The organism is Streptomyces sp. NPDC006923, assembly GCF_040635655.1.
Lineage (GTDB): Bacteria > Actinomycetota > Actinomycetes > Streptomycetales > Streptomycetaceae > Streptomyces.
Map to the genome: position 1 here is coordinate 112,112 of NZ_JBEYIF010000009.1, position 115,343 is coordinate 227,454.

Sequence of the window (115,343 nt, forward strand, 5' to 3'; positions counted from 1 at the left end):
CGGTGCCCCGCGGCATCCGCCCGCCCGCCGAGGCGCCGAGGGCGGCCTTCATGTCCTCCGTCTCCTTGACGTCGACGTCCTCGGCCACCTGCTTGGCGTCCTCCGCCGCGGCGTCGATCAGCTCCTGCGCCGCCTTGAGGCAGCCACCGATGTCGTCCACGCGCAGGGGCATCTTGAGGACGGTGGCACGGCGGGCACGGGCCCGTTCGTCGGTGGCCAGCCGGCGGGCTCTGCCGATGTGTCCCTGGGTGGCGCGCGCGGCGGCGTGGGCCGCTTCCGGCTCGATACCGTCGCGCCGGATGAGGACGTCGGCAACGGCCTCCACGGGCGGGGTGCGCAGGACGAGGTGGCGGCAGCGGGAGCGGATCGTGGGCAGGACGTCCTCCAGCGAGGGCGCGCAGAGCAGCCAGACCGTCCGGGGCGCGGGCTCCTCCACCGCCTTCAGCAGGACGTTCCCGGCGCCCTCGGTGAGCCGGTCGGCGTCCTCCAGCACGATGACCTGCCAGCGGCCGACGGCCGGTGAGAGCTGGGCGCGGCGGACCAGCTCGCGGGTCTCCTTGACGCCGATGGACAGCAGGTCGGTACGGATCACCTCGACATCGGCGTGCGTACCGATCAGGCTCGTGTGGCAGCCGTCGCAGAAGCCGCAGCCCGGCTCCCCGCCGAGAGCACGGTCGGGACTGGTGCACTGCAACGCGGCGGCGAAGGCGCGGGCAGCGGTGGAGCGCCCCGAGCCGGGCGGTCCGGTGAAGAGCCAGGCGTGGGTCATCTTCGACGCCTCGGGCGACGCGGTACCCGAGGCGTCGGCGGTGACGCGGGCGTCGGCGTCCCGGGCGGCGGCGGACAGCGTCGCCTGAATCCGGTCCTGCCCGACCAGGTCGTCCCATACGGTCATGCGCCGTCACCGCCTCCGTGCCGAAGTGTCGTCCGCCTGGCATCGAGCATGTCGATCGCCCGGAATCGGACGCGCCCATTCCCGCGCGTGGATCTGCGGAGTCCCCCGCGCGGATTCAATTGTGGGGCCGGAGTCTGACACTCCGGCCCCACCGGCGTGCATACGCCACGTCCTGACAGTGACGGGCCGCCCTGCCGGGCCCGCGAGAACACGCCCTAGCGGCGGCGCCCGCCCTCGCTGTCGTCGCCGTCGTCGCGCGGGCCCAGCAACTCGTCCGCCAGGGTCGGAAGGTCGTCCAGCGGAGTCTCCTCCGCCCAGTCCGAGCGGCGGCGCGGGCGGTCGGACGGGCGCTCCGGGTCGAACTGCGGCAGCTCACGGGTGCGCTCGTTGCCGCCCTCCGCGGGCGGGGCCGGCTCGTCCTTGCGGAAGAAGTCCCCGGGCACCCGGTCGGCCGGATCGGCGTCCCGTACGGGCGGCAGGACGGCGGTCTCGTCGACAGCGCGGGCCTCCCGGGGCTCGTCGGCCCGGCCGGATTCCCCTCGGTCCCAGGTCTCCCTGGGGTCCCGGGCGTTCCCGGCGTCCCGGGGCTCGTCCCGTACCGTCCGCAGCACGGCCGTCTCGTCGACCGCCGGGTCGGTCACCTGCGGGATGACGGCCGTCTCGTCCGCGTCGGGCCCGGCGGGCGGGCGCGGCTCCGCGGGGCGTACCGCCGGGACCTGCTGGGTCACATCGTCCGGAGCGGCGAGGGGCTCCTTGACGAGCCGGGTGGGCATGGTGATCTCGTTCGGCGAGACGGCCGGGGCCGCCGGAGCGGCGGCGGCCGACTCCTCCGCGAGACGGCGCGTCTCCTCGGCCCGGAGCAGCGCCTCCTCCGCCTTGCGCTGCTTCTCGCGGCGTCGCTCCGCCGCCTCCACCCGCAGCCTGGCCTCTTCCTGGGCCTGCCGCTTGAGACGCTCCTGCTCCGCCTGCTTCGCCGCTTCCTCGGCCTCGCGGCGCCTGCGCTCCTCCTCGGCCTTCCTGCGCGCTTCCTCGGCCTGCCGCCTGGCCTCCTCCGCCTGGCGTTCGGCCTCGCGCTGCCGCTCCTCCTCCAGCTCGCGGCGCTTGCGCTCCTCCTCGTCGGCGCGGAGCTTGGCGAGCTGCGCCTGGCGCTCGCGCTCCAGCCGCTCCTCCTCGGCCTTGCGCGCGGCCTCTTCCTCGGCCTTGCGGCGGGCCTCCTCGATGGCGGCCTTCCGCGCCTCCTCCCGGGCCTTCACCTCGGCCTCGGAGAGCGGCAGCATCCGGTCGAGCCGGTGCCGTACGACCCTGGTGACCGACTCCGGTTCCTGGCCGCCGTCCACGACGAGATAACGGCCGGGGTCGGCGGCGGCGAGGGTCAGGAAGCCGGACCGTACCCGCTGGTGGAATTCGGCGGGCTCGGACTCCAGTCGGTCCGGAGCCTCCGTGAAGCGCTCGCGCGCGGTCTCCGGCGAGACATCGAGCAGCACCGTGAGGTGGGGCACGAGACCGTCCGTCGCCCAGCGCGAGATCCGGGCGATCTCGGTCGGCGACAGATCACGGCCCGCGCCCTGATAGGCGACGGACGAGTCGATGTAGCGGTCCGAGATGACGATCGCTCCGCGCTCCAGGGCGGGGCGTACGACCGAGTCGACATGTTCGGCGCGGTCGGCGGCGTACAGGAGTGCCTCGGCGCGGTTCGACAGGCCCGCGCTCGACACGTCCAGCAGGATCGAGCGGAGCCGCTTGCCGACCGGGGTGGCGCCCGGCTCCCTGGTGACCACGACCTCGTGGCCCTTGGCGCGGATCCAGTCGGCGAGCGCCTCGACCTGTGTGGACTTGCCGGCGCCGTCGCCGCCTTCTATCGCGAGGAAGAAGCCGGTGGCTGTCGCGGTCTGCGCGGGGTCGGCGCCGCCGCGCAGGGCGTCCCGCAGGTCGCGGCGGAGCGGCACGCCGGACCGGTCGTCCGTCTTGGCGAGGACGACGGCCGCGACGGGCAGCAGCAGCGCGCCCACCAGCATCAGCGTGAAGGCCGCCCCGTCGTGGGCGAAGACGAACTCGCCGTTGGCGAGGCGGTGCGGGCCGATGGCGGCGGCGAGGAGCGGGGCGACGACCACGCCGAGTGCGACAAAGACCCTGACGACGGCCTGGAGGTGTTCGGTGACGCGGCTCCGGCCGTACTCCTCGGTCTCCAGGTCGACAAGGGTGTGTCCGGTGTTCGCCGCGACACCGGCCGCGAAGCCGGCGAACAGCGCGAGGAACAGCACCGTCGCCGTGTCCGGTACGAGGCCCATCGCGAGCAGCGCGATACCGGTGAGCGCGATCGCCAGCACGAACAGACGGCGGCGGGAGAGTGCGGGCAGCACCTTCGCGGCGCCACGGATGCCGAGCCCGGTGCCGCCGGTCAGCGCGAGGACCAGCAGGGCGAAGGCGACGGGGCCGCCGCCGAGGTCCTTCGCCTGGAGTACGGAGACGGCCACGGCGGAGGCGATCGCCGCGGCGATCGCGGCGCAGGCGAGAACGAACAGCGGCACCGCGCCCGTACGCCCCTTGTCCTGACCCTCGCGGCCCGCCTCACGGGCGGACGGACGGCGCAGGCCGGCGAGCGGCGAACGCGGGCGGGGCGTCGGGCCGCCGGGCAGTTCGAGGAAGTACAGGGTGGACACGGACGCGGCGAACAGTCCGGCCGCGACATACGAGCCGAGAGCGGCCTGGTGCAGCGAGAACCATTCGATGCCCGTGCCGAGGAGGTTGCTGATCAGCGTGGCGACAAGCAGGATCACGGCCGCGACGGGGACGGCCACGAAGGCCGTACGGAGGGAGAGCCGGCGCAGCGCGTCCAGGTGGTCCGGCAGCGGGCGTACCGCTGCGCCCTCCAGCGGGGGCGCCGGAAGCAGGGCGGGAGCCGCGCTGTCCTTGGCGACCGTCCAGAAGCGCTCGGCGACGCCGGCGACGAAGACCGTGCTGAGCAGGATCGGCAGGGCGTTGCCGGGGGTCCAGGCCAGCCAGAGCGGCGCGACCAGCAGCAGGCCGAGGCGGAGCACGTCCGAGACGATCATCGTCCAGCGGCGGTCCAGCGGGCCGCCGTCCCCGGCGGGCTTCCTGGGGGCCTTGCGCACCCGGGAAGCCCCGGAGGTGCCGGCCCCGGACGGGGACTCCGTGTCGCCCGCCGGCCGGGAGGCGCTCTCCTCGCCGGTCCCGGTGGCCACCGGTTTCCCGGCTCCGGTGCCGGGTGTGATCAGTGAGGTCAGCGGACCGTGGAGGGCGACTCCGAAGAGCGCGGTGGCAAGGATCCGGGCGCCGAACACAGCGGCGACGGCGAACGCCGCTCCTCTGTATCCAGGACCGAACGAGCCCTCAGCGATCGCCGCCTGCAACGACAACAGCAGAAGCACGAGAACGGCGAGTACGTCGCCGACACCGCCGGCGAACTGGGCGCCCCACAGCCGCCGAAGCGGAGGAAGGCGCAACAAGGACCGCACGGCACGCTCTCGTGAGTCTGCGGCAAGTGCGTCGGAGTCGGAGGTGGGGCTCACGACCGTTGGCTGCTCGGCTCGCGTCATCCGCCCAGCCTATCCGGAGCCACTGACTCCCTGGATACCCCGTCCGAACATACGGGCGTGCGACGCCCGAGGCGGACGGGGCCGGGCCGTGACAGGGCCGCCGCGCAGGGGCCCCGGCCCCCCTACCGGCCGGTGTGCACCGGGCGCTCTTCCCAGGTCGGACGGCATAACAGAGCCCCCGCGATCACCGGGGGCCCGGCCTCACTGGTCGGCCTTCGCCGAAGCCGCCGTCTTGGCCGCAGTCTTCTTGGCCGCCGTCGTCTTCGCCGCTGTCGCCTTGGCCGTGGTCGTCTTCTTGGCGGCGGTCTTCTTGGCCGTCGTCGCCTTCTTCGCCGGGGCCTTCTTGGCAGGCGCCTTCTTCACGGCCTTCTTGGCCGTCTTCTTCGCCGGGCCCTTCGCGCGCTTCTCCGCGAGCAGCTCGTAACCGCGCTCGGGAGTGATCGCCTCGACGCTGTCGTCGGTCCGCAGCGTCGCGTTCGTCTCCCCGTCCGTGACATACGGGCCGAAGCGGCCGTCCTTCACGACGACCGGGCGCTCACTCACCGGGTCCGTGCCCAGTTCCTTCAGCGGCGGCTTGGCCGCGGCCCGGCCGCGCTGCTTGGGCTGCGCGTAGATCGCCAGCGCCTCGTCCAGCGTGATGTTGAAGAGCTGGTCCTCGGTCTCCAGCGAACGGGAGTCCGTGCCCTTCTTCAGATACGGGCCGTACCGGCCGTTCTGCGCGGTGATCTCGACGCCCTCGGCGTCCACGCCGACGACCCGGGGCAGCGACATCAGCCGGAGGGCGTCTTCGAGGGTGACGGTGTCCAGGGACATGGATTTGAAGAGGGACGCGGTACGCGGCTTGACCGCGTTCTTACCGGTCTTCGGAGTGCCGTCCGGCAGGATCTCCGTGACATACGGCCCGTAGCGGCCGTCCTTGGCGACGATCTGGTGGCCGGTCGCGGGGTCCGCGCCCAGTTCGAAGTCGCCGCTCGGCTTGGCCAGCAGCTCTTCGGCATATCCGACCGTGAGCTCGTCGGGCGCCAGGTCCTCCGGCACATCGGCGCGCTGGTGGCCCTCCTGGTCCTTCTCGCCGCGCTCCACATAGGGGCCGTACCGGCCGACACGCAGCATGATGCCGTCCCCGACGGGGAACGACGAGATCTCGCGGGCGTCGATCGCCCCCAGGTCCGTGACCAGTTCCTTGAGGCCGCCGAGGTGGTCGCCGTCACCGTTTCCGGCGCCCGCCGCGGCGCCCGCCCTGTCGTCGCCCTCGCCGAAGTAGAAGCGCTTGAGCCACGGCACGGCCTGGGCCTCGCCCTGGGCGATCCGGTCGAGATCGTCTTCCATCTTGGCCGTGAAGTCGTAGTCGACCAGCCGGCCGAAGTGCGTCTCCAGCAGATTGACCACGGCGAAGGAGAGGAAGGACGGGACGAGTGCCGTGCCCTTCTTGAAGACATAACCGCGGTCGAGAATGGTGCCGATGATGGAGGCATAGGTCGACGGACGGCCGATCTCGCGCTCTTCCAGCTCCTTGACCAGCGAGGCCTCGGTGTAGCGGGCCGGCGGCTTGGTCGCGTGGCCGTCCACCGAGAGCTCCTCGGCGGAGAGGGCATCGCCCTCGGTGACCTGCGGAAGTCTGCGCTCGCGGTCGTCCAGCTCGGCGTTCGGGTCGTCCGCGCCCTCGACATACGCCTTCATGAAGCCGTGGAAGGTGATCGTCTTGCCCGAGGCGGAGAATTCCGCGTCCCGGCCGTCGGAGGAGCGACCGCCGATCTTGACGGTGACGCTGTTGCCGACCGCGTCCTTCATCTGGGAAGCGACGGTCCGCTTCCAGATCAGCTCATAGAGCTTGAACTGGTCGCCCGTCAGTCCGGTCTCCGCCGGAGTGCGGAAACGATCACCCGAAGGACGGATCGCCTCGTGCGCCTCCTGGGCGTTCTTGACCTTCCCGGCGTACGTGCGCGGCTTGTCCGGCAGATAGCTCGCCCCGTACAACTGCGTGACCTGCGCCCGGGCGGCGGAGACAGCGGTGTCGGAGAGGGTCGTCGAGTCGGTGCGCATATAGGTGATGAAGCCGTTCTCGTACAGCTTCTGCGCGACCTGCATCGTGGACTTCGCCCCGAAGCCCAGCTTGCGCGACGCCTCCTGCTGGAGGGTCGTCGTGCGGAAGGGAGCGTACGGCGAGCGGCGGTACGGCTTGGACTCGACCGAGCGGACGGAGAAGGAGGCGTTCTCCAGAGCGGCGGCGAGTGCCCGTGCGTTCGCCTCGTCCAGGTGGAGCACCTGGTCGGACTTGATCCGGCCGTCCGGGCCGAAGTCACGGCCCTGGGCGACACGGCGGCCGTCGACGGCGCTCAGCCGGGCGGCCAGCGAGGACGGGTCGGAGGCGTCACCGGCGCGGCCGGTGGAGAACGTGCCCGTCAGGTCCCAGTACTCGGCGGAGCTGAAGGCGATGCGCTCGCGCTCCCGCTCGACGACAAGACGGGTGGCGACGGACTGGACGCGGCCGGCGGAGAGGCCGCGCATGACCTTCTTCCACAGGACCGGCGAGACCTCGTAGCCGTACAGCCGGTCGAGGATACGGCGCGTCTCCTGGGCGTCGACCATGCGCGTGTTGAGCTCACGCGGATTGGCGACGGCGGCCCTGATCGCGTCCTTGGTGATCTCGTGGAAGACCATCCGGTGGACCGGGACCTTGGGCTTGAGGACTTCCTGCAGATGCCAGGCGATGGCCTCGCCCTCGCGGTCCTCATCGGTGGCGAGGTAGAGCTCGTCGGATTCGGCCAGCAGTTCCTTGAGCTTTCTGACCTGGGCCTTCTTGTCGGCGTTGACGACATAGATCGGCTGGAAGTCGTGTTCGACGTCCACACCGAGGCGGCGCACCTCGCCGGTGTACTTCTCCGGCACCTCTGCGGCGCCGTTCGGGAGGTCGCGGATGTGCCCGACGCTCGCCTCGACGACATAGCCAGGGCCGAGGTAGCCCTTGATCGTCTTCGCCTTGGCGGGCGACTCGACGATGACGAGTCGGCGGCCGCCGTGTGCGGTCTCGCTGGTCGGGGACAACTTCGCTCTTCTCTCCGGTCGACGCTCGATGGGCCCGTACGGCAGTACGGCAGAACGGCACGCGGGCCTGGTACGGCCCAGCGGTGACGCTGCTTCGCTGCGGAGTGTGACGGTACAACCCGCCCCCGTGTCAAACGGCAAAAGCCCGCAACGGCCACTCGAACGGTAACCCGACTCCAGGCACTCCTGCCGCCCGGACCCCCGAGCCCGCCGCGTCGGGCCGGGCCGCCCGCGGTTCCGCGGAGGGGTGCGGAGGCGGTCATTCAGCGAGGCCCCGCGAGGCGTCCGGTGCAGGTCCGACGGGCTGACGCCGCCGGGTGCGGGCTCGAATCGATCATGTGCCGCGGGTTCCGGTCGGACGGCGGAAAGTCTGGATCAGATACGGCCGAAACACCACACGCCGAGGGCGAGAAAGACCACGCCCGAGAGTGTCGCGAGTGTGATGGACGCCGCCGGCCGCACTCCGTGGGCCACCGGCGCGCGGTGCAGCAGGCGTACCGCCGTCCACAGCAGCAGCCCGGCGCCGAACAGCGTGAAAGCCGTCCCCACGAAGACCGCCGGCCCGCTCTCCATGCCCGTACCTCGTTCATTCCGTGGCGCCCGAAGCGCGGCGCCGAGGACTCAGGAGACCGAGGCTGGCACCCCGGGGCATCACGGGCACGAATTCCGGGTGAACGCCGGGCGCGGGTTCCCCGCATACGCCCGGCCGGCGGTCACCGCGGGCCCGGCGCGGGCTCCAGGAAGCCCTCCTCCACCAGCGTCCGGATCGCCTGGGGCGTACGGTCCCGGAGCAGCACCGGGTCCTCCCCGACGAGTTGGCCGATGGCGTCGAGGATCCGTCCGGCGCTGAGTGTCCCGTCACAGACCCCCGCGAACCCGGCCCCGACCGTGTCGACCTTGGTGGCCCGGCGCATGCCGCGGTTCTGCCGCAGCAGGACATGCTCGGGGTCCTCCGCGCCCGGCAGTCCGACCTGCTCCTGGACGACCTCAGGAGCCAGCACGAAATGGTCGGCGAGGAGCGCGGCGTCGTCATGCGTCCGCAGATAATCCTGCCGCTCGAAGTGCGCCCGGACCGTGTCGCCGAGCGGCTGCTCCACCGGGTGCGGCCACTCCTCCACGACGATCGACGGCTGCTCCGTCCCCGACTTCCTGAGCGTGATCCAGCCGAAGCCGACCGCCTTGGTCTTCCGGGCCTCGAACTCGTCCAGCCACGCGTCGTACCGTGCCGCGTACTCCTCCGGGCCGGTCCGGTGATCGCCGCTGTCACGCAGCCACAGCTCGGCGTACTGCGTCACGTCCTGGACTTCGCGCTGGACGATCCAGGCGTCGCAGCCGTTCGGCACCCATGAGCGCAGCCGCTGCTGCCAGTCCTCCCCCTCCACGTGCTGCCAGTTGGCGAGCAACTGGGCGAACCCGCCGGTGTTGAGCCGCTCCCCCGCCTGCTGAACGAGCGTCCGGCACAGATCGTCCCCGCCCATTCCGCCGTCCCGGTACGTGAGCCGCACGCCGGGCGAGATGACGAACGGTGGGTTGGAGACGATCAGGTCGTACGTCTCGTCCCCGACCGGTTCGAAGAGCGACCCCTCCAGCAGCTCCGCCGCGGGCGCGCCGGAGAGCGCCAGCGTCAGCCGGGTGAAGGCGAGCGCCCGCGGGTTCAGATCGGTCGCGGTGACCCGCGTCGCGTACTGGGAGGCGTGCAGCGCCTGGATACCGGATCCGGTGCCGAGATCGAGCGCCGTCCCGACGGGCGTGCGCACGGTGATCCCGGCCAGGGTCGTCGAGGCCCCGCCGACCCCGAGCACCACCCCCTCGTCGTGTCCGCTCGCGCCTCCGGCACCGCCGACGGCGAGGCCCAGGTCGGAGACGACGAACCAGTCCTGGCCCTCGGGCCCGCCGTACGGGCGCACGTCCACCGTCGCGCGGACCTCCCCGGCGGCCTCCACGACCCAGCCGCCGGCCAGCGCCTCGTCCAGCGGCAGCGCCACCGCCGCCCGCTCCCGGGGGACGGGCCGCTGGAGCAGAAACAGCCGTACGAGCGTTTCGAGCGGTGTGTCGCCGCGGGTGGCGCGCAGCGCGGGCACGGTCTCGCTGCGGGCCAGCGCGGCGTAGGCGGGCGCGCCGAGCAGATCGAGCAGGCCGTCCGCGGTGAAGTCCGCTGCGAGCAGGGCCGCACGGAGCCGGGGCGAGTGGTCGGGCGTGGGAAGACTGGTCGTACTCACCCGCCCATTGTGGCGGCTCCCACCGACAACGGCCTGCGGCCCGGCCCTCCGTTCGGGGGACCGGGCCACAGAGCCGCGTTCGAGAGCGTCCGTGAGCGGATGCCGTGGGTCGCCGTGCCGGGCGACGGCAGAGGTTTACGACGGGGAGCCGCCGCGTCCTGCCGAGCCCGTCACGACCCGCTGCCGCCCGCCGGCGAGGCGGTCGACCCGCCCGCCGTCGGTGACTGCTTCTGGCAGCCGGGCTGCTTCGACATCGCCTTGCCGACGTCACCGGACTGGAGCTTCCGCAGCGCCTGATCGCCGCTCCTGCTGAGCTTGTCCAGTTCGTCCGCGACACCCTTGAGACCGTCGGCGAAGTCCGCCTGGTCCTTGGTGTCGAGCGCGTCGACCTTCTTCCTGAGGTCCGCGTACGCCGCCGAGGTGGAGTTGAGCTCCTTGACGGCCTCCTGCTGGGTCGTCTCGCCGTCGCTCACGGGCGGTGGGCCCGCGCTGCTCACAGCCGAGCCCAGCGACCTGTAGGCGTCGGAGATGGACTGGAAGGCCGCTGCGTCGGTCTTCTGGACATCAGCGGGCTGGCTGCTGTCCGAGGTCGCCTGCTGGATGGAGGTGTTGGCGTCCGCGATCTTCGTCAGCTGGGGCTGAACCTGGTCGCAGACCTTCTTGGCCCAGTCGTTCACCTTGCTGTTGCTGTCGTCACTACTGCAGCCGGACAGCGCCATGAGCAGTACCGCACCGCCGGACAGCGCGGCCACAAGCTTCTTGTTCACCGGATTGGTCCCTTCCAAGGCTCTCGGCCCCGGAACTTACACGGCAAGCGGGCGACAACCGTGTGCCATACGTCCAATTTACTGGCTATTGCAGCCATTTGCACCAAGGGAGAGACACCTCACGCCCGCTCAGGTTCCGGCTCGCCGGGGGTCCCGCGAGCAGGCAGGGCGTACGGCGAGCCGCTCCGCGTCGTACGCCCGCTCAGGCCCCCCAGGTCCCGGTCCGGCCGGCCATGGGTCAGGGAGGATGAGCTGTTGATCACTCGATCGGGCTCCCGCGCCGGGGCCCCTGACGCGGTGTCATGGGGCCACCACCGGATCGGGCGACTTCTCCGTCCCGTCGCCGGAATCGTCTCCGCCGCCGTCCACCGTGACCGAGCGGCGTTTGGAGCTGTACACCGCCCCGACGACGACCAGGAGGGCGAGCGCCGCGACCAGTGCGCGGATGCCGGCATCGGCGTCGTCCCCGTAGCTGAACCGCACGACGGCGGGCGCGATCAGCAGCGCCACCAGGTTCATGACCTTGAGCAGCGGATTGATCGCGGGACCGGCCGTGTCCTTGAACGGGTCGCCCACGGTGTCACCGATGATCGTCGCCGCGTGTGCCTCGCTGCCCTTGCCGCCGTGCCTGCCGTCCTCGACGAGCTTCTTGGCGTTGTCCCAGGCTCCGCCGGAGTTGGCGAGGAAGACGGCCATCAGGGTGCCGGTCCCGATCGCGCCGGCCAGGAACGACCCGAGGGCGCCGACACCGAGTGCGAAGCCCACGGCGATGGGGGTGAGGACGGCGAGCAGCCCCGGGGTGGCCAGCTCGCGCAGGGCGTCCTTGGTGCAGATGTCGACCACGCGGCCGTACTCCGGTTTCTCGGTGTAGTCCATGATCCCGGGGTGCTCGCGGAACTGCCGCCGCACCTCGTAGACCACCGAGCCGGCCGACCGCGACACCGCGTTGATCGCGAGCCCGGAGAAGAGGAAGACGACCGCGGCGCCGAGGATCAGCCCCACCAGATTGTTCGGCTGGGAGATGTCCAGACTGAGGGTCAGCTCGTCCGCCCCGGCGCCCACATCGGCGACGGCTGTGGCGATGGCGTCGCGGTAGGAGCCGAAGAGCGCCGCCGCGGCGAGCACGGCCGTGGCGATGGCGATGCCCTTGGTGATGGCCTTCGTGGTGTTGCCGACGGCGTCGAGATCGGTGAGCACCTGGGCGCCGGCGCCCCGGACATCACCGGACATCTCCGCGATGCCCTGAGCGTTGTCCGCGACCGGGCCGAAGGTGTCCATGGCGACGATGACACCGACGGTGGTGAGCAGACCGGTGCCCGCGAGGGCCACCGCGAAGAGAGCGAGCATGATCGAGGTACCGCCGAGCAGAAAGGCGCCGTACACCGCGAGACCGATCAGCAGGGCGGTGTAGACGGCGGACTCCAGGCCGATGGCGATGCCCGCGAGCACTACGGTGGCGGGGCCGGTCAGAGCGGACCTGCCGATGTCCCTGACGGGACGCCGGGTGGTCTCGGTGAAGTAGCCGGTGAGCTGCTGGATCAGGGCCGCCAGCACAATGCCGATGGCGACCGCGACCAGCGCCAGCACCCTCGGATCGCCGCTGTGGGTGAGGATCGACTCCTCCCCGACCCCATCCAGTTGGGCGTACGAGGACGGCAGATAGACGAAGGCCGCCACGGCGACCAGGGCGAGCGAGATCACGGCGGAGATGAAGAAGCCGCGGTTGATGGCGCTCATCCCGCTCCGGTCGGCGCGCCGCGGGGCCACCGCGAAGATGCCGATCATCGCGGTGATCACACCGATCGCGGGAACGATCAGCGGGAAGGCCAGTCCGTAGTTCCCGAACGCCGCCGTGCCGAGGATGAGCGCGGCGACGAGCGTCACCGCGTACGACTCGAAGAGGTCGGCCGCCATGCCCGCGCAGTCACCGACGTTGTCTCCCACGTTGTCGGCGATGGTCGCGGCGTTGCGCGGGTCGTCCTCGGGGATGCCCTTCTCGACCTTGCCGACCAGGTCCGCGCCGACATCGGCGGCCTTGGTGAAGATGCCGCCGCCGACCCGCATGAACATGGCGATCAGCGCGGCGCCCAGGCCGAAGCCCTCCAGGACCTTGGGCGCGTCGGCGGCGTAGGCGAGCACCACGCAGGAGGCGCCGAGCAGCCCGAGGCCCACCGTGAACATGCCGACCACGCCGCCCGTACGGAAGGCGATCTTCGTGGCCTTGTGCGAAACGGCGGTCAGATCCTTTTCGGGCCGGCCATCGGCCGGCGTCGCTTCGCGGGCGGCCGCCGCGACCCGCACATTGCTGCGCACGGCAAGACGCATGCCGAAATAACCGGTGGCCGCCGAGAAGACCGCGCCCGCCAGGAAGAACAGCGAACGTCCGGCCCGCTCCGACCAGTTGTCGGCCGGCAACAGCATCAGCAGGAAGAACACCACGACGGCGAAGACGCCGAGAGTGCGCAGTTGCCGGGCCAGATAGGCATTCGCCCCCTCCTGTACGGCCGCGGCGATCTCCTTCATGGAATCGGTGCCCTCGCCGGCCGCCAGCACCTGGCGCACCAGGAGCTGGGCCACGAACAGCGCCGCCAGCGCGATCACCGCCACCACGATCACGATCAGCCGGTTGGTGTCGGTGAGTATCGCGGCCGCGAGAGACGTGGAGTGGCCGGAAAGCCGTGGATGGAAGTGTCCCGCCATTCGTCCTCCTTGATGCTGAGCGCTCAAGATGGACGGATTGTAGGGAGTCGAACCTGATCAGAACCGGGCACGCCACATGCGCTTGCCCCTATTTATCGACTTTATCGACAGGAAATGATCGCACGGCGAAAATCACCCCGGGGCAATCCCAGAATGAGTAATGCGATAAACATTTTGATTACGCGGAAAATCTTCCGGAGGAAATAAGAAAGACCCTGCTCAGCAGGGTCTTCCACAAGACTGGATCAGCCGTTCGGAGGCCGACCGGGTGATCCCGACGGCCGGGTGATCCCGACGCCCGTGATCCCGACGTCCGGTGATCCCGACAGCACGCCCCGGACGGTATCGCCGCTGATGGCATCGCCCCGAGCGAAGGGATCGATACCGGCACGGTCCAGTATCGGCACCGTCCGGGACCAGGCGTTCAGGAAGGCGGCATCAGGGCAGAGCCACGGCGGTCGCCGTCGGCCAGCTCATCCGGATGACCCCGCCGTCGTCGCCGGAGGTGACCTCCACGTCGTCGACCAGCCCGCTGATCACCGCGAGGCCCATCTCGTCCTCGTCCTCGGCATCGCTCTCGTGGAGGTCGCCCGCAGACGCGTCCTCACGCGCCTCCGGAGCCCCGGAGCCACTGCCCGGGCCCAGCACGCCGTCGCCGACCTCGATGGAGAAGGCTTTCTCCTCCTCGGTCAGCACCACCCGCACCGGGGTGGTGATGCCATGGCTGCGGTGCAGCCCCACCGCGCGGCTGCATGCTTCGCCGACCGCGAGTCTGACCTCGTCCAACACAGCTTCGTCGACGCCGGCCCGACGCGCCACGGCAGCCGCCACCAGACGGGCCGTTCTGACATGTTCGGGCTGGGCGCTGAAGCGGAGTTCAACGGTGGCCATGCGATCCCCCTTGAACGTACGAGCGGGCAAACTCACGGACTCGGGCACCCGGGCATGACGCCCGGTGCCCCCGCCCTTTTCTTCCGGAAGGCTGCTGCCGACCTCAGTCGGTGGCCGCCACGGCCTCGTCGACCGTGGTGTGGATCGGGAACACCTTGGTCAGACCGGTGATCCGGAAGATCTTGAGAATGCGCTCCTGGTTGCAGACCAGGCGCAGCGAGCCCTCGTGGGCGCGCACACGCTTCAGGCCACCCACGAGCACGCCCAGACCGGTCGAGTCCAGGAAGTCCACGCCCTCCATGTCGACAACCAGGTGGTAGCTGCCGTCGTTCACCAACTCGACCAACTGCTCGCGCAGCTTGGGCGCGGTATACACATCAATCTCGCCACCGACCTCGACGACCGTACGGTCGCCACCAGGGCCGGACACATTGCGAGTCGACAGGGACAGGTCCACGGATCCTCCAGCACCTTGCTATCGAGCGGTCGCCCCTCGGGTCTCCCCGACGGAGCCAGGGGACGTATCGCCAGCCGCCATGGCATTCAATCACTTACCAGCAGCCGTGCACGACGCCTTGGGACCATTGTCCGTCACGCCAGTGACAGACTCGATGCCGATGACCAGGAATCACCGTCCCAGTGGACCCCCGGAGAGCGGGGGCAACAGCCCTTCTCCCCGTGCGGTCCTCGACCGGCTCGCCGCAGGGGCGGGCCGTGCTGCGCGCATCACCCATACGGAGCACCTGCCCCCACGTGCGGGTCGTCATGCGATCTGGCCCGATCGCATTCGGCCAGAAGTGATCAGCGCCATTCAGCAGGCCGGGATCGACCATCCGTGGGCCCATCAGGCCGCCGCTGCCGAGCACGCCCTGGACGGCGAGTCCGTGGTCATCGCCACCGGCACCGCCTCCGGCAAGTCGCTCGCCTACCTCGCTCCCGTGCTGACCACGCTGCTGGACGGCTCCGAGGCCGCCAACGGCCGGGGCACGACGGCGCTCTATCTCGCCCCGACCAAGGCTCTCGCCGCCGACCAGCGCCGTGCCGTCCGGGCGCTGGCCGCCCCGCTCGGCAACCGTGTGCGTCCGGCCGTGTACGACGGCGACACCCCCGTCGAAGAGCGTGAATGGGTCCGCCAATACGCCAATTACGTGCTGACCAACCCCGACATGCTGCACCGGGGAATACTCCCGTCCCACCCCCGCTGGGCCTCCTTCCTGCGCTCACTGCGCTATGTCGTCATCGACGAGTGCCACACCTATCGCGGTGTCTTCGGTTCGCACGTGGCCCAGGTGCTGCGCCGTCTGCGCCGGGTGTGCGCCCGCTACGGCGCGAACCCGGTCTTCCTGCTGGCCTCCGCCACCGCCGCGGACCCCGCCGTGGCAGCCGGCCGGCTCACCGGTCTGCACGTCAACGAGGTCGCCGACGACGCCTCGCCGCGTGGCGAGATGGTCTTCGCCCTCTGGGAGCCCCCGCTCACCGACCTCCATGGCGAGAAGGGCGCTCCCGTCCGCCGCACCGCCACGGCCGAGACCGCCGACCTCCTCACCGACCTGACCGTCCAGGGCGTCCGCACCGTCGCCTTCGTACGCTCCCGGCGCGGCGCCGAACTCATTTCCGTCATCGCCCAGGAGCGGCTGGCCGAAGTGGACCGCTCGCTGGCCCGCCGGGTCGCCGCCTACCGCGGCGGTTATCTCCCCGAGGAACGCCGGGCCCTGGAGAACGCCCTGCACTCCGGCGAGCTGCTCGGCCTCGCCGCCACCACCGCGCTGGAACTCGGCATCGATGTCTCCGGCCTCGACGCCGTCCTCATCTCGGGCTATCCGGGCACCCGCGCCTCGCTGTGGCAGCAGGCGGGCCGGGCCGGGCGTTCGGGCCAGGGAGCGCTGGCCGTCATGATCGCCCGCGACGATCCGCTGGACACCTTTCTCGTTCACCATCCCGAGGCGCTGTTCCGGCAGCCCGTCGAGTCCACGGTCCTCGATCCGGACAACCCCTACGTCCTGGCCCCGCACCTGTGCGCGGCAGCCGCGGAACTCCCGCTCACCGAAGCCGACCTGACGCTCTTCGGCCCGGCGGCCCCGGAGCTGCTCCCGCAGCTGGAGACCGCGGGACTGCTGCGACGCCGTGCCTCCGGGTGGTACTGGACGCGCCGCGAGCGGGCCGCCGATCTCGCCGACATCCGGGGCGAGGGCGGCAGCCCCGTCCAGATCGTTGAGGCGGCGACCGGCCGGCTGCTGGGCACGGTCGACGAACAGGCCGCCCACACCGCCGTCCACGACGGGGCAGTCCACCTCCACCAGGGGCGTACCTATCTGGTGAAGCGGCTGGATCTGGCGGACTCGGTCGCGCTCGTCGAGGAGGCCAACCCGCCGTACTCCACCACCGCCCGGGACACCACCGCCATCTCCGTCCTCGAAACGGACACCGAGATCCCCTGGGGAGACGGACGGCTCTGCTACGGCTCCGTCGAGGTCACCAACCAGGTCGTCTCCTTCCTCCGGCGCCGGCTCATCACCGGCGAGGTGCTCGGCGAGAGCAAGCTCGATCTGCCGCCGCGGACGCTCCGGACCCGGGCCGTCTGGTGGACGGTCACGGAGGACCAGCTGGACGCGGCCCGGATCAACCCGGAGCAACTGGGCGGCGCCCTGCACGCCGCCGAGCACGCCTCCATCGGGCTGCTCCCCCTCTTCGCCACCTGCGACCGGTGGGACATCGGCGGTGTCTCCGTCCCGCTCCATCCGGACACCCTCCTGCCGACGGTCTTCGTGTACGACGGCCATCCCGGGGGCGCGGGATTCGCCGAGCGGGCCTTCCAGACGGCCCGCGAGTGGCTCACGGCCACCCGCGAGGCCATCGCCTCCTGCGAGTGCGAGGCCGGCTGTCCGTCCTGCATCCAGTCACCCAAGTGCGGCAACGGCAATGACCCCCTGCACAAGCGAGGCGCCGTACGGCTGCTGACCGAGCTGCTCAGATACGCGCCGGACACGGCAGAACCGGTGGCCGCACAGGCCGCGCCGACGGCTCCACCAGCGGCGTAGCCGTCATGGCGCGGCCGCCCCGGCCCCGGGCGGGGAGGTGAAGGCGGCGTCCCCGGCGCCCGACGGGGGCGGCCCGGGCGGCCCCGCCCGGGACCTGACCGCCGGTGCGTACGGTCCCGACCGCGCCCGTGCCGTCACATCCGCGATCTCGCCACTCAGCGCGCACCGCACCACCTCCGCTCCCTGCGCCGAGGCCACCTCGGCGGCCCTGCGGCAGGCATCCGCGGGCCCCCGCACGGCGTGGTCCGCGGCGGCGAGGGCCGCCAGATCCGCCGCCGCGCCCGCACGGTGCCGGGCCACGACCGCCTGCCCCATGGCCAGCACCGCCGCGAACACCACACATATCGCGGTCGCCGCCATGGCCGCCCACACCGTCGCCGACCCTCGGTCGCCGGTCATGGCGCCACCTCCGCCGGCTCGGGGCGCGCGGGGCCGGCCTCGGCATCGCCCAGGCTGTCCTCCGCCAAAGCGGCCGCCTCCGCCGCGAGCGTCAGAGCAAGCGCACCCGGGCCGGGGGTGGGAGCCTCGACCCGCACCCGCCACAGATCGCCCGTACGCCCCAGCGTGACCCTGGCGCCGGCCGGGGCGGCCGAACGGGCGGAGGCCACCGCCGCGGCCCGTGGCTCGGACCTGGCGGCTGCCCGCGCCCCGGCCCGCGCCGCGTCGACACACTGGATCTGCGCGGAAGCCGCCGTCAGAGCCCAGATCAGGGCCAGCGTGAACGTCACCAGCGTCGGCACCGCCACCGCGGCCTCCGCCGTCACCGACCCCCGATCGCCCCCGTTGCCCCAGGCGCGTCCCCGGGCGGCAGGACCCCGCTCAGAACTGCGCATTGAGCGCCCGCGCGATCAACGACTGCAGTGCGTCCGAGACGGGACCGCTCGTGACCACCTTGTAGAGCACCGCGGCGAACGCGCAGGCCGCGATCGTCCCCACCGCGTACTCGGAGGTGGTCATCCCCCCGTCGGTACGCATCCGGCGCAGCCACATTCGCCGCATTCGCTGTGTTCTCATCCACATGCCGACCTCCCATTGACATCTCGAATATCGGCATAAACCGATATGAATAGATACGAGCATTCCGAAGGAAACGCTGAACCGGACCCAGAACGGCCGGCCCTATGTGCCCGCCAGCAGCCCGCCGGCCAGACCGATGACCACCGGTGCCACCCCCACGGCCAGGAACGCGGGCAGAAAGCACAGCCCCACCGGCGCGGTGATCAGCACCTGGGCCCGCTGGGCCCTGGCCACGGCGGCCCGGGTCCGCTCCGCCCTGAACCCCTCGGCCAGCCGGGACACCGGCTCCGCCGCCGGCGCCCCGGTGGACCCGGCACGCTCCAGACAGCGGGCCAGCCCCGCCGCGCCCGGCAGCTCCCCCAACCGCCCCCACGCCTCGGCCGGTTCACCGCCGAGCCGGAGCTCCGCCGCCGTCCGTGCCAGCCGGTCGCCGACCGGTCCGCCCAGGGACTCACCGACCGCCTCCGCGGCTTCACGCGGCCCCGCGCCGGCCGCGACACACGCGGCCAGCAGGTCGGCGGCAAGCGGAAGCTGACGCGCTGTCTCACCGGACCGGACGCGATCGTCCGGCTTCCGGGTACGGAGCCATCTCCGGAGCGCGTACGCCCCGATGAGCCCGACCGCCCAGCCGGCGACCCCGCCGACCAGGACCCACCCGGTGATCACCGCGCCAAGGGGCGGGCCCCACCTCCGCGCCGAGGCGATGGCCTCGGGCCCCGGACGCCGCCGCCCGTACTCGACCGCCAGCAGTGCCGCGAGCCGCCCGCGAGTCCGCCGCTCGCGCCGCGACCCGGCCACACCGAAGGCCGCACTCCCCGCGGCGGCGAGCACCGAGACCGCCACCCACAGGGTGTGGACGGACTCCCCCGTCATGGCGCCTCCCCCGTCCGTACGATCCGGGCGGCCCACCACAGGCCCGCGCCCTCCAGCAGCCCGCCCGCCAACAGGCAGCCCAGACCCGCCGGAGTGTGCAGCAGCACGCGCAACGGAGCGGCGCCCATCGCCCAGCCCATCGCCAGGCCCAGAACCGGAAGCAGCGCGAGCACCACCACCGTCGACCAGGCACCCGCGAGCTGGGCGCGCAGCCCCTGCCGCTGGTCCCGCTCCGCCCGCAGCGCGGCCTCCAGACGGTCCAGCCCGGTGGCAAGGCCCGCTCCGCCGTCCACGGCCACCCGCCAGCAGGCCGCGAGCCCCACCAGACCGTCCGCTCCCGGCTCGCGGGCCGCCTGCCGCAGCGCACCGGGGACGTCGCCGCCGAAGCGCGCTGCGGCCAGCACAGCGGCCTCCCCGGCGCCCAGGCCACCGGTGGACCCCGCGGCGGCCAGAAGGGCCTGTACGGGCTGCAGACCGGCCCGCAGCTCGGCCGCCGCCGAGCCGCACAGCGCGACCACCCCGTCGGCCCTGCGCTCCCGTGCCGTCCTCCGCTCCCTCGCCCGCAGCCTCCGCCCCACCACCGGTACGGCCAGCGCGCCCCCGATCAGCGGCAGCACCGACTCCCCCGCCACGGCGAGCGTCACCGCCACCGGGAGACAGAGCCATTCCCCGCGCAGCCCGCCCGCCCACGCCCGGGCCCTCGGCAGCCACAGCTCCCACGGCGGCGCGCCCGGCGCCGCCCCGCTGCCCGCGAACAGCCGTCTGGCCCGCCGCAATCCGCGCTCATGACCGGCCGTCAGCCAGGCCGCGGCACCCGCGCACGCCATCGCCGCCCACAGGGCGGCCGACATGACCGCCGTCGTCACAGGGCACCACCGATCAGGGTCAGCAACCGCGGCCAGCCGCGCTCGTACGCGAATGCCTCCGCGCCCCAGCGCAGCGCGGGCACCGGCACCACCAGCCCCGCCGCGTCCCGCTCCAGCACATGCACCTCGGCGATCCGCCGCCGCCCGCTTCGGTCCCGCACAAGATGGATCACCACCGACAGCGCCGCCGCCAACTGGCTGTGGAGCGCGGCCCGGTCGAGCCCGGCCGCCGTCCCGAGGGCCTCCAGCCGCGCGGGAACATCCGCGGCCGTGTTGGCGTGGACGGTCCCGCAGCCCCCTTCGTGTCCCGTGTTCAGGGCGGCCAGCAGTTCGGTGACCTCGGCCCCCCGCACCTCTCCGACCACCAGTCGGTCCGGCCGCATCCGCAGCGCCTGCCGGACCAGGTCCCGAAGCGTCACCAGGCCGGCCCCCTCCTGGTTCGCCGGCCGCCCCTCCAGCCGCACCACATGCGGGTGATCGGGCCTCAACTCCGCGGAGTCCTCAGCCAGTACGATCCGTTCGCGCGCCCCGACCAGGCCGAGCAGGGTGGACAGGAGTGTGGTCTTCCCGGTGCCCGTGCCCCCGCTGATCAGGAACGACAGCCGTGCCTCCATCAGCGCCCGCAGCAGCCTCTCGCCACCCGGCGGCACCGTCCCCGCGGCCGTCAGCTCCGCCGGTGAGAACGCCTTGGGCCGGACCACCCGCAGCGACAGGCACGTCGAGCCGACCGCCACCGGCGGGAGCACCGCGTGCATCCGCGTCCCGTCGGGCAGCCGCGCGTCCACCCAGGGTCTGGCGTCGTCCAGCCGTCGCCCGGCCACCGCGGCGAGTCGCTGCGCCAGCCTGCGTACGGACGCGGTGTCGGCGAACGACACCGCCGTGAGCTCCAGTCCGCCACCCCGGTCCACCCAGACCCGGTCGGGGGCGGAGACCAGCACATCCGTCACGGCCGGATCCGCCAGCAACGGCTCCAGTGGTCCCGTCCCCACCAGCTCGCACCGCAACTCCTCGGCGGCACCGAGCACTTCGGTGTCCCCCAGCAGCCGGCCCTGCGCCCGCAGCGCCGCCGCCACGCGCGCCGGAGTCGGGTCGGCCCCACTCTGCGCGAGCCGCTGGCGCACGGCGTCCAGCAGCCCGCCATCCGCCGTCCCGGCGGTCATGACGCCACACTTCCGTCCCCGGCCAGCGCCCGCTCCCAGAACTCCGCGCAGAACGCGGCCAGAGGCCCGCGCGCACGGGAACCCGGCGGCGATCCGCCGTCCTGAGCCTCGGGCAGACCAGGCTCCAGGGGAAGTTCACCCACCAGCGGGAGCCGGAGCGCGTCGGCGATCCACTGCTCGTCGAGGCCGGCCGCGTACGGGCCGCGGACCACCGCCCGCAGATCCTGGAGCACCATGCCCACCATGGAGGCGACCCGGCCGGCCGCTGCGACGGCGCGGAGTTCGGCGGGCACCACCAGCAGCCCCAGGTCCAGCTGGGCCAGCGCCTCCGCCACCGCCTCGTCGACCCTGCGGGGAAGATCGACGACCACCACACCGCCGCGTCTGCGGGCGGCCGCGAGCACCGACCTCATGGCCTCGGGCCGGACCACCACCGAGTCGCCGCGATCCCAGCTCAGCACCCGCAGACCGTGCAGGCGGGGCAGCGACTCCTCCAGGGCGCCGCCCGCGACTCGCCCCTTCGAGGCCGCGAAATCCGGCCAGCGTCTGCCTTCCGCCTGCTCACCGCCGAGCAGCACATCGAGCCCTCCGCCGAGCGGATCGCCGTCCACGAGCATCGTGCGCCGCCCGGCGCGCGCCGCCGTGACCGCCAGCGCGCAGGCCAGTGTCGAGGCCCCGGCGCCGCCACGGCCGCCGATCACACCGACGGTGAGCGCCTGCCTGCCGACGCCCTCCGCCGCGTCCGCGATCCTGTCGACGAGCCAGCTCTCCGCGTCGGGCAGCCGCAGCACACAATCGGCGCCGATCTCCACCGCCCGCCGCCACACAATCGGGTCGTCCTGGTCGCGCCCGACGAGCATCACGTCCCGCCGGCGCGTGGCGCCACGGCAGCGGGCCGCGGCGTCGTCCCCGACCAGGACCATCGGCGCGTCCTCCCAGGAGCCCTTCCGCTCCGGCACCGAGTGGTGCACCTCGGGCTCCACGCCCGCCGCCGCGCACAGGCGCAGCAGATCGTCGAGGAGCTCCACGTCCTCCGTGACGATCAATGGTCCCGCCCGGCGCCCTTCGGCGACCCGCGGCCGACCGGATGTCATGGATCCAGCCACGATCTCCGCCCCCTATCTCCGCTCTCATCCGGGATCCGCGAGCGCTTCTCCGAGCGATCTCGCACAGATCCGGTATCAGCGATTCCGGCTGCCGCGAACTTCGCGACCGGAATCACCCTGGAGCGGAACGGAAAATCGTGTGGATCTTGCTTGAAAACTGTGGACAACTCCGCAGTTGTGAATAACTCGACCGCTCATACCGGTGACTTCCGGAGAGGAGTGCCCCAACTACACACGGTGACCGGTATCAATGGTGAGAGGCCGCCGCACACCTGACCACGAGAGCTGACCACGAGAGGAGGACGCCTGGATTCGAGAGCCGAAAACGCGTCCGGACATGCGACGACCCCCGCCGGGGGGGAGAGCGGGGGTCGTCCCCACGGCCGACTCGGGGGGGGAGGAGCCGGACCGGGTTAGCACGGTCGCGAACGATCCGTGACTTCCATGGTGTACCCGAGAGCCTTCTCAGGCAAACCCACGCGCCCGAGCTTACGCCGAATGGTGGGCGCATATGCTCGGCTCCGTGGAAAACCACTCCTTGCCGCGCGCAGCAGCCTTCTTTGACCTGGACAAGACGGTCATTGCGAAGTCATCGACGTTGACCTTCAGCAAGTCCTTCTACCAAGGCGGTCTGATCAACCGCCGCGCCGTACTACGAACCGCGTACGCGCAGTTCGTCTTCCTCGCCGGAGGAGCCGATCACGACCAGATGGAACGGATGCGGGAGTATCTCTCGGCACTCTGCAAGGGCTGGAACGTCCAGCAGGTCAAAGAGATCGTCGCGGAGACACTGCACGACCTGATCGACCCGATCATCTACGACGAGGCCGCGTCTCTCATCGAGGACCACCACACCGCCGGCCGCGACGTGGTGATCGTCTCCACCTCGGGCGCGGAGGTCGTCGAGCCCATCGGCGAACTGCTGGGTGCCGACCGGGTGGTGGCCACCCGGATGGTCGTCGGCGCCGACGGCTGCTTCACGGGCGAGGTCGGGTACTACGCGTACGGGCCGACCAAGGCCGAGGCGATCAGGGCGCTCGCCGAGTCCGAGGGATACGACCTGTCCCGGTGCTATGCGTACAGCGACTCGATCACGGACGTGCCGATGCTCAAGTCCGTCGGCCACCCCTACGCGGTCAACCCCGACCGCGCCCTGCGGCGGGAGGCGATGGCCCGCGACTGGCCGGTCCTCGTCTTCAACCGGCCGGTCCGCCTCAAGCAGCGGCTCCCCACCCTCACCATGCCCACTCGGCCGGCCCTGGTCGCGGCAGCCGCGGTGGGCGCGGCGGCGGCGACCGCGGGACTGGTCTGGTACGCCAGCCGGCGACGGCAGTCCGCGCCCGCCTGAGACGTGCCAGTCGGCACCGCCCCGCTGGAACAAATGAACTAGTGCTGCTCCGCGGAAATTCGTGGAGGGGTCAGATCGCTGAAGGGCCGAGGTAGAGGCCGCCCGCGCAGTCCAGGCAGTCTTCGGGGCTGGCTGCGGGAAGCCCACTGGGCAGCACGTTCTCCTGGTAGCCGTCTCGGCCGGCGAGGTAGAGCGCTGGATGATCCAGCGGAACGAACACGCCCGCCCGTTCCGCTGGACTTACGACGGCAGCCCCCTCCAGGCGAACCGACCCCCACCCCGGCCCCCACCGTCCCTTGGTCACGTGGGCAGCACCGCCGTGAGATCAACTGGTCACGTGGGCAGCGCCGCCGTGAGATCAACCTCGATCAACTGCCCGGAAAAGCCGAGCTGCGCGACACCCAGCAGCGTGCTCGCGGTGGTGAACGCAGGTCCGATCGCCGAATGCGTAAGGCGTCGCCAGGCAGAGCCCAGGACCGTGACATCGTCGCTGACCACATAGATCACCGAACGCACGACGTGATCCGGCCGGACACCGACCGCGCTCAGGGCGACAAGGGCGTTGGCCGCCACCTGCTCGATCTGCGCGTCGATGTCACCCGGCCCCACCAGCACGCCGGAACGATCAAGAGGACACTGCCCGGCCAGGAACGCCGTCCGACCCGCCTCCACCACCGTGATGTGGTGATAGCCCGGGGTCGGATGGAGCTGATCAGGATTAATTCGAGTGATCTCGGCTGTCATACGGGCGAGTCTGGCCATCCGGCCGACACCGCGCATCGGGTTTTCGTCCAACCAACCCGCCGGCCCGTCAACAGTCCCCGGCTCCCGCCCACGCACTTCCGCGGAGCAGCACTGGAACAAAAGAACAGCGTGACCGTTTTGCCATTATGTGAACCCAAAAGTAAAGAAGTGAAGCCTGGGGTTCCGCATCCCTGAGGACTGGAGTACAAAGGTTTTAACGGCCCGCGAGACCAAGGAGATCCGATTGGATTTCCCGTACACGCATCCGGCCCCACGGACCGCGCATGAAAACCGGGCACCCACGCGACGTCGACCCGTCGATTACGGGCCAGCCGCACCAGGCGACGGGCAAGGACCCGACCTGATGGGCAACACAACGAGGACGCTTGGTAACCGGGTGGACATGCCAGCGGCGGCGCCTACGCGGTGCCGCCGCGACCCCGTTCCGGCCCGCGCCGGGGGCGGAGCTTCAGGCCCCACCGAAGCGCTGCACCTTCAGGCCGCTCCTCGCTGAAGCGCCTCACAGACGGCCGTCGACTCCCTCGCCCCCAGCTCCACCGCCCGCCCGCAGTGAGCGATCCACGCCGCCATACCGCCGGGGGTCCCCGACAGATAGCCCTCAAAGGCGGACGCGTACGCAGCGCGCCCCAGTTCGGCGTGGCCGACCTCCGCCGGGCAGACCGACTTGGGGTCCAGCCCGCTGCCGATCAGTACGACACGCTCGGCCGTTCGCGCCACCACGCCGTTGTAGGAGCCGAAGGGCCGAAGGGCCAGCAGTTCGCCATGCACCACCGCCGCCGTGACCAGCGCCGGCGCCGAACTCGCCGCGACCACCAGCGCCGACAGCCCGTCCAGCCGGGCCGCGACCTCGTCCGCCCCGGGCAGCGGAGCCTCCAGCAGTGGGCCCCCGATGTCCGCCCCGGGCATCTCCGTCACCGGCTCACCCGCCAGCCGGGGCCGCCCCACCGTGTCGTCGGGGACGCCCGCGCCGCCGGCCGCCACCAGATGCAGCCGCGCGAGGACGCGCAACGGGGACTGCACCCAGATGGAGAGCAGTTGCCCGGCCTCGGCGGTCAGCCGCAGCGCCGCGCCGACCGTGCGGGCCTCGGGCTCCGAGCTGAAGTCGCTGCGGCGGCGCACCTCTTCGAGTGCCCAGTCGGCGCCGGAGAGCGCGGCCGAGCCGCGCGCCGCACGCAGCGCCGCTTCCGAAGTGACCTCGTTGCTCCGGCGCCGCATCACGCGATGGCTGTAGACGCGATCGACGGCCTGACGCACGGACTCCACCACGCCGGGGACACCCGGCAGAGAGGCCAGTGCGGCCAGCGGATCCTCGGGGCGCGGGGCGAAGGAGGCGTCAGAGGCAGGCGTACTCATAAGTAGGGAGGCTACGCGCCCAGGGCGCGCGCCCCACCTTGGAGTGGTGTTCCTCACCCGAGTCGGTCACCTTGAGCGATTATGCGGCTACCCTAGGTGAACATGAAGATCGCTTTCGTAGGCAAGGGCGGCAGTGGCAAGACGACGCTGTCCTCGCTTTTCATCCGCCACCTGACCGCCAATGAAGCGCCCGTCATCGCGGTGGACGCCGACATCAACCAGCATCTGGGGGCCGCGCTCGGTCTCGACGAGGCCGAGTCGGCCGCCCTGCCCGCGCTCGGCTCGCATCTCCCTCTGATCAAAAACTATCTGCGGGGCAGCAATCCGCGGATCACGTCCTCCGAGGCGATGATCAAGACAACTCCGCCGGGCGAGGGGTCCCGACTGCTCCGGGTCCGGGAGGAGAATCCGGTGTACGAGGCCTGCGCCAGGACCGTCCGGCTGGACGACGGCGAGATCCGGCTGATGGCCACCGGCCCCTTCACCGAGTCCGACCTCGGTGTGGCCTGCTACCACTCCAAGGTCGGCGCCGTGGAACTGTGCCTCAACCATCTCGTCGACGGGCCCCACGAGTATGTGGTCGTCGATATGACGGCGGGGTCGGACTCCTTCGCCTCCGGCATGTTCACCCGGTTCGACATGACGTTCCTGGTGGCCGAGCCGACGCGCAAGGGCGTGTCCGTCTATCGCCAGTACAAGGAGTACGCGCGGGACTACGGTGTCTCGCTCAAGGTCGTCGGCAACAAGGTGCAGGGCCGGGACGACCTGGACTTCCTCCAGGCGGAAGTCGGCGACGACCTGCTGGTCGCCGTGGGCCACTCCGACTGGGTCCGGGCGATGGAGAAGGGCCGGCCCGCCCGGTTCGAGCTGCTGGAGGCGGACAACCGCTGCGCGCTGCAGACGCTCCAGGACGCGGCCGAGGACTCGTACGAACTGCGCGACTGGGAGCGGTACACCCAGCAGATGGTCCACTTCCATCTGCGGAACGCGGAGAGCTGGGGCAACGCGAAGACGGGCGTCGACCTGGCCGCGCAGGTCGATCCGGCCTTCGTCCTCAGCGAGTCACTCGCCGAACCCCAGCCGAGCTGACGGTCCCCGGCCGGCGCCCTGGGCCGTGCGAGGCCCGGGCGCGGCGGCGGGCCCGCACCGGCCGGCCTCAGCCCCGCCCCGACGGGACTGAGGCCGGTGGCGTCAGTGCTGCGCGGGATGCCCGGTGGGCTTGGCCGACGGGCTCGCGGAGGCCCGCGAGCCCGCGTTCACCACGCCCGTGTACGGCCCCCAGGCCCCGCCCTTGGGCGCCTGTCCGACGCGCAGGCCGCGCAGCTTGGCCAGGACCGCCGGGTCCTGTGCGTCCAGCCAGTCCGCGAGCTGGCGGAACGTCACGCACCGCACCTCCTTCTGGACGCAGACCGTCTTGATCGTCTCCTCGATGGCGCGCATGTATGTGCCGCCGTTCCAGGATTCGAAGTGGTTGCCGATAATCAGCGGAGCGCGGTTTCCCCGGTAGGCGCGGCCGAATGCCTCCAGCAGGCCGTCGCGCATCTGATCGCCCCAGAACGTGTGCTGGGCCGGGTCGCCGTTGACCGTGCCCGACTGGTTGTACATGAAGTTGTAGTCCATCGAGAGCGTCTCGAAATCGCGGCCCGGAACCGGCACCAACTGCAGCGGCAGGTCCCACATGCCCTCGGTCTTCTTCGGCCAGACCTGATTGCCGATGCCGCTGGAGTCGTAGCGGAAGCCCATTGTCTTCGCGGCCTGCATCATGTTCTTCTGCCCTTCCAGGCAGGGTGTGCGGCCGCCGACCATTTCCTTGTCGTAATTGAACGGCAGCGGGGCCTCGTTCTTCAGACCCGAGTTGGTCTTCCAGTTCTTCACAAAGGACTTGGCCTGCTTGATCTCGCTCTTCCACTCGTCGACGGACCAGGTGCCGACGCCACCGTCCTCGCCGCAGAAGTGGCCGTTGAAGTGGGTGCCGACCTCGCTGCCCTCACGCCAGGCCGCACGCAGCTCCCGCAGCGTGTCCTTGATTCCCTGGGTGTCGTTGAAGCCGATGTCCGAACTGCCCGGCGAATGCTGGGGCGGGTCGTACAGCTTCGCCTTCTCCTCGGGCAGAAGATAAACACCGCTCAGGAAGTACGTCATGGTCATCTTGTACTTCCTGCTCACCTGGCGGAAGTGAGAGAAGAGCTTCTGGCTGTCCTCGCCGGCGCCGTCCCAGGAGAACACCACGAACTGCGGGGGCTTCTGACCCGGCTTCATACGCGTCGGCCTGGCCACATTCGGCTGGGCACCCGTGAAAGCCGTCGAGCCGTCACCGATGAGCTGTACGACGCTCTTGGCGCCCGCCGGACCCTCCTTCGCTCCTGGCGCGCCCTTCTTCGAGCCCACTCGGCTGTCCGACACGTCGGAACAGCCGGCAAGGCCGACGGCGAGCGCCGTGACGGCGGCGCCGATGGCGACTCTCTTTGTGGCGGCCAGCATCCGCCCACCCTCTTCCTTCAGGTCAGTACCGAAGTGCCGAGCGGCGACGTGCCGGCACGGCGCCGAGCGCCGACAACGTCGCACTGGCGCTGACGAGAAGAAGAAACGACAAGCCGGACAAAATCACTAATCACCACTCCGGGTGAAAGATTGCCCTATTTGCCCGGAAAATCATGTCTCAGTCTTTACTCTCCATTACGATCCATTTACTAAGAGTTGATCATCCCGCCGCTGCGAAGCCATGCCCCAACGGATCGCGACCCACGTTCCGCGACCGCGCTGCCCCAGAGGAGAGGGAAAAATGTCTGCTGCCTGCGTCCCCACTCGCACCGACCGCACCTCCCCCGGCGCCCATGCCGACGGCACGTCCCGCCTTTCGCGCCTCTCCCGCTTCGGGCGCCCGCACAGCCCGCCGCCGGAAGGCCGCAGGTTCCGGATCGCGGGAGCCGATCTGTCCGCTTCCATCACTGTGTTCCTGATCGCGCTGCCGCTCTCCCTGGGCATCGCACTCGCCACCGGCGCACCGCTCCAGGCGGGTCTGGTGGCCGCCGCGGTCGGCGGCCTGGTCGTCGGCCGGCTGGGCGGCGCGCCGCTCCAGGTCAGCGGCCCGGCAGCCGGGCTCACGGTCGTCACGGCCGACCTGATCCATCTGTACGGCTGGCGCACCACCTGCGCCATCACCGTCTGCGCCGGCCTCGCTCAACTCGCCCTCTCGGCGCTGCGCGTGGCCCGCTCCGCACTCGCGGTCAGCCCGGCGATCGTGCACGGCATGCTCGCCGGCATCGGCGTCACGATCGCTCTCTCCCAGCTCCACATCGTGCTCGGGGGCAAGCCGCAGAGCTCCGCCGTCGCCAATGTGCGCGGGCTGCCGGCCCAGTTGGGAAACCTGCACTGGGGCGCGCTGTCCGTGAGCGTCCTGACCATCGCGGTGCTGCTCGCCTGGCCCCGGCTTCCCGGGCGCGCGGGACGGGTCGTGCGCAAGCTCCCCGCCGCGCTCGCGGCGGTGGCCGGGGCGACCGCCGTGGCGGCGTTGGCCGGGCTGAGCCCGGAGCGGGTCCATCTGCCCTCCTGGCGCAGCCACGCCCTGCCGGGGCTGCCCGAGGGGCCGGTGCTCGGACTGCTCGCCGCGGTGCTCACCGTCACCCTGGTCGCCAGCGTCGAATCGCTGCTGTCCGCCATCGCGGTCGACAAGCTGGTGGCCGCCCGGAAGGAGCCGCGCGTCCAGATTCCCAGGGCCCGGCTCGACCGGGAGCTGGCCGGACAGGGCGCGGGAAACATGGTCTCCGGCGCGCTCGGCGGTCTGCCCATCACCGGGGTCGCCGTGCGCAGCGCCGCCAATGTGTCCGCGGGCGCCGTGAGCCGGCAGTCGACGATGATGCACGGCCTGTGGGTCGCGGTCGCGGCCCTGCTGCTGGTGCCCGTGCTCGACCTGATCCCGCTGGCGGCCCTGGCCGCGCTGGTGATGGTCGTCGGCATCCAGATGGTCAATCTCGTACACCTGCGCAATGTGCAGCGGAACCGCGAAATGCTGGTGTACGCGGCGACATTGATCGGGGTCGTGTTCACCGGTGTACTGGAGGGTGTCGTCATCGGGATCGCGCTGGCGGTCGCGGTCGCGCTGCACCGGGTGACCCGGACGCGGATCACGGCGGAGGAGGAGGAGAGCGGGATCTACCGTGTGCGCGCCCGCGGCCAGTTGACCTTCCTCGCCGTGCCGAGGCTCAGCCGGATTCTGCACAAGGTGCCGCAGGGCGCGCGATGCGTCGTCGAGCTGGACGGGTCCTTCATGGACCACGCCGCGTACGAGGCACTGCACGACTGGCAGACGGCGCACGAGGCCCGGGGCGGTACGGTCGAGTTCACCGGGCGGACGGGAGGCCGGATCGCGCCGCCCGCCTCCGAGCCCGACGTCTGCTGCCGGCCCTGGACGCCCTGGCGTAATCATCACTGCGACGAGGACCATGCCGCGGCGGAGGCCGCCCCGGGCTTCGGGGGCCCCGGCCCGGCCGGAGAAACGGGATCCCGGGGTGTTTTGTCCAGCACTCCCCCGGCGGGGTCCGGTTACTTCGACAGTACATACGCGCCCGGGACGCTCCCGGACAGCGATCAGCCCAACGGCGCACCGCTCAACGGCGGCCCGGCCGACGGAACCGCGACCAACGGGAGCCCGGTCAATGGAGGCTCCCCCCATGGGGGCCTGTCCAACAGCGGCCCGTCCAACGGCGATCAGCCGCACGGCACAGCGGACAACGGCACGGAGACCGGTGGCACGGAGACCGGTGGCACGGGAGCCGTCGGCCGGCGGGGCTCCGGGCTGCGGGCCGGTGGTGCGGCCCGTACCCCGAGCAGCCGCCAACTGGCCCGTGGGCTCAGCTCGTTCCAGCGCAATACGGCGCCACTGGTGCGCGGCGAGCTGGCGCGGCTGGCGCGCGAGGGCCAGCAGCCGTCGCAGCTCTTTCTCACCTGCGCCGACTCCCGGCTGGTCACCAGCATGATCACGTCCAGTGGTCCGGGTGATCTCTTCACCGTACGCAATGTGGGCAATCTCGTGCCGCTGCCGGGCGCGGAGGGCACGGACGACTCGGTGGCCGCCGCCATCGAGTACGCCGTCGAGGTGCTCCAGGTCGGGTCCATCACCGTCTGCGGGCATTCGGGATGCGGTGCGATGCAGGCCCTGCTGAACCCCTCAGGCGACGCCGACGAGTCCCGGACACCGCTGCGGCGCTGGCTGCGGCACGGCCAGCCCAGCCTGGAGCGGATGCGGAACCGGCGTCACTCCTGGCCGAGGATCTCCGGCCGGCTGCCGGCCGACGCGGTGGAGCAGCTCTGCCTGACCAATGTGGTCCAGCAGTTGGAGCATCTGCGGGCCCATGAGGCGGTGGCGCGCAGACTCAGCGAAGGCAGTCTGGAACTGCACGGCATGTACTTCCATGTCGGTGAGGCCCAGGCGTATCTGCTGACGGACCCGGCCGGAATCACCGACAACGGAGGCGGCGAGGAGGTGTTCAACCGCGTTGCCCCGAACGCGCTGGAGCAGTCGCGCGTCTGAACCATCACGACATCGCGTCCGTGAGAGTGTGTGGCCCCCTTCCCCACTGCCCCGGGGAAGGGGGCCCTCTCCGTCGCACGGGAGACCGCACGCGGGGCAGGTGCCAGATAGGTCTAAACCAATTTCTGAAAGGCCCTTGTCACCCGGGCATCCGCCTGATGAGCTAGTGCCGCGACCGGCACGTCTGCCCGCCACGGTGCGGCGTCCGGCGCAAGTGGATCGCGAAGCGGCCGGAAGCACTTGTACGGGAGCCACCGGGGCTGCCTGCCGAGCGGCGAGCGCGTGCGGGGCGTCGCGACGGGGCAGACCTCGCCGTGAGGGGCACTGGGCCCGGGACAGACAGGACGCCCTGGGAAAGGGAGATGTCGTGAGCAATGAAAGCCTGGCCACACTGCTGAAGGAGGAGACGGGACAGTGACCGAGAACCCTTCCCTCTCCAACTTGCTCAAGGAAGAGCGGCGGTTCGCGCCGCCGGCAGAGCTGGCCGCGCACGCCAATGTGACAGCGGCGGCGTACGAGCAGGCGGAAGCGGACAGGCTTGGCTTCTGGGCCGAGCAGGCGAGGCGGCTCACCTGGGCGACCGAGCCGACCGAGACGCTGGACTGGTCGAACCCGCCCTTCGCGAAGTGGTTCGCGGACGGTGAGCTGAATGTCGCCTACAACTGCGTCGACCGCCATGTGGAAGCCGGCCACGGCGATCGTGTCGCGATCCACTTCGAGGGCGAGCCGGGCGACAGCCGCGCGATCACCTACGCGGAGCTGAAGGACGAGGTGTCCCGCGCCGCGAACGCGCTCACGGAGCTCGGCGTACGCAAGGGCGACCGGGTCGCCGTATATCTGCCGATGATCCCCGAGGCCGCGGTCGCCATGCTGGCCTGCGCCCGGATCGGGGCCGCGCACTCCGTGGTCTTCGGCGGTTTCTCCGCCGACGCCGTCGCGTCCCGTATCCAGGACGCCGACGCCAGGCTGGTCATCACCTCCGACGGCGGCTACCGGCGCGGCAAGCCCTCCGCGCTCAAGCCCGCGATCGACGAGGCCGTCGCCAAGTGCCCGCAGGTCGAGCATGTCCTGGTGGTGCGGCGTACCGGCCAGGACACCGCCTTCGACGACTCGCGGGACGTGTGGTGGCACGACATCGTGGGCCGGCAGTCCCCGGAGCACACCCCTGAGGCGTTCGGCGCCGAACACCCGCTCTTCATCCTCTACACATCGGGGACGACGGGGAAGCCGAAGGGCATCCTGCACACCTCGGGCGGCTATCTCACCCAGGCGGCCTACACCCACCACGCCGTCTTCGACCTCAAGCCCGAGTCGGACGTGTACTGGTGTACGGCCGACATCGGCTGGGTGACCGGACACTCGTACATCGTGTACGGGCCGCTGGCCAACGGCGCCACCCAGGTCATGTACGAGGGCACACCCGACACCCCGCACCAGGGCCGCTTCTGGGAGATCGTCCAGAAGTACGGGGTGACGATCCTCTACACCGCGCCCACCGCGATCCGTACGTTCATGAAGTGGGGCGACGACATCCCCGCCAAGTTCGACCTGACCTCCCTGCGCGTGCTGGGCTCGGTCGGCGAGCCGATCAACCCCGAAGCGTGGATCTGGTACCGCGAGCACATCGGCGCCGGAAAGACCCCGATCGTGGACACCTGGTGGCAGACCGAGACCGGCGCCATGATGATCTCCCCGCTGCCGGGTGTCACCGAGACGAAGCCCGGTTCCGCCCAGCGCGCCCTGCCGGGGATCTCGGCCACCGTTGTCGACGACGAGGCCCGTGAGGTCCCCGACGGAGGCGGCGGTTATCTGGTGCTCACCGAGCCCTGGCCGTCGATGCTCCGTACCATCTGGGGCGACGACCAGCGGTTCATCGACACCTACTGGTCCCGCTTCGAGGGCAAGTACTTCGCCGGTGACGGCGCCAAGAAGGACGACGACGGAGACATCTGGCTGCTCGGCCGGGTGGACGACGTGATGCTGGTCTCGGGCCACAACATCTCCACCACCGAGGTCGAATCCGCCCTGGTCTCCCACCCCAAGGTCGCCGAGGCGGCCGTCGTCGGCGCCACCGACGAGACCACCGGACAGGCCATCGTCGCGTTTGTCATCCTGCGCGGCACCGCCGTTGTCGACGACGGCCTCGTGGCCGAGCTGCGCAACCACGTCGGCACCGCGCTGGGCCCCATCGCCAAGCCCAAGCGGATCCTGCCCGTCGCGGAACTGCCGAAGACGCGCTCCGGCAAGATCATGCGGCGCCTGCTGCGCGATGTCGCGGAGAACCGCCAGCTCGGTGATGTCACCACCCTCACCGACTCCTCCGTCATGGATCTCATCCAGACGCAGTTGCCGTCGGCGGCCGCCGAGGACTGAGCCGCACACCCCGGCCCTCTCCGGGCGGGGCACCCGGGCAACGCCGGGTGCCCCGCTCCGGTGCCGGGTAAAGTGGGCGCCACAACAAGAACGCAACAGGGAATTCTGGGTGAGCCGGGAAGTCTGGTCGGCACGTGTTCCGTCGTGTCCGATCCGCCCCGGAGGTCTCCACTCGTGGCCGCGCCCAGTCCCCCCAGCCGTAAGTTCCTCGGCCTGCTGCCGCTGCCCGAGCGGAACCACCTCACGGACGCGCTGCGCACGGAGACCGTCGGCGGCGTCCTGTTGCTGGCCGCCGCGATCGGGGCCCTGATCTGGGCGAACACCCCGCTGAGCGGCAGCTACGCATTTGTGAGGGACTTCCGTGCGGGCCCCTCGTCGCTCGGCCTCGACCTCTCCCTGGAGCACTGGGCGTCCGACGGTCTGCTCGCGGTCTTCTTCTTTGTCGCCGGCATCGAGCTCAAGCGTGAACTGGTGGCCGGTGAGCTGCGCGACCCCAGGACGGCCGCGCTTCCCGTGATCGCCGCGCTCTCCGGCATGGCGGCGCCCGCATTGGTATATGTGCTGGTCAGCGGCGTCGGCGGGGGATCGCTGGGCGGCTGGGCTGTCCCCACCGCCACCGATATCGCGTTCGCGCTCGCCGTCCTCGCGGTCATCGGCACCTCCCTGCCCTCGGCGCTGCGCGCCTTCCTGCTCACCCTCGCCGTCGTCGACGATCTCTTCGCGATCCTGATCATCGCCGTCTTCTTCACCGGCGACCTCAACTTCGCGGCGCTCGGCGGCGCGTTCGCCGGTCTTGCCCTCTTCTGGCTCCTGCTCAGGAAGGGCGTGCGCGGGTGGTACGTATACGTCCCACTGGGCCTGGTCGTCTGGGGCCTGATGTACAACAGCGGTGTCCACGCCACGATCGCCGGGGTCGCGATGGGCCTGATGCTCCGCTGTGTCAGACGCGAGGACGAGCGGCGCTCCCCCGGGGAACGCGTCGAACATCTCGTACGTCCCGTCTCGGCCGGTCTGGCCGTGCCGCTGTTCGCCCTTCTCTCCGCGGGCGTCCCGGTCTCCGGCGGCGCGCTGGGCGCCGTCTTCACCCGGCCGGAGACCCTCGGGGTGGTGCTGGGACTGGTGGCCGGGAAGGCGATCGGCGTCTTCGGCGGCACCTGGCTGGCCGCGCGCTTCACCAGGGCCGAGCTGAACGACGACCTGGCGTGGCCCGATGTGTTCGCCGTCGCCGTACTCGCCGGAATCGGCTTCACGGTCTCGCTGCTCATCGGCGAGCTGGCCTTCTCGTCGGACCCGGTGCTCACCGACGAGGTGAAGGCCGCGGTGCTGACGGGTTCGGTCATCGCCGCCGTGCTCGCCGGCGTCCTGCTGAAGCTGCGCGTCCGCAGATACCGGGCGCTCTGCGAGAACGAGGAACGCGACGAGGACCTGGACGGCATTCCCGACATCTATGAACAGGACGATCCCGGGTACCACCTGCGCATGGCCGCGCTCTACGAGGCGAAGGCCGCGGAACACCGCCGGCTGGCGGAACACGCGGGGGCAACGCGCGAGGACCGCGGCGGTCCGGCATGATCTGACAACGGATCCGCAGACAAACAGAGCGAGAAGAGGGAGTCACCTATGAGCGACCCCGGCAGGCAAGTCGCCGACACTGTCCGGACCGGCACGGTCGTCAAAGCCGTCACCGCCGAACGCAGCATCGGCCAGCTGTTCGCCTCGGCGACCGCGGAGATGTCCGCGCTGGTACACGACGAGATCGCGCTGGCCAAGGCGGAGCTGCGACAGGACGTCAGGCGCGGCGTGGTCGGCGGCGCCGCCATCACCGTCGCGGGTGTCTTCGCGCTGTTCTCGCTTCCGGTGCTGAGCTTCGCCGCCGCGTACGGGATCCACAATCTGGGCCTCGGTCTCGCCTGGTCGTTCCTCATCGTGGGAGGAGCGTTCCTGGTGCTCGCCGGGCTGCTCGCCGGACTCGCCCTGCTGAAGTTCAAGAAGGTCAAGCCGCCGGAGAAGTCCATCGCCTCGGCCAAGGAGACGGCGGCCGTACTGCAGAACGTGAAGCCCCACCCACGCGAGTTCCGGACGAGCCCCAAGTCTGTGGCACGCTCGTCTGCATGACGGCCCCTGATTCCGACCCCGGCAAGACCCTCCGCCCGCCGCCCGGTTCGACGCCCGGCTCGAACCCGGGCGCGACCGCCGGTTCGGCTCAGGGTGCGACGACCGCCTCCGCCGTACGCCTCGACGGTCCCTGGACCCATCGGGACGTGGCTGCCAATGGTGCGCGCTTCCATATCGCCGAGGTGGGTGACGGGCCCCTGGTGTTGCTGCTCCATGGCTTTCCGCAGTTCTGGTGGACCTGGCGCCATCAGCTGACCGCGCTCGCGGACGCCGGCTACCGCGCCGTGGCCATGGACCTGCGGGGTGTGGGCGGCAGCGACCGTACGCCGCGCGGATACGACCCCGCCAATCTGGCGCTCGACATCACCGGCGTGGTGCGCTCGCTCGGTGAGCCCGACGCCGCGCTCGTCGGTCATGACCTGGGCGGTTATCTCGCCTGGACCGCGGCCGTCATGCGGCCCAAGCTGGTGCGCCGGCTCGCCGTCTCCTCCATGCCGCATCCGCGCCGCTGGCGTTCGGCGATGCTCTCCGACTTCGCGCAGAGCAGGGCCGGGTCGTACATCTGGGGCTTTCAGCGCCCCTGGATCCCGGAGCGTCAGCTTGTCGCGGACGACGCGGCACTGGTCGGCCGGCTGATCCGGGACTGGTCGGGGCCCGGCCTGCCCGACGAGGAGGCGATCGCGGTCTACCGGCGGGCCATGACCATCCCCTCGACCGCGCACTGTTCGATCGAGCCCTACCGCTGGATGGTGCGGTCGATGGCGCGTCCTGACGGCATCCAGTTCAACCGGCGGATGAAGCGCGCGGTGCGGGTGCCGACGCTCCAGCTCCACGGCTCGCTCGATCCGGCGATGCGGACGCGCAGCACGGCGGGCTCGGCCGAGTATGTGGAAGCCCCCTATCGCTGGCGGCTCTTCGACGGGCTGGGGCACTTTCCGCACGAAGAGGATCCGGCGGCGTTCTCCGCGGAACTCATCAACTGGCTGAAGGACCCCGAGCCGGACCGCTGAGTGCGGACCGCCGACCGGGACCGGGGCCGTCCGCGCCGGGTGCCGGCCGGGGCCGCCGAGTCCCCCACCGGACCGGTGCGCCGCTCCGTACCGCCGTCCCGGCCACTCAGCCGGACGGCTGATCCCGGCCGTTGTTCTCGATGAGGTCGACCACCCTTTGAATACTTGTCATATGAACTGCCAATTGCCTCACGCATAGGCCAATTGGCCCCCTTCCGCGCGATTACCGACCTTGGGGCAGGGGCAGACGTCCGGGTATGGGCTGGACGCACGACTACGGTGACGCAGCACGCAACCGCCGCTCGGCCTCAGCGCCGATCACCCACGAGAGGGGCGCCCCGGAACACCAGGGCCACGATCCCCGGCTCGGCATTCCTCTTATCCTCCGCCGCAGGGCCCGCTGGGTCTCGGCCCGGCTGCGCCATCAACGCATTTAGGGCTTACCGGGACGAACCAGGCACAACGGCACCGTACATGCCGGGTGTCACGTACCGGGCGGAGCGCCTCAGGGGGTGATTACAGCGCGCACTGCTGGCTGTCGACCTCCTGGTTGGCGGTCCGCCCGAGCGCGATGTCGTCGCGGATCTCGTCAGCCGTCAGGGCATAGCCGGTCTGGGCGTCGTCGAGCGACCGCGCGAAGATGACGCCGTACACCTCGCCCTCCGGGGTGAGCAGCGGGCCACCCGAGTTGCCCTGGCGCACCGTCGCGAAGAGTGAGTAGACATCACGGCGCACCTCGCCGCGACGGTAGATGTCGGGGCCGTTGGCGTTGATACGGCCCCGGACCCGGGCGGAGCGTACGTCGTACGCGCCGTTCTCCGGGAAGCCCGCGACGATCGCGCCGTCTCCGCTGCCGGCGTCCGCGTCGGTGAACTTGAGCGGGGTCGCCCGGAGGTCCGGCACATCCAGTACGGCGATGTCGCGCTGCCAGTCGTAGAGCACGACCTTGGCGTCGTACAGCCGTCCCTGGCCGCCTATCTGGACCGTGGGCTCCGACACGCCACCCACCACATGCGCGTTGGTCATCACCCGGCGGTCCGCGAAAACGAAGCCGGACCCTTCCAGGACCTTGCCGCAGCTCGGCGCCGTACCGACGACCTTGACGATGGACCTCTGGGCGCGGGACGCGACCGGGCTGCCCGCGAGCGCCGGGTCCGGCGGGCGCACCTCGGTGATGGGCTCATTGGCGAACGGGCTGAAGACCTGCGGGAAGCCGTTCTGGGCGAGGACGGACGAGAAGTCCGTGAACCACGTCGACGCCTGACTGGGCACCACCCGGGAGACCCCGAGCAGCACCTTGGAGCTGCGGACCTCCTTGCCGAGCGTGGGCAGCGAGGTCCCGGCGAGCGCGGAGCCGATCAGCCACGCGACCAGCAGCATGGCCACGACATTCACCAGCGCGCCACCGGTGGCGTCCAGGGCACGGGCGGGCGACCAGGTGATGTAGCGGCGCAGCTTGTTGCCGAGGTGCGTGGTGAACGCCTGGCCGACGGAGGCGCAGACGATCACAATCACCACGGCGACGACGGCGGCCGTGGTGGAGACCTCGGAGCCCTCGGTGAGCTGGTCCCACACGACGGGGAGCAGATAGACCGCGACGAGACCGCCCCCGAGGAAGCCGATCACCGACAGAATGCCGACGACGAAGCCCTGGCGGTAACCGACGATCGCGAACCACACGGCGGCGAGCAGCAGCAGGATGTCCAGCACGTTCACCGTCAATAGCCTCGCTAGCCTCGCAGATACGTCTCCGGTCGCCCCGCCCGGCGGTACGGAGCCGCGGCCGCCCGCGCCGGGCCGCCGGTGTCAGAGCCCCGGAAGGGCACAGCACTGGGTCAGGGTGTCATGCGCGCCAGTCGAGCGGGACCCGCTTGGAGCGGTCCCACGGCCGCTCCCATCCCGCGAAATGCAGAATCCGGTCAATTACCCCCGCCGTGAAACCCCAGACCAGAGCGGATGCGACCAGAAACGCCGGGCCGGTGTGACCGCTCGGATGGACGGCGGTCACGCGGTTGGCCGGATCCGTGAGATCCGCCACGGACGCAGTGAAGACCCGGGCCGTCTCCATGGGGTCGACCACCCCGACCGGGGTGGGTTCGCGCCACCAGCCGAGGACGGGCGTCACCACGAAGCCGCTCACCGGGATGTAGAGCTTGGGCAGGACACCGAAGAGCTGGACACCGGCCGGGTCGAGACCGGTCTCCTCCTCGGCCTCGCGCAGCGCGGCCACCAGCGGGCCCGTGGTCGCGGGATCCCCGTCCTCCGGATCGAGGGAGCCGCCGGGGAACGACGGCTGCCCCGGGTGTGAGCGCAGATTCCCGGCCCGCTCCATGAGCAGCAGCTCCGGGCCGTGTTCGCCCTCGCCGAAGAGGACGAGCACGGCGGACTGTCTGCCGCCGCTCACCGGCGGCAGGAAACGGCTGAGCTGCTCGGGGACGACCGTCCGCGCGGTCCGCACGACGGGCGTGAGCCATTCGGGCAGCCCCTCGGTGCTGACGGCGTACCGCGTCGTCGGGTCTTCACAGGTCTCTTCAGCGCGCGTCATCGCCACCCCCGCCGTACAACGCCTGCTGTCGGCCTGATCGTTCCGTCCTCATCCGGCTCCACTCATTCGTGTCCGGACAAGCCCGTGTCCTGACAAGCCCTGGCTCACTCGTACGACGCCGGCCGTCATCCGCGCCGGTCGCTCATGGTCCACCGCGCCACCCCGCGGCGCGGATGTCCCGGCCTCATTCCGCGCCCGGAGGCGTGCCCAGCGGCGGGGCCGGCTTGCCCGGGTAGTCGGCGGGCGGGCTCAGGCGCTGGCCCGGATAGCCGCCCATCTCGTACTTGAGCAGCTTCTTCGCCTTTTCCGGATCCGTCTCGCCCTCGCCGTACGAAGGACAGAGATGCGCGATCGGACAGGCACCGCAGGCCGGCTTGCGGGAGTGGCAGATCCGGCGGCCGTGGAAGATCACCCGGTGCGAGAGCATCGTCCACTCGCTCTTGGGGAAGATCGCGGCGATGTCCGCCTCGACCTTCTCCGGGTCTTCCTGGTCGGTCCACTTCCAGCGGCGGACCAGCCGGCCGAAGTGGGTGTCGACGGTGAGGCCGGGGACACCGAAGGCGTTGCCCAGCACGACATTGGCCGTCTTGCGGCCCACGCCCGGCAGCGTCACCAGGTCCTCCAGCCGGCCCGGCACCTCGCCGCCGAAGCGGTCCCGGAGCGCGGTGGACAGACCGATGAGGGACCTCGCCTTGGCCCGGAAGAAACCGGTCGGCCGGACGGCCTCCTCCAGCTCCTCCGGCACGGCCGCCGCCATGTCCTCGGGCGTCGGATAGCGCTTGAACAGCGCGGGGGTGGTCTGGTTGACCCGGAGGTCGGTCGTCTGGGCGGAGAGGACCGTGGCCACCAGAAGCTCGAACGGATTCCGGAAGTCCAGCTCGGGATGGGCGTACGGATAGACCTCGGCCAGCTCACGGTTGATCCGGCGGGCCCGGCGGACCATCGCCAGCCGCGACTCCGGCTTGGCGGCGGATTTCCGTACGGCCGCGCCGCCAGAACCGGAGGGTGTCTCCGCCTGGAGGTCCGGGAGAGGCTCCCGCCTTCCCTTTGACCCTTTTGCGGCTTTTTTCGCTTTCGCCGAAGGCTGTTCGCCCACAGCGGAATTACGCTCCGCGGACACTCTTCCAGCCCCCTTGGCCTGCGCTGTCACCGGCGAGTCGGACACCCGGCCAGCCTAAAGCCCCGCACCGACATCCGCCCCGGGCACGGCCGATCACCACCCGAATCGGCTCCCGGGGCATGGCCCGCCACAGCGGTGGGCCAGACTTGTGACCGATCGCACGCTTTCGAACAGCCAGACCCGGGAAGCGGACGAAGCAGCTCAGCGATGCCGAGCCTCCGAGAAGAAGTGTCACGTACGGCATCATGGGGACGACGGTTTCCTGAGCAGGTCGACAAGGAGAGAACACGTGGACGACGTTCTGCGGCGTGCCCCGCTCTTCGCGGCGCTCGATGACGAGCAGGCCGCGGAGCTCCGCGCCTCGATGAGTGAAGCGACGCTCGCCCGCGGCGACGCGCTCTTCCACGAGGGCGACCCCGGTGACCGGCTGTACGTGGTCACCGAGGGCAAGGTCAAGCTCCACCGCACCTCCCCCGACGGCCGCGAGAACATGCTGGCCGTGCTCGGTCCCGGCGAGCTGATCGGCGAGCTGTCCCTCTTCGACCCGGGCCCGCGCACCGCCACCGCCACCGCGCTCACCGAGGTCAAGCTCCTCGGTCTCGGCCACGGCGACCTCCAGCCCTGGCTGAACGCCCGGCCGGAAGTGGCCACGGCCCTGCTGCGCGCCGTCGCCCGCCGGCTCCGCAAGACCAATGACCAGATGTCGGACCTGGTCTTCTCCGACGTCCCGGGCCGGGTGGCCCGCGCGCTCCTCGATCTGTCGCGCCGCTTCGGCGTGCAGTCCGAGGAGGGCATCCATGTCGTCCACGACCTGACGCAGGAGGAGCTGGCCCAGCTCGTCGGCGCCTCCCGCGAGACGGTCAACAAGGCCCTCGCCGACTTCGCCCAGCGTGGCTGGCTGCGCCTGGAGGCGCGTGCGGTGATCCTGCTGGACGTGGAGCGTCTCGCGAAGCGTTCGCGCTGAACCGGCCGGCCCGGCTTGCCCGCTCCCGGGCACCGGGCCGCCGCGCTCAGATCAGGCCGTGCTCGCGCAGGTACTGGAGCTGGGCGCGCACCGACAGCTCCGCCGCCGGCCACAGGGACCTGTCCACGCCCGCGTACACCCGCGCCACCACCTCCGAAGGGGTGCGGAGGCCGTTCTCGACGGCCGTCTCCACCTGCGCGAGCCGGCTCGCGCGGTGGGCGAGGTAGAACTCGACCGCGCCCTGGGCGTCGTCCAGCACGGGTCCGTGGCCGGGCAGCACCGTACGGACACCGTCGTCGACCGTGAGCGAGCGGAGCCTGCGCAGCGAGTCCAGATAGTCGCCGAGCCGGCCGTCCGGGTGCGACACCATCGTTGTACCGCGCCCGAGGACGGTGTCCCCGGTCAGCACCGCGCCGTCGGCCGGCAGATGGAAGCAGAGCGAGTCCGCCGTGTGGCCCGGGGTCGGTACGACCCTCAGCTCCAGCCCGCCCGTGGTGATGACGTCCCCGGCGGCCAGCCCCTCGTCACCGAGCCGCAGCGCCGGGTCCAGGGCCCTGACCGGGGTACGCGTCAGCGCGGCGAAGCGCGCCGCGCCCTCCGCGTGGTCCGGGTGCCCATGGGTGAGAAGGGTCAGCGCGATCCGCTTCCCGGCCCGCTCGGCGGCGGTGACGACCGCCTTGAGGTGGCCGTCGTCGAGGGGGCCCGGATCGATGACCACCGCGAGCGCGGAGTCCGGCTCCGAGACGATCCAGGTGTTGGTGCCGTCGAGGGTCATCGCGGAGGCGTTCGGCGCGAGGACATTGACGGCGCGGGCGGTGGCGGGGCCGGACAGCGCTCCGCCGCGCGGCTGACCGGGGAGTGCGGCGGCTTCGGTCATCGGGGGCCTCCGGACAGGTCGGACGCGGGCCGGCCGGCCCGGGCGGCGGCGGACTCGTCGGACGGTGCGACAGGGGCGACGCGTTTGGTGAACTCCTCGTGCCCCGGCCAGCTCAGCACCAGTTCACCGCCTTCCAGCGCGGCCGTGGCCAGTACGGGGGTCAGATCGCGGCCCGCGGCGTCCGCGAGCGCCTCGGCGGCCGCCCGGTACGGCTGGAGCTGACGCAGCGTCGACACGGTCGGCGGCATCATCAGCAGCTCTCCCCTGTCGTACGCCTCCGTCGCCTCCGCCGGTCTGATCCACACCGTACGGTCGGCCTCCGTCGAGGCGTTCCTGGTCCGCTGGCCCGCCGGCAGTGCGGCCACGAAGAACCAGGTGTCGTAGCGGCGCGGTTCGAACTCCGGGGTGATCCAGCGCGCCCACGCCCCGAGCAGATCGCTGCGCAGTACCAGCCCGCGCCGGTCCAGGAAGTCCGCAAACGACAGATCACGGTCGACAAGAGCGGCGCGGTCGGCCTCCCAGTCGTCACCGGTGGTGTCACCGACGACGGTCCCCTCGGTCGGCCCCGCCAGCAGGACGCCGGCCTCCTCGTATGTCTCGCGGACGGCCGCGCAGACGATGGCCTGTGCGGACGCGGTGTCCACACCGAGCCGCCGGGCCCAGACGTCCCGGCCGGGCCCGGCCCAGCCGACGAGCCGGTCGTCGTCCCGGGGATCGACTCCGCCACCCGGGTACGCGTACGCCCCCGCGGCGAAGGCCATGGAGGCCCGTCGCCGCAGCAAGTGCACGGCCGGTCCGCCGGGGCCGTCGCGCAGGAGCATCACCGTCGCGGCCCGCCGCGGAGTCACGGCCGTGATCTCACCGGCGGCGAGGGCACGGATCCGCTCGGGCCATTCGGGCGGGTACCACTGACCATTGGGCATGGCCGGATGCTATGCGCTGGCGGCGGTATGTTCGAGGGCCGGTTTCGCCGGGCCGCCCGACGCGAAGATCCCGCCCGGCGGGCGCGGGGCGCGCGTACCGGGCGGGATCCGCGAAGCGACACCGCCGTCAGGGGCCGGCCGGTCAGTCCTCGGTCAGCTCGACCTGGATCTCGACCTCGACGGGCGCGTCCAGCGGCAGGACAGCCACACCCACCGCGCTGCGGGCGTGCACGCCCTTGTCACCGAGCACCTGGCCGAGCAGTTCGCTCGCGCCGTTGATGACGGCCGGCTGGCCCGTGAAGTCCGCGGCCGAGGCGACAAAGCCGACGACCTTGACCACCCGCGCGATCCGGTCCAGGTCACCGGTGACCGACTTCACAGCGGCCAGGGCGTTCAGCGCACAGGTACGGGCGAGTTCCTTGGCCTCCTCCGGCGTGACCTCGGCACCGACCTTGCCGGTGACCGGCAGCTTGCCCTCCACCATCGGGAGTTGGCCCGAGGTGTAGACGTAGGCACCCGTCCGCACGGCCGGCTGGTAGGCGGCCAGCGGCGGCACCACCTCGGGGAGCGTCAGCCCCAGTTCGGCGAGGGCGGACTCGACGGTTCCCCTCATGCGGACTTCTCCCGCTTGAGGTAGGCGACGAGCTGTTCGGGGTTGTTCGGCCCGGGGACGACCTGGACGAGCTCCCAGCCGTCCTCGCCCCAGGTGTCCAGAATCTGCTTGGTCGCGTGCACGAGAAGGGGCACGGTCGCGTATTCCCACTTGGTCATGGAGGCGACTGTAGCCGTACGCCGGGAAGCCTTGTGCGTAGCCTGCGGCCTTACTGGTTAGGCTCAAATATGTGAGCAGGCTCCAAGTCGTCAGCGGCAAGGGCGGTACCGGTAAGACGACGGTCGCCGCCGCCCTCGCGCTCGCCCTCGCGACCGAGGGAAAGCGCACGCTCCTCGTCGAGGTCGAGGGCAGACAGGGCATCGCACAGCTTTTCGAGACCGAGGCCCTCCCCTACGAGGAGCGGAAGATCGCCGTCGCCTCGGGCGGTGGTGAGGTGTACGCGCTGGCGATCGACGCGGAGCGCGCCCTTCTCGACTACCTCCAGATGTTCTACAAGCTCGGCGGGGCGGGCCGGGCGCTCAAAAAGATCGGCGCCATCGACTTCGCGACGACCATCGCACCCGGCGTCAGGGACGTCCTGCTGACCGGCAAGGCGTGCGAGGCGGTGCGCAGGCGCGACCGGCAGGGACGTTTCGCCTATGACTACGTGGTGATGGACGCCCCGCCCACCGGCCGCATCACCCGCTTCCTCAATGTGAACGACGAGGTGGCCGGGCTGGCGAAGATCGGCCCCATACACAATCAGGCCCAGGCCGTGATGCGGGTCCTGAAGTCACCGGAGACCGCCGTGCACCTGGTGACGCTGCTGGAAGAGATGCCCGTCCAGGAGACCGCGGACGGCATCGCCGAGCTGAGGGCCGCCGAGCTGCCGGTAGGCAATGTGATCGTGAACATGGTGCGTCCGCACCTCCTCGACGAGGCAGCCGTCCGCGCCGCCTCGGGCGACCGCCGCAAGGAGGTCGCCAAGGTGCTCGCCACGGCCGGGCTGAGCGCGCCCACGAAGCTCGTCGGTCCGCTCCTCGAACAGGCCGCGGAGCACGCCCAGCGCGTCGAGCTGGAGCGCGAGCAGCGGGCCGCTCTGGCGAAGCTGGGGCTGCCCGCCCACGAACTCCCTCTGATCGGCGAGGGAATGGATCTCGCCGGTCTCTACCGGCTGGCGGGAGAGCTACGGCGACTTGGGGAGGTCTTCTCATGACCCTGGACCCGGCGGCTGCCCCGCTCGACATCGATCCGCTGCTCGACGACCCGGCCACCCGCATCATCGTGTGCTGCGGTTCGGGCGGCGTCGGCAAGACGACGACCGCCGCGGCCCTCGGCGTACGGGCGGCCGAGCGCGGCCGGAAGGTGGTCGTCCTGACGATCGACCCGGCCCGGCGGCTGGCCCAGGCCATGGGGATCGACTCGCTCGACAACACCCCGCGGCGGGTGAAGGGGGTCGACGGCCCCGGCGAACTGCACGCCATGATGCTCGACATGAAGCGCACCTTCGACGAGATCGTCGAGGCGCACGCGGACGGCGACCGGGCCCGCGCCATTCTGGAGAACCCCTTCTACCAGTCCCTGTCGGCCGGTTTCGCGGGCACGCAGGAGTACATGGCGATGGAGAAGCTGGGGCAGCTCCGGGGCCGCGACGAATGGGACCTGATCGTTGTCGACACCCCGCCGTCGCGCTCCGCGCTGGACTTCCTGGACGCGCCGAAGCGGCTCGGGTCCTTCCTCGACGGGAAGTTCATCAGGCTGCTGATGACCCCGGCGAAGATGGGCGGCCGGGCCGGCATGAAGTTCCTGAACGCCGGCATGTCGATGATGACCGGCACGCTCGGAAAACTGCTCGGTGGTCAGCTCCTGCGTGACGTACAGACGTTCGTGGCGGCGATGGACACGATGTTCGGCGGTTTCCGTACCCGCGCGGACGCGACGTACCGCCTGCTCCAGGCGCCGGGGACGGCCTTTCTGGTGGTCGCGTCGCCCGAGCGGGACGCGCTGCGGGAGGCGGCGTACTTCGTCCAGCGGCTGGCCGCCGAGGAGATGCCGCTGGCCGGTCTGGTCCTCAACCGGGTCCATGGCAGCGGCGCCGCGCGGCTGTCGGCCGAGCGGGCGCGGGCGGCGGCAGAAAATCTTGAAGAGGGCCGCATTGTGGATCAGGGGCCCGGGAAGACTGAAGCTCGTGGCACTGCTGCCCCGGACGGCTTTTCTCCCGAAGCCTCCGAGGCGCATGGAGCCCCCGACGCCACCGGAGCCACTGAAGCCGCAGCCCCCGAGAGCCGCACGAGCCGCCTGTCATCGCCCATGCCCGACCCGAGCACATCTGCGTCATCCCTGACATCCCCGACATCCGCAGTCCCGTCAGAGCCTTCTTCCGCGCCTGCTTCTGTCACAAGTGTGGAACAGCTCACCGCGGGTTTGCTGCGCCTGCACGCCGAGCGGATGCAGGTGGTGGCGCGTGAGCAGCGCACGCGCGACCGCTTCACCGCGCTCCACCCCGAGGTGGCCGTGGTCGAGGTGGCGGCCCTGCCCGGCGATGTCCATGACCTCGCGGGGCTCAGGGCCATCGGTGAACGCCTCGCGACCGGTCGCCCCACGACCTGACAGGGCCCGGCCGGGCGAAGGTCCGCTTCAGCCCGCGCCGAAGCGCCGGACCTCCAGCTCACCGCCGGGTCATGTCCCGTCGGCCAGGACCAGGGGCCGCCTGCGGGCTACCCCACCGCCGCGTACGTCTCGTACGTCTCGTCGTCCTCCAAGCCCACGGGCAACAGGCCCGCACTGCGCTCGTACTCCGTACGCGCGGTCTCGAGCAGCCGTCGCCACGAGGTGACGGTCGGTCGCCTGCGCAGCAGTGCGCGGCGCTCCCGCTCGGTCATACCGCCCCATACGCCGAATTCGACGCGGTTGTCCAGCGCGTCGGCCAGGCACTCGGTCCGCACCGGGCACCCGGTGCACACCGCCTTGGCCCTGTTCTGCGCCGCTCCCTGCACAAACAATTCATCCGGATCGGTAGTGCGGCATGCTGCCTGCGCACTCCAGTCGGTTACCCAGCCCATCCCGGCGCCGTCCTCTCCCGAATCGAGGCTCCCCCACGGCGGTAGCGGCATATTCACCGCTGCCAGTTGAGGACGTTACGGAAGGTGGACACAGCGCAACACCCCCTTCGGGCCCAATCTTGAATGGCCCGAACGGACTATGCGTACGCGGCAGATCACCCAGGGGAGTGACCCGAGGGCATAAAAGACCAACCCGGTCATAGCCGGGCATTTCACTTGAGTCGCGAGGGGTATTTAATGATGAACGGGGCGATTCCGGACATGACTTCCGGTGTTTCGGGTTCACCGGACGTTCATATCGGAGGCTTGATGCGCAACCCCACTGCTGTGACAGTTGAGAACAGCTTAGGCCAGAGCCTTGACGTGTGTCCGGCGAATGAGAACGTAGGCTGCCCCCATGCCAAAGAAGCGCTCGGGCGGGGGTCTGACCGGGACCCAGCAGGCCGCCAAGTTCCTCGGTGTCAGCTTGCTCGCGGGAGCCGTGCTGGCCGGTATCGCTCTGCCGGCCTTCGGTGTGCTGGGGCTCGCGGCCAAGGGGACGGTCGAGGAATTCGACGACATCCCAGCCAACCTCAAGACGCCGCCGCTGAGTCAGCGGACCACGATCCTGGACTCGCAGGGCGGACGCCTCGCCACGGTCTATTCGCGTGACCGCACCGTCGTGCCGCTGAAGGACATCTCTCCGTACATGCAGAAGGCGATCGTCGCGATCGAGGACTCGCGTTTCTACGAGCACGGTGCGATCGACCTCAAGGGTGTGCTGCGCGCCGTCAACCGCAACGCCCAGTCGGGTGGCGTCTCCGAGGGCGCCTCGACCCTGACCCAGCAGTATGTGAAGAACGTGTTCGTCGAGGAGGCCGGTGACGACCCGACCAAGGTCGCCGAGGCCACCCAGCAGACCCTGGGCCGCAAGATCCAGGAGCTGAAGTACGCGATCCAGGTCGAGAACGAACTGGGCAAGAAGAAGATCCTTGAGAACTACCTCAACATCACCTTCTTCGGCCAGCAGGCGTACGGCATCGAGGCGGCCTCCCAGCGCTACTTCTCCAAGCCCGCCAAGGACCTGAAGCTGGAGGAGGCGGCGATGCTCGCGGGCGTCGTCCAGTCACCCAGCCGGTTCGACCCGGTCAATGACGAGGAGGAGGCCACCAAGCGGCGCAATATCGTGTTGCAGCGGATGGCCGACGTCCGCGACATCTCCCAGCCGGAGGCCGACCGCGCCAAGGCCACGCCGATCAAGCTGAAGGTGAGCCGTCCGAAGAACGGCTGCATCACGGCGGTCAGCGGAGCCGGCTTCTTCTGTGACTACGTACGCGAGGTCTTCCTCACCGACCCGGTCTTCGGCAAGACCCGCGAGGAGCGGGCGAAGGTCTGGAACCAGGGCGGTCTGACGATCCGTACCACCCTGGACCCGCAGGCTCAGGAATCGGTTCAGGATTCGATCGCGAGCCATGTCAACCAGAGCGACAAGGTCGCCACGGCGGTGACCCTGGTCGAGCCGGGCACCGGCAAGATCGTGGGCATGGGCCAGTCCAAGGCGTACGGCTTCGGGAAGAACGAGACCCAGATCAACTTCTCGGTCGACCACGGCATGGGCGGCTCGAACTACGGCTTCCCGACCGGATCGACCTTCAAGCCCTTCCTGGCCACGGCGGCCATCGAGGAGGGTGTCCCGCCGACGCAGTCCTACCCCGCGCCGTACGAGATGCCGTACCCGGCCTCGATCCCGGCGTGCGGCGGCAAGCCGTGGACCAACATCGACGGCGACCGGGCCGAGAACGAGAACGAGTCCGAGGTCGGCCCGTACTCGCTCAAGGAGGCCATGGCCAAATCGGTCAACACGTACTTCGTGCAGATGATCGAACAGATCGGGCTCTGCCCCGTGACGGAGACGATCTCCAAACTGGGCATCGTCCAGGGTGACGGCAAGAAGCTCCCCGAGTCGCCGTCCGCCCTGACGCTGGGCTCGCAGGGCATCTCGCCGCTGCGGATGGCCAGCGCGTACGCCACCTTCGCGAACCGCGGCACCTACTGCACGCCCATCGCCATCGCCTCCATCAAGACGGCGGCGGGCGACGATCTCAAGGTCCCGCAGTCGTCCTGCTCCCGTGCCATGACGGAGAAGACCGCCGACACGATCAACACCCTGCTGAAGGGCGTGGTCGACTCGGGTACCGGTGAGCCGGCCGGACTCACCAGCCGTGACAACGCGGGCAAGACGGGTACGACGGACCAGCGGAAGAACGCCTGGTTCGTCGGGTACACCCCGAACATGTCCGGCGCGGTCTGGGTCGGCAGCCCCTCCCAGCAGGTCGAGATGGAGGACATCACGATCGGCGGCGAGTACCACCCGCTGGTGTTCGGTGGTGAGGTCCCCGGGCCGATCTGGAAGGACGCGGTGTCCGGCGCGCTGAGCGGCAAGCCGGCTCCCAACTTCGTGACCGTCGACATCCCGGACGCGCCGAAGGCCGGCCGGGGGGACGGTGACCCCAGCAAGCCCGGCGGAAACGGCGGCGGGGGGAACGGCGGCCGGGGCGACGGAAAGCCCGGTGACAACGGCGGGCAGGATCCGTTCCCGGGCCTGATCGGCGGCGGCGACAACGGCGGAAACGGGAACGGCGGGAACGGCGGACGCGGGGGCAATGGGAACGGCGGGAACGGGAACGGCGGCGGGTTCTTCCCGTAAACCCCGGCTTCCTCCCGTACGTCCCACGGTCTCCGGGTAACCCCGGGCCTCGCGCCACCCGCGCTATGACCACCGTGCCGGACCACGGCGCCGGACCGGGCTGAAGGGGTGCTCCACCTGGTGGAGCACCCCTTCGGTCTTTCCCGGTGCCTGTCCCGGCGCCTCTCCCGGCGCCGTGCGGCCGCGGCCGGTCCTCAGCCGGCGAGCGACCTCTTCACCAGGGCGGCGACCCGGCCGCCCTCGGCGCGGCCCGCCACCTTGGGGCTCACGATCTTCATGACCGCGCCCATGGCCCGCGGGCCCTCGGCGCCGGCCGCCTTCGCCTCTCCGACGGCCTGCTCGACGATCGCGCCCAGCTCCTCGTCGCTGAGCTGCGCCGGCAGATACGCGTCAAGGAGCAGACCCTCCGCCTTCTCCCGCTCCGCCTGCTCGGCACGGCCGCCCTGGGTGAAGGCCTCCGCCGCCTCACGGCGCTTCTTCGCCTCCTTGGCGATCACCTGCTGGACCTCGTCGTCGGAGAGCTCGCGCGCCGATGTGCCCGAGACCTCCTCCTTGGTGATCGCGGAAAGGGTCAGCCGGAGTGTGGCGGAGCGGAGCTCGTCGCGCGCCCTGATGGCGTCGGTGAGGTCTTCCTTGAGCTTGGACTTGAGGCTGGTCATAGGGGCAAGTGTGGCAGGTGCTCCGACGTGGCCGCCCGCGGATTTCGCACCCGTACGGCGTCTGCGACGATGGGCGCATGCGCGCACGATACGGAGTACCCCTGGGAATCGCGGCAGTCGGCGCGGCCGGCCTCGCCTACGCCGCCGGCTTCGAAGCTCGCTCGTTCCGGCTGCGGCGGGTCACCGTGCCCGTACTGCCGCGCGGAATGCGTGATCTTCGTGTTCTCCATGTCTCCGACATCCATATGGTGAGCGGACAGCGCAAGAAGCAGCGCTGGCTCCAGTCGCTGGCCGGGCTGCGTCCCGACTTCGTCGTCAACACCGGCGACAACCTCTCCGACCCGGAGGGCGTACCGGAGGTGCTTGACGCGCTGGGCCCTCTGATGGAGCTCCCGGGCGTCTATGTCTTCGGCTCGAACGACTACTACGGCCCGAAGCTGCGCAACCCGGCCCGCTATCTCTTCGAGAAGGCCCAGGGGCGCCACGGCCTGAACGGCAACGCACCGGCCGTCTCCGCGCTCCACAACCCGTGGGAACCAATGCGTGACGCCTTCGACGCGGCGGGCTGGGTGGGCCTCAGCAACACCCGGGGCCGGCTCAAGCTGGAGGGGTACGAGATCGCCTTCACCGGCGTCGACGATCCGCACATCAAGCGGGACAGGTACGAGCGGGTCGCGGGCGGCCCCGAGGCGGGCGCGGACCTGTCGATCGGTGTGGTCCACGCCCCGTATCTGCGCTCCCTCGACGCCTTCACCGCCGACGGCTATCCGCTGATCCTGGCCGGGCACACCCACGGCGGACAGCTCTGTGTCCCCTTCTACGGGGCACTGGTCACCAACTGCGACATCGACACGGACCGCGTCAAGGGCCTCTCCACCCACCGCTCGGGCGGCCACCGGGCCTACCTGCACGTCTCGGCGGGCTGCGGCACCAACCGCTACACCCCGGTCCGCTTCGCCTGCCCGCCCGAGGCCACCCTGCTGACGCTGACGCCGCCCGCCTGATCCCGGCCGCCGCCGGCCCGCGACCGGGCCAAAACCGGATTTCGTCTCCGGCCAGCGGTGGGCTAAAGTAATCGATGTCGCAGCGACACGGGCGACATCGGGGTGTAGCGCAGCTTGGCAGCGCGCTTCGTTCGGGACGAAGAGGTCGTGGGTTCAAATCCCGCCACCCCGACAGCTAAAACACCAGGTCAGGGGTCTGATCCGCTTAGCGGGTCGGGCCCCTGAGTGGTTCCTGGGGCCATCTTGGGAGCCGTTTGGGAGCCGAGTTCAGAATCTGGCTCCCGGGCAGCTCCCACCCCTCCCCACTGCGGCGCCGGCACACCGCAAGAAAGCCGCCGAGCACGAGAGCAAATGAAGTGCGCCACGGCCTGAGCCAGCAGCGAGATCACTCGCGGACAGGGCCTTGATGACTGACCGACGTCGTGACGTTCCTCGCTCCAGCTCCTTGGCAGCGCTCGGCCTCATACGAGCAGGAGGTCGGCGGTACCCGCTGCTCGGAACTTCCTCCGTCCTGTCCCTGCAACAGGAGCACGAGAAGTGTCACGACGACGGCCCCCACGGTGACGGGCGTCGCCAGTTCCTTCCACTTGTAGACCGCGTAAGCGGCCAGCAGACCGACCAAGAGCAAGAGAACGAGGTCCAGGTCGACGTGCCGGGTATCCATCCCTGTGTCCTTCGGCTTGGGCCTGCTCGCCGCACTTTCCATACGGGGGCGATCAGGCTCTGCTCGTAAGCCCCTGAGCGGAAGTGCCAGGAGCCCTGCACTCCAAAGGCTCGCGAAGTTCACCGCCGGATCCTGGCCGACATAATCGGGTGTCTTTCGCAGGCGGCAGGAGCCTGTCGGTGACCGGCGCTTGCGATAGTGGTCGTGTGGTGTCTGCAGATTTGACCGAGCACGGCGTCGTCCTGGGAGATGTCTACGGGTGGCCAGGGTGGGTGATCGAGGTTGATATCGATTGGCGGACGCGGAGTGCCAGGGAGGTTCGAGACATCGCGCCACCGCGCACCCGGCGCAATGCCCGGCGTCCATGCGACGACCCTGAGCTGGTAGAGCGGGTCAAGAAAACGGCCGAGGCATCTTTTGAGGCACCCCGCAGTGGGATCTGGCTTGTCTCACTGGGCCTTCCCTCACCCCACGGGAAGAAGAAGGACGGGGTGAGACTGCGTGCCGAGACCATCGCAACGCTGTACGGGTGCGCGCTGCGCCTCGGGCTCTCTCCTAGGCGCGCCATCTCCGAGGTGTACGGACTCCCCGTGACGGAGATGCCTGGTAAGCGAGCGCAGTATTCCCGGAAGTTGGAGCGGTGGATCGAACAAGCCCGTAAGACGGTCAACCCCGCCACGGGCCGACGGTATCTGTCGGCCTATGACTCTGAGCGGCACGCGCCGCGGTTGTGGCCTATCGGCCGCGGGCACCCGCTTGAGCCCCGCCGCGCCCGGCCAGCGCTGCCGGAGCCGATCCGGGAGGGACCGTACGCCGGGCGCGCATTGGCCTTGCGGGTAACCCGGACGTCACCGCCGACGCGGGAGGCACGGAAGGCTCAGGAGCAAGGGCGGCGACTGATCGGGCCCGACCTGTTCGTCGAGGGGCAATGGTCCAACGGTGAGGAACCGCCGTCTCTTCCGCCGCTGCAGGGAGTCAGCCCTGGGCAGACGCCCCGCCAGGTACAGGCCCTAGTCAAGGAACTGGAACGACGCTACCCCGGAGCCAAGGTCACGGCGACCGTCACCGCGCAGGCGATGGGGCAACCTGGCGACGCCACCTGACCTTGGTGAGCCCCTGTCGTTAACGGCGGCCTGCTTAGCGGCGGCTTCAGAGGCGAGGTCGGCAACCATCCGGCCGTGCTCGATCGTCCTTCCGGTATGTCACACCCGAGCCCCGAACCATCGTTGACCTCGCTTAGTTGGGTGCCCTGTGGCCACGGCACCACCCCGGACGACCCGGTCGGCTGCCGCGGTGTCGACGTCCCCGGCCATACCGCATGCCTCGCCCACCTGGCCGACGCCGAACGCGACGCCTACCTGCACAGCCTGACCCCCGGCACCAATATCGACCACAGCGGCACCACCTTCACCGAACCTCTTCTCGACGCCCTCCTTGATGCCCTGCGCGACCCCGCCACCGGATACCCCCGCGTCGGCGACGCCCGGTTCATATCGGCAACCTTCGAGGGCACCGCCGAGTTCGATTTTGCAACCTTCCAGGGCGAGGCCAGGTTCCGGTCAGCGATCTTTAAGGGCGACGCCGTGTTCGGGGCGGCGACCTTCCAGAGCGACGTCGGGTTCCGGTCGGCGATCTTTAAGGGCGACGCCGTGTTCGAAGCGGCGACCTTCGAGCGCACCGCCGAGTTCAGGGTGGCGACCTTTCAGAGCGACGCTCGGTTCGCGGGAGCGACGTTCCAGGGCGGCACCTGGTTCACGGACACGACCTTCCAGGGCAACGCCGAGTTCGAAGCGGCGACCTTCCAGGGAGACGCCTGGTTCGTAGGGGCGGTGTTCGGGCGGGCGGCCAGGCTCGGTCCGTTGGTGTGCGCCGGGCGAGTGATGTTGTCAGGGGCGGTGTTCGACGGCCCGGTGACCCTCTCATTGGCCTCGCGCCGCCTGGAGTGCCGGCGGACCCGCTGGTCGTCAACGGCCGAGATTCGTCTGCGCTACGCCACGGTTGACTTCGCACACGCGGTCTTCGAGTACCCCCTCACGATCGCCGCGGAGGCCGAGCCCTTCGTCCTCTCCTACGGACAGCCGATGCTCGGTGCCGGACATATTGGGCCGGCGCAGCTGGCGCCGGTGTACCGGGCGCTGCGCAAGTCGTTCGAGGACGGCAAGGACGAGCCGGGGGCGGCGGTTTTCTACTACGGCGAGATGGAGATGCGCCGCCATGACCGCACCGGCACCACCCGAGCCGAACGCGGACTGCTGCACGGCTACTGGCTGCTGTCCGGCTACGGTCTGCGTGCTTCCCGCGCCCTGGGCTGGCTCGCTGCCACCATGCTCCTCACCATTGGGCTGCTGATGGGCTGCGGGCTCCCGAAGGACTCCCCGAAGCAGGAAGCGACCGGAACCGTGCCGCCCGGCGGCGGCAGGGTCATCTTCGAGATCGACAAGGCTGATCCCCAGAACCCCACGGGGGACAGGTTCACCGGCGAGCGCTTCGACAAGGCCCTGAACGTCACCCTCAACTCGGTGGTGTTCCGCTCCAGCGGGCAGGACCTGACCACCACCGGCACCTACTTCGAGATGGCATCCCGCGTGATCGAGCCCATCCTTCTGGGCCTAGCGGTCCTGGCCGTCCGTAACCGTGTCAAACGCTGACCCAACCCGCCTGCAGCCCAGGGCCGACGCAATGCCTGCCGCCACCGATCACTTGTGCAACTGGTGTGACCGAACCCGCCATGAGCCACGGCACGGAAGATTTCAGTGCCCAGGTCACAGCCCTGCCCACTGAAATCTTCCGTGCGGTCCGAGATCTCACCGTCCGGACTTCGCCTAGCCTGTGCTACCGGCGCACACGCAAAAGGGCATCGAGCACGTGCACGGGCGACGTGGCGCACATCGCCAGACGGGCAGCGAGTGCTGCCTCCCATTGCTCGGTCAGGCCGAGCAGGAGGCGCTTGCGCATGCCAGGGGTGACGTGGGCATAGCGCGCCGAGACGGATCCATCGATGTGTCCCATGCGCTGGTCCATGAGGACCTTCTCTGTGCCGAGGTCCTCCATCACGGTCCTGTGGGTGTGGCGCAGTCCGTGAGGCGTGAGGCCCTTGGCAATCGGGAGCCAGCAGGCGTCGGCCCGTTGGCCGGCGCCGCGCCCTCGCGCGGGGACTCCTGGCCACGGCTCGCCGAGTAGCGGCACGGGTCGCGCATCCTGCGGGGCCTTCTTCGGGTACCAGCCCGATACCGCCGGGGTGAACAGCCACGTCGCAAAACCGTTCCTGCGCCAGTGGGCCGCAGGCTCCACCACCGCGCCGCCTCGTACGAACCCGAGGTCCGTGATGGCCTCCTCCACCCGAATTCGCGTCGCCTCAGCGACGCGATCGGGATGGTTGAGGACGTTGGACACCGTCCCCGTGGAGACTTCGGCACGGCGTGCGACGTCGACGAGTTTCGCACCGTGGTGGCCGCCCGTACGAGCCGTGCCCTGCCCGCGGAAGACGTAGGTCCTACCGTGGCAGGGGCAGGGCGTCGGCTTCGTGCGGGCGATGTGATTGGCGACCAGGGCGGACAGCCAGTCCATCGAGTCGAGGGTGCGATAGCTGTCGTCCTTGGGCGGGCAGCGCACCATTTCGCCCGAGTCCAGTTCGTACAGCTGCCATTCGACACGGACGGAGCCCGGTCGAGCGAACTCGGTCTCCAGGCCGACTATTTCGCCCCAGCGCATGCCGGTGTATCCCTTGAGGACGACGGCGACGAACTCGTCATCTCGGCCGGACAGCAGTGCTGCTCGTTCGGCGATCAACAGGATGCCGAGCGGATCGGTGACGACCTTCTCCGGACCTCGGTCACGGGAGCGGCCCGCGCGCTTGCCCCGCCCACGCCGCCTGGTCGCCGGGTTCGACGTGATCAGCCCTTCGTCGATCGCGTCCTCGTAGATCAGGTGGAACGTCGAGCGCCAGGTCTTGACGCTGGAGGCCGCGTACAGGGCCCTTTCCTTCTTCTCCCACCGGTCGACGTCCGAGCGCAGGATGCCGGCGAGGGCCTGGTCCCCGAAGTCGGGAAGCAGGTGCTCCTCGATGTGGCGCTTGTAGTTCTGCATCGTCGATGCGGCCAGGTCCTGGGCCTCGTACCAGCGGCTCGCGTACTCGCCGAAGGTCTCCTGGCCGAGTGCCGGGTCACGCCAGTCGCCGCGCCGGTACTTGTTCTCGGCCTCGCTCGCGGCGCGCTGAGCCTCGCCCTTGGTGGCGAACTTGATCGCCTTGCCCTGCTCGTCGACGACCGTGAGGTGCTTCCCAGGTGCGGTCTTGTATCGGCCACGCCAGTAGTTCGCGCGCTTCTCCGCGAAACCCACGCTCCTCCTCTCCCTTGGTACGCGGTCGTGTCACGCGACGGTGCTGAACTGGCGCTGCCTGGCGCGGACCGGAGGCCGCGCCCGCAGACGGGTTGTGGGCGCGGCACGCTGGGGCGCGTCCGCCTGGAGGGCGTCAGCCTTGGCGACGGTCCGAGCTGTGACGGGCTGGTGCGCCCGTGCGGGCCGTTCCTCGTGGAGGCGGATGATCTCTGCGAGGTGTTCTGCGGTGAAGCGGTACGTGCGGCCGACCCGGGTGAAGGGGATCAGCCGCCGGCGGGCCCTGTCCTTGACCCACCAGGCAGAGCAGCCGAGAACAGCAGCGATGTCCTCGGGACGGTAGAGGCGGGGCGGCGCTACGCCGGTGCCTGACTGCTCAGCCATGCGAGATCGCCTCCTCCGCGGTACGGAGGCGGAACGGCAACAGGGCAGGGGGAATGGCCTCTCGGCGCAAGGAGGTTCCTTCTCTGGCGCGGCCGTGCGGAGACGGGTACGCCGGTCTTGGTGTTTCAGGTACGGGCGAGGTGATGTGCGTAGAGGCTGCCGGGTGTTGGCCCACCCGGGGAGCGCTGTTGGGGCTCGTTCGGCTAACTCGTCTCGGCGAGCAGGGCGAGCGGGGAGAGGCCGAGAGCGGCTGCGATGGCAACGAGGTCGTCGACATCGCAGCGGCGCTGTCTGCATTCGATGCGGGACAGCATCGTGATGGTCATGGGCCGGCCGAGCGCGGTGACACGTTCGGCCAGCTGGCGCTGGGCGAATCCGCGCGCTGTGCGGGCACGGGTAATGGCGCGGGCGGTCAGCACGCCGGCCGGACCAATTCCCAAAGGGCTTTCAGGCATGGGTCAGTTGTAGCTCTGCATTGCCGGTTTGGGTAACCGGCGATGTGCTGCTATGTTTCGCGTCTTTTTTGTCAGATCTGGTCCCCAGGCTCCTTGCGAGCGGCGCAACATAGACCGGAATTGGCGGATGACCAAATCACCTGCTGCCCTCATGCTGGTAGCACCTACATGGTCTCGACGTGGGCATCTTGCATCGCGCGCTCACCAGCGCCGCCCACCGATTCGCTTGCCAACTGCCCGATTTATGCAACTTCTTGGTCAACCGGCGATTCGGGTCTACCGTTTTAAGGAAGCCGTGCACGACACGTTCGCCGAGAGCTGTTTGCTTTCCCGGCGGAATGCTGGACTTGTGCGGGGAAGATGTGGCTGTCTTGGCCATGCGCCCGGAAACCCCTGCGGTTCCGAGCACATGAAGAAGCCCCCGGCGGGCCAACGCCGGGGGCCAAGAAGTCCCTACCGATATCGCCCGTACCTGAACGATCAAGACGGTGGCGGTCATAACGCCACCGGGTGAGGAACTGTGCATGCCCCAACAAGCTACTGCCTTCGTGGCCGTAGTCGCATCCTCGTCGCCGAACTGGCCTGCTCGGCCCACGAAGACGGGGCGATAGACATGGCGCGGATACGCACCATCAAGCCGGAAGCCTTCATCTCCGAGTCGCTGGCCGCGGTGAGCGTCCATGCCGAGCGGACCTTCTTCGGCCTGCTTACGCAGGCGGACGACCACGGCCGCTTCCGCGACCAGGCCGCTGTCATCGCCGGCGCCCTGTGGTCCCTGCGCCCCGAGCACGGCCCGCTGGAGGTCGAGGACGACCTCACGCAGCTCGACAGTGCGGGTCTGATCTGCCGGTACGAAGGCGACGACGGCAAGCGGTACCTGCACATCGTCACCTGGGCCCGTCACCAGAAGATCAACCGGCCCAGCGGCAGCCGCTGCCCGGCCTGCCCGCGCCACCAGGGCAGCCGGTCGGACGAGGCGGCCTCGCCTGTTCACGGAGCCCTCCATGAACAGGCCGTGAGCCCTCACGGTGGACGCCCTGATGCGTCACGCGGATGCAGCGAGCCCTCCGTGAACCGGAAAATCGCAGGTCAGAGCAATTTCAGTGAGCCCTCACCACAACGCTGGGAGACTACGGTGAGGACTCAGGGTCCGGATCTAGGACCTAGGATCCTGGATCTAGGATCACCTCCGGTGGGGAGCGCAAGCGCCCCCACGCCCCCTGCCGTCTCGGGTTCGGTCTCAGCCAAGGACCTGGTCGCCGAGCACGTCGCCGCATGCCAACACCGCCCGCCCAGCGACGTCCTCGGCCGCCTCGGCAAGGTGGTCGGCAAACTGCTCGGCGAGGGGTTGTCCCCCGACCACATCAGGGCCGGGATGGACCGCATGCGTACCAAGGGGCTGTCCGCTGGGCTGCTGCCGAGCCTGGTCGACGAGGCCATGAACGCTCCACGGGCAGCTGCCGCCCCGCACCGAGCATGGACCAACCCGGCGCCCGCTGACGTCGAGGCGGCCTACGGGGGTCAGCTGTGACCACAGCCACCACCAGCCGGGAGCCGCAGCGCCTGAACACCCTCGCCGCCCGCCTCGGCACGATCCTCGCCGATCGGGGCATCGATCCAACTACGTCACCTGCCGAGGCCCCTTCGGAACGGGTGACCGCGCTGGAGCTGGCCGAGGCCCGCATCCCGCCCCGCTACCGCCACGCCCTCGCCGGCCACCAGCAGGTTGCCGCCTGGGTCAATGAGGTGGCCCTTGCCGCACGGCCCGGACCGAGCGGCACCCGGGGCATCGCACTGGGACCGTCTCTGCTGATCGCCGGGCCCACCGGCACCGGCAAGACACACCAGGCGTACGGCGCGGTGCGCTCGCTGCTGACCGCCGGGGTACGGCTGCGGTGGGAGGCGGCCACCACAGCCGACCTGTACGCCCGCTTGCGCCCACGCCCCGGCCATGACGCCGAGCGCGACCTCGCCACCCTCAGCACCTGCCCACTGCTGATCCTGGACGACCTCGGCGCAGCCAAGCAGTCGGAGTGGACCGAGGAGATCACGTACCGACTGATCAACCGCCGCTACACCGACCTGCTCCCCACCCTCCTCACGACCAATCTGCCGACCGCCGCGCTCCGCGACGCCGTCGGCGACCGAGTCGCCTCCCGTCTCGCCGAGATGACCACCACCGTCGTCCTCACCGGCGCCGACCGCAGACGCCTGCTCTCCGCCTGACCGCACGGCGCCGCCCCGCACCAGCTCACCTTCACCACACCGCCTGTCCGCGCCCACGCCTGCCCACACGGCGCGGCGGGCCCTTTGGAGACCCCTGCATGACGGAACTTGCCATGCCCGCCCTCGGGTACTGGAACGCGATATCTATCGCGCTCGCCGCTCTCCTGGCCACCTGCACAGTGCTGCTGGTCAGCTGGCTGATCCACCGACGCGCTCCCCGAAACCACGCCAAGCGACAGCCCGGAACGCCCGCGGTCAGGGTCGCCGCACTGGCCGCGGCCGGATGTACCGCCTACAGCGCCGACACCAGTTGGCGGTTCGCCGCCGACTACCTCGGCATGAGCGGCACCACCGAGCGCGCCGCGATGTTCGCCGCCGCGGAACTCGCCCTCTTCGCCACGGCCCTGCTGGCGCGGCAGAACCTGCACGGCCCCAATCAAGCACCCGGCCTGCCCGGCGTCCTGACCTGGGTGATCACCGCTGTACAGGTGATCCCCGCGTACGCCGAGTCAGGTGTGGTCGGCGGCACGGTGCGGGCCTTCGTGGGACCGGTCATGGCCGCGCTGCTCTGGCATCAGGCCATGGGCATCGAACTGCGCATCCGCACGCCCGAGGCGGCCTCCCACAGCCTCCTCGCCCGGATAGGTCGCGAAGCACGCGAACGCGGCCTCTCGCGCCTTGGGGTCGCCGAACACGATCGTGACGCCGCGCAGATCAGCCGCGACCGTGCCACCCGCAGGGCCGTCGCCCTGGCCACGCACCTTGCGGAGCGAACCCCGAATCAGCGCGCCGGCTGGCGAGGCCGGCGAACCGCACGACGGCTTTCCCGCACCGTCGCCCAAGCGTCTGTGGGAATCGACCAGCGCCAGCGCGAAGTGCTGCTGCACCAGCTTGCCGTCCGCCGTCACGCGACAGCTCTGGCCACGATCGAACTGCCATCGCCTTGGAACGCCTTCCCTCCGAACGAAGGCGCCATGCGCCAAGTCGAGACGACTCCGCCGCGCAGCCGATCGGGTGCAGGTTTCGACTTGACGAGCGTGGAAGCCGGGGAGCACGCCGACTCCAACCTTCGTCTTGAGTCCCTGCCTCCTCGATCCGTGCAGAACCAACTTCCCCTGCACGATTCGGTCCCCACCCGCGAGACCACCGAGCCGTCCCACGAGGACGACGTCCCTGCGGCGCAACGCTACGGACGTCCTCCCGGTGCCGAGATGGACGAACTCCTCGCAATCGGCCGCGCGGCCATCGCCATGCACGGAACAGCCACCCGCGCCGTGCTACGGAACGCCATCCGCGAGGCCGACCTCCCCATCTCCGAGGACCGGCTCACCGAACTCAAGGCCCTCCTGGCGGCAGAGCAGGGTTGCGAGACCGCCGTCCCCACGGGCTGACCGGATATCCGGTCAGCCCTGAACGCCGAACGGGGGCCGTGGACCAGCACCCCGTCTGGTCCCACGGCCCCGCCCCCATGGGCACCGCTTGACTAGGCACGCACGGCCCTCCCTCGCGACTCACCGCTCGAACCAGCGGGCGTTGGGGACGCTGCCCGTACGTCGACCTGGTCCGCTGCCCTCTCCCCTCAACCAGGAGCTGCTCTCCATGCAAAATTCGTGCACCCACAGCCCAGAGCATCAGAGCGCGCCCCAAGCCACGCCAGCCCAAAGCGGAGCAAGTTGGAGGTTCGGACACTCCCCCGCAGGGGGAGTGTCCGAACCCGACCCCGCCCCAGGGGTGGCGGGGCCCGACCAGCGCCAGGGGGCGCCGGACGGGAGGGCTGCGACCGAGGGCGGTTCGCAGCCAAGTAAGGCCGGTCACACGCGCCTGACCAAGGGAAAACCCCGCCCGCGCGACAAGAAGCAGCGCCCCGCCCACAGCGTCCGACTCAACGAACGCGAACGCACCCTCATCCAGGCCGGCGCCGATGCCGTCGGCATGAGTATCGCCGGATTCCTCGCCCACTCCGCGCTCGCCGCCGCCCGCGACCAGACCCGCACCGCCGCCACCATCGCCGCCGACCAAGACGTCCTCACCGAGCTCTTCGCCACCAGCCGCAAGCTCGGCTGGGCCGGCAGCAACCTCAACCAGATGACCAAGACCCTCAACTCGGGCGGCGATATCGACAACGCCCGCATCGTGGAAACCCTCACCAACGTCCGCCGCGCGGCCACCGCCACCAAGGCGGCCGTCGAGCGGATCAATAACCGGCAGATAGACGAGACCACTTGATCCCCAGCATCCACAAGCAAGGCAGCAGCACCCGCGGCCTGCTCAACTACCTCTACGGCAAGGGCACCCGCGAAGAGCACGTCGACCCGCACCTGGTCGCCTCCTTCGACTACATGGCGCCTGACCCCGGCCGCGACCCCTCCGCGACGAAGGATGACCTCCAGCGGCTTCTCGACCAGCCGCTGCACCTTCTCGACGCAGACCAGCGGCCCGACCAGCACGTGTGGCACTGCTCCGTCCGCGCGGCACGCACCGACCGCATCCTGAGCGACGAGGAATGGGGCGCCATCGCCCACCGCATCGTGGCCGCCACCGGCATCGACTCCGGCGGCCCAGACGACGCCGGGTGCCGGTGGGCCGCCGTCCGCCACGCCGACGACCACATCCACATCATCGCCACCCTCGTACGCGAGGACGGCCGCCGCCCCAACCACCACCGCTCCGGCCAACGCGCCCAAACCGAAGCCCGTCTCATCGAAGCCGACTACGACCTGCACCGCGTCACCCCCGGCGACGGCACCGCAGCCAAACGCCCCACCAGCGCCGAGCGCCACAAAGCCGAACGCCAAGGGCGAGAGCGCACGGTGCGGGAGGAGCTGCGCGAGACCGTGCGCGGCGCGTCGGCCGGCGCCGCCTCCACAAATGAGTTCTTCGACCGTCTGGCAGCCGACGGCCTTCTGATCCGCAAGCGGATCGCACCCTCGGGCGATCTGCTCGGCTACAAGGTCGCACTGCCTGGTGACCGCAACAAGGACGACGAGCCGGTCTTCTATGCCGGCTCCACCCTCGCACCCGACCTGTCGCTGCCCCGTATCCGCGAACGCTGGTCCCTCCAAGCAGAGGCGGTCTCCGAGGGCGGTTCCGAGCCGGTGCAGCCCGCCCTGCCGCAGGTGACCCATCCCGCGTTCGCTCGGCGCCGGGCTGCGGCTGCCAGCTGGCAGGCCCTACTGATCATCGACCACGGCGACGACGGCACGGCGGCGGCACAGATCGCCGCAGCGGGTGAGGTCCTGGACGCGCTCGCAAAGACCTCTGCGGCCCACACCCGTGCACAACTCCGGGAGGCGGCTTTCGTGTTCGAGCGGGCCAGCCGCTCCCATATCCGCGCTGTACGCGGGCATGACGACGCCCTGCGGCAGGCCGCACACGATCTCGTCCACAGTGGCCCCGCACTCGGCCGCGGCGAAGACGGAGCCACCACGGCGATGGTCATCGATATGGCCGTCTTCCTCGCCATCGCCGCAGCGAACTGGCACGCCAAGAGGCACCACAGCCAGCAGGCAGCGGCAGCCCAGCAAGCTGCCGAGCATCTGCGCTCCGCCTACGTGGCTGCCGCGACCCACCCCATCGCCGCCCTCCGTCGGCGAGGCCAGCGGATGGCGCCGCGTATTCGAGAGCGGCAGGCCGATCTCCTGCACCAGGCGCTGCCAGAGCTTGCCGAACGGATCCAGGCCGAGCCCGGCTGGCCCGCCCTGGCCGCCACCCTTGCCGACGCCCGACAAGCGGGCCACGACCCCGCCGCACTGCTCGCCGACGCCGCCCGGCGACGCGAGCTCGGCAGCGCCGACTCCATCAGCGATGTCCTCGTCTGGCGCCTGCGCAGCAGCGCCCACCTGCCCGCAGCAGCACCCAAGAACCTCCAGACCGCAGGCACCCGAGACGGCTGGCGCATCCCGACGCCCGCACCAGCCACACCGTCTGCGGCTCAGGCGTCGAGCCACTCCAGCCGCAGGCACTGACCCGGGGAAACGGGCGCAACATATCCGACGATCGCCGGTTAGCCCAACCGGCGATTCTCCAGACGATTGATGCTCCCCACCCAATCCCACAAGGAGCGTCCCACCCGTATGACCGCACCCTCATCCCGACCCGACATCATCGCCCTCCTCGCCGACGCGGACTTCAAGTACCGAGCCGACACCAACACGTGGAGCCATCGCGGTGGACGGCCGTTCAGCAAAGAGGAACAGGCTCATGTCCTCACAGCGACTCGCAGCGAGTTCCTCGATTTTGACGCGCAGTTCAAGCGCTTCGTGAAGCACCGGCAGGCATGGGCTGACGCCTCGGAAGCACTGCAGCGCTTCCTCGCCCCGTTCATGCAGCAGCTCACCGTGAAGAACGTCGGCAACGCCCACGGGCTCATGAGCGAAGAGGACCGAACGGAGTTCAACCGCCTGCTCGGCCTCGTAGCCAAACCCCCGCGCCCCTTCACCGCCAACACCTACTGACGAAGGGCCGCGTCGTTGTTCGACCAGGGCGAGGAATCGGCCTGGCCGGAGTGTCTGCCAGCCTCAGCGATCGGAGCGACGAGAGATCAGATAGGCACCGTCGCTCAGCGGTGCCAGCAAGCGGGACATAGCACCCAGTGTTGACACGGTCCCGCCCCAGCAGCCACAAGTCCGCTACACACAAGACCTGCTAGAGCAGCACAAAGCCGGGCCGCCCAGACGGGAGGCCCGGCTTTGTTACGCGGGGGGGGCGCTTCTCAGCTGGCGGGGGCACACAGGAGCTGGTCCCGCGTGCTTTCCGGCAGCACCCGGCGCAGTACCGGTGCCGTGGAGCTGAGCGAGGAGGCGAACGCGGCGACCAAACGGTGCGGCACGCTCGCGCTGAATGAGGCGGCCCACAGGTACGGAGCCCCCATTGCAGGCTCAGCCCACGCCTGCCAGCCCATCGCCACCTGCCCGTCCCCCTCGGCGATCAGGACGCTGGGGTCGGCATCCTGAATGAGGGGCGGCACCTCGCCGAGGCTGAGGCGGGCGGTAAAGGTGGGGGGCATCGCCGCCGCGTGGGGTTGGTCGGCGTCCCGGAGCCAACCGTTCCCGGCGGCCGTAGCGAGGACCAGTTCGGGACCGTCGTACAAGGTGGTGGGCTGGCTGCATTGGTCGAGCGCCAGGAGAAACTCGGTGATGGCCTCTCCCGGTACGCCTGGGGTGAAGTAGGCGGACCAGTCCGCGAGCGAACTGGTGGTGTCCGAGCGGGCCGAGACCTGCCACGCGACCGGCAGGCCACCGAGGTGGAACGGCTCGTCCGCCAGCACCCACTGTGCCCACCGAAGAGCGTCGGGACTGATGTGCAGGACGGTGCTGCGGACCACCTGGTGATCTCCCAGCTCATCGAAGTCTCGCCGTCCTCGCACGGCTGTCAGACTCGCCCAGCCCAGACCTGCGAGGCTGTCCGCGACGACATCGCAGAGACGACCGTCATCGCCGACCAGGTGTCGAGGGCTGACCCAGTACGCGGGAAGAGCGCCAGCCGCGAAAGAGGGATCGAACGGGTAGTGCGAATTCAGGAATGCCTCCAAGGGCTGGATTCGGGTGTACTGGTCGCCAGCAACGCCGCGCGGCAGCGCTTGGACGGGAGGGCTGCCGGTTCATGGCGACGGCTACCTCGGGCGGCAGGCGCCCGAGCCCTTTGTCGGCGTCGCGCCTCCAGTTAGATAGAACGAGTGCAGAAGCTGCGGCCAGGGGAGCCGCAGGCGCGCCGATCAATGCTCTGACCTGGGGGTTCTGGCAGGTTGTCTACGTTGACATCCCTCTGCACTCGCTGGCCAGTCTTTCGTGACTCTTTCCTGTCTGCCCCCGGCGAACTAGTGTCCGGCGACGGCGTAGTTAGTCCGCTGTCGGTCTGTGACCTGGGCAGACTAACTTGGTTGGCAAGAAGCACCTTGGCTGGCCTAGGTCGTCACCGACCACGGGGAGTTCGGCAGGTTCGTTGCGAACCACCCGTCAGCCAATTCCAGCACCCGGTCAATGTGCACGGCATCGAAAAACTCGAAGCCCATCACCGGTCTGATGCCCTGGCCAGCCAGGCCGCTCAGGACGTGCCGCTCGACGTTGAGGGCTGCGCCGCCGGGCAAGTCCGCTATGAGCCTTCGGACTTGACCCAGACTGTGCTGGCTGCGGTGGGTGTCTAGCCGCCCTCGTCCGTCACCCGAGGAAATTCCGGGCTTCACCATGGCCTCGCCGGCCACCACGTAGTACACGGTTGGTTCGGGGCGAATACCCGCTCCCGCGCATCGAACGCACAGCAATGCGCGCTTCAATCCGTTGTTGATGCTCACCGAGGTCAGGTGCCCGGCAACGCAGCAGAGGCGCACGGTCTGGAGAACCCGGTCTGACATGGAATCCAGGATCATCGCGTTCTCTTCGCGGGCGCGACGTCTGAACTCAACGAGCTTGGGCGTCTGAGAGATGCGCACACACATAACGCAAGGGTCGTCCGCACCGCCGGCACCTGGAGTGAATCCGTAGCCGCCCTTCTGCTGGGGGGTCGGTGAAGCCCTTGCGATGATCGGCGCGCGCTCAGGCCAAAGTTCTTTTACTACGGAATCGGTGAGGGTGAAGTCACGCCAGGTGCGGCCGTATGCAAGCCCGTAGTCTGGCTCGCGCTTAGGGGTACGTGGATCCATCGCGGTGATGGTGAATTCATGCCCTTGGAGGCAGCAAACCTTCTTCGCTAAATACCCGTTGGAGGATGCGGCGTCGCCCAGGATTCGGAGATCGGCCTCGATGGAGTAGGCAGCGAACGACGCACGGGCGGCTTCTTCCCACTGCTTCCGCGCGCAGTGCTCGCACTCCTCTAGCGCCATGGAGAAGGCTGCCAGCTGCGGGATTCCCTGCACTGCCATGTGTTCCATCCCCACTTCCAGATGGAACACCTGTCCCTCGGGTGCCTGGAGGATCGTGCTGCCGAGCTTGGGATGCAGCGCGGTCACGGGTGTTACTTGAGTCGTATGTCCCACGTCGCAGCACAGCGTGACGTGGTCCAGGATGCCGCTCGTCTCGCTGCGTACCGTCCAGCCCAGTTCGTATGCCCGCGTGGTGAAGAGCGCCATGACTGCCGTCTCGGCGCGGGCAAGCAGCCGGGCGGAGCGCATAGCGTCCTCTGGCGTAGGCGTGGCGGTCCGTGTGTCGTCACTCATGTAGTTCCCCATCTCAACCGGCGCATCGACTGGGCGAGCGTCTAGACGGAGCCGAGGGTCGCACGGCGCACTGACAACGGGTTCAGGTGCTTGCCCGGTTGGTAGACGCTGCCGACACACGGACCGCGCGAAGGGGCCCACCCTGGATCGGCAACGGGCTTCGGCGCCGATGCGGGCCACCTTGCGGCCAACCTGAGGTACAGCTGGACTCTGTCGAGCGCCCCCACCCCACCGAGCGCCTGCTGGACGGAAGCCGCCGTGAGCTGAGTGTTTTGCTGCTCTCCGTCTGGCGGCCGTAGACCCAGAGTCAGTTCCGAGCAAGCAGATCCCAGACCTCCTCGGCACACCCCCACGACAGAGTGACACCGGCGCCTCCGTGACCGTAGTTGTGCACGACCAGCGCACCGTCCTCCCCCCGCTCTGCCTCCACGCAGACCGTAGAACGGCTCGGCCGAGCGCCGATCCGGTGCTCCAGGACACGGGCGCGGGCGAGACGGGGTTCGACCTTGGCGCATCGAGCCAGAATGTCGGCCGCCGCCTTGTCGTCTGGGGTGAGGGTGCCTTCGCCGTCGATAGCTGTGCCGCCCAGGACGACGGTCTTTCCATGCGGGTAGAAGCACAGCAGATCCGGTGACGTACCGGTGTCCTCGGAAAAGAACTCGGTGAGCCCCGGGTTGGTGACGACTACGTGCTGGCCGCGAATCGGCCGCAGTTCTTGATCCAGGACCAGGTCGCGGGCTCCCAGGCCCGCGCAATTGACGATCACTGGGACTGGGCCAACTTCCGCGAGCGAAGTGAAACGTCGCTGCTCGACCGTTGCGCCGGTCGCATGCAGACGGCGCAGGAGGTAGTCGAGATATGCGGGCATGTCGATCAGCGGCACTGTGAACCGGTACCCGGCTGTGAACCCGGTCGGAAGTTCGGTCAGCTCGCACGGCCGGAATCCTGGCAGGGTCGTAGCCCAGTCCGGTGGAGACTCGGCCGTACGCGACGCCTCGATGCCGCTGGTGAGCCGGACGCCTGTGGCCTGGTCCCCGGCCAGCTCCCGGAATACCTCCAGAGACCGCTGCCCCCACCGGTCGACCTTGTCCTTCGGCTCCACCAGGTACGGGCCCCACATAGCCCCGGCCGCCAGCGAGGTGGCACCGGGCACCTGCTCGGCGATCACTCGCACCAAGGCCCCGGCCTCGGCGAGAACGACGGCGGAGGTCAGTCCTGCCACTCCAGCCCCAACAACGACAACGCGCTCCCCTGCGTTCATGATCTCGACATTAACGGCCGGGTGGCGTGGATGGAGCATGTCGGGCGAGGGCGTCTTCGAGGACCGGCAGGAAGCTGCGAACATGTGGGTTGCGCTGGCGGCGGCGGAGCTCCGCGGCAAGCTGGTGCAGTAGGGCGGCGCTCCTCGGTGAACGCACGGCGTCAAGGCGGTCAGCCGCGATCTGTCCGATCTCGCAGGCCGCCTCCAGGTCTCCGTGAGCGCTGTGCCCCAAGGCCAGCCAGGCACCCTCGAACAGGGCCCTACGTTGGCTGGGATCGCCACGCGGAACGTCGTATGCCCCGGACCGGAGCATCTCGGTCCCCTGCGCGAGGAATCGTCGGGCCTTCGTGCCGCCATCCGCCTTCTGCCGCGCGCGCCCCATCTGGATGAAGCCATAGCCGGCCTGGCAGTCCAGGTGGTTGTCGGTCAGGAAGTACATCCACCGGGGCTCCTCCTGGCTGCCGTCACGACTTGCGATCAGTTCTCGGGCAGAGCCACGGGTATGCGCGAAGTCGTTGTCACGGCCGGCGGCGGCATACGCGTAGGCGAGCCGGGAAAGGACGGATGCCCGGGCGGCGGGCGGAGCGGCTTCGCTGGCACGGCGGGCAGCCTCGCCGAGGGCGATTGCGTCCGCTGGGTGTCCTCGGCTCGCTGCCTGGAAGGAGAGGTCGCCCAGGATGTGGGCGCACAGGGGCAGGTCGTTGGCCTGATGCGCGGCTCTCAGCGCCGTGGCGAAATAGCGCTGCGCCAGGCCGTGATCGGCGGCGTCGAAGGCCATCCAGCCGGCCAGCTGGCCGATCTCCGCGAGCGCGCGGATAAGCCTGCTCGTCACGACGGGAGAGTGACCACCATCGTGAATGAGTAGCCCCACCGCCCGGAACTGTGCACCTACGTATGGGAGATGTCGCGCTCCTCCGTGCTCGTCGTCAAGCAACTGGAGCATGGGCAGGTGCTGCTCGACCTGGTCGACAAGTGGATCGGCGCCGGTCGACGGAGCTATCCGGGGCGCGTACTGGCCTCGCCCGGCCGTTCCGTCAAGGTACTGGGCGACGATCGCGAGGAGTCCCGCGCCTGAAATCGCGAGGAATCGGCGCCGGTCGACGAGCCCTCCCATCACCCAGTCCTCCACGATCGCCTCCATGCCCTGCACGGTCCAGGGCCGTGCGAGATCCGTGTCCGCCGGTACGAGTGCCGACGAGTCGCCCGCGCGGCCTTGCCACAGTTCGGCCACCGAGATGGCTCTGCCCAGCTCCTGAGAGAGCACGTAGGCAGCCATCATCGGCAACGGCGAACGCGGAAGGGAACCGCCGTCCCTCCAGTGGTACGGCGCCGACTCGGCTACGGTGCCCGCTCCGAACACCCGGTTGAGCTTGCGAGCAAGCGCCTTGGGGCTCCATCCGAGTTCGTCGAGGCACCCCGACAGCACGGCGTTCGGCCCCCCTGCCTGCTGTGCCACGTGCGACCACCTCACGTCCCAGCGGTTCGTCGACCACTTCGCGCTCCCCATGGTGAGGCAGGCAGCTGCCGAATCTCTTGCCTATCAAGGAAGTTGACCGAGTTGACCAACTGATCGGGTGCTGCACGACCGGTCTCCTCCGGTGTTCTTGAGTCACGGCGGAAGGCGCCGCCTTCGACGCCGGCGGAGAACGAGGTGGGCCTTGAGAAACCACACGAGCACCTCCCGAGACCGTCTGGGCAGTGTGCTGGAGCGCGACACCGATCAGCCGGTCTCCGCATCCTCACACGGGTACGCCGATGGCGGCCGTACGACCACGCTGATCACGGACCTGCCGTACGGGCCGAGGGCGGCCGCGGTCGCTCGGGAAGCCGTCGCTGTGGCGCTTCTGGGCACCGCGGCGGACCTGCTCGACGACGCTCGACTGATCGGATCGGAACTCGCAACGAATGCGTTCGCCTCGGGGAACCCGCCCCTGGTCCTGTGTGTGGACCGTAGGAGCCTGGTCGTCGGTGGCCTGGAGGTCGAGATCACCGTGACCGACGGTGGCTGCCCTCGACCCGCGCCTACCTCTCACTCGGCGCCCGAGGAGCAGGCCGAATCGGGGCGGGGCCTGGTCCTCGTCGAGGCACTGGCCGACGCCTGGTCCCTGACGACCGGCACCGACGGCACCCGCGCCTGGTGCCGGCTGACGCGCGCGTCCAGCTCTTCGCCTGCGAGAACGCTCTGATGCCCGCGCCTGCAAGATCCTCTCTTCGAAGGAGGCACCACACGGTGCGCATCGACCGTGCGACCCCACCGTCCCCGTCCGCTGAAGCACCGACGGCCGTTCGTCACCCTCGCGTAGTCGTCGCCCTTCACGAGGGTCTTTACGGCGCTGAGTCGGGCACCGGTTTCAGTAACCGTGCCTTCCTCACAGCGCTCGCCCGCCTCATGCCGACGGGCCGCCTCTCCGTGATCTCCCCTCCCGCCTTCGAAACAGCGGTCGCGCACGATCGGCGGTGGAGCCGCGAGGTCCAGCTGATGCTGGACGAGGCAGAGGCCGAGGTGATCACGATTCCCGAGGTCCAGATGCCCCCAGATTCGGTCCGCGGCTCCACGCACCTGTGCGCCCTGGCGGGTAAGGCTGCCGCACGCGTCGCCGATCGCACGAGCCGCTGCCTGCTCGTCGGCCTCGACGTTCCCTTCCTCGGCCTCGCGGCTTACACGCCACCGACCACAGACCTCCTGCTCATCCCCCGCTCCGCAGCGGCCCTGACGCGGCCTGGAGACCTGTCCCGAATCCGCTGGGAACGTGAGGCCCTGCGGGCGGCGACCGCCCAGGGCGGTCGTATCGGAGCCATCTCCACCCACATGCAAACCCACCTCGTCACGAACTGTGCCATCCCGCGGGCGGGCATCGTGAACATCCCGAACGGGCTGATCCGAGAGGAGATGGCCAGGCCAACGCATGTTCGGCCCCTGCCCTTCAAGGCCCGAGCCGGCTTCCTGCTTGCGATGGGGCGCGCGGAGCCCACCAAGGGGTTCGAAGACCTCCTGGAGGCGCTGCACGTTCTGAAGGAACGAGGGGTCCGCCTGCCACATCTACTCCTGGCGGCGGTCACGTCGGGTGATCACGAGCACCTGAGCTCGTACCAGAGGCACCTGGCAGCAGATATCCGCGCCTACGGCTTGGACGCGACGCTGATCACCCGCTTCACCCCCTCCATCCGCTCCTGGCTGCATAGCCCCGCGCTGCACGCGGTCGTCGTTCCCTCGCGCGAGGAGCCCTTCGGACGGATACCTCTGGAGGCGTTCGCGGCGGGGGCGGGGCCGGTCGTCGCGACCAGCGCCGGCGGACTGGCCCAGACCGTCATCGAAGGCGAGACCGGCTTCACCGCCGCACCCACGGACTCCCAGTCTCTGGCGTCCGCCCTGCACCGAGCCCTAACCACCCTGCCCAGAGAGCGCGAGCGGCTCCGGAACGCCGGTGCGGCTCTAGTGCGTTCACGCCACGACTACGAGGCGAGCATTGGCTCCGCCATCGGCCGCATCGCCCCATGGGCTCTGGCTCCATCGCCCACCGGGGAAAGCAGGGGCCGATGAGCCGGCCGGTGGTGCTCATCAGCCTGGAATCCCCACACTTCTTTTGGAGGTTGTCCGCCGAGCACATGCGTTCCCTACGTGCTTCCTTCCCGAGTGTGGAGTTCTGTACGGCCGCCGAGGAGGACGTGCCGTACCGGCTGGCGGAGGCCAGCATCTACTTCGGCTGGCGGTTCGAACCCTCCTGGCTGGCCGGCGCACCGCATCTGAACTGGATCGCATCCCCGGCCGCCGGCACCGACCATCTGCCCGTTGCCGAGGCGCACTCCGCCGGGGTGGCCCTGACCCGCTCGTACGGGTTCCACGGCCGTCCCATGGCCGAGCACGCCATGGGGCTGATCCTGGGCTTCTCTCGCGGGTTGTTCACGAGCCAGCGCGTTCAGCGGAACCGGACCTGGTGGAAGGACGACCTCGCCGAGGAGTTCTTCGACCTGGCCGGGTCGACGATGACCATCGTCGGTTGCGGCAGCATCGGAGGCCACCTCGCCCGCACCGCCCGCGCCTTCGGTATGGACGTGATCGGAGTACGCCGGACGCCGCCTGTGGCAGCGCGGGACGGGATCACCTGGATGCACGCCTCGGCGGTGCACCAGGCCGTTGCCGTCGGCGACGTGGTGGTCGACCTGCTGCCGACCACCCGGGCCACGAACCATCTCTTCGACCACGGCCTCTTCGCGGCCTGTAAGCCGGAAGCCGTCTTCCTCAACCTCGGCCGTGCGACAACCGTCGACCAGTCGGCCCTCCTGGCCGCCCTCAATACCGGCCACCTGCGGGGCGCCGCGCTGGACGTATCCGACCCGAGGCCCCTGCCCGCTCGCCATCCGCTGCGGCTCCACCCCCGGGTCGTGCTCACGCCGAAGAGTTCGACGCTCTGCCACACGTACATGGACGGGGCGGTCGCGTTCTTCGCCGAGAACCTGCGCCAATTCCTTGCTGGCCAGCCGCTCAACGGCCTGGCCGAAGTACCCGACGCCCATTCCCCCCTCGCAGGAGGCTGACCCATGCCCACCACCCGCCACCGTGACCTGATCGCAGCCTTCGCGGCTACCGGCCGCAACCACCCCTACCTGGCCTTCACCCTGAACTCGTTGTGCAACCTGGACTGCGTGTTCTGCAAGCCCCGCTGCATGCCGGACTACGGGCACAAAGACCGCCCCCTGACCACCGCCGACTACGCGGCCATCGCCGCCGAGGCCGGGGTTTGGAAGATCCGGAAGGCGCACTGCTCCGGCGGCGAACCGACCCTGCGGGCGGACATCCTTGACGTGATCGAGGGCCTCGCCGACGGCCTCGGGCCCGACGCCGCGATCGGCATGACGAGCCACGGCAACCTACGCCGCGGGCTGAGCGTGGAGAAGCTGCACCGCGCCGGACTGACGTACCTCAACCTCAGCCTCCACAGCCTCGACCCGACGCGATCCGCCACGATCATGGGCGGCGGCGATCCGCACACGACTATGCGCACCCTCGACGAGGCCCTCTCCCTCGGAATGCGGGTGAAGATCAACTGCGTCCTCCAGCGCACCTACCTGGACGACGCCTTTTCCGTGGCCGAGCTGGCCCGGGACCTGCCTATCGCCGTCCGCCTCATCGAACTCCAGAACATTGGGCCCGCACAGGCGCTGTTCGACACCGAGTTCATCAACGAGGCGGACGTCCGTGATCGTCTCCACGAATGGTTCGCGGGTGCGGGGGAGGTCTCTCGTGAACAGCTCGGGGTCCGTAGCCCCGGGCAGTATCTCCGTCCCGACGGCTGGGCGGGCTCGATCGGCTTCATCTCCAACTCCAGCTGTGCCACATGCTCCGACGCCAATCGCATCAAGATCACGCCCACTGGTGTGGCCCGCCCCTGCATCCTCCACAACCGTGACATCCCCCTGAAGCCCCACCTCGCCGACAGCACCCTCGGCGATGCCTTCGCCCACCTCTTCCAAGCCATGCTCGACCGCAACACGAACGACGCCTGGCAGGGCTTCCATTACGTCGACTACGACCTCCGCTGGGACCGGATGGAGCGTCCCGAGGGCACCCCGGTCCTGCTGCCTCTGCTCCCCGTCCTCCCCTCGGGCGCGGCCCAGCCCTCGTGCACCCGATCCTCCACCGGGGAGCGGTGATGGTCGCGGCCGAAGCGCCGCCGCTCTACCCAAATCTCGGAACGCTGTACGAACACGAGCTGGACGCCCATGGGGTCGGGGCCGTGATGCTCACGCACAAGTGGCAGCCGGCCGATCTGCTGGCTCCCCACTCCGACGTCGACGTGCGTGTCCTCCTTCCCGAGGCCCCCGCGAACTGGGAGGAGTGGAATCACCGTCTGGCCGCCGCGCATAAGTCCGCGGTCCGCCGGGAGGTCTCCCACGGGCGGCTTCTGGAGCATCCTCCCGGGTTCGCATTCACCGTGCCCGAAGCGGACGGACGGCTCGTCTGCGCACCTGAGCTGGCGACCTGGTCGCTGATCAGCGGTAGCGCCCGGGACTTGCAACGCTGGAGGTCCCGGGCCCAGATGGCCCCCTGGTGCGAGATCGACGAACGCTTCTACCGGGCAATCCTCCAGTCGAGGCTCGGAGGCCGGTACCAGCTCGCGGCGGACAGTACGGACAACGTGGTCGAGGACATCACCGCGTACCGGCGTCACTGCGTGGCCTGGCACTACCTCGCCCCCTGCTGGTTCGCTGCCGCCGCACTCGCGACACGGACGCGATGCCCCGGCAAGACCGCCGCGCTCACCCAGTGGCGCCCGGACGGGCTGGACGCGTACGCCGAGCTGTTTCTCCGGCACTCCGAAGACGGACCCAACGGGCGACTCCGCAGCCCGCGCCACCTGCTCCGCGCGGCACACGTCTCCCTGGAAGCAGCCATGCGCCGCATTCCGCAGGCAAGCCACCCTCCTGACCAGGGCAAGGAGTCCGCTGCAACCGACTGGGCAATGACCGCCGGAATGCTCCGCGTACGTGTCGCCCGCTGGCTGTACTACCTCGATCCGCCGCCCGGTGTCGCGACCGAGTACCTGATCCGGCGGGAGGCGAAGGAACTTCGTTCCGCCGCACAGACCCTGAACGCGCTTGCGGAGGACGGGGCCACTCCCGCCCAACGTCTGGCCGCCCGAATGGCCGGGCTGATCCCCACCGGACCGACGACTGTCGACACTCTGCGCACCACCCTCGCGCTCTGGCACCGGCAGAGGTCCACGGTGCAGGACTTCCTCAGCCTCCCGCCCGGTGCCATCCACCCCTGACACAAGGAGCCCCGCCATGCCCGCGCGTGCGTCCCAGCCCCGCGCCCTGAAGACGGCGAAGATCAAGATCACGACGAAATGCAACCGTTCCTGCGACTTCTGTATCTTCGCCGACGGCGCCCAGGGCGAGAACATGGCCCCAGACCTGTTCTCCACCATCCTGACCCGGCTGGAGACCATCCCTTTCCAGCAGTTGCACATCAACGGCGGCGAACCCACCGTGCACCGGGACTTCCCCGCTCTCAGCGAAGCCGCCCGGACACACCTGCCGGACAAGGTCATGGTTCTGGGCACGAACGCCATCACGCTGGCCCGCAACCAGCGGATTATGGAGGCCACGCTCCGCTCGTACGACCAGATCCTCATCGGCTGCGACGACGAACACGAGAACTACGCCGAAGTGCACGCCGTCGTGCCCCGTCTCCGCGAAGCCGGCAAGACCGTGGTCGTCAACAGCGTGCTGGAAGGCATCAGTTCCTCCCGTCTCGTGGAGCTCGCGAGGCTGTGCGACACGTACGGCGCGATCCACGTCACCAACCACGTGCACCACGTCGACGTCGGCCAGCCGGCGAACGAGCTGCGCGGCATCTGCGACCGCTACCTCGACCAGCACCTGATGATCGAGATGGACGGCTCCTGCTACCGCTGCTTCAACGCCATGTCGAAGGTCGACAGCGAGTTCAGCATCTGGAACGAGGACTTCGCGGCCAAAGTGTTCGCTCCCCGAGGCCATCACTTCCGGTTCTGCCTTCGCTGCCACGAGTACACCGACTCGGGCGCCGCTCTCCTGCCTGCCCGCATTCCGACCGCATGACTCCAGACCGGAGGTACACGACCATGCCCGCAGTCCTCGGGCTGAACTTCCACCACGACACCGCCGCCGCCTTAGTCGTCGACGGCCGCCTCTACGCGGCAGAAGAGGAACGCTGGAGCGGCGTCAAGCACAACCACCCCACCCGCAAGGGCACGCTCGCCGCGCCGGTCCGTGCCCTTCAGTGGTGTCTGGAGGCCGCCGGCATCGAACCGCAAGACGTCGACGCCGTCTGGGCCGCCTCCATGCGTCCCAATCCCGCCGCCGGCTGGTGGCTCACCGAGGAGCGGGACGAACTCGCCGCTCTCTTACCTGCCCCGCTCGGTGGCCATCTCCGCCTCTTCTCCCACCACACCGGCCATGTGCTCTCCGGGTACCTGCTCTCCGGACACGACCACGCGGCGGGCCTCGTCATTGACGCCGGCGGCTCCTCCCTCGGCTCCGACTTCGGTCCGGGGCGGGAACGCATCACCGGCTACGACCTGCGGCCGGATCGCATCGACCGCGTCCACCAGAGCATGCCGACCGTGGTTCCCGGCCCTGTCGGCCCTCGGCGCGTTCACTCCTCCCTCGGGCACTTCTACCGAAACCTGGCCCGCAGAGTGATCCCACCGGGCGACGAACCCGAGGGCAGCATGATGGCGCTTGCGGCGTTCGGCGACCCCCAGAGTTACGGGCCGCAGATCCGCGAACTCGTACGGCTCGGCGACGACGGCGAGGTCCGGATCGGCCACCCCTGGGGCTCGGCGGACAACAGCACACCGCTGCTGCTCCGTGGCCGCGTCTGGACCGCTGACAACGTCGTGGAGCAAGCCGACTCGGATCGGGCCGACCTGGCCGCCGCAGTCCAGGATGTCTTCTCCGAGTCGGTCATCCACATCGCACGCCATCTTCAACGGCTCACAAGAGCCTCGGCGCTGGTGTTCTCGGGTGGGTGCGCCCTAAACTCCCACCTCAACGGTCGGCTGGCCGACGAAAGCGGCTTCGACACTCTCTTCGTGGCGCCGGCACCACACGACGCGGGCACCGCTGTGGGCGCCGCCTTGTACGCCTGGCACTTCCAGCTCGGGCAGGAACGTCTCCAGGTGCCGACCGACGCGGCCTGGGGCCCGAACCCGGGCACTCTGAAAGCGGGTGCGATGCCATCCGGGTACCGCGCTCTGACCGGCCTGGGGGCGGGCCTGGCACCGGCGGCGGCAGCGCTGCTCGCTCAGCACCGCATTGTCGGCTGGGTACAGGGACCGCTCGAATTCGGGCCCCGGGCCCTCGGGCACCGCTCGATCCTCGCCCACCCAGGCCACGCCGCCACGCGGGACCGACTCAACGCGATCAAGCGACGAGCTGCGTACCGCCCGTTCGCCCCGGCCGTCCTCGCCAAGCACGCCACGGAGTGGTTCATGTCGGCGGGCGACCCCTTCATGAACCGCGTCGCCCACGTCCGCCGGTGCCGAGCCGACCGCATAGCCGCGGTCACCCACCACGACGGCACCGCGCGCGTCCAATCCGTGGCCACAGACCACCAGGGCCTGCACGAACTCCTCCAGCGGTTCCACGAGCACACCGGCCTGCCGCTGCTGTTGAACACCTCCTTCAACCTCAAAGGCACGCCGATCCTGCGATCCGCCGAGCAGGCCGTACAGGCGGCAGCCGGCCTCGGGCTCGACGCCCTCTCCGTCGGAGACACCCTCCTGATCGCCGACCACGTCCCCGACCCGCGGGCTCTACCCCAGCCGTCCTTACGAGAGGGGTGACGGAAATGGCCGTTGCCAATCTGCCTCACATCCTGACCACACTCGCCACCAGCACATGGGCCGTCGGGGACCGTTCCCGCGCCCGTGTGGCTGCCGGTCTGGCCCTCGCGATCTACGCCGGGCATGCCCGAGATCAGGGCACCCCGTACGTCCAGCATCCGCTCGCCGTCGTCACGGTTCTGCGGTCCGAGCTCGGCGTCACACAGCCCGAAACCCTCCTCCTCGGCCTTTTGCACGACGCCCTGGAGGTCGATCCGGGCTCAGAGGCTCTCGTCACCCACCAGCTGGGGGCACCCTTCGCTGAACGCCTACGCGCGATGACGCCCGATCATCGGCTCGAACACCGGCCCAAGGTTCCGGGCGACGAGAACCGATGGCGCGTGAAGACAGCGGCCCTCCCCGCAGAGGAGCTCCTGGTACGGCTGGCCGACCGCATCCACAACCTGCGCGACCTGGCCGCCTCGCCGAACCATGAACGCCGGAGGAAGTTCGTACGGAACCTCACAGACTTCCACCTCCCCCTGGCCGCCGCCGCACGCCGCCTCAGCCCTCACCTGGAAGCCGCGCACACGCTGCTCAACGCCGAGTACATCCACCACCAACAGGAGATACGCCCGTGAGACGGATCGTGTACTCGATGGAGCCGGTTGGTCGGACCGGCGGCCGGGTCTACCTCCGGATGCTTCACGAGGCGACCGCCGACGATGTTGAGTGGCGCACGGTTCCGGACCACAAGCGCACGTACCGCGTCCGCCGCTGGCGGAAGCTCCGCCACCTCGCCCGACTGGCCCCGACCGTCCGGGCGCTGAGTTCCGCCGCCACCGGCACCTTCGTGTGGGACGACCTCAGCCTGCTGCTCTTCACACCGGAGATGCGGGCCCGCACGGTGTTCCTCCTGCACCACTACGAGCCGTTGCAGCACGACTCCACTCCCGTGGAGGCCATGCTCTGGGAGCGGCTGTTCCGGGTGCTGCCGCAGTGTGCGGTCGTGGTGTGCGTTTCCCCGTACTGGGCTAACTTCCTCCGGTCCCGCGGTGTCCACAACGTACGGGTGATCTACAACGCCTTCGACATGACCGAGATCGAACGGGCACGCGACTTCGACCGGGCCGAGTGCCGCGCCGAATTCGGCCTGGCCGCGGACACGATCGGCGTGTACGCGGGCAAGGCCGTCCACTGGAAGGGCACCGCGGAGGTCGCAGCGGCCCTGGCCGGCGCACCCGGGCTTCAAGTGATCACCAGCGGCAGCAACACCATCGGCTTCGACGGTGCGCACTACGACGTGGAGCGCGAGCGATACCTGCGGCTGCTGCGGGCATGCGACGTCGGCGTCTTCCTGCCCCGGATGCGGGAGGGCTGGAGCCGCTGCGCAGCCGAGGCACTGCTTCTCGGCCTGCCCTGCCTGATCCGACCGGTCGCCGGACTCGGCGATCTCGCGGCCCTGACCGGCCAGCCAGCGCCAGACCTCGACCGTCTGTCGACGCAGGTCCGGGAACACGCTACGGCGCGCCGAACCGAAGCCAAGGCCGCGTACGAGGCCGTGGCCCAGTTCGACCTGCACTACTTCGGAGACGCCTGGGGCGACCTTCTCGCGCAGGTCGCCTGACCGGCGTCGCCTACGCCTGTGCGGCCAGTTTCTCGGCTGCGGCGTCCAGACGGGCCAGCACGCGGTCCCGGCCGAGCAGCTCCATGGACTCGAACAGCGGGAGTCCGATCGTTCGGCCGGTGACCGCAACTCGGATGGGTGCCTGGGCCTTGCCCAGCTTCAGCCCGTGCTTCTCGCCCACCGCGAGCGTGAGGGCCTTCAGGCCGTCCGCTTCCCATTCCGCGACGCCGGCGAACTCGGCGCGGACGTCGGCCAGGATGCCATCGGCGCCCGCCTTCATCGCCTTGTTCCACGACACCTCTTCCTCGACCGGCGAGTCGAGGAACAGGAAGTCCACGTTGTTGGTGATCTCGGACAGCAACGCCAGCCGGGTCTGGGCCAGCGGTGCCACCGTCTCAAAGACGGCCTGGTCGAACGCCTCCGGCTGCCACGGCGCGTACGGGGCGACGAGCCACGGCGCGCAGGCGGCGGCGAACTGCTCGGGCGCCAGGGCACGGATGTAGTCGCCGTTGAAAGCCGTCAGCTTCTTCACGTCGAAGAACGCCGGGGCGGTGTTGACGTCCTCGATCCGGAAGAGCTGCTCCAGCTCCTCGTACGGCATGAGCTCCCTGTCACCGCCGGGGCCCCAGCCGAGGAGCATCAGGTAATTCACCATCGCCTCGGGAAGAAAGCCCTCGGCGAGATAGTCCTCCAGCGCGACCTTGTCCCGGCGCTTGGACAGCTTCTGCCGCTTCTCGTTCACGATCACGGGCAGGTGCGCCCACACCGGCGGCTGGGCACCGAGCGCCTCCCACAGCAGCTGCTGCTTCGGCGTGTTCGAGAGGTGCTCCTCGCCGCGGATGACCTGCGTGATGCCCTCATCCAGGTCATCGACCACGTTCGCGATCAGGAAGACGGGGGAGCCGTCACCGCGCGCGATCACGAAGTCCTCGATCGCGCTGTTCGGGAATGCCGGCTCCCCGCGGATCAGGTCGACCACGACGGTCTCGCCCTCATCCGGTGTCTGGAACCGCAGCGCCCGCCCCTCTTCGAAGGCCAGCCCGCGGTCCCGGCAGAACCCGTCGTACCCGAGGTGCTCCGACCCGGTGCGCTCCTTCAGCTGCTCCCGGGTGCAGTCGCAGTAATACGCCTTGCCCGCCGCGTACAGCTGCTGGGCGGCCTCGCTGTGCCGGGCCGCGTTGTGCGACTGGGAGTACGGCCCCTCGAAGGCCGCGTCCTCGCCGTGGATGCCGATCGCCGCGAGCGCGCTGATGATGCCGTCGATCCACTCCGGCTTGTTCCGGGCCGCGTCGGTGTCCTCGATGCGCAGGACGAACGTGCCGCCGGACTGTCGTGCCACGGCCCAGTTGTATAGAGCGGACCGCGCCCCGCCGACATGGAACATGCCGGTGGGAGACGGGGCGAAACGAACGCGAACCGGGGCAGTAGACATACTCTTCAGGGTACCTACGCAGGAGACCCGGCCTGGACCACAACGCTTGGTTCTCGAGGTTTGATGAAGAATGCTGCTGCGTTGCGCTTGCATGAATTAATCGACCGTTTCATCCCGCTTTCGCATCGATTCGTGAACGCTCACGCCCCAGCAGCCGCAGGCGTGCTTCAACTCAGCAGCCCCCCGATGGCGTTCGCGAGTGACTCGCCTCCTTGCTGGACTGCGGTGCCCAGAACCAGCGCGGGCAACGCCGCCGCGATCCCACGCAATGCGCCGGCCTCCGGCGCGTCGGGAGCCGCGAGCGAGACGTCGACGGTATCCGCCATGGCGCGCAGCACGGTGACGTTCTGCAGGTCCGTCGCGTTGTGGTCGACGTCCGCGCGGAAGGCGGCGAGGAGACCGCGCACAGCGTCAACATCGAACGCGCTTTGCGCTGAGGCGGACTGGTGGATGTGGGAGATGTTCTGCCCCACAACGTTCTGCAACGGTGCGTTGTTGCTACCGCCGATGCTGATGCCCGAGCCATGGCCCGGGTCAGGTTCGGGGCGACGCCGTCCCACAACCATTACTTGCCTCCCTGATTCTTGTTGTCCTGGCCCACGCCGCTGATGCCGTTACCGGCCACGTTCTGGATGGGGGCGTTGTTGTCCCCATAGACGAGGATGTTGTTGGTGACGGTGGCGACCTGCCGTTCGTACGCTGCCAGGTCGATTCCCTGCTCATCGAGGTACTCGGCGACGGTCCGGAAGACGCAGGACTGGATCAGAACCACGTGGCGCTTGGCATCGTCGCCCTGGTGCATGTCGGTGACTTCCTGGGTGGAGTACCGGTCGCGCAGACTGACCGGGTCTTCCTCCTCCGTACGTCCCTCGGCCTGCTCACCAAGGCGGGCGACCATGCGCCACACGGCCACCGGGCCCACGGCCGTGTCCAGGAGCGACTGCGTGCCGAGCCACCCAAGCAGACGCGCTCCGCGCGTTCGGGCCGGTGTGGCGGTGGCCCGCAGCTCGTTATAGAGCGGCGTCGTAACGTGGGGACGAATAGTCAGCCGCAGCTCGCCAGCCTCCAGCGCGGCATGCACAAATACGCTCACCACGATCTGCCCGTCCCAGCTGATGCACTGAGCTCGCAGATACAGCCGGTCTGGTACCCCGGAGGGTGATCTACGCCCCAGGCCGCTCAGGTCTGCCAGCTCCACCCTCGTCTCACGGGTGCGCTGCAACCATCGGGCAACCGGAAGGCCGAGTATCCGCTCCATCGAGAACCCGGGGAGCGGGTCTGTGATTTCTCGGGCGCCGCGGCCCAGATCGTTGAGAGCGGTGCCTATGCGCCGGAGAAGGTCCGCCTCCCCGAACGGCCTGACCGATTCCTCAGCGTTCCTGGGCTTGAGTGGGATGCTGATGCGAGCGGGCCCCCAGACGTCGCGCCCGGATCCAACGAACTGCTCCGAGACGTCGTAGGGCAACGCCAACTGCGCCTGGTCCTTGCTGATGTCCGACATCCTGCGCCCAGCCTTGGCAGCAACCCACGGAAGATCATCGGACGACACCTTCTCCCGCTCCAAGGCACCCAGCGCAGCCCGCGCCACAAGCCGGTCGCCCACATAAGCCAGCGCGACGACAACCACCAACCCGAAGGGAAGTAGGGCCAGTTCAAGGCGCAGCTCGGGCATGCCAGCGCCAACAGGCCCGTACGGCAGGAGCACGAGCAGCCACGGCGCGGGCAGCACGACATACCCCAGTCGCCGGGAAGGCGCCCACCGAGTGCGACCGGGCCTGCGGATAGCGCGGAAAGCAGCCCACCGTAGGAACAGTGCGGCGATGACGGCAACCGCCCAGATCGCGAAAGCCCATGGCACCGCGTAGGCAACCAGGCCGCAGAGGACCAGGATGCATGCCCGCCTGATCCACCGGCGCCGTCTGGCACGAACGCTGTGTGCCATCACCGGAACGAGATCGAATCCGTACGACGGCACAGGCAGTGGCGGACCGTTCAGCACATGGTCTGCAACCCATTGCGCTGCCGGTTCCCCGAGAGGCGGACAGTCGTCGCTGCCTTCCAGATAGATCGGCCGCCTAGTGCTACGCCTGGGCTTCTTGGCCTTACCCGTCTTACCCCGGATCTTGCGCCACCATGACTTGACGGCCTTCACTCGGTCAGGCCGCGCGTAGACCGCCTGGCACAGCAACCGTGTCACTTCGGACGACGTGGGGTCCACCTCCGCTGGGCGGCTGGCCCCAGGGGCCACAGGGTTTACCTGAATCGGGACAGCGGGCCACTCGGCCACTTCCGTCCGCGCCCTCTCCCGAGCACGCACGCCCCACCCAACCGCCATCCCGCTCCCCCGATCATCTGCAAGCGGGAATCTTTGCGACGGATACTGATAGCCGCCAGACCACAAATGCGACAATGCACGCAAAATTGCCGGGCAGTCAGGGATTGGCCGAAAATGCTCCCGTTTTGCCCGGCATTCAGGCCGTCCCCCTGACGCCACCGGAGTCTTCAGTGCTGAGCCTCGCGCCGCGCTCGATTTCCATTAAGGTCACCGTGAGGTCCTGATTGCTGAACGCCTGCTGTAGCCGCCTGCCGTGGGTGAGCACCATCACCTGCCGGGCCTCGACGTGCTCGTGCAGGACCTTCGCAAGCCCGTGAACCTTGGCCGGGTCCGTGGGACGAACTCGAAGGTGCTGTCCGTTGCTGGAGACGGTCCGTTTACCGGGTTACGCAGGTGCCTCAGACAGAGGCTTCTCGAGTGTCCAAAGTTCAGGAAATAGGACGCTCCGCGTGCGCTGCCCCGGCCAGGATACGTCCATCTTGTACATGCTGGGCACGCGCGAAAGTAGGATGCCCCGCAGGCATACTGCGGCCCTTGGGTCGCCACCCTTTGACGAGCAAGGACACCCCCGACTGATGGCAGTGACCCAGCAGGAGATCGAGAACCGGTTGTGGGACGCCGCCGATGAGCTGCGCGTGGCGATGGCCGAAGCGCAGTACTCCTCGGTCGTCTTCCCGCTGATGTTCTGGAAGTACCTGTCGGACACCTGGGAGCACCAGCACCAGGAGTTCCTGGCCGAAAACAAGGGTGCGGGCGACCTCTCCGCTGAGGAAGCCCACGAGATCGAGTACCGCGACTATCAGTCGTTCGAGATCCCGTTCATCCACCCCGACACCGTCCAAAAGTGTCGTGCCTCCTGGTCGTCCATCCTCGCCACAATCACCCGGCCCGGCCTCGGCCAGCGGGTACGCGCTTCCCTGCAGGCCATCGAGTCGGCCAACCCCGACAAGTTCTCTCGCCTGTTCGGGTCCATGACCTGGACCGCTGAGGAGGTGCTGCCAGGAGAGGTGTTGGCAGCGGTCATGCAGGCGATGGACCGCACCCCGAAGATGCACGAGGGCAACATGTCCCACGATGTACTCGGTGGGGCCTACGAGTACCTGCTGAAGCGGTTCTCTGATGGGTCGGGTACCCGCGCCGGCCAGTTCTTCACCCCCCGCGAGGTCGTGGAGTTGATCGTCGAGGTCCTGGACCCCAAGAGCTTCGAGTCTGTGTACGACCCGACCTGCGGGTCGGGCGGAATGCTCATCGCTTCCGCAAACCTCCTGAAGGCCCGCGGCGGGCGTGGATACACGCTCAGCCTGAACGGGCAGGAGGCCGTACCGGACACCGCTGGTGTGGCCCGCATGAACCTCTTCATGCACAACCTCACCCAGTTCAAGGTAGAGGTCGGCGACACCCTGAAGGACCCGCGCTTCAAGCGACTGGACGGGTCCGGGACCTTGGCGCAGTTCGACGTAATTGTCGCCAACCCGCCCTACAGCCTGAAGTGGAAGCCTTGGACCACTGACCCACGCGCCATCGGCGGGGTAGCTCCGCAGTCGTCGGCAGACTGGGCGTTCGTGCAGCACATGATCGCGTCGATGGACCCCAAGAAGGGACGCGCAGGCGTCGTCCTTCCCCACGGCGTCCTCTTCCGGGGCGGCCAGGAAGCAGCCATCCGCCGGCGCGTCCTAGACGATGACCTTCTGGAAGCCGTCATCGGCCTACCCGAGAATCTCTTCTACAACACCACCATCGAGACGTGCATCCTTGTCTTCCGTGCGCCAGGCACCAAGGCTCCAGAGCGTCAGGGCGGGGTACTGTTCGTCGATGCCTCCCAGCGGTTTTCCAAGGGTAGAAACCGCAACGTCCTCACCGAGACCGACATCGCCGACGTCGTGACCGCCTACAACTCGAAATTCGACGCCGATGGCAACCCGGTCGATCCCGACGGCGGCCTCCAGGCCCGCTTCGTCCCCATGGGTGAGATCAAGAACAAGCCGAACGACTACGACCTAAGCATCAGCCGGTACATCAAGCACGCTGCCGCCGAACAGGAAGACCTCGGCACTCTCGTCAAGGCGTATAACCTCGCCCGAGCTGAGCGCCAGAAGACCGAACAACGGATGCTCGACGTCCTCACTGCTGCGGGGATCGAGGGGCTTCGATGAGTGAGCCTCAACGAACGAACACCGCAGCCGAGAAAGGCGGTTGGCCACAAGTGGCCCTGGCCGAAGTGGTCACCCAGCGTCGCGACGCTGTGAAGGTTTTCGACGGCCAGGAGTACCGCCTGCTCGGGGTGCGTTGGTGGGGAGAGGGAGCGTTCCACCGCGAGACCGTCACCCGGGAGACGTCCAAAGCGACGACCTTCTACAAGGTGGAGCCGGGGCAGTTCATCTATAATCGACTCTTCGCTGGGAAGGGCTCCTTCGGAACGGTCAACCCCGACTTCGAGGGCGCCTACGTATCCAACGAGTTCCCCTTGTTCGACACGGACACCGAGCGACTCGGCGTGGACTACCTGAACCTCTACTTCCAGCAGCGTTCGGTCTGGGATTACGTGGAGGCTGTCTCCACGGGCACCACCAAGAGCCGCAACCGGTGGAAGGAAGGCCAGTTCCTCGCCCACCGCATCCCGCTGCCCCCGCTGCCCGTGCAGGAGCGGATCGTGCGCATCGTCGAGGTGATCGACGCTCAAGTCTCCGCCCTGGGAGCGGAGGCAGACGCGCTGGATGCCCTGCTTCGGGGACGTAAGGAAGAACTGTTCGCGCACTACGCGGCCACCGAGGCTCCGCTGCCGATCGGCGAGGTCTTGGAAGAGGTCAAGCGCCCCATCATCGTCGCCCCTGAGACCGAGTACTGGCAGATCGGGATCAGGTCCCACGGGCGCGGGCTGTTCACCAAGGAGGCAGTGACCGGAGCGTCCTTGGGATCCAAGAAGGTGTTCTGGGTCGAGCCCGGCGACCTACTCATCAACATCGTCTTCGCCTGGGAGGGCGCGGTCGCCATTGTGCCCCCGGAGATCGAGGGCTACTGCGGATCGCACCGGTTCCCGGCCTACCGGCGGCTCGACGGCGGGGACGTCGAGTTCTTCCGACTCTTCTTCTCCACCAAGTCAGGCACGCGGCTACTGGCTAGCTGCTCTCCTGGCGGGGCGGGACGCAACCGCACGCTGAACCGCAAGCGTCTGATGCAGTCACCCGTCGGCATGCCCTCGGCTCAGGAGCAGGAGCGGGCGATCTGCGAGTTGCAGGCGCTGGAGGCGCCCGTCGTGGCCGTGCGCGCCGAGGCCGACCGGCTGCGTGCCGTACGGACCGCTCTGCTGTCCGGTTTGCTGGACCACAGCATCGCATTGACTGCTGCCGAGCGAGAGGTTTGACCTATGGTCAAGGGGATCCGGGAACGCGAGTTTCAGAACCTGATGATCCAGTGGTCCCTCCCGATGGGCTGGGAGTTCACTGCGGGGCGGGCGTTGCTGCGTGAGATGACGCAGACAGTGGTCGCCTCCCAGCTGCGGGATGCCATCGTCAGGCTGAACCCGGGTGCGATCAGTGGGTTTGACGTGGACGGCGTGGTCGAAGAGATCGTCGCGACGGTCAATGCCGTCGAGGGCGGTCTGGTTCGGGCAAACGAGCAGGTGCTGCGTCTGCTGCGCGGACATAAAGAGTTCCGGGACGCCGACGGCGTGTGGCACGCTCTGAAGGTCATTGACCTAGAGCAACCGACCGCTAACACGCTGGTCGTGTCGGATGAGGTGAGCATCACCGTCCCCGGCAAGACCTCTCGTCGGTTTGACCTCGTGTACTGGGTCAACGGGCTGCCTCTGGTAGTGGTCGAGGTTAAGTCACCGACCGCGAAGTCCGGGTGGTCCGACGCCGCCCGCGAGATCAACGACGTGTACGCCACCGAATACCCGTGGTTTTTCACCCCCAATGTTTTTGCCGTCGCTTCCGACGGGCTGAAGCTGCGCTTCGGTGCCGCCGGTGCGCCTATGAATTTGTGGCAGCCGTTCCGGTCTACCACCGACGACGAGAATCTGTCGGGGCAGGCCGACGTACAGCGATCCGTCGAGCTGCTACTCAACCCTGCGACCGTCCTGGACATGCTGGCGAATTTCGCCCTCTTCGACACCTCCGGGGGCGGGGCGGACAAGAAGTTCCTGCCCCGCTACCCGCAGATGGAGGCTGCCCACCTGATCCACGAGCGGGTCCTCGATGGCGGATCAAAGGGCCTGATCTGGCACCATCAGGGCTCCGGGAAGACGCTCTTGATGGTGTTCGCTGCCTCGCTATTGCTGGCCGACGCTCGCGCCGAGTCGCCCACGATCATCCTGCTCTCGGACCGGACTCAGCTCGTCCGGCAGACCTCCGGGGTATTCACCTCCGCAATGGGGGACGCTTACTTCCACCAGCCGGCCACCAGCCAGGAGTTGCGTTCCCTTCTGTCCGACGACGTGCGCGGTGTCATCTCGACGACTGTCCACAAGTTCGGCGACGCCGGCAAGAACCTGTCTTCGCGGGACAACATCATCGTGCTGGTCGACGAGGCACACCGCACCCAGTCCGCCAGGTCGCAGTCCCTGGCCGGGCGTATGCGCGCAGCGTTGCCACACGCGAAATTCTTCGGCATGACCGGCACTCCCGTCAGGAACCTCGCCACCGACACCTTCGCCCTCTTCGGCGAGGAGACCGACCCGGGCAGGGTGCTGCACCGGTACTCGGTGTCCCGGTCTTTGCTGGACGGAGCGACCGTCCCGGTCATGCTGGATCCGCACCCGGTCGTCTTCGAGATGAACGACCAGGCATTGCAGACTGAGTTCGACCAGTTCGCCGACGAGTTCGACCTAGACGACCCCGACCGTGAAGCCCTATCCCGCAAGTTCGGTCGTCTCACCTCGGTATTCGCCAACCCCGACCGCATACACGCGGTCTGCCAGGACATCGTGGACCACTACCTGGCTGGCGCCTACCGCAACGGCCTCAAGGCTCAGGTCGTCGCCTATAACCGTGAGTTGGCCGTGGCGTACACGGACAAGATCAACGAGTTGATGGTCGGTTACGAGGCGTCACAGGTGCTCGCCGAGGTTGGAAAGCATGACCGGATCACCGCTGAGGTGAATATCTCCGTCTCGGACTCCAAGGGCGAAGACCCCACCATGCGGGAATTCCAGCTTTCGGAGGCCGATGAGGAGAAGCAGAAGCGGCGGTTCCTCACCCCAGACGACCCACTGTGCTTCCTGGTGGTGACCGCGAAGCTGATGACTGGCTTCGACGCCCCCAACGAGGGCGTCCTCTACCTGGACAAGCCGCTGAAGGCCCACAACCTGTTCCAGACGATCACCCGCCCGAACCGCACTTGGGTGTCCCCGACCGGGTTCGTGAAAACCTTCGGCGTGGTCGTGGACTACATCGGCCTCGCCGGAGAGGTCCAGCGGGCTGTCGTCGACCCCACTTCAGAGGGTGCCAGCAAGGGTGGCGGGTTCGTCAGCGATGTGTCCGAGCTGGTCGCCGAGTTCCGCACCACCTTCGCCCGCATCGAAGACCTCCTCGCGGACGTAGACGACCTTGACCTCACGGTCCACGGATACGAGTCCGTGCGAGCCATTAACGCCTTTCTGGACGCCAACCATGGCGCCGCCGAGGTGTTCACCAAGGACTACCGCCTCCTGGCACGCCTATACCCGCTGATCAACTCCGACAAGCGCGTCGCTAAGTACCGTGACGGCTTCGGGTTGTTCGGGTCCGTGTACACGACTCTGTTCAAGAAGTCCTCCGACGAGGAGAGGAAGGAACGGCTCGGCGAGCTGGGGCCAATGGTCCTGGACATCATCAACGCCCATGTCCACTCCTTCTCCGTGGCCGCCGCCCGGGAGGAAGCCCTCGTCCTTGACGCCCAGGGCATCGCCATCCTCAAGGAGCTGTTGGCCCTCGTCCACCTCAAGTCCAACAAGGACGGAGGAGAGGACAAGGCACCGCCGTCCGCGGCGGAGATTTTGGACCACATCAAGGCCGCCCTCGAAAAGGGCGTCGAGCCGGGTTCCGCGAAGTACACCGCCCTCGCGGAGCGGATCAAGCTGCTGCGGGATCGGATCATCCAGAACGCCCAGGACGCCCTGGAGTTCCTGTCCGAAGCACTCCGGGTCGCCCGCGCAATCGTGGACGCAGAGAAGCACCCCGCAGAGGCCGTCGTCGTGCTGGACGACGACCACGTGGGCGTCCTGTCGCGGATAATCCACGACCACGCACCGTCCGGCTTCACAGTGACGGAAAGAAATCTGGCCGAAGAAATCGACCAGGTGGTCACCCGAACCCTCGCAGGCTCCTGGGACAACGCAGATGCTCGAAACCGCGGTGTCCGCCGAGCCACCGCCGCGGTGTTCCGCCGATACATGGTGAAGCCTGTGGGGGAGCCGTATGACTCCACCGTCGCCTACATCGAAGCCCACTACCTCGTTGACTGACGAAAGCACGGAGGCCCGGCAACCTGTATGGCGATTGCCGGGCCTGACCACACTGCTGAGCCCCGAATCCCGTCCTCCGGCCGCGTCTGGAGCACTCACAGCACAGCCGCAGGGCCCTGGCAGTATCGGTCGTCGGCCCCGAGAGTGGCGTAAGTGACGCCCTCGACGCTGTTGGCATCGGAGGCGAAGCGAGTGTCCGCTTCGTCCTGAAGGTAGGTGCGAACCATGGCTGCGCCACCGAGGGCCCGCTGTCGGTCAACGCCGAACGTCAGGTCTCCGATGACGCGGTTCGCGACCATGGCGTAGCGCCGGCCTAGATCGAAGAGCTGGAAATGATGGGCGACCCGAGCAGTGAGGGTTGCATTCCAGGCGGCTGGAGGTGTGACGAAGAACTCCAGCCGCACCATCTCGCCATCATGGGCCGTACGGGCATCGAGCCACCGTTCATGGGATATTCGGTCCAGGTAGGGATGCAGGAGGGTGTTCTCCAGCTGATCGGGCCGTCGGTTTCCCTTGATGAGGTTGCACCGCTCGCATACCGGGACCAGGTTGAGCGGGTCCACGCACAGAGCGGGAAAGAGGCTCTTGGGCATGAAGTGGTCGAGCTGGTAGACGGTTCCTTGCCGGCACAGCGGGCACCGTTCGAAGGGTGGAGCAGCCATCAGCTGCCCGCGGATCTTGGCGCCGGCGACAGTCTTCATGCCATTTCCGTAGACCCACTGCACGAAGTGCTCGGCGTCGATTCCAGGTACGGAGAAGTGCTTGTCGATCAGATCGTGCAGAGAGTTGCCGGAAGCGGCCTGTCGCAGCCTCTGGCTTGCCTTCCGTACCGTGTCGGAGGCATTCAGTAGGTTCTCGCGGCGGTCGCCTTCCGTAGTACTGGTGGCGACGCACGCCCTGTAGCTGTCCGCTGCCTTGATCAGCGGAATCTTGAGGGACCACATCACACGGCCCTGTTCGTCTTCTCCGCAAGGAGAATGCGGACCAGCCCCCTCGCCTCGCTGCCCAACTGTCCGCCGAAGTGAGTCAGCACTTGTTCATAGGAATCCATTCGCGTGACGGCCTTGGTGATCTCCGCGTAGAAGCCGGAGTGCATCACCTCCAGGCCGAACACCTCGTGCGTTAGCGCACCCACGTTCTCCCCGTAGGTTTCGACTTGGGGTCGCTCAAAGCGGCTCGTTTCCCCGTGGCGGATCAGCTTGTAGACGCATGAACGCGGGGCTGTCTGCAGGACCACGGGCGAATGGGTAGCCACGACGGCCACACCGTTGCGGTCGGTGAGCAGCTTCGACAGGGCCTGTATGAAGGAGGCCAGCAGTGGCGGATGGAGATGCGCTTCGGGCTCATCCAGGAGAACGAGTGACTGCTCGGCCACACTGTGGACGAGCTGCGTCATCGTCAGCGCCACGATCGCGTGCCCCGAACTCAGGCGTGAAAACTCAGAGGTCAGGTCCTCAACCTGGCTGGAGCGCAGTCTCATGCCAGCGCGTATGTCGCGGGCGAATGCTGCGATGCCGGACTCGGCGAATTGTGGATCCCGGCTCAGCAGCAGCATTGCTTCACGCCAGTCCGTCAGAGCGCGCGACGTGAAGATCTCGGTGACGGCCGCGTTGAAGTCTTGCCTCAGTCGATCGTGCAGGGTTGTACGGTCTTCGACGGTGAAGTCGTGGTCCACCCCACTTCGAAGTCCAACGTAGGCATATGACGCCGCCCGGGGCGAAGCGTTCTCACCGTCAGGGGCAAGGGCTTCGATGTCGACGAACGGGTCGAAGGCGCTGAAGGTGACAGAGACGACGTTGGCGAACTGCTCACCGGCCTCCGTGGTAGACGTGGGGAGCATGTGAACGCTTCCGAAGCGGCCGTCCAGATCGGGCCGGGCGACTGCGCCGGCAAGGTTGCGCAGCAGCGTCGTCTTACCAACTCCGTTTCGGCCGATAAGGACGTGGACATTGCTGGAGGGGCTGGACTCCGGGACTACCTGGAAGTCGACACCATTCGTGGCCTGCCCAGGTGCGTTGTATCGGAATCGGTATTCGGTCAGCCGGACTCCGCCCCGTGCGATGCGGTTGAACTGCGCCCTGATTGTCTGCTCCTCCACGCTTCGCAGGAGCGAGACCTCTGTCACTCGGTGTTGTTTCGCATCCTGGAGCCTGTTGGGAAAGTAGGCCAGGTCGCAGAGGGCTTCAAGGATTTCGGCGCGCTTGCCACCACCGAGTTTGCTGATCTCGTCGTAGTAACTGTCGGACTGGCCGAGCGAGAAGAACTCGCCGGGCAGCCCATCGTCGAAGCGTCCGCGCTCGAAGGGGACCGCGCCTGCCTTCTGTCTGGGCACCGCGATCTTCACCGGGCCCAGGTTCCAGGTGTCTGTCGGTGTCCGATACCAAAGGTGGTAGGAGGTGCGGTAGCCGAAATCGTCCCAGTCGTCGACCTCCAGCACCAAGGCTTCGGGGCCGCTGGGCACGAGACTGCCATAGTGTTGGACGATGACCTGCACGCGTCGGGCCTCCGTGGTTGGCGGCGGGTGTGCGCACATCAGCGGCGCTGGATGCGCACCCTACCGCGCCACTTGCGCAACGTCCCGTCCCAGCCCAAGGAGGGGACAAAGAGGTCCGTGGACCCAGGGGTGGGTGGGGTCGGCTCCCGCAGTCACAGGCCCACCAGCGCGGGTGGGATTCGAGAGGCCGTGCCCCTTCTCAACTGATCTCGCGCAGACGTGCCCTGATCCATCATTCGTGAGCCAGCCTCGGAAGCCGGCTTCAACGGTCGGTGAAGTGAGGATCCAACGACTGCCCATCGAAGTGATGCGGCAGGTGAGTCATTCGAACAAGGGCCGTCGCAAAGACTGCCGAGATAGTCTCCGAGCGTGGCCTTCATCGTGAACTTGAGCTCGGACGAACTCGGCGCCAACCTTGAGAAGTTCAGGATCGAACAGCGGTTCACCAAGTCCCGTCCCAAGAGCCTGAGTATCGATGCGGCACTCGATGGGCCACCCATTGTTCTCCTGGTCGGCGAGGCCCTCTCCGAAGCAGGCGGGGCGCGCTCACGGTGGCTTGCCTGGGTAGGGATAGCCGCTCGTCATGGCACCGTGGGGGCGGTCGATAAGAGCATCACCGTCGATCCGCTCCGCGAGTGCATGACGGCTATCCCACTCGATGGTAGCGACGGCATACTCAGCGACATCCCGGAGCACCTACGCCGCGAGTTCGACCTCGCCGCTCCACTGGGCATGGTCGGCGCATGCAGCAACGCCGTGTGGCAGGCCCTGGAGCGTGCGCTGCGCGCAAGATTTCCAGAGCTGAGTAGCCTCCTTGACTGGCTGCTGGCCCAAGCCGATCCCCCTGCGTTCGAGGACAATTTGGCCGACCGCTCCTGGCAAGAGCAGCGCGATGCCACAGGAAGCCTGCTGCGCATTGCCGACTTTCCCCTCTCCGCGCTCGCCGCCTGGCGCCGCCCACCATCAGGAGACGATCCATACACTGCGGGGCTGATCCCTCAGCCGGTCGAGCACAGCCTCATCGACTATGACGTGCGTGTCGCTGGAGATGCATTCGGCATGTTCAGCGAGTGGCAGCAAGGCAACGGCGTCCGATGCGACATCCATGTGCTCCGCGACCCATCGGGTCGACGGCTCGAAGTGGTCAACGTCAACGCCACGCCGGTGGAGTCTCGCCTCGGCACTGACATGCTCTACTACCACGAGCCCACCAAGAGCTTCGTATTCGTCCAGTACAAGCGCCTCCATCCAGATACCCGATCCATCTACGTGGACGAGCGCTTGAGAGGTCAGCTTGACCGGCTGGAAGAGACGGCACAGCTGAGCAGCCCTCCAGCTCGACCGAGTGAATGGCGTCTTGGCGGCGACCCCTGTTTCCTGAAGCTGGCCTACTGGCCACGGAACACGGAGAAGCGCCCGGTCCAAGGTCTCACCCCAGGCATGTACCTACCTGTCTCGTACGTTCGGCTGCTACTCGAAGACGACTGCACACGGGGCAGGAAGGCAGGTAGCACGGCGCGGATCCTCGGCTACGACCAAGTGGAACGGCACCTCACGGGCACACAGTTCATTGACCTCGTCAAGCATGGCCTTGCTGGGACCGTAGGCACCACGAGGGAGCAGCTGTACGCACTGGTAAAGCGGCGCATCAGTACTGGTCACAGCGTCGTGCTGGCCACCGAGACCAGTGACGAATCGGTCCGTGCTCGCCAGACTCGCGTACGCGACCGAGGGGCCAAACGCAGGACCTACACCCACCGCACCTATAGACAGGAACCGCTGGAGGGTTTGGATCTGTGACGTGTTGAAGGCAGTCGCGAGCCGATCGCCTCCCGAGTACTTCAACACCAAGCCGGGCCATTCAAGACCACTGCCCTGACACCCCTGAACGAAATCCGCAACACCCTTCGTGAACTTGCCTTGAGCTGAGGCAACGCCCGTGGCAGGCAGCCACCGTTCGTGGACTGAACCGGTGAATCAATGCCCGTAATCGCGGTCAGTGAGCGACGCTGTCGGGGATCTTGGAAATCCGCAGGTCGGGTGAGTGGTCACCTCGGCCTCACGCTTCAGCGGTCTTCGGGCATTCTCCCTGCTCGGCGGTCTGCCCAGGTGGTCCATGCCGTGCTGTGGAACGCCACTCCACGGTCAGTGCCCTCTGTCACTCTGAGGCACCCCATGCCGTCGTCGCTGGAGGAGAACGTGATCCCTGATCTCGGTCCGCTGGTCATCAATCGCCGAAGCGGCGACGAGCCGATACGAGTCGACGGCGAGGCCGTGGCCAGCCTCGGTGACTTCTGGCGCTGGGCATGCTCCGACCTGGCCAACAACACCATGCGCGGTGTTCTGGCTGAGTACCTAGTCGCCACAGCACTGGGCGCTGCCGCCGGCACCAGAACCGAATGGGACACGGTCGACATCCGGACCGCCGAGCAGTGGCGGATCGAAGTGAAGTCGGCGGCCTACTTGCAGTCGTGGACGCAGTCCAAACTATCCGAGATTTCCTTCTCCATCGCACCGGCCACAGGTTGGGACGCGCAGACCGACTCGACATCGGACGACGTACTTCGCCGCTTGAACGTGTACGTCTTCTGCCTGCTGCACCACCAGGACAAGCAGACTCTCGACCCTCTCGACCTTAGCCAGTGGACCTTCTATGTGCTGTCCACCCGAGTTCTGGACGACCGGTGTCCAGACCAGAAAACGATCAGGCTCTCCAGCCTCCAGCGACTACATCCCGTACACACTGATTTCTCCGGCCTGAGCAAGGCAGTGGCCGACTGCGCTGACGATCACAGACAATGCCCCGAAGGTCCGCCCGCCGCAGCCTTGGCCCTGGGAGCCGTTTGGGAGCCAACCCGCTCGCCAAGCCCCTGCGACACCACGCGAGACCAATCGGGACCACACCTCTGACCAGGGAAAACACCATCGCCCCTGGCAAGATCGGTAACCGACCCTCATTCGGGACGAAGAGGTCGTGGGTTCAAATCCCGCCACCCCGACAGCCGAAACACCAGGTCAGGGGCCTGATCCGCATCGCGGGTCGGGCCCCTAAGTGGTTTCCGGGGGCCGCTGGGGAGCCGACCGCGAGAATCGGCTCCCCAGCGGACCCGTGGATACGGACCTCGCGCTCAACTGATCGTTTCAGGAGCAGACTGCGGCGTCCGCGGGACGCTTGTCAGTCATCGAGGCGCTGAAGGATCTGCGTGAACTCACCGTTCTCGACCAGGCCCACAAGTACTCGGGTCATGCTGCTGATGCCGGTATCGCGGACAATGAGACCGTCCGAGCACCAGAAGTAACGGCCTCCCAGAGCTCCCCGCTTGCGGCCCATCTCGTCATCAGGATCTCGATCTGATCGAGGGTGATGATGGTCGCGCTCCATCGGGAGCCGTCTTTGAGGTCCACCAAGACATCGACATTGTTCACCGCCTCCAGGTCATCGCGGGCATTCGGCAGGAATGCGGCCTCGAACTGGTCCGTGCGGACGCGGTACCAGGGCCCGTCCCATCTGCCCGACTGTGTGCTGTCGCTCATCGGCGCGAGTGTGCCGCGCTGAACCGCTCACCTCAACCGCGTTCTTCCGGCACGCTTCCGTACAGGAACGGCGATCTTGCGCCCGATAGGAAGTGAACGCGCCCTACCTCTGCTCCTCTATCGGAAGAGTGACACCACACAGGAACGGGAGAGGGCCCGAAAAGCCGCTGAGGCCGAAGCCAAGAGGAAGGCACGTGCGAAGAAACTGGCATAGGAAGCAGCCCGCGCTCAGGAGGCGGTGGACCGCACCAGCGTGGCCGAGCATGACGCCGAGCAACTCGCAGGACTGCTGCGCTCATCGGTACTGGATGGGCAGCCGCTGACGTTCGAGCGGCTGAGACAGGAGTTCGTCCCCTCGCCGTTCGTCCCGGCCAAGGGCCTTAACAAAGCGGCACCCTCGCCCCGCTGGGAAGCGTACGAGCCGGAGCCGCCCCGGGGGTTGCTCGGTGCGTTGGGATTCGGACGTCGTGGACACGAAGCGGAGGGCGAAGCCGCCCGCAAGCGGTTCGACAGAGCGCTGCGGGATCACGCTCGCGACGAGAAGAAACGCGCGGAGAAGCTGGAGAAGGGCCGTGCGCGTCACAAGGAACGGAATCAGGAAGAAGCTGCTCGGGCCGAGGAATGGAACACTGGCCTTGCGGAGCGCCGTAGCGCCTATCAAGACCGAGACGTCGATGCTGTCGAGTGGTTCGTCAACCAGGTCCATGCCGGCCGTCAGCTCGATCTGTTTGCCGATGATGGACGCGACGACGCGGCTCTCCTGTGCCATGAACTCACGCGCGTTGCGCATCAGGCCCCTGCCGGACTCCCCCAGTACGTACGAGCTGAACCCCATCTGGTCGAGCGCGGCCGCCGCGGCGACTTGTTCGTGGCTCATTGCAGTGGCCGAGATGCCCGGGATTCCGAGTGCCGACGCTGCCCGGTGTACCCGCGCGGGGAACAGCGATCGTTCTTGTTCCCCGCGGGAGCGGACCCTGCTGTGATCGTCGCGGTCTTGCTTTCGGCCAGAGGCGATGACGGAGGCCAAGGGCCGGACCAGGACGTCCGGGTCGCCGCGCCCCGCGTCACGCCCCCGGATGGCTGCGCGTCACGCCCCCCAGGGATTACGGGACCGCCCTCAGCCGTTTCGATTCAGCCAGTTTGCTCCGTAAAGACGGCCGCTCCGCGACGGGTTCTTCCAGTGTTCTAGACCAATATGACGCGAGAAGCGACCGATTCACACGGCATCATCCCGTATATTCGACTTGGAGATCTTATCTGGATGCTTCCCTTTGATGTCCCTTTACCTGGGCCTCCGTCCTGTCACAGCACTGTCCGCCCGCCCCCTCTCTTTCACACCGGCCCTGTCCTGAACGCCGCTGTGACGCTGCCGCCGGATGGCGAGAATGCCTACTCTGGGCACCATGAACCATTCCGACAGCTATGGTGATTACTCTCTGTCCCGCAAACGTCGTTCCCGCGGTCGAACAATCCTGTCGATGGTTGTCGCACTCGCCGTGACCGCCGGAATCGGTTACGGGGGTTACCGCCTGGTTGTCGACGACGGATCGGACGACCCGCAGGTCGTCGCCGCGACGGGGGAGCTGAAGAAGTTTCTCGCCGCCTGGCAGGCGGGCGACGCCCCACGAGCGGGCCGGCTGACTGACACCCCAGGCAACGCCGAGTCACTGATCAAATCCGTCATGACAAACCTCAAACCGTCGAAGACCGAGATCAGCACCGGCGACGGGAAGAAGAAAGCGGAAGGGGAGGTAGAGATTCCGTTCACCGTGAGGATGACCCTTCCGGGAGCGGGTGACTATGCATGGAATTCCCAGGCCGACGTCATCAGGACCGACAGTAAATGGACTGTCGGATTCCGCACCGAAATGGTCCACCCGAAGATGGTTCCGGGACAGACACTCGCCCTCAAGTCACGGGACCGCGCCCCCATACTCGACAAGAACGGCGAGGAATTGCAGTCCGCCTCCCTCGTCGGGGCGGTCGACCCCAAGACCGGCAAGGGTATGTCGGGGCTCCAGGCCCGCTACGACAAGCAACTCGTCGGCGGCTCGGGTCCGGCGAAGTCGGTCGTCGTCGTGAACCGCGAGTCCGGCCAGGTGGTGAAGAGGCTCACCGGCCCCGGGGCCGGCCAGGGTGAACCGGTGCGGACCACCATCGACCCGGAGGTGCAGGAGGCCGCCGCCGATGCCTTGACCGGAGTGAAGAAGAACGCGGCAATCGTCGCTGTCGACCCCTCCAACGGGCACATTCTCGCCGCCGCCAACATGCCCTCCGGCATGAACCGCGCACTGGAGGGCCGCTACCCGCCCGGCTCGACCTTCAAGGTGGTGACCGCCGCCGCCCTGCTCAAGCAGGGGATGAAGCCGTCGGACCCCGGGGACTGCCCGAAGTTCGCCAGCGTCAACGGCCAGCGCTTCGAGAACCAGGACCAGTTCGTGCTGCCGGCCGGATCGACGTTCCAGGACAACTTCGCCCACTCCTGCAACACCTTCTTCGTCAACTCCCGGGCCAAGCTGTCGGCGTCAGCCCTGCGCGACACCGCGGGGGCCTTCGGCATCGGGGGCACCTGGGACGTGGGCACCACCACGTACGACGGCAGTGTTCCGGTCACGACCAGCGACAACGACAAGGCCGCGTCCACCATCGGACAGAGCCGGGTACAAGCGTCACCCCTGGTGATGGCCTCGGTCGCGGCGACAGCGAAGGAGGGCGTCTTCCGGCAGCCCCTCCTGGTGCCCGACGCCGTGAAGCACAGGTACGAGGCCCCCACCCGGCTCGACACCGATGTCGTCAACGCGCTGCGCACCATGATGCGCGCCACCGTGACCGACGGCGCCGGCCGGGCACTGAAGGACATTCCCGGCGAGCCGCGCGCGAAGACGGGCACGGCGGAGTTCGGTACGGACGCCCCGCCGCGCACGCATGCCTGGATGATCGGCTACCAGGGGGACAGGAACCTCGCCTGGTCGGTCCTCCTGGAGGACGGCGGGTCGGGCGGCTCCGACGCGGGCCCGATCGCGGCGAGGTTCCTGAAGAGTCTGGTGGGGTGAGACGACGGCCTCACTCCTGATCCGACGCGGCACCGCCACCGCCGCTCCCCCTGGGGTCTTTCGTTTGGATCAAACGAAAGACCCCAGCCCCTTCCACACGGCTGACCTTCTACGGCCCGGGCCGGTTCCACAGACACGGCACCGAGTCTCCACCGGGCCTCAACGGACAGGCGCGACCACACACCAGGAGTAACCAACAAGGAACGCATCCATATCGTGTCCACCCTCTCCGGCGAGGGCGTGGACCATCCACACGGGGGTAAATCACCATGAGCACTCGCACCAGCGTGACGATCCGGCTACTCGGTCCGGTGACTCTCGTCAAGGACGCGCTGCCGATACCCATACCCGGGCAAAGGCAGCGGCGTTTCCTCACCTGTCTGGCTCTGCGGCCCGGCCAGGTCATCTCCAAGGACGTGATCAGCGAGGAGTCGTGGGACGGGGAGCCGCCGCTGACCGTCTCGGGACAGTTGCAGACCTCGGCCTGGATGATCCGTACGGCCATGGAGAAGGCGGGTCTCTCGCGTGACGCCGTGAGTTCGCACGACAGTGGCTACGAGTTGCGGTTGGCACCGGAAACCATTGACCTGTTCGCCTTCCGGGGGATGGTGCGCGGCGTCCGGGAGCTGTACACGGGCGGACGGCACAAGGACGCGTCAGAACGGCTGGATGCCGCGCTGGCCCTGTGGAAGGGACCGGCCTTCGCCGACGTCACCTCCTGCCAACTGCGTCTGAAGGGCGAGGCCCTCGAAGAGGAGCGGACGGCAGCGGTCGAGTTGCGTGCTCTGATCGACGTCGGGCTCGGACACTACAGCGAGGCGATCACCCGGCTGTCGGAGCTGGTCGAGTGTGATCCTCTGCGCGAGGACCTGTACGTCGGCCTTATGAAGGCGTACTACGCCGAGGGCCGTCAGGCCGACGCGATCCAGGTCTTCCACAGAGCGAAGCGGAATCTGCGGGAGCACATCGGGATCAACCCGGGGGCGAAGATGACCAAGGTGATGCAGGCCATCCTGCGCCAGGACGAACAGTTCCTGCTCCCCCGCGCTTCGGCTTAGGCGGAGTCGTCCCGACGCCCGCACGGGCTCGGTGTCACGCTCCGTGTGAACACCGAGCCCCTGCGGGCGCCCGCTGTGGGGCGGGCCGGCCATGGGCAGACCGGCTACGGGGCGAAGTCCACACCCTGCGCCAGTGCCACCTGCCCCGAGTAGTTCACCGTGTTGGTCGCGCGGCGCATGTAGGCCCGCCAGGAGTCTGAGCCGGACTCGCGACCGCCGCCGGTCTCCTTCTCCCCGCCGAACGCACCGCCGATCTCGGCACCCGAGGTGCCGATGTTGACGTTGACGATGCCGCAGTCCGCGCCGTCGGCGGCCAGGAAACGCTCCGCCTCCCGCTGGTCGCTCGTGAAGATCCCGGACGACAGCCCCTGCGGCACGTCGTTGTGCAGCCGGATCGCCTCATCGAGGTCCCGGTAGGTGAGGACGTACAGGACAGGAGCGAAGGTCTCCTCTCGCACCACGTCGGTCTGGGCCGGCATCCGGATCATGGCCGGACGGACGTAGTACGCGTCCGGTGCCGCCTCGGCAAGCTGCCGTTCACCACCGATGACGAGGGTGCCGCCGTCCGCGGCCGCACGGTCGAGACAGGCGCGCATCCTGGCGTGGGAGCTCTCGTTCACCAGTGGCCCGACCAGGGTCGTTTCCTGGAAGGGGTCGCCGACCGGAAGCCGGCCGTAGGCGCTGGTGAGTCTGTCGACGACGGTGTCGGCGACGTCTTCGTGCACGATCAGCCGACGCAGTGTGGTGCACCGCTGGCCCGCCGTGCCCGCGGCGGCGAACACGGTGGCGTTGACGGTGAGGTCGAGGTCCGCCGACGGGGCGACCACGGCGGCGTTGTTCCCGCCCAGCTCCAGCAGGGTGCGGCCGAAGCGGGCCGCCACCCGGGGCCCCACGGCGCGGCCCATCCTCGTCGAGCCGGTCGCGCTGATCAGCGGCACGCCCGGCGCGTCGACGAGTCGTTCACCGATCTCCGCCGTACCGAGGACGACCTGGTTGAGGTGGGCCGGGGCGCCGGTCTCGGCAATGGCTCGGTCGAGGAGGGCGGCGCAGGCCAGCGCGGTCAGCGGGGTGAGCTCGGACGGCTTCCACACCACGGTGTCGCCGCAGACGAGGGCCACGGCGGTGTTCCAGGCCCACACCGCGACCGGGAAGTTGAAGGCGGTGATCACACCGACGACGCCCAGCGGGTGCCAGGTCTCCATCAACCGGTGGCCCGGCCGTTCGGAGGGCATGGTGCGGCCGTAGAGCTGCCGGGACAGGCCGACGGCGAAGTCGCAGACGTCGATCATCTCCTGCACTTCGCCGAGCGCCTCGGAGCGGATCTTGCCCGCTTCGACGGTGACCAGGTCGGCGATGTCCTGCCGGTGCTCGGCGAGCAGTTCGCCGAGCCGCTTGACCAGCGCGCCCCGCACCGGTGCCGGGGTGGTCCGCCAGGTGCGGAACGCCGTGTCCGCGGCGTCGATCGCCCGGTCGACGTCCGCGGGGGCATCGGCGCGCAGGCGGAACAGATCGGCGCCGTTGACCGGCGTACGGGCGGTGAGGGCGTCGCCCTTGAACGCGGCGATCTCGACCCCGCAGCGCGTCAGGGCCGCCTCCGCCCTGGCTCGTATGTCGTGGGTGCCGCTGACTGATGCTGTGCTCATGGTGGCCGCCTTACGCCTTGGTCTTCGTACGGAGATTGACGTAATTGCCCGCGATCCAGTCCTGGAACGTGGCGGTGTCGCCGTCCAGGCCGATGTCGAATCCGCACCGCTTGGCCAGGGGGACGGAGAACTCGAAGTCCGCGTTGGGGCGCAGGAAGAACACGCTGGACGTACGGCTGCTGCCGACGATCCGGTCCCGGCCGGGCGCCGCGACGTGGTGCCTCGGGGCCTTCACCTGGCCGCCGGTCGCGAGGGTCGCGACGGCTCCGCAGAAGACAAGAACCGCGTCCGGCCTGGCCGGCAGGTCCACAAAGGTGCCGCCGATCTCGACCTGAAGGCTCACGAAACCGTTGGGGCACGGTGTCTGCTGGATCAGCGTCACGGTCGACAGGTCGTAGTGCGGCGCCATCCGCAGGGGCTCCTCCTCGGCGCTGCGGTGCTCGGGTACCTCGGGGAAGTACCGGAACCTCAGCACGGGCTCGCAGGCGACGAAGTGCTCGACACCGCCGTCCGGTTCGGTAGCGGTCGTCTTCAGCACCTGCCGCGCCACCTCCTTCGAGGCGTCGTACATGCGGTCGAAGTAGCGGGTCCATGTCCGCTGGAAGTCCGCCGTGGGGAAGACGTTGTCCGAGATCCCCATGGAGTAGCACATCGAGTAGTCGGTGTACGAGCCGCTGTTGGTGATCTTCGCGGTGCTCTCCGACTCCAGACCCGTGAAGCCGCGCCGCATGGTGGGGACCTGGGACGTGACGGCCCGCTTCTGCTCCTCGGTGCCCTGTTCGAAGAAGTCGACGGCAACATCCTTGGAGGTCTTCTGATCGGCCTCCGACAGGCCGCTGTCCGACAGGTAGAAGACACCCTTCTCCGCCAGACAGCGGCGGAACTCGTCCTGGTCGAGCCCCGCCTGAAGATCGGTCAGGCTGAACGTGGGGACCGTTGTGTCCATCAGCACTCACTGCTCCTTACGTAACCGGGTGGTCGACGACACGGAGGAAAGCAACAGGCACACCGGGCTCAGCCGGCCAGCAACTCCTTCAGCGCGTCCGCCAAGTGCTCGATCTCGGCCTCGGTGGTGTAGAAGTTCGCCGATATCCGCAGCAGCGGTCCCTCCGGCCGGTCGGCCACCGCCGTCTCGATCCGGAAGCGCTCCCAGAGACCCGTGCGCAGCGCGTCCGCTCTCGTTGTCGCGGGGAGGTGGAACGCGACCATCCCGCCGGACAGGGCCGGCGACTCCGGCGTGGCCGGTTCCAGCCCCTGCCAGTCGGTCAGGCGCCGACGGGCGTGGTCGGTGAGTTCGCGTCTTCGGGCGCGGATCCGCTGGTGCCCGAGCCGCGCCTGGAAGTCGATCGACTCCGGTACGGCGAGCCAGGGGCAGAGGTCGCGGGTGCCTTCGCACTCAAGCCTGCGCAGGCGCGGGGTGCTGCCGAACCGGTCGCGTTCGTCCGGTGGCCCGCTCCCCCGCGGGGGCTCGTACGCCCAGCTCACCTGGGCCGGTTCGAGGCTGTCCTGCTGCCCCGGGCCGATGTGCAGGAACCCGACCCCGGTGGGGGCGAGGAGCCACTTGTGGCCGCTTCCCGCGTAGAAGTCGCAGGGGATCTCAGCCAGGTTCAGGTCGATGAAGGCGGGCGCGTGGGCGCCGTCGATCACGGTGACAATCCCGCGCCGGCGGGCCTGCTCGCACAACTCCCGGGCCGGCAGGACCAGTCCGTTCGTCGACAGGACGTGGCTGAAGGACAGCAGCCGGGTGCGGGGGCCCATGGCGCCGACGGCGGCGTCGATGATCTCGCCGGGGTCGGCGGGCAGCGTCGGCACGCGGAACGTCCTGATCGACAGTCCCTGCCTGCGGGCCATCCGCTCCCAGCACCAGCGCATCGGTGTGTATTCGTGGTCGGTCAGCAGGATCTCGCCCGGCGCGGCCGGGGTCAGCGACGACGCCACCAGGTTGACGGCCTCGGTGACATTGGTCGTGAGCACCAGGCGGTGCGGGTCTCCGCCCAGGAAGCCGGCCAGGCGTTCGCGTGCGCGCCACAGCAGCGGGGGGACCTCGCGCAGCAGGAAGTTCATCGGCGCGTGGGCGAGGCGGGTGCGCAGGTCGGTGACGCGTTCGAAGGTGATGCGCGGCAGCGGTCCGGCGGAGCCGGTATTGAGGTTGACGACGGTGGGGTCGAGCAGCATGTGGCCGCGGGCGCCACCCCAGTCGGCTAGGGCCATGTCGTAATCTCCCGCGCACTCGGAAATACATCGGGACCGCCGGAATCGGATTGACGCATCGGACCATAGCAGCGGCCCCGCGATCGCGAAAAGAGAATTTCTCGGACGGCGTCCGAATTTTTATGGAGAGAATGGCGAGAGAGGAGGGAGAGGCCCTCAAGAGGAGTGTTGGTTAGCATCGCCAAGTCCAGAATATCCGCTTCCCCTTCACGGCAAGCCGGCGCGTGATAGTCCCCCCATTCGTCCTGCTCTACAGGAGTCTTCACACATGGGTGAACAGGTACGTTGTCCTGCCTCTGGCCCCTCGGAAACGGTAAGGCTGAACGCTCGGGACGTGCATCGTACGCTGGAGCGTCATGTGCTCGTGGACGGCTACGACATCGTTCTCGATCTCTCGGAAAGCCAAGGCACCCGGCTGGTCGACGCCCGCACAGGCAATCGCTATCTCGACCTTTTTTCCTTCTTCGCATCGGCACCGCTCGGCATCAATCCTTCGTGCATTACCGACGACCCGGAGTTCATGCGCGAACTCTCGGAGGCAGCCGTCAACAAACCGTCCAACCCCGACGTCTACACGGTCCCGTACGCGAGGTTCGTCAGGACGTTCGCCCGGGTGCTCGGTGACCCGCTGCTGCCCCACCTGTTCTTCGTGGACGGCGGCGCGCTGGCCGTCGAGAACGCGCTCAAGGCCGCCTTCGACTGGCGGGCACAACGGCTGGGCCTCGACGAGGACGCCGCGAACCGTCTCCAGGTGCTGCACCTGGAGAGGTCGTTCCACGGTCGCAGCGGCTACACCATGTCGCTGACGAACACCGAGCCGGCCAAGACCGCCCGATTCCCCAAGTTCGACTGGCCCCGTATCCCGTCCCCCGCGCTGCGGCATCCGCCCACCGAGCACGCGCGTTCCAACCAGGAGGCCGAACAGCGGGCACTTCGGGCCGCGGAAGCCGCCTTCCGAGCCGCGGCCGGGATGATCGCCTGCTTCGTCGCCGAGCCGATCCAGGGCGAGGGAGGGGACAACCACCTCAGCGCCGGCTTCCTCCAGGCGATGCAGCGGCTCTGCCACGAGCACGACGCCCTGTTCGTGCTCGACGAGGTCCAGAGCGGCTGCGGCATCACCGGCACTCCCTGGGCGTACCAGCAACTGGGGCTCCAGCCCGACCTCGTGGCGTTTGGCAAGAAGACCCAGGTGTGCGGAGTGATGGGCGGCGGCCGGATCGATGAGGTGCCGGAGAACGTCTTCGCCGTCTCGTCCCGGATCAGCTCGACCTGGGGCGGCAACCTCGCCGACATGGTCCGCGCCACCCGGATCCTCGAGACGATCGAGCGCACCCAGCTCCTCGATGCCGTCGCGCAGCGGGGCAAGTACCTCCGCGACGGCCTGGAAGCCCTGGCCACCGAGTATCCGACACTCGTGAGCAATGCCCGCGGCCGCGGCCTGATGTGTGCGATCACCCTGCCGGACGCGCGCCTCCGCGACGACGTCCTGCGCCGGATGTACCAGGACCACCACGTCATCGCTCTGCCGTGCGGTGAGAGCAGCCTGCGCTTCCGCCCGCCACTGACGATCACCGAGAACGAGATCGATCAGGCTTTTGAGGCGCTGGCGCACAGCCTTGAGGTGTCCACCACCTGACGGCGTGTGGTCCGACACGTCCCCGACATTCGCGGCCCCGCGGCGGCCCCGGCCACTGCCGTGCGTCGCACAGATCCGGTACGACGGAGAGCCTACGTATGAACTCAGCACGGTACCCGACGACTGCCACGGACTGGGCTGCCCGCATCGCGGGAGCAGCGAGCCATCGGTGCGATCTGGAAATGCTCCTCAAGGACGAGTGGCGCAACAAGATCGCGGTGCGGGACGACGATCCCGCTGTGCGGGCGACGAGACGGCAGGACCTGCGCATGAGCGGGCAGGACCACACCGCGCTGAAGAGTGCGCTGCGCGAGGACAGTGGTGTGTCGGTCGCCGCGTTCGCGCTGGCCGCACTGCACGTCGTGATGCACGCGTACGGCCACGGGAGCCGGACGGTGGCGGCGCTCGTCGACGCCACCGGAGGCGTCGATGTGAGCCGGGCACCGGTCCTACCGGTCATCGTCGACCACATCGAGCAGGCCCGGCTCACCTGCCGCGAGGCGGTACGGGAACTCGACGAGGCGGTGCGCCGGAGGGACGCGTACGTCACCGGAGACGAGGTGCTGGGGCGCGGTCAGTTCGACGCGCTGCTCGTGCTCGCCGACGACGACGTGGCTCTGGCCGACCTGCCGTCCTCCCCACTGGTGGTCGTCGTCCGGGACGACGAGGCGGACGGACACCTGCGGTGGACCATGGCCTATGCGGAGGAACTGTTCGAGGACAGGACCGTCGCCGGCGTGCTCGACGTCGTACGCGAGGTGCTCGGCCAGTTCCTCGGCCGTCCCGCCCAGCGCGTCGCCGACATTGAGCTGGTGTCGGAGGAGCAGCGGCAGCAGCTCCACCAGTGGAACTCCACCGACGGCGACTTCCCTGAGGGCAAGCGGCTCAACGACCTGTTCGAGGACGCTGTGCGCCGGTCGCCGGACAGCGAGGCCGTTGTCTTCGGCGACACCAGGCTGACGTATCGCGATGTCGACGAGCGGGCCAACCAGCTCGCGCACTGGCTGCTCGGACCCGGGATGGGGGTGCGGCCGCGGCAACTGTTCGGGATGTACCTCGACAAGAGCGATCTGGGTGTTGTGGCCACCCTCGGGCTGTGGAAGTCCGGTGCGGCCTACGTGCCGATCGACCCCGCCCACCCGGCAGAACGGATCCGTTTCATTGTCCGGGACACCGGGCTGACCGGCATCGTCACCAACCGCCACCACGCCGCGCGGCTCAGGGAGATCCTCGGGGCCGAACACGCCGGTGTGCGCGTCATCGAGATCGAGACCGTGCTCGCGCTGCAGGACGGAGCCGGGCGCGCCGCGCGGGAGAAGCCGCGGCTGTCTCTGGGCAGCGGCGATCTCGCCTACCTCACCTACACCTCCGGCACCACGGGCGTGCCCAAAGGGGTTCCCAAATACCACGACAGCGTCGTGAACAGCATCACCGACCTGTCCGAGCGCTACGAGATGCGGCGACCCGGCGAGGAGCGGGTCGCGCTCTTCGCCTCGTACGTGTTCGAACCGCACCTGAGGCAGACGCTGATCGCGCTCATCAACTCCCAGACGCTGGTGATCGTCCCCGAAGAGATCAGGCTGGACCCGGACCGGTTCCCCGCGTACATCGAGCGGCACGGCGTGACGTATCTCAACGCCACGGGATCGGTGCTGCACCACTTCGACCTGCGTCGATGTACGAGCCTGAAGAGGCTGCTGCTGGTCGGCGAGGAACTGACGGCGGCCGGTCTGCGCCGGCTCCGCGAGACGTTCTCCGGTCGCGTCGTCAACGAATACGCGTTCACCGAGGCGGCCTTCGTCACCGCCGTCAAGGAGTTCGCGCCCGGCGTCACGGAGCGCGCGGACCGCAGTATCGGCCGGCCGCTGCGCAACGTGAAGTGGTACGTACTCAGCCAGAATCTGAAGCGGCTGCCGATCGGTGCCATCGGCGAGCTGTACATCGGCGGCACCGGTGTCGCTCCGGGCTACCTCAACCGCGACGACCTGACCGCGGAGCGGTTCACGCCGAATCCCCACCAGTCGGCGCGGGAGAAGCTGCTGGGCCGCAACGCCCGCCTCTACCGGACCGGTGACCTGGCACGGGTCCTGCCGTCCGGCGAGGTCGAGTTCATGGGCCGCAGCGACTTCCAGCTCAAGCTGAACGGCGTCCGCGTGGAGCCGGGCGAGATCGAGGCGCAGGCGACCGAGCACCCGGGCGTCCGCAAGTGCACCGTGGTGGCCCGCGAAGGGGCGGGGAAGACCGGGGACCGCCATCTGGTCGGGTACTACACGACCGAGCCGACGGCGGAGGTGACCGAGGAGGAGCTGCTGTCCTTCCTGGAGGAGCGGCTCATCCGCATCATGGTCCCCGCTCGCATGGTGCGCCTCAGTAACATCCCGGTCAACGTCAATGGCAAGGTGGACTGGCGGGCGCTGCCCGACGTGGATCTCGCCCGCTCGGGCGGGACACCCGCGCCCGCCGACAGCACCGGCCAGCCGGAGGGCGCGGCGGGCGAGGCGGGCGGCGCGCGGGAGGAACTCCGCGCGATCTGGGGCGAAGTCCTCGGGGTGCCGCCGGAGCGGATCGGCGACGGCGACGACTTCTTCCGGCTGGGCGGCCAGAGCATCTCCTGCATTCTGCTCATCGCACGCGTGCGGCAGCGGCTGGGGGTCTTCGTCGGCGTCGAGGACGTGTTCACCCTCAGGACACTGGCCGAGCTGGCGGATCACCTGGACCGGCAGCGGGTCGGCCGGCCCGCGGCGGAAGCCGGCGCGGCTCACGGACCGCGGGTGGCCGAGGGCGAACCCGTCAGACTGCGCGCGAACGGCTTGCAGCAGGGCCTGCTCTACCACGCCCTGAAGCACCGGAACGCCGATGACGCCTATGTCATGCAGTCGGTGCACCGCTACCGGTGTCGGATCCGCCCCGAGCTGATGAGACAGGCGTGGCGGCACGCGCAGCACAAGTACCCCGCGCTGCGGCTGCGCTTCGAGTGGGCCGAGGAACCCCTCCAGATCATCGACCCCGACGACAGGCCCCTCGACTGGCGGTACGTCGACCTCGCCCACGTGGCGGACTCCGCCGAGCAGGACGCCCGAATCAGGGAGCTCCAGCAGCGGGACCGCACCGAGCCCTACGAGCCGGCCGAGGGCCGGATGTTCCGGGTCTACCTGATCAGACAGCGCGAGGATCTGTACTCGCTGATCTTCAGCTGCCACCACCTCGTCCTGGACGGCTGGAGCCTGCCGGTCCTGCACGATGAGGTGCACCGCGTGTATCTGCGGCTGCTGCGCGGCGCCGTGACCGCTCCCGGCGTGGACCACGCCTATGTGGCCGCCCAGCGGTACTGGGAGGAGCACCGCGACGAGCACGTCGAGTACTGGCTCCGGCAGATCGGGCGTATCGACGAACGCGGCGACTTCGGCGGGCTGCTCAAGGAGGAGATCCGCCATCAGGTAGACCTGAGCGACTACGACCACGTCCGCGAGCACCGGACGAAGAAGCTCTGCCTCGGCGCGGAGCTGACCTCCGCGCTGAAGTCGATGTGCGCCGCCAACTCGGTCACCCTGCACTCGGTGCTGCAGTTCGTGTGGCACAAGGTGCTGTACGCGATCGGCGGCGGGAACACCACGGTGGTGGGGACGATCGTCTCCGGACGCAACCTGCACGTCGACGCCATCGAGAACGCGGTGGGGCTGTTCATCAACACCCTCCCCCTGGTCGTCGACCACGACGAACAGGCGGGGCAGAGCGTCGGCGCGGCCATCGGCGACATCCAGTCCGCCGTGAACACGATGAACGGCAGGAGCACGGTCGAGCTGGGCCGGCTGCAGACCGGGGGGATGAAGCGGCGTCTGTTCGACACACTGCTGGTGCTGGAGAACTATCCGCGGCTCCTGGCGGAGGCCGAGGAGTACGACGAACTTCTCCGCTTCGAGAAGGCGTACGACGCCGACAAGGTCGACTACCCCCTGGCCGTGGTGGCGCGCGAGGAGGGCGACGAACTGGCGGTCACCCTCTGGTACGCGGGCGAGCTCTTCGACGACGCCACCATCGACACGCTGCTCGATGTCACCCGCACCCTGTTCGCCCAGGTGGCTCAGGACGTCACACAGCCCGTCGATGCCCTGGAACTCGTGTCGCCGGCGATGATCGAGCGCTACGACACCTGGAACCGCACGCAGACCGCATTCCCGGCCGACAAGACCCTGGGCGGTGTGTTCGAGGAGCAGGCCGCGGCCTGGCCGGACGAGATCGCGGTGGTCCACCGCGACACACGCCTGACATACCGTCAGCTCAACACACAGGCCAACCAACTCGCACACTACCTGCGCTCGGTGACCCCCCTGCGCCCGAACGACCTGATCGCTCTCGTGATGGACAAGAGCGAACTGATGATCACCACCATCCTGGCGGTATGGAAAGCTGGCGCCGCCTACGTACCCATCGACCCCGGCTACCCGGACGACCGAATCGCATTCATGCTCCAGGACACCGGAGCCCGACTGCTGCTGACCAACCACACCCACGCCGAACGGCTCCACGCCCTGCCGGCCGCGTCGGCCTTCGAGGTGCTGGACATCGAGCGCCTGCCACTGGACGCACAGCCCGCGCACAACCCGGTCACCGAGGTCACCAGCACCGACCTGGCCTACGCCATCTACACCTCCGGCACCACGGGCAGGCCCAAGGCCGTGCTCGTGGAGCACCGGGGCGTCGTCAACCTGCAGGTCTCCCTGGCCAAGCTGTTCTCGCTGGACAAGAGCGAGGGCGACGAGGCGCTGCTGTCGTTCTCCAACTACGTCTTCGACCACTTCGTCGAGCAGATGACCGACGCGCTGCTCAACGGGCAGAAGCTGGTGGTGCTCGACGACACGATGCGCACGGACGCCGAGCGGCTGTACCAGTACATCAACGACGAGAAGGTCACCTACCTCTCCGGTACGCCGTCCGTGCTGTCGCTGTACGACTACTCGACAACGGCGTCCCTGACCCGCGTCGACGCGATCGGCGAGGACTTCACCGAGCCGGTGTTCAACAAGATCCGCGGGACATTCACCGGCACCATCATCAACGGGTACGGCCCGACGGAGATCTCGATCACCAGCCACAAGCGGCCGTACGCGGCGCACGAGCGCCGCGCCACCAAAAGCATCGGCCACCCGGTGGCGAACACCACGGCCTACGTGCTGAACACGTCGATGAAGCGGGTCCCGGTCGGTGGCATGGGCGAGTTGTACATCGGTGGTGTCGGCGTCGCCCGCGGCTATCTCAACCGCGACGAGCTGACGGCGGACCGATTCATCGACAACCCGTTCCAGACCCCCGAGGAGCGGGCGTCCGGACGGAACGCGCGCCTGTACAAGACGGGCGATGTGGTTCGGTGGCTGCCCGACGGCGAGCTGGAGTGCCTGGGCCGTACCGACCTCCAGGTCAAGATCCGCGGTCAGCGCGTCGAACTCGGCGAGGTCGAGGCGGTCCTCTCGTCGTATCCCGGCGTGACCCGGTCCCTGGTGATCGCCCGTGAGCATCAGGGTTCCGGTCTCCCGGCGGCGCGGAAATACCTCGTCGGCTTCTACCTCGGCGACCGCGAGCACGATGAGCAGGACGTGAAGGAGTGGATGCGCAGGAAACTGCCGGAGGCCGTCGTGCCCGCCCGCGTCCTGCGCATCACGGACATCCCCGTCACCCCCAGCGGCAAGCTGGACACCGGGCGGCTGCCGGAGACGGACTTCGAGCCGGGCAGGGGCACCGAGTACATCGCCCCCGCCGACGACATCGAGGTCAAACTGTGCGGCATCTGGGCCACGGTGCTCGGCGTCGCCCCGGGCCGCATCGGAGTGCGTGACGACTTCTTCGCGCTCGGGGGCGACAGCATCCGCGCGATGGCGCTCGCACAGGCCATCACCACCGGCTTCGGCCACGGCCTGGGCATCGCGACCGTGCTCCAGCACACGTCCCTCGGCGCGCAGGCGCGGCACATCCGAGACCTGGCAGCACAGGCGGACGACACGCACGCCGAGCCGGCGGCCGGGCGCGCCGCGGCGGGGACAGGCCGTCCTCCGGTGTCCCTCGCGCAGGAACGCCTGTTGTTCATCGACGAGTTCGAGGGCGGCACCGCCGCCTACAACATCCCGTTCGTGCTGCGGATCCCCCCACACGCCACGGTGTCCCGGGACACGGTGGTCCACTCCCTGCGCACGCTGCTGCGTCGCCATCCCGCGCTGCGCACCCTGCTCAGGACGGACCAGGACGGTGTCCGGCGGCAGTACCCGCTGCCGGAGGACGAGGTGTCGGCTCTCTTCGACCCGCCCGTCCACCGGGTCGCCGACACCACCGAGCTCGACGCGCGGCTGGTGGAGTGCGCCGACCACGTCTTCCGGCTGCACGAGGAACTGCCCGTACGGGCCGGCCTGTTCGAGCTCGCCACGGACCGGAGCGGCCTGTACCTGAGCCTCGTCCTCCATCACACCTGCTTCGACGGCTGGTCATGGAACGTCTTCCGCCAGGAGCTGGCCGCGCTGCTGCAGGGGGTACCGGAGACGGAGCTCGGGACGGTCAGGGCCACCTACGCGGACTTCGCCGTATGGCAGCGGCAGTACCTGACCGGCCGGCGGCTGTCGGAGCTGACGCGTTTCTGGACGAACGCCCTGGCCGGGTTCGAGACGACCAGGCTGCCGCTGGACCGCCCGCGGCCGCCCCGGTTCGACTACCGCGGTCGGGAAATCGAGTTCGGCCTCGACGAGGGGACGACCGAGACGCTGCGGGCCCTGGCCCGGTCGGCCGGAGTCAGCCTGTACAGCGTGCTGCTGGGCGCGTGGTGCCTCATGCTGAACATGTACACCGGCCAGCACGACTTCGTCGTGGGCACCCCCTCCGCCAACCGCGGACGCCCGGAGTTCGACCGCACGATCGGGTTCTTCGCGAACCTGCTCGCCCTGCGCGTCCGAATCGATCCGCGGGCGTCGTTGACGGACTACGTCCGCTCGGTCGGCGAGGGCGTCGTCGCCGCGCAGGTGCACGGCGAGCTGCCGTTCGAGCACCTGGTCAAGGAACTCGACCCGGAGAAGGACCCGGGCCGCCACCCCGTTCTGCAGATCAACTTCACCCTGCAGAACGTCACGGACCGTCCCCACGAGGCCCCGGCGGTGGACGAGCGGGCGACGCCGGCCGACTACCGGCCGGATGCCGGGGGCTGGACAGCCACCAAGTTCGACCTGTCGGCCACCCTCACCGAGACCTCCGGCGGACTGGCCGGCAACCTGACCTTCGCCGCCTCCCTCTTCGACGACACGAGCGCCGACGGCTTCATCTCCACATTCCGGCACGTGCTGCGGGAGTTCGCCCGGCTGTCCTCCCTCGCGGACCGGGCCGGCCTGGCGGATGTCACCTGCCTCGACGAGGAGAGCCGGGCCCGGCTGCTGGCCGACGTCGCCCCGCCGGGCGTCGGCGCGACCCGGCCCCGGACCCTTGGCGGTGTGTTCGAGGAGCAGGCCGCGGCCTGGCCGGACGAGATCGCGGTGGTCCACCGCGACACACGCCTGACATACCGTCAACTCAACGCACGGGCCAACCAACTCGCACACTACCTGCGATCAGTGGCCCCCCTGCGCCCGAACGACCTGATCGCTCTCGTGATGGACAAGAGCGAACTGATGATCACCACCATCCTGGCGGTATGGAAAGCCGGCGCGGCCTACGTACCCATCGACCCCGGCTACCCGGACGACCGGATCAGCTTCATGCTCCAGGACACCGGAGCCCGACTGCTGCTGACCAACCACACCCACGCCGAACGGCTCCACGCCCTGCCGGCCGCGCGGGGGCTCCAGGTGGTGGAAGCCGACCGGCTGCCGATGGGCTACCGGTCGCAGGAGAACCCGGTCACGGAGGTCACGAGCGCCGACCTCGCCTACGCCATCTACACCTCCGGCACGACCGGCACCCCCAAGGCGGTCCTCGTCCCGCACCGCGCGGTGGACAGCTTCCGCGAGCAGGTCGGCGGACGCCTCTCCGGGACACCGGCCACATCGCGCGAAGGCGTCCTGTTCCTCGCGAACTACGTATTCGACTTCTCCGTCGAGCAGTTGGCGCTGTCGGTCCTGAGCGGCCACACGCTCATCGTGCCCCCGCCCTCACCCGCCCACGACGACGGGTTCTACGACTACGCGAACCGCGCGGGCCTCACCTATGTGAGCGGCACGCCGACGCAGATCCAGCAGTTCGACCTCGCGCGGCTCACGCGTCTGCGGTGCGTGCTCGTCGCCGGCGAGGCGTTCCAGGAGCACCACTTCGAGAAGATCCGGCGGGAGTACTCCGGGCCGGTCGTCAACGCCTACGGGACCACGGAGACGTCCGTCTACAACACAGTCCGGCGTTTCGAGCCCGGTGACCCCTACCGGAACGACTTCGGACTCCCCCTGGGCAACACCCGGCTGTACGTACTCAGCGACTCGATGCAGTTGCTTCCGCCGGGAGCGGTCGGCGAGCTGTATGTGGCCGGCGAGTGTGTCACGGACGGGTACGTGAACAGGCCGGAGCTCACCCGGGAGCGGTTCCTGCCCAACCCGTTCCAGACCGACGCCGAGCGCCGCGACGGCCGGTGCGCGCTCCTGTACCGGACCGGCGACCTCGTCCGGCGCACCGGCGGCGAGACGCGGTACGTGGGGCGCAACGACGCACAGGTCAAGATCCACGGCCTGCGCGTCGAACCCGGCGAGGTGGAAGCCGTCCTGGCCGGCTGTCCTGGGGTACGGGAGTGCGCCGTCGTCGCGGCGGACGGCACGCGGCTGATCGGCTACTACGTGGCGGACGGCGACGCGGCCGCGGACGAGGACGAGATCTACGCCACCCTGCGGGCGAAGCTCATGCCGAGCATGGTTCCGTCCCTGCTGGTGCGCCTCGACCGGCCGCTGCCCATGACCATCAACGGCAAGCTCGACACCGAGGCGCTGCCGAAGGCGGACCTCGCGGCGAACCGTGCGCTCTACGCGGCTCCGCGCAGCCGTACCGAGGCGCGCCTGTGCCGGCTGTGGAGCGCTCAACTGCCCGGCGGCACCGTGGGCATCGACGACGACTTCTTCCGGTCGGGCGGTGACAGCATCAGCGCCCTGCACCTGGCGAGCCAGGTGCAGCGGGAGGTCCGGCGCGGGGTCGGCGTCAAGGACATCTTCGACCACCCCACCGTCCGGCGACTGGTCGACAACGTGCTGTCCGGGCCGGACGGCGGGCACGCCACGACGGTGGACCGGGGCCAGGAGCCGGAGCGGGGGCCGCTGAGCGGCGACTGCCCACTGCTTCCCATCCAGGAGTGGTTCCTCGCGAAGCCGCTCGCCGACCGCGGCTGGTGGAACCACAATTTCGCCGTCAGGACACCGCCGCTGGAGCCGGCGAGGCTTCGACCGGCACTGGCCCGGCTGGTCGACCACCACGACGCCTTCCGCCTGCGGTACGCCGGGCTCGGCGGGGAGGGTGCGAAGGTCACCCAGACCTACGGCGACAGCCGCCCCGGCGTCGTCCTGCACGAGCTCGACGTGCGCGGCATGCGGGACGAGGACGTCAGCCGACAGCTCGCGAGGTGGCAGAGCGGCTTCGACCTGGAGCACGGCCCGACCGCCTGTGCCGCGTATCTCCACGGGTACGACGACGGCACCGCGAGAGTCTGGTTCGCCCTGCACCATCTGATCGTCGACTCCGTAAGCTGGCACATCCTCGCCCAGGACCTGGAGATCCTCTACCACGGTGGTGAGCTGGAGGAGAAGACGGGAAGCTACCGGCAGTGGGCCCGGGCACTGCGCGGCTACGTCCCCGACGAGGACGAGCGGCAGCTCTGGACGGAGATCAAACGAGGTCTGGCGGCGGCTCCGCCGGACGCCCTCTCGGCGTGGCAGGACGGGGCGGAGACACACCGCGAGGAGTTCGCGTTGAGCCGGGCGGAGACCCGGACCCTGCTCACCGAGAGCCACTGGGCGTACGACACCACCATGAACGAGCTGCTGCTGACGGCCACCGGCCTGGCGCTGCGGTCGATCACGGGGCGGGCGAAGCACCACATCACGGTCGAGGGACACGGTCGCGAGCGGTTCGAAGGGGCCTGCGACGTACGGGACACGGTCGGCTGGTTCACGACGATGTACCCCCTGGCCGTCGAGGTCGACCGCCAAAACCTCGGGCGCAGCGTCCTGCGGACCAGGGAAGCCGTCCGGCGGGTGCCGCACCACGGTGTCGGTTACGGTGCCCTCTTCGGCGGATACGGCGGCGAGGACGCTCCGCTCGCGCCCGTCAGCTTCAACTATCTCGGCCGGTTCACCGACGAGGGACAGCAGACGTCCGGCCGGCCGGCCGGGTGGCACCTCGACGCCACCATGGCGGGGAGCCACCTCTCCGACCGCAACCGGGGGGCGGACCAGTTCGCCGTCGACGTGACGATGCGGTGCGTCGGCGGCCGTCTCGTCACCCAGGTCGACAGCCGGCTGGACCGGGCCACCACCGGGCGGTTCACAAGTGAACTGAAGGTGTGGCTGGAGCGGGTGGTCGCTCACACGTCGGCCGTGACACACGGCGCGGCCGACGCGCGGGCGGCCGGCCCCCGGGCCGTGCACGAGGACACCTTCGAGCCGTACATCCTCGTCAACGAGGACAAGGCGGAGCACACCCTCTTCGTCTTCCCGCCCGGCGAGGGCGGCGCCGAGAGCTATCTGAGCAACATCGCGGGAGGGCTGGCCGGACACCGGCTCGTGCTCTTCAACAACGTGCATCTGCACGCTCCCATGGAGTCGTTCGAGGCGCTGGCCGAGTACTACCTCGCCCACATCCGGCGGCTGCAGCCCTCCGGCCCCTACAGCCTCCTCGGCTGGAGCTTCGGAGGGGTTCTCGCTCTGGAGGTGTCGTCGCGGCTGGCCCGCGCGGACGAGCGGATCGGCAGCCTCTTCCTGATCGACCCGTACTTCAACGTGCGACAGGCGTCGGCCGCCGTCGGGCTCCCCGACGCCGAGGACATCCTCGATCCGATCAACTACCACTACGCACCGCGCCAGGAGGATCTGGAACG

Annotated in this window: 84 protein-coding genes, 1 tRNA gene and 1 pseudogene (2 of these 86 running past the window's edge); 40 read left to right on the plus strand and 46 right to left on the minus strand. The window is 68.9% G+C overall.

Annotated elements, in window-relative coordinates; genetic code table 11:
- From ABZ707_RS19990 to ABZ707_RS20030, 9 genes are all read right to left on the minus strand, one after another.
- A protein-coding gene (locus ABZ707_RS19990) for a DNA polymerase III subunit delta' (RefSeq protein WP_360176330.1) crosses the window boundary here: on the minus strand, positions 1–895 show its 5' portion. 311 nt of this gene lie to the left of the window's left edge; only the first 895 of its 1,206 coding nucleotides appear in the window; it begins with the start codon at positions 893–895; its stop codon lies beyond the left edge, outside the window.
- 215 nt (positions 896–1,110) lie between these two features.
- Positions 1,111–4,452 carry a dTMP kinase gene (gene tmk, locus ABZ707_RS19995; RefSeq protein WP_360176333.1) on the minus strand — a complete coding sequence of 1,114 codons (3,342 nt, stop codon included), beginning with the start codon at positions 4,450–4,452 and terminating at the stop codon, positions 1,111–1,113.
- A gap of 201 nt (positions 4,453–4,653) precedes the next feature.
- Positions 4,654–7,497 carry a type I DNA topoisomerase gene (topA, locus tag ABZ707_RS20000; protein ID WP_360176336.1) on the minus strand — a complete coding sequence of 948 codons (2,844 nt, stop codon included), beginning with the start codon at positions 7,495–7,497 and terminating at the stop codon, positions 4,654–4,656.
- Positions 7,498–7,872: 375 nt separating this feature from the next.
- Complete coding sequence (locus ABZ707_RS20005) at positions 7,873–8,070, minus strand: hypothetical protein (RefSeq protein ID WP_319679803.1); 198 nt, start codon at positions 8,068–8,070, stop codon at positions 7,873–7,875.
- Between the two features lie 140 nt (positions 8,071–8,210).
- Entirely contained in the window at positions 8,211–9,716 is a 1,506-nt protein-coding gene (locus ABZ707_RS20010; protein ID WP_360176339.1) for a methyltransferase, read from the minus strand.
- A 170-nt stretch (positions 9,717–9,886) separates the two neighbouring features.
- Entirely contained in the window at positions 9,887–10,483 is a 597-nt protein-coding gene (locus tag ABZ707_RS20015) for a small secreted protein (protein WP_360176344.1), read from the minus strand.
- Between the two features lie 300 nt (positions 10,484–10,783).
- Positions 10,784–13,183, minus strand: coding sequence for a sodium-translocating pyrophosphatase (locus tag ABZ707_RS20020; RefSeq protein WP_360176347.1), 2,400 nt, complete (start codon positions 13,181–13,183; stop codon positions 10,784–10,786).
- 438 nt (positions 13,184–13,621) lie between these two features.
- Positions 13,622–14,074: an ATP-binding protein gene (locus ABZ707_RS20025; RefSeq protein WP_360176350.1), complete on the minus strand. Its 453-nt coding sequence runs from the start codon at positions 14,072–14,074 to the stop codon at positions 13,622–13,624.
- 103 nt (positions 14,075–14,177) lie between these two features.
- Complete coding sequence (locus ABZ707_RS20030; protein ID WP_003967428.1) at positions 14,178–14,531, minus strand: STAS domain-containing protein; 354 nt, start codon at positions 14,529–14,531, stop codon at positions 14,178–14,180.
- Between the two features lie 79 nt (positions 14,532–14,610).
- On the opposite strand from ABZ707_RS20030, the gene ABZ707_RS20035 reads away from it, so the two are divergent.
- The gene (locus ABZ707_RS20035; RefSeq protein ID WP_360176353.1) at positions 14,611–17,112 is read left to right on the plus strand and encodes a DEAD/DEAH box helicase; all 2,502 of its coding nucleotides are present in this window, start codon (positions 14,611–14,613) and stop codon (positions 17,110–17,112) included.
- A 3-nt stretch (positions 17,113–17,115) separates the two neighbouring features.
- Here ABZ707_RS20035 and ABZ707_RS20040 read toward each other — a convergent pair whose 3' ends face one another.
- The 7 genes from ABZ707_RS20040 to ssd all read right to left on the minus strand — a co-directional run bounded on the left by ABZ707_RS20040 (position 17,116) and on the right by ssd (position 22,122).
- The gene (locus ABZ707_RS20040) at positions 17,116–17,511 is read right to left on the minus strand and encodes an Rv3654c family TadE-like protein (RefSeq protein ID WP_360176356.1); all 396 of its coding nucleotides are present in this window, start codon (positions 17,509–17,511) and stop codon (positions 17,116–17,118) included.
- Complete coding sequence (locus ABZ707_RS20045; RefSeq protein WP_360176359.1) at positions 17,508–17,945, minus strand: TadE family type IV pilus minor pilin; 438 nt, start codon at positions 17,943–17,945, stop codon at positions 17,508–17,510. The genes ABZ707_RS20040 and ABZ707_RS20045 overlap by 4 nt, the downstream gene beginning before the upstream one ends.
- The gene (locus tag ABZ707_RS20050; RefSeq protein WP_360176362.1) at positions 17,932–18,132 is read right to left on the minus strand and encodes a DUF4244 domain-containing protein; all 201 of its coding nucleotides are present in this window, start codon (positions 18,130–18,132) and stop codon (positions 17,932–17,934) included. Before ABZ707_RS20050 ends, ABZ707_RS20045 begins: the two co-directional genes overlap by 14 nt.
- 99 nt (positions 18,133–18,231) lie before the next feature.
- The gene (locus ABZ707_RS20055) at positions 18,232–19,002 is read right to left on the minus strand and encodes a type II secretion system F family protein (protein ID WP_360176365.1); all 771 of its coding nucleotides are present in this window, start codon (positions 19,000–19,002) and stop codon (positions 18,232–18,234) included.
- Positions 18,999–19,853: a type II secretion system F family protein gene (locus tag ABZ707_RS20060; protein WP_360176368.1), complete on the minus strand. Its 855-nt coding sequence runs from the start codon at positions 19,851–19,853 to the stop codon at positions 18,999–19,001. The genes ABZ707_RS20055 and ABZ707_RS20060 overlap by 4 nt, the downstream gene beginning before the upstream one ends.
- 11 nt (positions 19,854–19,864) lie before the next feature.
- The gene (locus tag ABZ707_RS20065) at positions 19,865–21,028 is read right to left on the minus strand and encodes a TadA family conjugal transfer-associated ATPase (protein ID WP_360176371.1); all 1,164 of its coding nucleotides are present in this window, start codon (positions 21,026–21,028) and stop codon (positions 19,865–19,867) included.
- Positions 21,025–22,122: a septum site-determining protein Ssd gene (ssd, locus tag ABZ707_RS20070; protein ID WP_360176374.1), complete on the minus strand. Its 1,098-nt coding sequence runs from the start codon at positions 22,120–22,122 to the stop codon at positions 21,025–21,027. The genes ABZ707_RS20065 and ssd overlap by 4 nt, the downstream gene beginning before the upstream one ends.
- Before the next feature lie 523 nt (positions 22,123–22,645).
- Between ssd and ABZ707_RS20075 the strand changes: the two genes are divergently transcribed.
- On the plus strand, positions 22,646–23,482 hold the full coding sequence (locus ABZ707_RS20075) for an HAD-IB family hydrolase (RefSeq protein ID WP_360176377.1): 837 nt from the start codon (positions 22,646–22,648) through the stop codon (positions 23,480–23,482).
- 333 nt (positions 23,483–23,815) lie between these two features.
- On the opposite strand, the gene ABZ707_RS20080 is transcribed toward ABZ707_RS20075, so the two are convergent.
- Both ABZ707_RS20080 and ABZ707_RS20085 read right to left on the minus strand, forming a co-directional pair.
- Positions 23,816–24,226: a RidA family protein gene (locus tag ABZ707_RS20080; protein WP_360176380.1), complete on the minus strand. Its 411-nt coding sequence runs from the start codon at positions 24,224–24,226 to the stop codon at positions 23,816–23,818.
- Between the two features lie 495 nt (positions 24,227–24,721).
- A complete protein-coding gene (locus ABZ707_RS20085) occupies positions 24,722–25,600 on the minus strand; it encodes an oxidoreductase (protein WP_360176383.1) in 879 nt (292 codons plus the stop codon).
- Positions 25,601–25,702: 102 nt separating this feature from the next.
- On the opposite strand from ABZ707_RS20085, the gene ABZ707_RS20090 reads away from it, so the two are divergent.
- A complete protein-coding gene (locus tag ABZ707_RS20090) occupies positions 25,703–26,689 on the plus strand; it encodes an ATP-binding protein (RefSeq protein WP_360176386.1) in 987 nt (328 codons plus the stop codon).
- Positions 26,690–26,791: 102 nt separating this feature from the next.
- On the opposite strand, the gene ABZ707_RS20095 is transcribed toward ABZ707_RS20090, so the two are convergent.
- Positions 26,792–28,081, minus strand: coding sequence for a hypothetical protein (locus ABZ707_RS20095; protein WP_360176389.1), 1,290 nt, complete (start codon positions 28,079–28,081; stop codon positions 26,792–26,794).
- Positions 28,082–28,382: 301 nt separating this feature from the next.
- Between ABZ707_RS20095 and ABZ707_RS20100 the strand changes: the two genes are divergently transcribed.
- The 6 genes from ABZ707_RS20100 to ABZ707_RS20125 all read left to right on the plus strand — a co-directional run bounded on the left by ABZ707_RS20100 (position 28,383) and on the right by ABZ707_RS20125 (position 37,065).
- Positions 28,383–31,130, plus strand: a complete 2,748-nt coding sequence (locus ABZ707_RS20100; protein WP_360176392.1) for a SulP family inorganic anion transporter — start codon at positions 28,383–28,385, stop codon at positions 31,128–31,130.
- A 414-nt stretch (positions 31,131–31,544) separates the two neighbouring features.
- A complete protein-coding gene (gene acs, locus ABZ707_RS20105) occupies positions 31,545–33,503 on the plus strand; it encodes an acetate--CoA ligase (RefSeq protein WP_360176395.1) in 1,959 nt (652 codons plus the stop codon).
- Between the two features lie 174 nt (positions 33,504–33,677).
- Complete coding sequence (gene nhaA, locus ABZ707_RS20110) at positions 33,678–35,075, plus strand: Na+/H+ antiporter NhaA (protein ID WP_360176398.1); 1,398 nt, start codon at positions 33,678–33,680, stop codon at positions 35,073–35,075.
- A gap of 48 nt (positions 35,076–35,123) precedes the next feature.
- Positions 35,124–35,618, plus strand: a complete 495-nt coding sequence (locus ABZ707_RS20115) for a phage holin family protein (protein WP_360176401.1) — start codon at positions 35,124–35,126, stop codon at positions 35,616–35,618.
- The gene (locus ABZ707_RS20120; protein WP_360176404.1) at positions 35,615–36,628 is read left to right on the plus strand and encodes an alpha/beta hydrolase; all 1,014 of its coding nucleotides are present in this window, start codon (positions 35,615–35,617) and stop codon (positions 36,626–36,628) included. Before ABZ707_RS20115 ends, ABZ707_RS20120 begins: the two co-directional genes overlap by 4 nt.
- A 257-nt stretch (positions 36,629–36,885) precedes the next feature.
- The gene (locus ABZ707_RS20125) at positions 36,886–37,065 is read left to right on the plus strand and encodes a hypothetical protein (RefSeq protein ID WP_360176407.1); all 180 of its coding nucleotides are present in this window, start codon (positions 36,886–36,888) and stop codon (positions 37,063–37,065) included.
- Positions 37,066–37,144: 79 nt separating this feature from the next.
- Here the strand turns inward: ABZ707_RS20125 and ABZ707_RS20130 are convergent, their stop codons facing one another.
- The 3 genes from ABZ707_RS20130 to nth all read right to left on the minus strand — a co-directional run bounded on the left by ABZ707_RS20130 (position 37,145) and on the right by nth (position 40,293).
- Positions 37,145–38,344, minus strand: coding sequence for a MarP family serine protease (locus ABZ707_RS20130; protein ID WP_360176410.1), 1,200 nt, complete (start codon positions 38,342–38,344; stop codon positions 37,145–37,147).
- 127 nt (positions 38,345–38,471) lie between these two features.
- Entirely contained in the window at positions 38,472–39,173 is a 702-nt protein-coding gene (locus tag ABZ707_RS20135) for a CoA pyrophosphatase (RefSeq protein WP_360176413.1), read from the minus strand.
- 184 nt (positions 39,174–39,357) lie between these two features.
- Positions 39,358–40,293: an endonuclease III gene (nth, locus tag ABZ707_RS20140; RefSeq protein WP_360176416.1), complete on the minus strand. Its 936-nt coding sequence runs from the start codon at positions 40,291–40,293 to the stop codon at positions 39,358–39,360.
- A 289-nt stretch (positions 40,294–40,582) separates the two neighbouring features.
- Between nth and ABZ707_RS20145 the strand changes: the two genes are divergently transcribed.
- A complete protein-coding gene (locus ABZ707_RS20145) occupies positions 40,583–41,257 on the plus strand; it encodes a Crp/Fnr family transcriptional regulator (RefSeq protein WP_015034542.1) in 675 nt (224 codons plus the stop codon).
- Positions 41,258–41,303: 46 nt separating this feature from the next.
- Here ABZ707_RS20145 and ABZ707_RS20150 read toward each other — a convergent pair whose 3' ends face one another.
- From ABZ707_RS20150 to ABZ707_RS20165, 4 genes are all read right to left on the minus strand, one after another.
- Entirely contained in the window at positions 41,304–42,134 is an 831-nt protein-coding gene (locus tag ABZ707_RS20150) for an MBL fold metallo-hydrolase (protein WP_360176419.1), read from the minus strand.
- On the minus strand, positions 42,131–43,057 hold the full coding sequence (locus tag ABZ707_RS20155) for an NUDIX hydrolase (protein ID WP_360176422.1): 927 nt from the start codon (positions 43,055–43,057) through the stop codon (positions 42,131–42,133). Before ABZ707_RS20155 ends, ABZ707_RS20150 begins: the two co-directional genes overlap by 4 nt.
- Before the next feature lie 142 nt (positions 43,058–43,199).
- Positions 43,200–43,670: a RidA family protein gene (locus ABZ707_RS20160; protein WP_360176425.1), complete on the minus strand. Its 471-nt coding sequence runs from the start codon at positions 43,668–43,670 to the stop codon at positions 43,200–43,202.
- Complete coding sequence (locus tag ABZ707_RS20165; RefSeq protein WP_075033571.1) at positions 43,667–43,828, minus strand: DUF4177 domain-containing protein; 162 nt, start codon at positions 43,826–43,828, stop codon at positions 43,667–43,669. The genes ABZ707_RS20160 and ABZ707_RS20165 overlap by 4 nt, the downstream gene beginning before the upstream one ends.
- A 71-nt stretch (positions 43,829–43,899) precedes the next feature.
- Here ABZ707_RS20165 and ABZ707_RS20170 point away from each other — a divergent pair, with 71 nt between their 5' ends.
- Together ABZ707_RS20170 and ABZ707_RS20175 are read left to right on the plus strand one after the other, a co-directional pair.
- On the plus strand, positions 43,900–44,865 hold the full coding sequence (locus ABZ707_RS20170) for an ArsA-related P-loop ATPase (RefSeq protein WP_360176428.1): 966 nt from the start codon (positions 43,900–43,902) through the stop codon (positions 44,863–44,865).
- Positions 44,862–46,259, plus strand: a complete 1,398-nt coding sequence (locus ABZ707_RS20175; RefSeq protein WP_360176431.1) for an ArsA-related P-loop ATPase — start codon at positions 44,862–44,864, stop codon at positions 46,257–46,259. The genes ABZ707_RS20170 and ABZ707_RS20175 overlap by 4 nt, the downstream gene beginning before the upstream one ends.
- A 107-nt stretch (positions 46,260–46,366) precedes the next feature.
- On the opposite strand, the gene ABZ707_RS20180 is transcribed toward ABZ707_RS20175, so the two are convergent.
- Positions 46,367–46,711 carry a WhiB family transcriptional regulator gene (locus ABZ707_RS20180; protein ID WP_030353248.1) on the minus strand — a complete coding sequence of 115 codons (345 nt, stop codon included), beginning with the start codon at positions 46,709–46,711 and terminating at the stop codon, positions 46,367–46,369.
- Between the two features lie 397 nt (positions 46,712–47,108).
- On the opposite strand from ABZ707_RS20180, the gene ABZ707_RS20185 reads away from it, so the two are divergent.
- Positions 47,109–49,397 (plus strand): transglycosylase domain-containing protein, encoded by a 2,289-nt coding sequence (locus tag ABZ707_RS20185; protein WP_360176434.1) that lies wholly within the window; start codon positions 47,109–47,111, stop codon positions 49,395–49,397.
- Between the two features lie 194 nt (positions 49,398–49,591).
- Here ABZ707_RS20185 and ABZ707_RS20190 read toward each other — a convergent pair whose 3' ends face one another.
- The gene (locus ABZ707_RS20190; protein WP_360176437.1) at positions 49,592–50,056 is read right to left on the minus strand and encodes a GatB/YqeY domain-containing protein; all 465 of its coding nucleotides are present in this window, start codon (positions 50,054–50,056) and stop codon (positions 49,592–49,594) included.
- Between the two features lie 77 nt (positions 50,057–50,133).
- On the opposite strand from ABZ707_RS20190, the gene ABZ707_RS20195 reads away from it, so the two are divergent.
- Together ABZ707_RS20195 and ABZ707_RS20200 are read left to right on the plus strand one after the other, a co-directional pair.
- Positions 50,134–51,060, plus strand: a complete 927-nt coding sequence (locus tag ABZ707_RS20195; protein ID WP_360176440.1) for a metallophosphoesterase — start codon at positions 50,134–50,136, stop codon at positions 51,058–51,060.
- 98 nt (positions 51,061–51,158) lie between these two features.
- Positions 51,159–51,232: transfer RNA gene (locus ABZ707_RS20200), tRNA-Pro, on the plus strand.
- Between the two features lie 213 nt (positions 51,233–51,445).
- Here ABZ707_RS20200 and ABZ707_RS20205 read toward each other — a convergent pair.
- Positions 51,446–51,724 carry a hypothetical protein gene (locus ABZ707_RS20205; RefSeq protein WP_360176443.1) on the minus strand — a complete coding sequence of 93 codons (279 nt, stop codon included), beginning with the start codon at positions 51,722–51,724 and terminating at the stop codon, positions 51,446–51,448.
- 1,244 nt (positions 51,725–52,968) lie between these two features.
- Between ABZ707_RS20205 and ABZ707_RS20210 the strand changes: the two genes are divergently transcribed.
- Complete coding sequence (locus tag ABZ707_RS20210) at positions 52,969–54,372, plus strand: pentapeptide repeat-containing protein (RefSeq protein WP_360176783.1); 1,404 nt, start codon at positions 52,969–52,971, stop codon at positions 54,370–54,372.
- A gap of 184 nt (positions 54,373–54,556) precedes the next feature.
- On the opposite strand, the gene ABZ707_RS20215 is transcribed toward ABZ707_RS20210, so the two are convergent.
- From ABZ707_RS20215 to ABZ707_RS20225, 3 genes are all read right to left on the minus strand, one after another.
- Positions 54,557–56,062, minus strand: a complete 1,506-nt coding sequence (locus ABZ707_RS20215; protein WP_360176446.1) for a LacI family DNA-binding transcriptional regulator — start codon at positions 56,060–56,062, stop codon at positions 54,557–54,559.
- Between the two features lie 30 nt (positions 56,063–56,092).
- Complete coding sequence (locus ABZ707_RS20220; RefSeq protein WP_360176449.1) at positions 56,093–56,443, minus strand: helix-turn-helix domain-containing protein; 351 nt, start codon at positions 56,441–56,443, stop codon at positions 56,093–56,095.
- 203 nt (positions 56,444–56,646) lie between these two features.
- Complete coding sequence (locus ABZ707_RS20225; protein WP_073733580.1) at positions 56,647–56,898, minus strand: helix-turn-helix transcriptional regulator; 252 nt, start codon at positions 56,896–56,898, stop codon at positions 56,647–56,649.
- Between the two features lie 613 nt (positions 56,899–57,511).
- Between ABZ707_RS20225 and ABZ707_RS20230 the strand changes: the two genes are divergently transcribed.
- From ABZ707_RS20230 to ABZ707_RS20255, 6 genes are all read left to right on the plus strand, one after another.
- Positions 57,512–58,429 (plus strand): hypothetical protein, encoded by a 918-nt coding sequence (locus ABZ707_RS20230; RefSeq protein ID WP_360176786.1) that lies wholly within the window; start codon positions 57,512–57,514, stop codon positions 58,427–58,429.
- The gene (locus ABZ707_RS20235; protein WP_360176452.1) at positions 58,426–59,124 is read left to right on the plus strand and encodes an ATP-binding protein; all 699 of its coding nucleotides are present in this window, start codon (positions 58,426–58,428) and stop codon (positions 59,122–59,124) included. Before ABZ707_RS20230 ends, ABZ707_RS20235 begins: the two co-directional genes overlap by 4 nt.
- Positions 59,125–59,222: 98 nt before the next feature.
- Entirely contained in the window at positions 59,223–60,515 is a 1,293-nt protein-coding gene (locus tag ABZ707_RS20240) for a hypothetical protein (protein ID WP_360176455.1), read from the plus strand.
- A 313-nt stretch (positions 60,516–60,828) separates the two neighbouring features.
- On the plus strand, positions 60,829–61,350 hold the full coding sequence (locus tag ABZ707_RS20245) for a mobilization protein (protein WP_360176458.1): 522 nt from the start codon (positions 60,829–60,831) through the stop codon (positions 61,348–61,350).
- Positions 61,347–63,089, plus strand: coding sequence for a relaxase/mobilization nuclease domain-containing protein (locus tag ABZ707_RS20250; RefSeq protein ID WP_360176461.1), 1,743 nt, complete (start codon positions 61,347–61,349; stop codon positions 63,087–63,089). The genes ABZ707_RS20245 and ABZ707_RS20250 overlap by 4 nt, the downstream gene beginning before the upstream one ends.
- Before the next feature lie 108 nt (positions 63,090–63,197).
- A complete protein-coding gene (locus tag ABZ707_RS20255) occupies positions 63,198–63,578 on the plus strand; it encodes a hypothetical protein (RefSeq protein ID WP_360176464.1) in 381 nt (126 codons plus the stop codon).
- 257 nt (positions 63,579–63,835) lie between these two features.
- Here ABZ707_RS20255 and ABZ707_RS20260 read toward each other — a convergent pair whose 3' ends face one another.
- The 4 genes from ABZ707_RS20260 to ABZ707_RS20275 form a co-directional block, all read right to left on the minus strand.
- Positions 63,836–64,654 (minus strand): DUF317 domain-containing protein, encoded by an 819-nt coding sequence (locus tag ABZ707_RS20260; RefSeq protein ID WP_360176467.1) that lies wholly within the window; start codon positions 64,652–64,654, stop codon positions 63,836–63,838.
- Positions 64,655–65,026: 372 nt separating this feature from the next.
- Positions 65,027–66,274, minus strand: coding sequence for a hypothetical protein (locus ABZ707_RS20265; protein WP_360176470.1), 1,248 nt, complete (start codon positions 66,272–66,274; stop codon positions 65,027–65,029).
- A gap of 307 nt (positions 66,275–66,581) precedes the next feature.
- Positions 66,582–67,535, minus strand: a complete 954-nt coding sequence (locus ABZ707_RS20270) for an FAD-dependent oxidoreductase (RefSeq protein WP_360176473.1) — start codon at positions 67,533–67,535, stop codon at positions 66,582–66,584.
- Positions 67,536–67,545: 10 nt separating this feature from the next.
- Positions 67,546–68,991 carry a carph-isopro domain-containing protein gene (locus ABZ707_RS20275; RefSeq protein WP_360176476.1) on the minus strand — a complete coding sequence of 482 codons (1,446 nt, stop codon included), beginning with the start codon at positions 68,989–68,991 and terminating at the stop codon, positions 67,546–67,548.
- A gap of 202 nt (positions 68,992–69,193) precedes the next feature.
- Here ABZ707_RS20275 and ABZ707_RS20280 point away from each other — a divergent pair, with 202 nt between their 5' ends.
- The 9 genes from ABZ707_RS20280 to ABZ707_RS20320 are packed head-to-tail and all read left to right on the plus strand — an operon-like array spanning position 69,194 to position 78,473.
- Positions 69,194–69,721, plus strand: coding sequence for an ATP-binding protein (locus ABZ707_RS20280; RefSeq protein ID WP_360176479.1), 528 nt, complete (start codon positions 69,194–69,196; stop codon positions 69,719–69,721).
- Positions 69,722–69,765: 44 nt separating this feature from the next.
- Positions 69,766–71,076: a glycosyltransferase family 4 protein gene (locus tag ABZ707_RS20285; RefSeq protein WP_360176482.1), complete on the plus strand. Its 1,311-nt coding sequence runs from the start codon at positions 69,766–69,768 to the stop codon at positions 71,074–71,076.
- Complete coding sequence (locus ABZ707_RS20290; RefSeq protein ID WP_360176485.1) at positions 71,073–72,071, plus strand: D-2-hydroxyacid dehydrogenase; 999 nt, start codon at positions 71,073–71,075, stop codon at positions 72,069–72,071. The genes ABZ707_RS20285 and ABZ707_RS20290 overlap by 4 nt, the downstream gene beginning before the upstream one ends.
- 3 nt (positions 72,072–72,074) lie before the next feature.
- The gene (locus tag ABZ707_RS20295; protein WP_360176488.1) at positions 72,075–73,187 is read left to right on the plus strand and encodes a radical SAM protein; all 1,113 of its coding nucleotides are present in this window, start codon (positions 72,075–72,077) and stop codon (positions 73,185–73,187) included.
- Complete coding sequence (locus tag ABZ707_RS20300) at positions 73,187–74,305, plus strand: hypothetical protein (RefSeq protein WP_360176491.1); 1,119 nt, start codon at positions 73,187–73,189, stop codon at positions 74,303–74,305. Before ABZ707_RS20295 ends, ABZ707_RS20300 begins: the two co-directional genes overlap by 1 nt.
- Before the next feature lie 16 nt (positions 74,306–74,321).
- Positions 74,322–75,119: a radical SAM protein gene (locus ABZ707_RS20305; protein WP_360176494.1), complete on the plus strand. Its 798-nt coding sequence runs from the start codon at positions 74,322–74,324 to the stop codon at positions 75,117–75,119.
- Between the two features lie 23 nt (positions 75,120–75,142).
- Positions 75,143–76,867: a carbamoyltransferase C-terminal domain-containing protein gene (locus ABZ707_RS20310; protein ID WP_360176497.1), complete on the plus strand. Its 1,725-nt coding sequence runs from the start codon at positions 75,143–75,145 to the stop codon at positions 76,865–76,867.
- Positions 76,868–76,872: 5 nt separating this feature from the next.
- On the plus strand, positions 76,873–77,487 hold the full coding sequence (locus ABZ707_RS20315) for an HD domain-containing protein (RefSeq protein WP_360176500.1): 615 nt from the start codon (positions 76,873–76,875) through the stop codon (positions 77,485–77,487).
- Positions 77,484–78,473, plus strand: a complete 990-nt coding sequence (locus tag ABZ707_RS20320; RefSeq protein ID WP_360176502.1) for a glycosyltransferase — start codon at positions 77,484–77,486, stop codon at positions 78,471–78,473. The genes ABZ707_RS20315 and ABZ707_RS20320 overlap by 4 nt, the downstream gene beginning before the upstream one ends.
- Before the next feature lie 10 nt (positions 78,474–78,483).
- Here ABZ707_RS20320 and gltX read toward each other — a convergent pair whose 3' ends face one another.
- The 3 genes from gltX to ABZ707_RS20335 all read right to left on the minus strand — a co-directional run bounded on the left by gltX (position 78,484) and on the right by ABZ707_RS20335 (position 81,577).
- A complete protein-coding gene (gene gltX, locus ABZ707_RS20325) occupies positions 78,484–79,857 on the minus strand; it encodes a glutamate--tRNA ligase (RefSeq protein WP_360176789.1) in 1,374 nt (457 codons plus the stop codon).
- Between the two features lie 215 nt (positions 79,858–80,072).
- Complete coding sequence (locus tag ABZ707_RS20330) at positions 80,073–80,471, minus strand: hypothetical protein (RefSeq protein WP_360176505.1); 399 nt, start codon at positions 80,469–80,471, stop codon at positions 80,073–80,075.
- The gene (locus ABZ707_RS20335) at positions 80,471–81,577 is read right to left on the minus strand and encodes a hypothetical protein (protein ID WP_360176508.1); all 1,107 of its coding nucleotides are present in this window, start codon (positions 81,575–81,577) and stop codon (positions 80,471–80,473) included. The genes ABZ707_RS20330 and ABZ707_RS20335 overlap by 1 nt, the downstream gene beginning before the upstream one ends.
- A gap of 1,238 nt (positions 81,578–82,815) precedes the next feature.
- Between ABZ707_RS20335 and ABZ707_RS20340 the strand changes: the two genes are divergently transcribed.
- The 3 genes from ABZ707_RS20340 to ABZ707_RS20350 all read left to right on the plus strand — a co-directional run bounded on the left by ABZ707_RS20340 (position 82,816) and on the right by ABZ707_RS20350 (position 88,682).
- Positions 82,816–84,393, plus strand: coding sequence for an N-6 DNA methylase (locus ABZ707_RS20340; protein ID WP_360176511.1), 1,578 nt, complete (start codon positions 82,816–82,818; stop codon positions 84,391–84,393).
- Positions 84,394–84,482: 89 nt separating this feature from the next.
- The gene (locus ABZ707_RS20345) at positions 84,483–85,601 is read left to right on the plus strand and encodes a hypothetical protein (protein WP_360176514.1); all 1,119 of its coding nucleotides are present in this window, start codon (positions 84,483–84,485) and stop codon (positions 85,599–85,601) included.
- A 3-nt stretch (positions 85,602–85,604) separates the two neighbouring features.
- Complete coding sequence (locus tag ABZ707_RS20350; RefSeq protein ID WP_360176517.1) at positions 85,605–88,682, plus strand: HsdR family type I site-specific deoxyribonuclease; 3,078 nt, start codon at positions 85,605–85,607, stop codon at positions 88,680–88,682.
- A 95-nt stretch (positions 88,683–88,777) separates the two neighbouring features.
- Here ABZ707_RS20350 and ABZ707_RS20355 read toward each other — a convergent pair whose 3' ends face one another.
- Together ABZ707_RS20355 and ABZ707_RS20360 are read right to left on the minus strand one after the other, a co-directional pair.
- A complete protein-coding gene (locus ABZ707_RS20355) occupies positions 88,778–89,626 on the minus strand; it encodes a hypothetical protein (RefSeq protein WP_360176520.1) in 849 nt (282 codons plus the stop codon).
- Positions 89,626–91,176, minus strand: a complete 1,551-nt coding sequence (locus ABZ707_RS20360; RefSeq protein ID WP_360176523.1) for an AAA family ATPase — start codon at positions 91,174–91,176, stop codon at positions 89,626–89,628. Before ABZ707_RS20360 ends, ABZ707_RS20355 begins: the two co-directional genes overlap by 1 nt.
- 369 nt (positions 91,177–91,545) lie before the next feature.
- Here ABZ707_RS20360 and ABZ707_RS20365 point away from each other — a divergent pair, with 369 nt between their 5' ends.
- Both ABZ707_RS20365 and ABZ707_RS20370 read left to right on the plus strand, forming a co-directional pair.
- Positions 91,546–92,976, plus strand: a complete 1,431-nt coding sequence (locus ABZ707_RS20365; RefSeq protein ID WP_360176526.1) for a hypothetical protein — start codon at positions 91,546–91,548, stop codon at positions 92,974–92,976.
- 375 nt (positions 92,977–93,351) lie between these two features.
- Positions 93,352–94,086: a hypothetical protein gene (locus ABZ707_RS20370; protein ID WP_360176529.1), complete on the plus strand. Its 735-nt coding sequence runs from the start codon at positions 93,352–93,354 to the stop codon at positions 94,084–94,086.
- Positions 94,087–94,351: 265 nt separating this feature from the next.
- Here ABZ707_RS20370 and ABZ707_RS20375 read toward each other — a convergent pair.
- Both ABZ707_RS20375 and ABZ707_RS20380 read right to left on the minus strand, forming a co-directional pair.
- Positions 94,352–94,710: pseudogene (locus ABZ707_RS20375) on the minus strand (hypothetical protein).
- A 295-nt stretch (positions 94,711–95,005) separates the two neighbouring features.
- Positions 95,006–95,587 carry a hypothetical protein gene (locus tag ABZ707_RS20380; protein WP_360176532.1) on the minus strand — a complete coding sequence of 194 codons (582 nt, stop codon included), beginning with the start codon at positions 95,585–95,587 and terminating at the stop codon, positions 95,006–95,008.
- A gap of 601 nt (positions 95,588–96,188) precedes the next feature.
- On the opposite strand from ABZ707_RS20380, the gene ABZ707_RS20385 reads away from it, so the two are divergent.
- Both ABZ707_RS20385 and ABZ707_RS20390 read left to right on the plus strand, forming a co-directional pair.
- Complete coding sequence (locus ABZ707_RS20385) at positions 96,189–97,763, plus strand: penicillin-binding transpeptidase domain-containing protein (RefSeq protein WP_360176535.1); 1,575 nt, start codon at positions 96,189–96,191, stop codon at positions 97,761–97,763.
- A 269-nt stretch (positions 97,764–98,032) separates the two neighbouring features.
- Positions 98,033–98,821, plus strand: a complete 789-nt coding sequence (locus tag ABZ707_RS20390) for a BTAD domain-containing putative transcriptional regulator (RefSeq protein ID WP_360176538.1) — start codon at positions 98,033–98,035, stop codon at positions 98,819–98,821.
- 104 nt (positions 98,822–98,925) lie between these two features.
- On the opposite strand, the gene ABZ707_RS20395 is transcribed toward ABZ707_RS20390, so the two are convergent.
- The 3 genes from ABZ707_RS20395 to ABZ707_RS20405 all read right to left on the minus strand — a co-directional run bounded on the left by ABZ707_RS20395 (position 98,926) and on the right by ABZ707_RS20405 (position 102,675).
- Positions 98,926–100,464: an aldehyde dehydrogenase family protein gene (locus ABZ707_RS20395; RefSeq protein WP_360176541.1), complete on the minus strand. Its 1,539-nt coding sequence runs from the start codon at positions 100,462–100,464 to the stop codon at positions 98,926–98,928.
- A gap of 10 nt (positions 100,465–100,474) precedes the next feature.
- Positions 100,475–101,410, minus strand: coding sequence for a 2OG-Fe(II) oxygenase family protein (locus ABZ707_RS20400; protein ID WP_360176544.1), 936 nt, complete (start codon positions 101,408–101,410; stop codon positions 100,475–100,477).
- 68 nt (positions 101,411–101,478) lie between these two features.
- A complete protein-coding gene (locus tag ABZ707_RS20405; RefSeq protein ID WP_360176547.1) occupies positions 101,479–102,675 on the minus strand; it encodes an aminotransferase class V-fold PLP-dependent enzyme in 1,197 nt (398 codons plus the stop codon).
- A 268-nt stretch (positions 102,676–102,943) separates the two neighbouring features.
- Between ABZ707_RS20405 and lat the strand changes: the two genes are divergently transcribed.
- Both lat and ABZ707_RS20415 read left to right on the plus strand, forming a co-directional pair.
- On the plus strand, positions 102,944–104,311 hold the full coding sequence (gene lat / locus ABZ707_RS20410) for an L-lysine 6-transaminase (protein WP_360176550.1): 1,368 nt from the start codon (positions 102,944–102,946) through the stop codon (positions 104,309–104,311).
- Positions 104,312–104,409: 98 nt separating this feature from the next.
- On the plus strand, positions 104,410–115,343 hold the 5' portion of the coding sequence (locus ABZ707_RS20415) for an amino acid adenylation domain-containing protein (RefSeq protein ID WP_360176553.1). It continues 253 nt past the right edge of the window; only the first 10,934 of its 11,187 coding nucleotides appear in the window; it begins with the start codon at positions 104,410–104,412; its stop codon lies off the right edge, out of view.

What these genes read in the sequence shown, in the direction of transcription:
- tmk (WP_360176333.1), bottom strand. Translation starts at nt 4,452, where the DNA reads ATGACGCGAGCCGAGCAGCCAACGGTCGTGAGCCCCACCTCCGACTCC.
- ABZ707_RS20005 (WP_319679803.1), bottom strand. Translation starts at nt 8,070, where the DNA reads ATGGAGAGCGGGCCGGCGGTCTTCGTGGGGACGGCTTTCACGCTGTTC.
- ABZ707_RS20020 (WP_360176347.1), bottom strand. Translation starts at nt 13,183, where the DNA reads ATGGCGGGACACTTCCATCCACGGCTTTCCGGCCACTCCACGTCTCTC.
- ABZ707_RS20025 (WP_360176350.1), bottom strand. Translation starts at nt 14,074, where the DNA reads ATGGCCACCGTTGAACTCCGCTTCAGCGCCCAGCCCGAACATGTCAGA.
- ABZ707_RS20035 (WP_360176353.1), top strand. Translation starts at nt 14,611, where the DNA reads ATGGCATTCAATCACTTACCAGCAGCCGTGCACGACGCCTTGGGACCA.
- ABZ707_RS20040 (WP_360176356.1), bottom strand. Translation starts at nt 17,511, where the DNA reads ATGACCGGCGACCGAGGGTCGGCGACGGTGTGGGCGGCCATGGCGGCG.
- ABZ707_RS20045 (WP_360176359.1), bottom strand. Translation starts at nt 17,945, where the DNA reads ATGCGCAGTTCTGAGCGGGGTCCTGCCGCCCGGGGACGCGCCTGGGGC.
- ABZ707_RS20050 (WP_360176362.1), bottom strand. Translation starts at nt 18,132, where the DNA reads ATGTGGATGAGAACACAGCGAATGCGGCGAATGTGGCTGCGCCGGATG.
- ABZ707_RS20055 (WP_360176365.1), bottom strand. Translation starts at nt 19,002, where the DNA reads ATGACGGGGGAGTCCGTCCACACCCTGTGGGTGGCGGTCTCGGTGCTC.
- ABZ707_RS20060 (WP_360176368.1), bottom strand. Translation starts at nt 19,853, where the DNA reads ATGTCGGCCGCCCTGTGGGCGGCGATGGCGTGCGCGGGTGCCGCGGCC.
- ABZ707_RS20065 (WP_360176371.1), bottom strand. Translation starts at nt 21,028, where the DNA reads ATGACCGCCGGGACGGCGGATGGCGGGCTGCTGGACGCCGTGCGCCAG.
- ssd (WP_360176374.1), bottom strand. Translation starts at nt 22,122, where the DNA reads ATGACATCCGGTCGGCCGCGGGTCGCCGAAGGGCGCCGGGCGGGACCA.
- ABZ707_RS20075 (WP_360176377.1), top strand. Translation starts at nt 22,646, where the DNA reads ATGCTCGGCTCCGTGGAAAACCACTCCTTGCCGCGCGCAGCAGCCTTC.
- ABZ707_RS20080 (WP_360176380.1), bottom strand. Translation starts at nt 24,226, where the DNA reads ATGACAGCCGAGATCACTCGAATTAATCCTGATCAGCTCCATCCGACC.
- ABZ707_RS20085 (WP_360176383.1), bottom strand. Translation starts at nt 25,600, where the DNA reads ATGAGTACGCCTGCCTCTGACGCCTCCTTCGCCCCGCGCCCCGAGGAT.
- ABZ707_RS20090 (WP_360176386.1), top strand. Translation starts at nt 25,703, where the DNA reads ATGAAGATCGCTTTCGTAGGCAAGGGCGGCAGTGGCAAGACGACGCTG.
- ABZ707_RS20095 (WP_360176389.1), bottom strand. Translation starts at nt 28,081, where the DNA reads ATGCTGGCCGCCACAAAGAGAGTCGCCATCGGCGCCGCCGTCACGGCG.
- ABZ707_RS20100 (WP_360176392.1), top strand. Translation starts at nt 28,383, where the DNA reads ATGTCTGCTGCCTGCGTCCCCACTCGCACCGACCGCACCTCCCCCGGC.
- ABZ707_RS20115 (WP_360176401.1), top strand. Translation starts at nt 35,124, where the DNA reads ATGAGCGACCCCGGCAGGCAAGTCGCCGACACTGTCCGGACCGGCACG.
- ABZ707_RS20120 (WP_360176404.1), top strand. Translation starts at nt 35,615, where the DNA reads ATGACGGCCCCTGATTCCGACCCCGGCAAGACCCTCCGCCCGCCGCCC.
- ABZ707_RS20125 (WP_360176407.1), top strand. Translation starts at nt 36,886, where the DNA reads ATGGGCTGGACGCACGACTACGGTGACGCAGCACGCAACCGCCGCTCG.
- ABZ707_RS20135 (WP_360176413.1), bottom strand. Translation starts at nt 39,173, where the DNA reads ATGACGCGCGCTGAAGAGACCTGTGAAGACCCGACGACGCGGTACGCC.
- ABZ707_RS20150 (WP_360176419.1), bottom strand. Translation starts at nt 42,134, where the DNA reads ATGACCGAAGCCGCCGCACTCCCCGGTCAGCCGCGCGGCGGAGCGCTG.
- ABZ707_RS20155 (WP_360176422.1), bottom strand. Translation starts at nt 43,057, where the DNA reads ATGCCCAATGGTCAGTGGTACCCGCCCGAATGGCCCGAGCGGATCCGT.
- ABZ707_RS20160 (WP_360176425.1), bottom strand. Translation starts at nt 43,670, where the DNA reads ATGAGGGGAACCGTCGAGTCCGCCCTCGCCGAACTGGGGCTGACGCTC.
- ABZ707_RS20165 (WP_075033571.1), bottom strand. Translation starts at nt 43,828, where the DNA reads ATGACCAAGTGGGAATACGCGACCGTGCCCCTTCTCGTGCACGCGACC.
- ABZ707_RS20175 (WP_360176431.1), top strand. Translation starts at nt 44,862, where the DNA reads ATGACCCTGGACCCGGCGGCTGCCCCGCTCGACATCGATCCGCTGCTC.
- ABZ707_RS20180 (WP_030353248.1), bottom strand. Translation starts at nt 46,711, where the DNA reads ATGGGCTGGGTAACCGACTGGAGTGCGCAGGCAGCATGCCGCACTACC.
- ABZ707_RS20185 (WP_360176434.1), top strand. Translation starts at nt 47,109, where the DNA reads ATGCCAAAGAAGCGCTCGGGCGGGGGTCTGACCGGGACCCAGCAGGCC.
- ABZ707_RS20190 (WP_360176437.1), bottom strand. Translation starts at nt 50,056, where the DNA reads ATGACCAGCCTCAAGTCCAAGCTCAAGGAAGACCTCACCGACGCCATC.
- ABZ707_RS20195 (WP_360176440.1), top strand. Translation starts at nt 50,134, where the DNA reads ATGCGCGCACGATACGGAGTACCCCTGGGAATCGCGGCAGTCGGCGCG.
- ABZ707_RS20205 (WP_360176443.1), bottom strand. Translation starts at nt 51,724, where the DNA reads ATGGATACCCGGCACGTCGACCTGGACCTCGTTCTCTTGCTCTTGGTC.
- ABZ707_RS20220 (WP_360176449.1), bottom strand. Translation starts at nt 56,443, where the DNA reads ATGGCTGAGCAGTCAGGCACCGGCGTAGCGCCGCCCCGCCTCTACCGT.
- ABZ707_RS20225 (WP_073733580.1), bottom strand. Translation starts at nt 56,898, where the DNA reads ATGCCTGAAAGCCCTTTGGGAATTGGTCCGGCCGGCGTGCTGACCGCC.
- ABZ707_RS20230 (WP_360176786.1), top strand. Translation starts at nt 57,512, where the DNA reads ATGGCGCGGATACGCACCATCAAGCCGGAAGCCTTCATCTCCGAGTCG.
- ABZ707_RS20240 (WP_360176455.1), top strand. Translation starts at nt 59,223, where the DNA reads ATGACGGAACTTGCCATGCCCGCCCTCGGGTACTGGAACGCGATATCT.
- ABZ707_RS20255 (WP_360176464.1), top strand. Translation starts at nt 63,198, where the DNA reads ATGACCGCACCCTCATCCCGACCCGACATCATCGCCCTCCTCGCCGAC.
- ABZ707_RS20265 (WP_360176470.1), bottom strand. Translation starts at nt 66,274, where the DNA reads ATGAGTGACGACACACGGACCGCCACGCCTACGCCAGAGGACGCTATG.
- ABZ707_RS20270 (WP_360176473.1), bottom strand. Translation starts at nt 67,535, where the DNA reads ATGAACGCAGGGGAGCGCGTTGTCGTTGTTGGGGCTGGAGTGGCAGGA.
- ABZ707_RS20290 (WP_360176485.1), top strand. Translation starts at nt 71,073, where the DNA reads ATGAGCCGGCCGGTGGTGCTCATCAGCCTGGAATCCCCACACTTCTTT.
- ABZ707_RS20295 (WP_360176488.1), top strand. Translation starts at nt 72,075, where the DNA reads ATGCCCACCACCCGCCACCGTGACCTGATCGCAGCCTTCGCGGCTACC.
- ABZ707_RS20300 (WP_360176491.1), top strand. Translation starts at nt 73,187, where the DNA reads ATGGTCGCGGCCGAAGCGCCGCCGCTCTACCCAAATCTCGGAACGCTG.
- ABZ707_RS20305 (WP_360176494.1), top strand. Translation starts at nt 74,322, where the DNA reads ATGCCCGCGCGTGCGTCCCAGCCCCGCGCCCTGAAGACGGCGAAGATC.
- ABZ707_RS20310 (WP_360176497.1), top strand. Translation starts at nt 75,143, where the DNA reads ATGCCCGCAGTCCTCGGGCTGAACTTCCACCACGACACCGCCGCCGCC.
- ABZ707_RS20315 (WP_360176500.1), top strand. Translation starts at nt 76,873, where the DNA reads ATGGCCGTTGCCAATCTGCCTCACATCCTGACCACACTCGCCACCAGC.
- gltX (WP_360176789.1), bottom strand. Translation starts at nt 79,857, where the DNA reads ATGTTCCATGTCGGCGGGGCGCGGTCCGCTCTATACAACTGGGCCGTG.
- ABZ707_RS20330 (WP_360176505.1), bottom strand. Translation starts at nt 80,471, where the DNA reads ATGGTTGTGGGACGGCGTCGCCCCGAACCTGACCCGGGCCATGGCTCG.
- ABZ707_RS20335 (WP_360176508.1), bottom strand. Translation starts at nt 81,577, where the DNA reads ATGCCCGAGCTGCGCCTTGAACTGGCCCTACTTCCCTTCGGGTTGGTG.
- ABZ707_RS20340 (WP_360176511.1), top strand. Translation starts at nt 82,816, where the DNA reads ATGGCAGTGACCCAGCAGGAGATCGAGAACCGGTTGTGGGACGCCGCC.
- ABZ707_RS20350 (WP_360176517.1), top strand. Translation starts at nt 85,605, where the DNA reads ATGGTCAAGGGGATCCGGGAACGCGAGTTTCAGAACCTGATGATCCAG.
- ABZ707_RS20355 (WP_360176520.1), bottom strand. Translation starts at nt 89,626, where the DNA reads ATGTGGTCCCTCAAGATTCCGCTGATCAAGGCAGCGGACAGCTACAGG.
- ABZ707_RS20370 (WP_360176529.1), top strand. Translation starts at nt 93,352, where the DNA reads ATGCCGTCGTCGCTGGAGGAGAACGTGATCCCTGATCTCGGTCCGCTG.
- ABZ707_RS20380 (WP_360176532.1), bottom strand. Translation starts at nt 95,587, where the DNA reads ATGAGCCACGAACAAGTCGCCGCGGCGGCCGCGCTCGACCAGATGGGG.
- ABZ707_RS20385 (WP_360176535.1), top strand. Translation starts at nt 96,189, where the DNA reads ATGGTTGTCGCACTCGCCGTGACCGCCGGAATCGGTTACGGGGGTTAC.
- ABZ707_RS20390 (WP_360176538.1), top strand. Translation starts at nt 98,033, where the DNA reads ATGAGCACTCGCACCAGCGTGACGATCCGGCTACTCGGTCCGGTGACT.
- ABZ707_RS20395 (WP_360176541.1), bottom strand. Translation starts at nt 100,464, where the DNA reads ATGAGCACAGCATCAGTCAGCGGCACCCACGACATACGAGCCAGGGCG.
- ABZ707_RS20400 (WP_360176544.1), bottom strand. Translation starts at nt 101,410, where the DNA reads ATGGACACAACGGTCCCCACGTTCAGCCTGACCGATCTTCAGGCGGGG.
- ABZ707_RS20405 (WP_360176547.1), bottom strand. Translation starts at nt 102,675, where the DNA reads ATGGCCCTAGCCGACTGGGGTGGCGCCCGCGGCCACATGCTGCTCGAC.
- lat (WP_360176550.1), top strand. Translation starts at nt 102,944, where the DNA reads ATGGGTGAACAGGTACGTTGTCCTGCCTCTGGCCCCTCGGAAACGGTA.